This is a genomic window from Rheinheimera fenheensis (assembly GCF_039871805.1).
Lineage (GTDB): Bacteria > Pseudomonadota > Gammaproteobacteria > Enterobacterales > Alteromonadaceae > Alishewanella > Alishewanella fenheensis.
On the sequence record NZ_JBDPJM010000001.1, the window covers coordinates 286422 to 401764 of the forward strand.

General features: G+C 52.5%; 103 protein-coding genes, 1 tRNA gene and 1 pseudogene (2 of these 105 cut by a window edge). 53 read left to right on the forward strand and 52 right to left on the reverse strand.

Going from position 1 to position 115343, the window contains the following annotated elements; genetic code table 11:
* The 7 genes from ABGI61_RS01160 to ABGI61_RS01190 all read left to right on the forward strand — a co-directional run.
* Nucleotides 1-750, forward strand: the 3' end of a protein-coding gene (locus ABGI61_RS01160; protein WP_347595598.1) for an amidohydrolase. 900 nt of this gene lie to the left of the window's left edge; 750 of the gene's 1650 nt are visible here — the last part of the coding sequence; the start codon falls outside the window, past its left edge; its stop codon occupies nucleotides 748-750.
* A complete protein-coding gene (locus ABGI61_RS01165) occupies nucleotides 747-1496 on the forward strand; it encodes a TrmH family RNA methyltransferase (RefSeq protein ID WP_347595601.1) in 750 nt (249 codons plus the stop codon). Before ABGI61_RS01160 ends, ABGI61_RS01165 begins: the two co-directional genes overlap by 4 nt.
* A gap of 19 nt (nucleotides 1497-1515) precedes the next feature.
* A complete protein-coding gene (gene cysM, locus ABGI61_RS01170; protein ID WP_347595604.1) occupies nucleotides 1516-2400 on the forward strand; it encodes a cysteine synthase CysM in 885 nt (294 codons plus the stop codon).
* A gap of 54 nt (nucleotides 2401-2454) precedes the next feature.
* Entirely contained in the window at nucleotides 2455-4287 is a 1833-nt protein-coding gene (locus ABGI61_RS01175; protein ID WP_347595607.1) for an SLC13 family permease, read from the forward strand.
* A 69-nt stretch (nucleotides 4288-4356) separates the two neighbouring features.
* Nucleotides 4357-4857 carry a DUF4442 domain-containing protein gene (locus ABGI61_RS01180; protein ID WP_347595610.1) on the forward strand — a complete coding sequence of 167 codons (501 nt, stop codon included), beginning with the start codon at nucleotides 4357-4359 and terminating at the stop codon, nucleotides 4855-4857.
* A gap of 57 nt (nucleotides 4858-4914) precedes the next feature.
* Nucleotides 4915-5829, forward strand: coding sequence for a DMT family transporter (locus ABGI61_RS01185; protein WP_347595613.1), 915 nt, complete (start codon nucleotides 4915-4917; stop codon nucleotides 5827-5829).
* Nucleotides 5830-5894: 65 nt separating this feature from the next.
* Nucleotides 5895-6779, forward strand: a complete 885-nt coding sequence (locus tag ABGI61_RS01190) for a hypothetical protein (RefSeq protein WP_347595616.1) — start codon at nucleotides 5895-5897, stop codon at nucleotides 6777-6779.
* Here the strand turns inward: ABGI61_RS01190 and ABGI61_RS01195 are convergent.
* Nucleotides 6748-8427, reverse strand: a complete 1680-nt coding sequence (locus tag ABGI61_RS01195) for a methyl-accepting chemotaxis protein (protein WP_347595619.1) — start codon at nucleotides 8425-8427, stop codon at nucleotides 6748-6750. The genes ABGI61_RS01190 and ABGI61_RS01195 overlap by 32 nt on opposite strands.
* Nucleotides 8428-8607: 180 nt before the next feature.
* Here ABGI61_RS01195 and ABGI61_RS01200 point away from each other — a divergent pair, with 180 nt between their 5' ends.
* The 14 genes and pseudogenes from ABGI61_RS01200 (at nucleotide 8608) to ABGI61_RS01260 (ending at nucleotide 21867) form a co-directional block, all read left to right on the forward strand.
* The gene (locus ABGI61_RS01200; RefSeq protein ID WP_347595622.1) at nucleotides 8608-10509 is read left to right on the forward strand and encodes an alpha-amylase family protein; all 1902 of its coding nucleotides are present in this window, start codon (nucleotides 8608-8610) and stop codon (nucleotides 10507-10509) included.
* Entirely contained in the window at nucleotides 10506-12908 is a 2403-nt protein-coding gene (locus tag ABGI61_RS01205; RefSeq protein ID WP_347595625.1) for a glycoside hydrolase family 31 protein, read from the forward strand. The genes ABGI61_RS01200 and ABGI61_RS01205 overlap by 4 nt, the downstream gene beginning before the upstream one ends.
* A 272-nt stretch (nucleotides 12909-13180) precedes the next feature.
* On the forward strand, nucleotides 13181-14407 hold the full coding sequence (locus tag ABGI61_RS01210) for a threonine/serine exporter family protein (protein WP_347595628.1): 1227 nt from the start codon (nucleotides 13181-13183) through the stop codon (nucleotides 14405-14407).
* A gap of 122 nt (nucleotides 14408-14529) precedes the next feature.
* Nucleotides 14530-15270, forward strand: a complete 741-nt coding sequence (locus ABGI61_RS01215; RefSeq protein ID WP_502264014.1) for a porin — start codon at nucleotides 14530-14532, stop codon at nucleotides 15268-15270.
* Nucleotides 15271-15497: 227 nt separating this feature from the next.
* A complete protein-coding gene (locus ABGI61_RS01220; protein WP_347595634.1) occupies nucleotides 15498-17360 on the forward strand; it encodes a glycoside hydrolase family 13 protein in 1863 nt (620 codons plus the stop codon).
* Between the two features lie 192 nt (nucleotides 17361-17552).
* Nucleotides 17553-17711, forward strand: a pseudogene (locus ABGI61_RS16775) (MafI2 family immunity protein); the annotation flags it as partial.
* A gap of 50 nt (nucleotides 17712-17761) precedes the next feature.
* Nucleotides 17762-18124, forward strand: a complete 363-nt coding sequence (locus ABGI61_RS01225) for a DoxX family protein (protein WP_347595637.1) — start codon at nucleotides 17762-17764, stop codon at nucleotides 18122-18124.
* A gap of 30 nt (nucleotides 18125-18154) precedes the next feature.
* Nucleotides 18155-18598: a DUF6841 family protein gene (locus ABGI61_RS01230; protein ID WP_347595640.1), complete on the forward strand. Its 444-nt coding sequence runs from the start codon at nucleotides 18155-18157 to the stop codon at nucleotides 18596-18598.
* A 60-nt stretch (nucleotides 18599-18658) separates the two neighbouring features.
* Nucleotides 18659-19030 (forward strand): PH domain-containing protein, encoded by a 372-nt coding sequence (locus ABGI61_RS01235; RefSeq protein ID WP_347595642.1) that lies wholly within the window; start codon nucleotides 18659-18661, stop codon nucleotides 19028-19030.
* A gap of 80 nt (nucleotides 19031-19110) precedes the next feature.
* On the forward strand, nucleotides 19111-19875 hold the full coding sequence (locus tag ABGI61_RS01240; protein ID WP_347595644.1) for a MipA/OmpV family protein: 765 nt from the start codon (nucleotides 19111-19113) through the stop codon (nucleotides 19873-19875).
* 135 nt (nucleotides 19876-20010) lie between these two features.
* A complete protein-coding gene (locus tag ABGI61_RS01245; RefSeq protein WP_347595647.1) occupies nucleotides 20011-20376 on the forward strand; it encodes an ArsR/SmtB family transcription factor in 366 nt (121 codons plus the stop codon).
* On the forward strand, nucleotides 20373-20885 hold the full coding sequence (locus tag ABGI61_RS01250) for an SRPBCC domain-containing protein (protein WP_347595650.1): 513 nt from the start codon (nucleotides 20373-20375) through the stop codon (nucleotides 20883-20885). The genes ABGI61_RS01245 and ABGI61_RS01250 overlap by 4 nt, the downstream gene beginning before the upstream one ends.
* A gap of 15 nt (nucleotides 20886-20900) precedes the next feature.
* Nucleotides 20901-21464, forward strand: a complete 564-nt coding sequence (locus ABGI61_RS01255; protein ID WP_347595653.1) for a DUF5655 domain-containing protein — start codon at nucleotides 20901-20903, stop codon at nucleotides 21462-21464.
* A 31-nt stretch (nucleotides 21465-21495) separates the two neighbouring features.
* Complete coding sequence (locus tag ABGI61_RS01260) at nucleotides 21496-21867, forward strand: VOC family protein (RefSeq protein ID WP_347595656.1); 372 nt, start codon at nucleotides 21496-21498, stop codon at nucleotides 21865-21867.
* Between the two features lie 45 nt (nucleotides 21868-21912).
* Here ABGI61_RS01260 and ABGI61_RS01265 read toward each other — a convergent pair whose 3' ends face one another.
* The gene (locus ABGI61_RS01265; RefSeq protein ID WP_347595659.1) at nucleotides 21913-23379 is read right to left on the reverse strand and encodes an MFS transporter; all 1467 of its coding nucleotides are present in this window, start codon (nucleotides 23377-23379) and stop codon (nucleotides 21913-21915) included.
* Nucleotides 23380-23581: 202 nt separating this feature from the next.
* Here ABGI61_RS01265 and ABGI61_RS01270 point away from each other — a divergent pair, with 202 nt between their 5' ends.
* Together ABGI61_RS01270 and dauA are read left to right on the forward strand one after the other, a co-directional pair.
* On the forward strand, nucleotides 23582-25303 hold the full coding sequence (locus tag ABGI61_RS01270) for an alpha-amylase family glycosyl hydrolase (RefSeq protein ID WP_347595662.1): 1722 nt from the start codon (nucleotides 23582-23584) through the stop codon (nucleotides 25301-25303).
* 148 nt (nucleotides 25304-25451) lie between these two features.
* Nucleotides 25452-27185, forward strand: coding sequence for a C4-dicarboxylic acid transporter DauA (gene dauA, locus ABGI61_RS01275; protein WP_347595665.1), 1734 nt, complete (start codon nucleotides 25452-25454; stop codon nucleotides 27183-27185).
* On the opposite strand, the gene ABGI61_RS01280 is transcribed toward dauA, so the two are convergent.
* The gene (locus ABGI61_RS01280; protein WP_347595668.1) at nucleotides 27161-28189 is read right to left on the reverse strand and encodes a LacI family DNA-binding transcriptional regulator; all 1029 of its coding nucleotides are present in this window, start codon (nucleotides 28187-28189) and stop codon (nucleotides 27161-27163) included. The genes dauA and ABGI61_RS01280 overlap by 25 nt on opposite strands.
* A gap of 253 nt (nucleotides 28190-28442) precedes the next feature.
* On the opposite strand from ABGI61_RS01280, the gene ABGI61_RS01285 reads away from it, so the two are divergent.
* The 4 genes from ABGI61_RS01285 to ABGI61_RS01300 are packed head-to-tail and all read left to right on the forward strand — an operon-like array spanning nucleotide 28443 to nucleotide 31591.
* On the forward strand, nucleotides 28443-29297 hold the full coding sequence (locus ABGI61_RS01285) for a MipA/OmpV family protein (RefSeq protein ID WP_347595671.1): 855 nt from the start codon (nucleotides 28443-28445) through the stop codon (nucleotides 29295-29297).
* Entirely contained in the window at nucleotides 29297-29677 is a 381-nt protein-coding gene (locus ABGI61_RS01290) for a DUF3019 domain-containing protein (RefSeq protein ID WP_347595674.1), read from the forward strand. The genes ABGI61_RS01285 and ABGI61_RS01290 overlap by 1 nt, the downstream gene beginning before the upstream one ends.
* Nucleotides 29677-30369: a response regulator gene (locus ABGI61_RS01295; protein WP_347595677.1), complete on the forward strand. Its 693-nt coding sequence runs from the start codon at nucleotides 29677-29679 to the stop codon at nucleotides 30367-30369. The genes ABGI61_RS01290 and ABGI61_RS01295 overlap by 1 nt, the downstream gene beginning before the upstream one ends.
* A gap of 13 nt (nucleotides 30370-30382) precedes the next feature.
* Nucleotides 30383-31591 (forward strand): ATP-binding protein, encoded by a 1209-nt coding sequence (locus tag ABGI61_RS01300; RefSeq protein WP_347595680.1) that lies wholly within the window; start codon nucleotides 30383-30385, stop codon nucleotides 31589-31591.
* A gap of 6 nt (nucleotides 31592-31597) precedes the next feature.
* Here the strand turns inward: ABGI61_RS01300 and ABGI61_RS01305 are convergent, their stop codons facing one another.
* Together ABGI61_RS01305 and ABGI61_RS01310 are read right to left on the reverse strand one after the other, a co-directional pair.
* Nucleotides 31598-32272 (reverse strand): DUF3334 family protein, encoded by a 675-nt coding sequence (locus ABGI61_RS01305; RefSeq protein WP_347595683.1) that lies wholly within the window; start codon nucleotides 32270-32272, stop codon nucleotides 31598-31600.
* Between the two features lie 56 nt (nucleotides 32273-32328).
* The gene (locus tag ABGI61_RS01310) at nucleotides 32329-33096 is read right to left on the reverse strand and encodes a substrate-binding periplasmic protein (RefSeq protein ID WP_347595686.1); all 768 of its coding nucleotides are present in this window, start codon (nucleotides 33094-33096) and stop codon (nucleotides 32329-32331) included.
* Nucleotides 33097-33262: 166 nt separating this feature from the next.
* Between ABGI61_RS01310 and ABGI61_RS01315 the strand changes: the two genes are divergently transcribed.
* On the forward strand, nucleotides 33263-34441 hold the full coding sequence (locus ABGI61_RS01315; RefSeq protein WP_347595689.1) for a multidrug effflux MFS transporter: 1179 nt from the start codon (nucleotides 33263-33265) through the stop codon (nucleotides 34439-34441).
* Here ABGI61_RS01315 and ABGI61_RS01320 read toward each other — a convergent pair.
* On the reverse strand, nucleotides 34438-34590 hold the full coding sequence (locus ABGI61_RS01320; RefSeq protein ID WP_347595692.1) for a hypothetical protein: 153 nt from the start codon (nucleotides 34588-34590) through the stop codon (nucleotides 34438-34440). The genes ABGI61_RS01315 and ABGI61_RS01320 overlap by 4 nt on opposite strands.
* A 150-nt stretch (nucleotides 34591-34740) precedes the next feature.
* Here ABGI61_RS01320 and pyrC point away from each other — a divergent pair, with 150 nt between their 5' ends.
* On the forward strand, nucleotides 34741-35772 hold the full coding sequence (gene pyrC / locus ABGI61_RS01325; protein WP_347595695.1) for a dihydroorotase: 1032 nt from the start codon (nucleotides 34741-34743) through the stop codon (nucleotides 35770-35772).
* Nucleotides 35773-35904: 132 nt separating this feature from the next.
* Here pyrC and ABGI61_RS01330 read toward each other — a convergent pair whose 3' ends face one another.
* Both ABGI61_RS01330 and ABGI61_RS01335 read right to left on the reverse strand, forming a co-directional pair.
* Entirely contained in the window at nucleotides 35905-37407 is a 1503-nt protein-coding gene (locus tag ABGI61_RS01330; protein ID WP_347595698.1) for a YifB family Mg chelatase-like AAA ATPase, read from the reverse strand.
* A gap of 91 nt (nucleotides 37408-37498) precedes the next feature.
* On the reverse strand, nucleotides 37499-38050 hold the full coding sequence (locus tag ABGI61_RS01335) for an SRPBCC family protein (RefSeq protein ID WP_347595701.1): 552 nt from the start codon (nucleotides 38048-38050) through the stop codon (nucleotides 37499-37501).
* A 193-nt stretch (nucleotides 38051-38243) separates the two neighbouring features.
* On the opposite strand from ABGI61_RS01335, the gene ABGI61_RS01340 reads away from it, so the two are divergent.
* The gene (locus tag ABGI61_RS01340; RefSeq protein ID WP_347595703.1) at nucleotides 38244-41447 is read left to right on the forward strand and encodes a DEAD/DEAH box helicase; all 3204 of its coding nucleotides are present in this window, start codon (nucleotides 38244-38246) and stop codon (nucleotides 41445-41447) included.
* A 9-nt stretch (nucleotides 41448-41456) separates the two neighbouring features.
* On the opposite strand, the gene ABGI61_RS01345 is transcribed toward ABGI61_RS01340, so the two are convergent.
* On the reverse strand, nucleotides 41457-42881 hold the full coding sequence (locus tag ABGI61_RS01345; RefSeq protein WP_347595705.1) for an alpha-amylase family glycosyl hydrolase: 1425 nt from the start codon (nucleotides 42879-42881) through the stop codon (nucleotides 41457-41459).
* A 255-nt stretch (nucleotides 42882-43136) separates the two neighbouring features.
* Here ABGI61_RS01345 and ABGI61_RS01350 point away from each other — a divergent pair, with 255 nt between their 5' ends.
* Together ABGI61_RS01350 and ABGI61_RS01355 are read left to right on the forward strand one after the other, a co-directional pair.
* Nucleotides 43137-43637 (forward strand): Mpo1 family 2-hydroxy fatty acid dioxygenase, encoded by a 501-nt coding sequence (locus ABGI61_RS01350; protein WP_347595707.1) that lies wholly within the window; start codon nucleotides 43137-43139, stop codon nucleotides 43635-43637.
* A 67-nt stretch (nucleotides 43638-43704) separates the two neighbouring features.
* Nucleotides 43705-44445, forward strand: a complete 741-nt coding sequence (locus ABGI61_RS01355; RefSeq protein ID WP_347595709.1) for an endonuclease — start codon at nucleotides 43705-43707, stop codon at nucleotides 44443-44445.
* 16 nt (nucleotides 44446-44461) lie between these two features.
* Here ABGI61_RS01355 and ABGI61_RS01360 read toward each other — a convergent pair whose 3' ends face one another.
* Nucleotides 44462-44866, reverse strand: coding sequence for a DUF2784 domain-containing protein (locus ABGI61_RS01360; protein WP_347595711.1), 405 nt, complete (start codon nucleotides 44864-44866; stop codon nucleotides 44462-44464).
* Nucleotides 44867-45209: 343 nt separating this feature from the next.
* On the opposite strand from ABGI61_RS01360, the gene ABGI61_RS01365 reads away from it, so the two are divergent.
* Complete coding sequence (locus ABGI61_RS01365; RefSeq protein ID WP_347595714.1) at nucleotides 45210-47114, forward strand: extracellular catalytic domain type 1 short-chain-length polyhydroxyalkanoate depolymerase; 1905 nt, start codon at nucleotides 45210-45212, stop codon at nucleotides 47112-47114.
* A 69-nt stretch (nucleotides 47115-47183) separates the two neighbouring features.
* Nucleotides 47184-47576 carry an MAPEG family protein gene (locus ABGI61_RS01370; protein WP_347595717.1) on the forward strand — a complete coding sequence of 131 codons (393 nt, stop codon included), beginning with the start codon at nucleotides 47184-47186 and terminating at the stop codon, nucleotides 47574-47576.
* 10 nt (nucleotides 47577-47586) lie between these two features.
* On the opposite strand, the gene ABGI61_RS01375 is transcribed toward ABGI61_RS01370, so the two are convergent.
* Nucleotides 47587-49647 carry a tetratricopeptide repeat-containing diguanylate cyclase gene (locus ABGI61_RS01375; protein WP_347595720.1) on the reverse strand — a complete coding sequence of 687 codons (2061 nt, stop codon included), beginning with the start codon at nucleotides 49645-49647 and terminating at the stop codon, nucleotides 47587-47589.
* A gap of 180 nt (nucleotides 49648-49827) precedes the next feature.
* On the opposite strand from ABGI61_RS01375, the gene ABGI61_RS01380 reads away from it, so the two are divergent.
* Together ABGI61_RS01380 and ABGI61_RS01385 are read left to right on the forward strand one after the other, a co-directional pair.
* Complete coding sequence (locus ABGI61_RS01380) at nucleotides 49828-50685, forward strand: PA4780 family RIO1-like protein kinase (protein ID WP_347595723.1); 858 nt, start codon at nucleotides 49828-49830, stop codon at nucleotides 50683-50685.
* A 151-nt stretch (nucleotides 50686-50836) separates the two neighbouring features.
* Nucleotides 50837-51499, forward strand: coding sequence for a DUF4097 family beta strand repeat-containing protein (locus ABGI61_RS01385; RefSeq protein WP_347595726.1), 663 nt, complete (start codon nucleotides 50837-50839; stop codon nucleotides 51497-51499).
* Between the two features lie 44 nt (nucleotides 51500-51543).
* On the opposite strand, the gene ABGI61_RS01390 is transcribed toward ABGI61_RS01385, so the two are convergent.
* Nucleotides 51544-52167 (reverse strand): DUF2799 domain-containing protein, encoded by a 624-nt coding sequence (locus ABGI61_RS01390; protein WP_347595729.1) that lies wholly within the window; start codon nucleotides 52165-52167, stop codon nucleotides 51544-51546.
* A gap of 128 nt (nucleotides 52168-52295) precedes the next feature.
* Here ABGI61_RS01390 and ABGI61_RS01395 point away from each other — a divergent pair, with 128 nt between their 5' ends.
* Entirely contained in the window at nucleotides 52296-52847 is a 552-nt protein-coding gene (locus tag ABGI61_RS01395) for a histidine phosphatase family protein (protein WP_347595732.1), read from the forward strand.
* Between the two features lie 73 nt (nucleotides 52848-52920).
* Nucleotides 52921-53589 (forward strand): hypothetical protein, encoded by a 669-nt coding sequence (locus tag ABGI61_RS01400; RefSeq protein ID WP_347595735.1) that lies wholly within the window; start codon nucleotides 52921-52923, stop codon nucleotides 53587-53589.
* Between the two features lie 41 nt (nucleotides 53590-53630).
* On the opposite strand, the gene ABGI61_RS01405 is transcribed toward ABGI61_RS01400, so the two are convergent.
* The 9 genes from ABGI61_RS01405 to ABGI61_RS01445 form a co-directional block, all read right to left on the reverse strand.
* Nucleotides 53631-56462 (reverse strand): Mks condensin complex protein MksF, encoded by a 2832-nt coding sequence (locus ABGI61_RS01405; RefSeq protein ID WP_347595738.1) that lies wholly within the window; start codon nucleotides 56460-56462, stop codon nucleotides 53631-53633.
* Nucleotides 56455-57045, reverse strand: a complete 591-nt coding sequence (locus ABGI61_RS01410; protein ID WP_134052936.1) for a condensin complex protein MksE — start codon at nucleotides 57043-57045, stop codon at nucleotides 56455-56457. The genes ABGI61_RS01405 and ABGI61_RS01410 overlap by 8 nt, the downstream gene beginning before the upstream one ends.
* Nucleotides 57035-58282, reverse strand: coding sequence for an MksB family condensin complex protein (locus ABGI61_RS01415; protein ID WP_347595741.1), 1248 nt, complete (start codon nucleotides 58280-58282; stop codon nucleotides 57035-57037). Before ABGI61_RS01415 ends, ABGI61_RS01410 begins: the two co-directional genes overlap by 11 nt.
* Before the next feature lie 57 nt (nucleotides 58283-58339).
* Entirely contained in the window at nucleotides 58340-58966 is a 627-nt protein-coding gene (locus ABGI61_RS01420; protein WP_347595744.1) for a YigZ family protein, read from the reverse strand.
* Between the two features lie 127 nt (nucleotides 58967-59093).
* The gene (locus ABGI61_RS01425) at nucleotides 59094-60041 is read right to left on the reverse strand and encodes a DUF4340 domain-containing protein (protein ID WP_347595746.1); all 948 of its coding nucleotides are present in this window, start codon (nucleotides 60039-60041) and stop codon (nucleotides 59094-59096) included.
* 12 nt (nucleotides 60042-60053) lie between these two features.
* Nucleotides 60054-62939 (reverse strand): Gldg family protein, encoded by a 2886-nt coding sequence (locus tag ABGI61_RS01430; protein WP_347595748.1) that lies wholly within the window; start codon nucleotides 62937-62939, stop codon nucleotides 60054-60056.
* Nucleotides 62929-63867, reverse strand: coding sequence for an ABC transporter ATP-binding protein (locus ABGI61_RS01435; protein WP_347595751.1), 939 nt, complete (start codon nucleotides 63865-63867; stop codon nucleotides 62929-62931). The genes ABGI61_RS01430 and ABGI61_RS01435 overlap by 11 nt, the downstream gene beginning before the upstream one ends.
* Before the next feature lie 227 nt (nucleotides 63868-64094).
* Nucleotides 64095-64727, reverse strand: a complete 633-nt coding sequence (locus tag ABGI61_RS01440; RefSeq protein WP_347595754.1) for a trimeric intracellular cation channel family protein — start codon at nucleotides 64725-64727, stop codon at nucleotides 64095-64097.
* A gap of 50 nt (nucleotides 64728-64777) precedes the next feature.
* Entirely contained in the window at nucleotides 64778-66076 is a 1299-nt protein-coding gene (locus ABGI61_RS01445) for a sensor domain-containing diguanylate cyclase (RefSeq protein ID WP_347595757.1), read from the reverse strand.
* Between the two features lie 162 nt (nucleotides 66077-66238).
* On the opposite strand from ABGI61_RS01445, the gene ABGI61_RS01450 reads away from it, so the two are divergent.
* Nucleotides 66239-67189 (forward strand): aq_1923 C-terminal domain, encoded by a 951-nt coding sequence (locus ABGI61_RS01450; RefSeq protein WP_347595760.1) that lies wholly within the window; start codon nucleotides 66239-66241, stop codon nucleotides 67187-67189.
* Between the two features lie 68 nt (nucleotides 67190-67257).
* Here the strand turns inward: ABGI61_RS01450 and leuD are convergent, their stop codons facing one another.
* The 5 genes from leuD to ABGI61_RS01475 form a co-directional block, all read right to left on the reverse strand.
* Entirely contained in the window at nucleotides 67258-67860 is a 603-nt protein-coding gene (leuD, locus tag ABGI61_RS01455) for a 3-isopropylmalate dehydratase small subunit (RefSeq protein ID WP_347595763.1), read from the reverse strand.
* Nucleotides 67857-69290 (reverse strand): 3-isopropylmalate dehydratase large subunit, encoded by a 1434-nt coding sequence (gene leuC / locus ABGI61_RS01460; protein ID WP_347595766.1) that lies wholly within the window; start codon nucleotides 69288-69290, stop codon nucleotides 67857-67859. Before leuC ends, leuD begins: the two co-directional genes overlap by 4 nt.
* Nucleotides 69290-70378, reverse strand: a complete 1089-nt coding sequence (gene leuB / locus ABGI61_RS01465; RefSeq protein ID WP_347595769.1) for a 3-isopropylmalate dehydrogenase — start codon at nucleotides 70376-70378, stop codon at nucleotides 69290-69292. The genes leuC and leuB overlap by 1 nt, the downstream gene beginning before the upstream one ends.
* Before the next feature lie 2 nt (nucleotides 70379-70380).
* The gene (gene leuA / locus ABGI61_RS01470) at nucleotides 70381-71958 is read right to left on the reverse strand and encodes a 2-isopropylmalate synthase (RefSeq protein WP_347595772.1); all 1578 of its coding nucleotides are present in this window, start codon (nucleotides 71956-71958) and stop codon (nucleotides 70381-70383) included.
* A gap of 426 nt (nucleotides 71959-72384) precedes the next feature.
* Nucleotides 72385-73125: a DUF5020 family protein gene (locus ABGI61_RS01475; RefSeq protein WP_347595775.1), complete on the reverse strand. Its 741-nt coding sequence runs from the start codon at nucleotides 73123-73125 to the stop codon at nucleotides 72385-72387.
* 162 nt (nucleotides 73126-73287) lie between these two features.
* On the opposite strand from ABGI61_RS01475, the gene ABGI61_RS01480 reads away from it, so the two are divergent.
* A tRNA-Leu gene (locus tag ABGI61_RS01480) sits at nucleotides 73288-73374 on the forward strand.
* A gap of 60 nt (nucleotides 73375-73434) precedes the next feature.
* On the opposite strand, the gene ABGI61_RS01485 is transcribed toward ABGI61_RS01480, so the two are convergent.
* The 6 genes from ABGI61_RS01485 to ABGI61_RS01510 form a co-directional block, all read right to left on the reverse strand.
* Nucleotides 73435-73602 carry a hypothetical protein gene (locus tag ABGI61_RS01485; protein ID WP_347595778.1) on the reverse strand — a complete coding sequence of 56 codons (168 nt, stop codon included), beginning with the start codon at nucleotides 73600-73602 and terminating at the stop codon, nucleotides 73435-73437.
* A 35-nt stretch (nucleotides 73603-73637) separates the two neighbouring features.
* Nucleotides 73638-75188: a methyl-accepting chemotaxis protein gene (locus ABGI61_RS01490; RefSeq protein WP_347595781.1), complete on the reverse strand. Its 1551-nt coding sequence runs from the start codon at nucleotides 75186-75188 to the stop codon at nucleotides 73638-73640.
* A 290-nt stretch (nucleotides 75189-75478) separates the two neighbouring features.
* Nucleotides 75479-76465 carry a PA2778 family cysteine peptidase gene (locus ABGI61_RS01495; RefSeq protein WP_347595784.1) on the reverse strand — a complete coding sequence of 329 codons (987 nt, stop codon included), beginning with the start codon at nucleotides 76463-76465 and terminating at the stop codon, nucleotides 75479-75481.
* 3 nt (nucleotides 76466-76468) lie between these two features.
* A complete protein-coding gene (locus tag ABGI61_RS01500; protein WP_347595787.1) occupies nucleotides 76469-76846 on the reverse strand; it encodes a PA2779 family protein in 378 nt (125 codons plus the stop codon).
* 131 nt (nucleotides 76847-76977) lie between these two features.
* Nucleotides 76978-78132, reverse strand: a complete 1155-nt coding sequence (locus tag ABGI61_RS01505; RefSeq protein ID WP_347595790.1) for an iron-containing alcohol dehydrogenase — start codon at nucleotides 78130-78132, stop codon at nucleotides 76978-76980.
* A gap of 20 nt (nucleotides 78133-78152) precedes the next feature.
* Entirely contained in the window at nucleotides 78153-79001 is an 849-nt protein-coding gene (locus tag ABGI61_RS01510) for a type 1 glutamine amidotransferase domain-containing protein (RefSeq protein ID WP_347595793.1), read from the reverse strand.
* A gap of 112 nt (nucleotides 79002-79113) precedes the next feature.
* On the opposite strand from ABGI61_RS01510, the gene ABGI61_RS01515 reads away from it, so the two are divergent.
* On the forward strand, nucleotides 79114-80031 hold the full coding sequence (locus ABGI61_RS01515) for a LysR family transcriptional regulator (RefSeq protein WP_347595796.1): 918 nt from the start codon (nucleotides 79114-79116) through the stop codon (nucleotides 80029-80031).
* 37 nt (nucleotides 80032-80068) lie between these two features.
* Here ABGI61_RS01515 and ABGI61_RS01520 read toward each other — a convergent pair whose 3' ends face one another.
* The 4 genes from ABGI61_RS01520 to ABGI61_RS01535 are packed head-to-tail and all read right to left on the reverse strand — an operon-like array spanning nucleotide 80069 to nucleotide 83568.
* Nucleotides 80069-80815 (reverse strand): HugZ family pyridoxamine 5'-phosphate oxidase, encoded by a 747-nt coding sequence (locus ABGI61_RS01520; protein WP_347595799.1) that lies wholly within the window; start codon nucleotides 80813-80815, stop codon nucleotides 80069-80071.
* 21 nt (nucleotides 80816-80836) lie between these two features.
* Nucleotides 80837-81613, reverse strand: a complete 777-nt coding sequence (locus tag ABGI61_RS01525; RefSeq protein WP_347595802.1) for an ATP-binding cassette domain-containing protein — start codon at nucleotides 81611-81613, stop codon at nucleotides 80837-80839.
* On the reverse strand, nucleotides 81606-82733 hold the full coding sequence (locus tag ABGI61_RS01530; protein WP_347595805.1) for a FecCD family ABC transporter permease: 1128 nt from the start codon (nucleotides 82731-82733) through the stop codon (nucleotides 81606-81608). Before ABGI61_RS01530 ends, ABGI61_RS01525 begins: the two co-directional genes overlap by 8 nt.
* On the reverse strand, nucleotides 82726-83568 hold the full coding sequence (locus ABGI61_RS01535) for a heme/hemin ABC transporter substrate-binding protein (RefSeq protein ID WP_347595808.1): 843 nt from the start codon (nucleotides 83566-83568) through the stop codon (nucleotides 82726-82728). Before ABGI61_RS01535 ends, ABGI61_RS01530 begins: the two co-directional genes overlap by 8 nt.
* A gap of 85 nt (nucleotides 83569-83653) precedes the next feature.
* Here ABGI61_RS01535 and ABGI61_RS01540 point away from each other — a divergent pair, with 85 nt between their 5' ends.
* Nucleotides 83654-85873: a TonB-dependent hemoglobin/transferrin/lactoferrin family receptor gene (locus tag ABGI61_RS01540; protein WP_347595811.1), complete on the forward strand. Its 2220-nt coding sequence runs from the start codon at nucleotides 83654-83656 to the stop codon at nucleotides 85871-85873.
* 72 nt (nucleotides 85874-85945) lie between these two features.
* Here the strand turns inward: ABGI61_RS01540 and ABGI61_RS01545 are convergent, their stop codons facing one another.
* A complete protein-coding gene (locus tag ABGI61_RS01545; RefSeq protein WP_347595814.1) occupies nucleotides 85946-87307 on the reverse strand; it encodes a M24 family metallopeptidase in 1362 nt (453 codons plus the stop codon).
* A 141-nt stretch (nucleotides 87308-87448) separates the two neighbouring features.
* Here ABGI61_RS01545 and ABGI61_RS01550 point away from each other — a divergent pair, with 141 nt between their 5' ends.
* The 7 genes from ABGI61_RS01550 (at nucleotide 87449) to ABGI61_RS01580 (ending at nucleotide 93695) form a co-directional block, all read left to right on the forward strand.
* Nucleotides 87449-88675: an adenosine deaminase family protein gene (locus tag ABGI61_RS01550; protein WP_347595816.1), complete on the forward strand. Its 1227-nt coding sequence runs from the start codon at nucleotides 87449-87451 to the stop codon at nucleotides 88673-88675.
* Nucleotides 88676-89011: 336 nt separating this feature from the next.
* Complete coding sequence (locus ABGI61_RS01555; RefSeq protein WP_347595819.1) at nucleotides 89012-89212, forward strand: hypothetical protein; 201 nt, start codon at nucleotides 89012-89014, stop codon at nucleotides 89210-89212.
* A gap of 172 nt (nucleotides 89213-89384) precedes the next feature.
* On the forward strand, nucleotides 89385-90803 hold the full coding sequence (locus ABGI61_RS01560; protein WP_347595822.1) for a sensor histidine kinase: 1419 nt from the start codon (nucleotides 89385-89387) through the stop codon (nucleotides 90801-90803).
* Entirely contained in the window at nucleotides 90800-91405 is a 606-nt protein-coding gene (locus ABGI61_RS01565) for a hypothetical protein (protein ID WP_347595825.1), read from the forward strand. Before ABGI61_RS01560 ends, ABGI61_RS01565 begins: the two co-directional genes overlap by 4 nt.
* Complete coding sequence (locus tag ABGI61_RS01570; RefSeq protein ID WP_347595828.1) at nucleotides 91392-92741, forward strand: sigma 54-interacting transcriptional regulator; 1350 nt, start codon at nucleotides 91392-91394, stop codon at nucleotides 92739-92741. The genes ABGI61_RS01565 and ABGI61_RS01570 overlap by 14 nt, the downstream gene beginning before the upstream one ends.
* A 2-nt stretch (nucleotides 92742-92743) precedes the next feature.
* A complete protein-coding gene (locus ABGI61_RS01575) occupies nucleotides 92744-93100 on the forward strand; it encodes a DUF2288 domain-containing protein (protein ID WP_347595831.1) in 357 nt (118 codons plus the stop codon).
* 43 nt (nucleotides 93101-93143) lie between these two features.
* Entirely contained in the window at nucleotides 93144-93695 is a 552-nt protein-coding gene (locus ABGI61_RS01580) for an acyl-CoA thioesterase (RefSeq protein ID WP_347595834.1), read from the forward strand.
* Nucleotides 93696-93700: 5 nt separating this feature from the next.
* Here ABGI61_RS01580 and ABGI61_RS01585 read toward each other — a convergent pair whose 3' ends face one another.
* The 5 genes from ABGI61_RS01585 to ABGI61_RS01605 all read right to left on the reverse strand — a co-directional run bounded on the left by ABGI61_RS01585 (nucleotide 93701) and on the right by ABGI61_RS01605 (nucleotide 97830).
* Nucleotides 93701-94009 carry a helix-turn-helix domain-containing protein gene (locus ABGI61_RS01585; protein ID WP_347595837.1) on the reverse strand — a complete coding sequence of 103 codons (309 nt, stop codon included), beginning with the start codon at nucleotides 94007-94009 and terminating at the stop codon, nucleotides 93701-93703.
* 3 nt (nucleotides 94010-94012) lie between these two features.
* Nucleotides 94013-94432 (reverse strand): hypothetical protein, encoded by a 420-nt coding sequence (locus tag ABGI61_RS01590; protein ID WP_347595840.1) that lies wholly within the window; start codon nucleotides 94430-94432, stop codon nucleotides 94013-94015.
* A 173-nt stretch (nucleotides 94433-94605) separates the two neighbouring features.
* On the reverse strand, nucleotides 94606-95613 hold the full coding sequence (locus tag ABGI61_RS01595; RefSeq protein ID WP_347595843.1) for a cupin-like domain-containing protein: 1008 nt from the start codon (nucleotides 95611-95613) through the stop codon (nucleotides 94606-94608).
* A complete protein-coding gene (ggt, locus tag ABGI61_RS01600) occupies nucleotides 95613-97337 on the reverse strand; it encodes a gamma-glutamyltransferase (protein ID WP_347595846.1) in 1725 nt (574 codons plus the stop codon). Before ggt ends, ABGI61_RS01595 begins: the two co-directional genes overlap by 1 nt.
* Nucleotides 97338-97434: 97 nt before the next feature.
* Nucleotides 97435-97830, reverse strand: coding sequence for an acyl-CoA thioesterase (locus ABGI61_RS01605; protein ID WP_347595849.1), 396 nt, complete (start codon nucleotides 97828-97830; stop codon nucleotides 97435-97437).
* Between the two features lie 11 nt (nucleotides 97831-97841).
* Between ABGI61_RS01605 and ABGI61_RS01610 the strand changes: the two genes are divergently transcribed.
* Nucleotides 97842-98546, forward strand: coding sequence for a 2OG-Fe(II) oxygenase (locus ABGI61_RS01610; RefSeq protein WP_347595852.1), 705 nt, complete (start codon nucleotides 97842-97844; stop codon nucleotides 98544-98546).
* A gap of 62 nt (nucleotides 98547-98608) precedes the next feature.
* On the opposite strand, the gene ABGI61_RS01615 is transcribed toward ABGI61_RS01610, so the two are convergent.
* On the reverse strand, nucleotides 98609-100687 hold the full coding sequence (locus ABGI61_RS01615) for a TonB-dependent receptor family protein (protein WP_347595854.1): 2079 nt from the start codon (nucleotides 100685-100687) through the stop codon (nucleotides 98609-98611).
* 229 nt (nucleotides 100688-100916) lie between these two features.
* Nucleotides 100917-101375 (reverse strand): GNAT family N-acetyltransferase, encoded by a 459-nt coding sequence (locus ABGI61_RS01620; protein ID WP_347595857.1) that lies wholly within the window; start codon nucleotides 101373-101375, stop codon nucleotides 100917-100919.
* 191 nt (nucleotides 101376-101566) lie between these two features.
* Between ABGI61_RS01620 and ABGI61_RS01625 the strand changes: the two genes are divergently transcribed.
* On the forward strand, nucleotides 101567-103576 hold the full coding sequence (locus ABGI61_RS01625) for a PhoX family protein (RefSeq protein ID WP_347595860.1): 2010 nt from the start codon (nucleotides 101567-101569) through the stop codon (nucleotides 103574-103576).
* On the opposite strand, the gene ABGI61_RS01630 is transcribed toward ABGI61_RS01625, so the two are convergent.
* The 7 genes from ABGI61_RS01630 to ABGI61_RS01660 all read right to left on the reverse strand — a co-directional run bounded on the left by ABGI61_RS01630 (nucleotide 103573) and on the right by ABGI61_RS01660 (nucleotide 111604).
* On the reverse strand, nucleotides 103573-106014 hold the full coding sequence (locus ABGI61_RS01630; protein ID WP_347595863.1) for a putative bifunctional diguanylate cyclase/phosphodiesterase: 2442 nt from the start codon (nucleotides 106012-106014) through the stop codon (nucleotides 103573-103575). The genes ABGI61_RS01625 and ABGI61_RS01630 overlap by 4 nt on opposite strands.
* A 2-nt stretch (nucleotides 106015-106016) precedes the next feature.
* Complete coding sequence (locus tag ABGI61_RS01635; RefSeq protein ID WP_347595865.1) at nucleotides 106017-107204, reverse strand: hypothetical protein; 1188 nt, start codon at nucleotides 107202-107204, stop codon at nucleotides 106017-106019.
* On the reverse strand, nucleotides 107194-107601 hold the full coding sequence (locus ABGI61_RS01640) for a hypothetical protein (RefSeq protein WP_347595868.1): 408 nt from the start codon (nucleotides 107599-107601) through the stop codon (nucleotides 107194-107196). The genes ABGI61_RS01635 and ABGI61_RS01640 overlap by 11 nt, the downstream gene beginning before the upstream one ends.
* 156 nt (nucleotides 107602-107757) lie before the next feature.
* Nucleotides 107758-109032, reverse strand: coding sequence for a DEAD/DEAH box helicase (locus tag ABGI61_RS01645; protein WP_347595871.1), 1275 nt, complete (start codon nucleotides 109030-109032; stop codon nucleotides 107758-107760).
* Nucleotides 109033-109167: 135 nt separating this feature from the next.
* A complete protein-coding gene (locus ABGI61_RS01650; RefSeq protein ID WP_347595874.1) occupies nucleotides 109168-109320 on the reverse strand; it encodes a DUF5989 family protein in 153 nt (50 codons plus the stop codon).
* Nucleotides 109320-109727, reverse strand: a complete 408-nt coding sequence (locus ABGI61_RS01655; protein WP_347595877.1) for an SxtJ family membrane protein — start codon at nucleotides 109725-109727, stop codon at nucleotides 109320-109322. Before ABGI61_RS01655 ends, ABGI61_RS01650 begins: the two co-directional genes overlap by 1 nt.
* A gap of 32 nt (nucleotides 109728-109759) precedes the next feature.
* Nucleotides 109760-111604 carry a carbamoyltransferase family protein gene (locus tag ABGI61_RS01660; RefSeq protein WP_347595880.1) on the reverse strand — a complete coding sequence of 615 codons (1845 nt, stop codon included), beginning with the start codon at nucleotides 111602-111604 and terminating at the stop codon, nucleotides 109760-109762.
* A gap of 150 nt (nucleotides 111605-111754) precedes the next feature.
* Here ABGI61_RS01660 and ABGI61_RS01665 point away from each other — a divergent pair, with 150 nt between their 5' ends.
* Both ABGI61_RS01665 and ABGI61_RS01670 read left to right on the forward strand, forming a co-directional pair.
* Entirely contained in the window at nucleotides 111755-113554 is a 1800-nt protein-coding gene (locus tag ABGI61_RS01665; RefSeq protein ID WP_347595883.1) for an SGNH/GDSL hydrolase family protein, read from the forward strand.
* A gap of 6 nt (nucleotides 113555-113560) precedes the next feature.
* Nucleotides 113561-115237, forward strand: coding sequence for an SGNH/GDSL hydrolase family protein (locus ABGI61_RS01670; protein WP_347595886.1), 1677 nt, complete (start codon nucleotides 113561-113563; stop codon nucleotides 115235-115237).
* Nucleotides 115238-115307: 70 nt separating this feature from the next.
* Here ABGI61_RS01670 and pulA read toward each other — a convergent pair whose 3' ends face one another.
* Nucleotides 115308-115343, reverse strand: the 3' portion of a protein-coding gene (pulA, locus tag ABGI61_RS01675; RefSeq protein ID WP_347595889.1) for a pullulanase-type alpha-1,6-glucosidase. Its footprint extends 3921 nt past the window's final position; 36 of the gene's 3957 nt are visible here — the last part of the coding sequence; its start codon lies beyond the right edge, outside the window; the stop codon is at nucleotides 115308-115310.

Consider the following 115343-nt stretch of genomic DNA (forward strand, 5'->3'; position numbering starts at 1 on the left):
ATCTACGGTGACGGCGCTCTGGGTAGCCGCGGTGCAGCATTAATCGAGCCCTACAGCGACCAGCCTGGCCAAAAAGGCTTATTAGTCACACAGCCGGACCAGCTAACGCAAATTATGCAAATGACGATTTCCGCCGGTTTTCAAACCAATGTGCACGCCATTGGTGATTTAGCCAACCGGCTGGTGCTGGACCGCTTTGAGAAACTAGTGCCAGAAGATCAACGTGCTGCAAGCCGCCACCGCATCGAACATGCGCAAATCGTCTCGCCGAAAGATATCCCGCGCTTTGCCAAACTGCATGTGCTGCCGGCCATGCAGGCCGTGCATGCTACCTCGGATAAAAATATGGCCGGTGACCGCTTAGGTGTCGCACGGTTACGCGGTGCCTATGCCTGGCGCAGCTTTATTGATCAGGGCAGCATTATTGTCGGCGGCTCTGACTTCCCGGTAGAACTGGCCAACGCCTTTCACGGTATTCATGCCTCGGTTACCCGCCAGAGTCAGGATAATCAGCCGGTAGGTGGCTGGCTGCCCGAGCAAAAGCTCAGCCTAACCGAAGCGCTGCGCTCTTTTACCGTGGATGCCGCTTATGGCGCCTTTCAGGATGACAGTATGGGGACTTTAGCCCCCGGCAGCTGGGCTGATTTTATTCTTGTCGACCGCGACATTTACACTATTCCGTCTGAGCAGCTATGGCGGGTAGAAGTAGAGCAAACCTTTGTTAACGGCAAACAGGTATTTGCGAAATGATCAGCCAAAAATGGAGCAAGCTTGTCCGCTCCTTACAGCAAAAAAAGTACCGCAAAGCTGAACAGCTGTTTTTTGTCGAAGGCGAAAAGGCGGTGCTGGAACTGCTGGCGTCCGGCTGGCAGGTTGAGGCGGTATTTGCCACCGATAACTTCTTACAGCACTACCCGCAGCAAGTAAAAACCGCTGCACTGGTGCAGCCCTGCAGTGCCGACGAGCTGGTAAAAGCAGGCACCTTCAGCAGTAATGATGCCGCGCTGGCAGTAGTAAAAATGCCAGCCCACAGCGATTTTGTGCCGCCCAGTCACGGCTTTGTGCTGGTGCTGGATCAAATTAACGACCCGGGCAATTTGGGCACCATTATCCGCATTGCCGACTGGTACGGTATCAAGCATATTATTTGCTCGCCCGACACCGCCGACTGTTATAACCCTAAAGTCATCGCCGCGGCTAAAGGCTCATTTTTACGCGTACAACTGCATTACCAAGTGCTACAGCCGCTGCTGACACAGGCTACGCTGCCGGTGTACGGCGCTTATTTAGGCGGTGAGTCGGTGCATCAGCTAAAACTCAGTGCTAGCGGCGGCTTTATTGTGCTGGGTAACGAAGCCAATGGGATTAGCCCTGAGCTTGAACAGGTAATCAGCCGTAAAATTACCATTCCGGCCTTTGGTGATGCAGAGTCACTGAATGTCGGCATCGCTGCAGCGGTGATTTGTGATAACCTTATGCGCTTAAGTAAAGCCTAATATATCTATCGGTGACCTTATGACCTTTGCCAGTATCGACAGTCAAATTGGTAATACCCGTTTAGTGAAACTGCAACGTATGGCAGCGCATACCAACAGCACTGTGTTGCTTAAGCTGGAAGGCGATAACCCGGCGGGTTCGGTGAAAGACAGGCCGGCGCTGAATATGATAGTGCAGGCTGAAAAACGCGGCACCATTAAGCCCGGCGATCGCATTATTGAAGCCACCAGCGGCAATACCGGTATAGCGCTGGCGATGGCGGCGGCGATTAAAGGCTACAAGATGACGCTGATTATGCCGGACAACGCCACCGAAGAGCGAAAAAGCGGTATGCGTGCTTATGGCGCTGAACTGATTTTAGTGACTAAAGAGCAAGGTATGGAAGGCGCGCGCGATCTCGCCTTGCAAATGCAGGCTGACGGCAAAGGCATAGTGTTGGACCAGTTTAACAACCCGGACAATCCGGCAGCGCATTATGCCAGCACGGGGCCGGAAATCTGGCAGCAAAGTCAGCAGCAAATTACCCATTTTGTCAGCAGCATGGGCACTACCGGCACCATTATGGGTGTATCGCGTTATTTGAAAGAACAAAACCCGGCAATTCAGATTGTCGGCCTGCAACCGGCTGAGGGCGCCAGTATCCCCGGCATTCGCCGCTGGCCGGAGGCTTATTTACCGGGCTTTTTCGATAAAAGCCGGGTTGATCAGATCATTGATATTGCCCAGGACGATGCGCTAACCGCCATGCGCCGCCTGGCACGTGAAGAGGGCATTTTCGCCGGTGTCAGCTCAGGTGGTGCCGTGCACGCAGCGGTTAAACTGGCCGAGCAGCATGCTAATGCCGTTATCGTGGCGATTATTTGTGACCGCGGCGATCGTTATCTGTCATCCGGCATATACTGAGCACTAAAGCGCCACTAAACCGGCGTACTCCCTTTTACCAAAAGAGAGCACTGGATGGCACAACAACAAGGGTTAATTCTGGCTATTTTAGCCATCACAGTGGCGCTGTTTTTGTCCGGCCGCTGGCGCCATGATGTGGTTGCCGGCATAGCGCTGATGGCCACCATGCTGTGTGGCCTTATCACCCCACAACAGGCGTTTTCCGGTTTAGCACACCCGGCGGTGGTAACGGTCGCTTGCGTGTTAATTCTTAGTGCTGCCTTGCAACGTACCGGCGCGGTAGACGCCTTAACCCGGCGGGTAATGCCGGCCAAAGCCGGTCGCAATATCAGTATTTTAACCCTGGTGTCGCTGGGCGCGGCGCTGTCCGCCTTTATGAATAATGTCGGTGCCATGGCGCTGCTGATGCCGGTGGCAATACAACTGGCCAGACGGCTTGAGCTCAGCGCGGGGCAGGTACTGATGCCTTTAGCCTTTGGTACCATTTTAGGCGGTATGACAACCCTTATCGGCACCCCGCCGAATTTAATCGTGTCAGGCTTTCGCAACGACAGCGCCACTGCCACTTTTAACATGTTTGATTTTAGCCTGGTGGGTATCCCGGTGGCACTGGCAGGCATCATGCTGGTATCTTTGCTCGGCCGCTACTTGGTGCCAGCACGGAAAACACCGAACGGTGATGGCTTTGAATCCGGCGCTTACATTACCGAGGTGCGGGTAAACAGCAACAGCAAGGTAGCAGGCAAAAGCATCCTGCAGATTGAGCGCGAAGCCGCCGAGATAGACGCGCAGATTATCGGTTTGGTGCGAAAAGACATCCGCTTAATTGCCGCCAACCCACACCGCAAAGTGCTGGCCGATGATATTCTGCTGATTGAAGCTGAAGCCGCTGCCCTGACTGAGCTGTTAGCCTTATTCGATTTAACGCTGGAAGAGGCGGTTGATTTAAATAGTAAAGATGCCTCAGACGAGCAGGAAGCCAGTGCTAAAGATACCTCAGCTGACGACAATAACACTAACGATAATAATGCCGAGATCACGCTAGGTGAGCTGGTAGTGTTACCCGGCTCACCACTGAGTGGGCGTTCGGCCAGTGATTTAATGCTGCGCACCCGCTATGGTCTGAATTTACTGGCGCTGTCCCGCCAGGGCCAGCAATCAGTTAAACGACTGCGCAAAGTAGCACTGCGCTCTGGCGATTTACTGCTGTTACAAGGCCCGGCTGAAGCTATCGCTGAATTTGCCGCCGACAACAACTGCGTGCCTTTGGCTGAGCGGGAGCTGCGCATCCCTAATCGTAAAAAAGCCTGGCAAGCCGGTGGTATTATGCTGGGCGCTATTGTCTGCTCGGCTACCGGCTTGCTGCCGGCGGCAGTGGCGTTTAGCCTGGCGGTGCTGGTTTCCATGTTGCTACAAACCCTGCCTGTTAGCAGCGTCTATCAGGCCATCGACTGGCCGGTCATCATGTTACTGGCCGCGCTGCTGCCGGTTGCCGGCGCCATGGCCTCAACCGGGGCCGCCGATCTGATTGCAGTATTTTTACTGCAAAACCTGGCGCAGGACAGTGCGATTATAGCGCTGGTACTGATTTTACTAATCACCATGCTGCTATCCGATGTGATGAACAATGCCGCAACGGCGGCAGTGATGTGCCCTATTGCGATCAGCACAGCTACTGCGTTGCAAGTAAACGCCGATACCTTTTTAATGGCGGTGGCGATTGGTGCATCCTGCGCGTTTCTTACTCCCATCGGGCATCAGAATAACACGCTCATTCTGGGTCCCGGGGGCTTTCGCTTTGGCGATTACTGGAGGCTGGGCCTGCCGCTGGAGCTGCTGATCACCGTGCTGGCGATTCCACTACTCCTACTCGCCTGGCCACTTTAATTCAACTGTTGTACCTTGCTTTTGCCTCCTGCACTTGGCATAGTGCGCAAAACCCTAACAGGTCAGACCATGATGAGTCAGATACAACCTAATAAACTGCAGCGTATTGTCAGTAAATGCTATCAGCTGCCTGGCTTTATGCGGGCTTTTGCCTTAAGTACGGTGTTTGGTCGGGTGATTAAGTTTGCCGGTACCGCTGGCGTTGAAGTGCTGGAACTAAAAGGTAACCGCTCGGTGCTGCGGCTGAAAAACCGCAAGAAGGCACAAAATCACATCGGTTCGGTGCACGCTGCTGCTACAGGCTTGCTGGCCGAGTCTGCCACCGGCTTTTTAGTCGGCATTCACCTGCCTGATAGTAAGCTGCCGCTGCTAAAACAAATGCAGATTGATTACATTAAGCGCTCCAGCGGTGATTTAACCGCTGTGGCCACCTTAACGGCTGAGCAAATCGCCGCCATGCATAGTGAAGACAAAGGCGAAGTCACCGTCGCAGTTACCATTACCGACAGCGCCGGTATTGAACCGGTCAACGCTAAAATGACCTGGGCCTGGATACCGAGAAAGCGCTAACTTAGAACAGAATAGTCTCTTACACTGCCGGCGGCTGACGTATAATACCGCCATCTTGTGATCAGCTGCTGTCTTGCCTTGTCTTACGAATACCTAGCCTTATGCGCTGCCGCCTGCTGGGCCTGCGGCAGCCTGATGTCCGCCACCGCCTCTACCCATTTAGGTGCCTTTGCGTTCACCCGCTGGCGTATGCTGTGTGCCGCTATGATGCTCTGGCTAATAGCCGCCGTGACCGGCGGTTGGGCGACGCTGGTAGTCGATAGCCTGGGTGTGCTGGTGCTGTCCGGCGTTATTGGCATTTTTGTCGGCGATACCGCACTATTTGCCGCCATGAACCGCCTCGGCCCGCGCCGCGCCGGTGTACTCTTTGCCACCCATAGTGTGTTTTCCGTTGTTCTGGCCTACTTTTTTTTCGGCGAAACCCAGTGGGGCTGGACCTTAGCGGGCAGCAGCTTATTGGTTAGCGGTGTGATGATCGCCATTTTCTTTGGCAAGCGCAAAACCGAACTGCACGCCTGGGAAGCTAACCAAAGCCAGCTTAAATCGGGTGTTGCGCTGGGTTTATTGGCCGCCTTGTGTCAGGCTGTTGCCACCCTGATGTTAAAACCGCTGATGGAGACCGATATTGATGCTGTGTCGGCCAGCGCCGTGCGTATGAGCACCGCCTTTGTGCTACACCAGCTGATCTTTATGCTGGGCTTTCGCGTTGCCAGAGCTTATTTGCCAATGACAAAAAAAGTATTGTTACTGGTTGTCGCCAATGCTGCGCTGTCCATGGTGCTGGGCATGACATTAATTCTACAGGCATTAAAACACGGTGATGCCGGCATGGTGGCGATCTTGTCTTCTGTCAGCCCCGTCATGGTATTACCTCTGTTGTGGCTGGTATACAAACGCAGCCCGGCTTTAGGTGCCTGGCTGGGCGCAAGCCTTACCGTACTGGGTACGGTGCTGATTTTACTGAAAAACTGACTTTGCAACGTTTTTGCTTAATACTGGCCTAACATAGCATTAGTCTGGATTACGTGGAGACGCAGATGACTTTGTTAGCCAAACTGAGCAAAGGCCAGCGCCTGCTGACATTGCTCGCCTGCCTTCTGGCATTAGCGCTGGGAACCTATTCAGGCGTGCTGCAGCAACGCATCCTTAACCCGCTACTGTCGCCGCTGGATCAGCAAGCCCATAGCGCGCTAAAACACAGCTTAATGCTCAGCAGTGCTTCTTTTGCTACCGCCCGTTTAATTGACCGCGGCATTGCTTTTGTTTCCGAAGCTGAAGTCGGCGTGGGTGTAGCCAGCGTTAAGCCCGGCCAGTTATTAAAGCCCTTGCAGGATATGGCGGTTCGCTACTCTGATGTGATGGTGGTGGCGATGACATCAATTGGCCTGCAGTTATTTTTGCTCGAATTTGGCAAACTGGCAGCATTGCCCTTGTTTGGTGGCGGTGTGTTAGTGTCTGCGACCTTGTTCCTGCTTGGCCCAAGGTCGTGGCGGCGCAGTTGCCGCTATTTGCTACGTGGCTTTATTGCCTTGTTACTGATCGTCCGCATCGGTATACCGCTGGCAGCCTATGGCGTAGCAGGTTTGTCTGACTGGGTGCTAACCCCGCAACGTGAAGCGGCAGAAGCAGCATTACAGCTGGAAACCGCGGCATTGCAACGCACAGAGCAACCGGCGCTTAGCACCGAGCAAGGCTCACTAAGCTGGCTTAAGCAAATGGCGGCACAGGCCAATGATTTATTCTCCGCGATGAAAAGCTTCTCCGACAATATGGTCGAGAAGCTTATTCAGCTAATCGTGGTCTATGCACTGCAAACGCTGATTTTCCCGCTACTGTCGCTGTATCTGCTGTGGCAGTCAGGCCGCTGGTTTGTACTGCGGCCCATTGCGCTTACACCCGAAAACGCGATACCAGCCCACTAAGGCGCCGCTCCAACTCGGTCAGCTCACCGGTCGATTTCGCCAGTTCAGAGGCATTATTCGCTGCCTGATCAGCCAGTTGGGCAATCTCGTGAATACTGCGGCTAATGTCAGCCGCTACGGCGGTTTGCTGCTCGGCCGCGGTGGCGATCTGAATGTTCATTTGCGTAATAGTGCTGACCGATTTGGTAATGGTTTGCAGTGACTCACTGGCCTGATCGGCTTGCGCCACCGTTTGCAGTGATTGCTCACGGCCGCGCTGCATAACCGCCACCGCCTCTTTAGTGCCTTGCTGAAACAAATCAATCATCTGCTGAATTTCATTGGTGCTCTGCTGGGTACGGGTGGCCAGGGTGCGTACTTCATCGGCAACAACCGCAAAACCACGGCCTTGCTCGCCGGCGCGAGCGGCTTCTATCGCAGCATTAAGTGCCAGCAAGTTAGTTTGCTCGGCAATACCACGAATAACATTGACCACTGAACCAATCTGGTCGGCGTTGGCGCCCAGTTTTTCAATGGTATCACCGGCTTTATTTACTTCGTCTGCCAGTTTGTTAATCGAGCTGATGGTTTGTGCCACACTGTGCTGACCACCGGCGGCTTCTTTATCGGCTTCCTGCGCCGCACTGGCCGCTAAACCTGCACTGGTAGCCACTTCCTGCACGGCTGTAGACATTTGATACACCGCCGCGGCAACCTGGGTGGTTTCCGCTTTTTGCGTACTGGCGTCGTTATCGCTCAGCTGCACAATTTGCTGCATGGTGCTGGCAGCATGGCTCAGCGCCGTCACCACCTGTTTCACTTCGCTGATAAGCTGCTGAATTTTATGTGCAAAAGCATTAAAGCCGCGCGCCACCTCGCCCACTTCGTCAGCCGTATCGACTTGTAAGCGCTGGGTTAAATCGCCCTCGCCCTGGCCAATGTTAATTAGCGCTGCAGAGGCATTATGCAGCGGTTTTATCACCAGGTTTGCCACAAACAGTGCCAGCACGATCACCAGCCCCAGCAGCACCACGGCACTGCCAAAAATCATCAGCAGGGTGTCACGAATGCGCGCATCTATTTCAATTTGCTGCTCGGCTACGCGCCGGTCTATATCATCAATATAAAAACCCGAACCCAGGATCCAGCGGTTGTTGTACATCGCCGTGGCATAACCCAGCTTAGGTGTTAAGCCACCGCGGGTTTTCTCATCCCACATATATTCGACAAAGCCGCCACCTTTTTTACCGGCGTCAATCAGTTCACGGATCAGCAGCACACCGTTAGGATCTTTTAAATCAATTAGATTACGGCCTTCCAGTGCCTGATTCGAGCCATGCACAATGTTAACGCCCTGCAAGTCATAAACAAACATATAGCCATCGTCGCTGAACTTCATCGCCCGCATCACGGCTTTAGCATCGGTCAGTTGTTGCTCTGTGGGATTTGCTGTTTGAAAGTAGGGTTCAACCGCAGTGACGGCAATGGCGACATGGTGTTCTAGCGCCTCTCGCTTTTCCTGCATCATATCACTGCGAAATTGCTGTATTTCTTGCTCGCCCATAGCACGCATCTGGCTGTACACCAGCAGCATCAGGGCCATCACCACAGTAAGCATTGGCAGCACAGCAAGCAGCAGCATTTTGTTTTTCAGCGTAACATTCAGCATAAAGTGCACTCCGGCGTAATGACTTAAGCGGTTGAATCGTTACAGCATAGTGTAACTAACGGCAAAAGAAAGCCCGATACGACCATGGTCGTGGCCGGCAGTTGCATACGTATGCAGCAGACCGGGCAACCAAGCTGTAATACACTGGCAAAAAGCGCTAAAAACATCACAGGGTAGACTATGCACAACAAAGCCACCTTAATCACTATAACGCTTGCCGGCAGCCTGTTGCTGGCTTGCGGCAAAGCACCAGACCCCACCCATACAATAGCAACTGACAATCAGCCAGCTGTTGAAGCACCGGCAGCGAATAGCAAAGTGGTGGTGTATCAGGTATTTACCCGCTTATTCGGTAATCAGAATGCTAACAATATTCCCTGGGGCACGCTGGAGCAAAACGGTGTCGGTAAATTTGCCGACTTTACGCCTGAAGCCTTAAGCGCCATTAAAGCCATGGGCGTTAGCCATATTTGGTATACCGGGGTACCACACCATGCCCTGGTGCGCGATTACAGCGCCTATGGCATCAGCCATGATGACCCGGATGTGATTAAAGGCCGCGCCGGCTCGCCTTATGCCGTGAAAGACTACTACAACGTGAACCCCGATTTAGCCATCGACCCGGCCAACCGCCTGGCAGAGTTTGAAGCGTTAATAGCGCGTACCCACCAGCATGGCATGAAGGTACTTATCGATATCGTACCCAACCATGTAGCGCGTCAGTATCAGTCACTGTCAAACCCGCCGGGCGTCAGTGATTTTGGCGCCAATGACGACACCAGTGTTGAATATGCCCGCGATAACAACTTTTACTATGTACCGGGCCAGGCCTTTAGCGTGCCGCAGTGGCCGGCGGATTACCAGGTATTGGGCGGCGAGGCGCATCCGGCCGCCGATGGTAAATTTTTGGAAAACCCGGCCAAGTGGACCGGCAATGGCTCATGCGCTGCCCAGCCCGCCTTTGATGACTGGTATGAAACGGTAAAAATTAATTACGGCGTGCGCCCAGACGGCAGTTACGACTTCGACCGCCTGCCCAGCGATTACGCTGAAAAAGACTGGCCGGCGCATTATGCCTTCTGGCAAGGCAAGGACGTGCCAGACTCCTGGCTTAAATTCCGCGATATTACCCAGTATTGGCTGGCCAAAGGCGTTGACGGTTTTCGTTACGATATGGCTGAGATGGTACCGGTCGAGTTCTGGAGCTATTTAAATTCGCACATTAAACAGACTAACCCTAACGCTTTTTTACTGGCTGAGGTGTATCAGCCGCACTTGTATCGCGATTACTTGAAGCTTGGCAAAATGGATTACCTGTACGACAAGGTGGAATTCTACGATAGCTTAAAGCTGGTGATGCAGGGCAAAGGACCCACCTCAGCGCTGGTTGAAACCCAGCAGCGAATGGCCGATATTGAGCATCATATGCTGCACTTTTTAGAAAACCATGACGAGCAGCGCATTGCTGCGCCTGAATTTGCCGGTGATGCGAAAAAAGGCCTACCGGCTATGGTGGTATCTACCACCATCAGCACCTCGCCGACCATGCTGTACTTTGGCCAGCATGTTGGCGAACCGGGTGCGAATGACACCGGCTTTGGTAAAGCCAGCCGCACCACCATTTTTGATTACTGGGGCGTGCCGCAGCATCAAAAGTGGATGAACGATGGCAAGTTTGATGGCGGTGCCTTAAATGCTGAAGCTAAAGCGCTGCACGCTTATTATGAAAAACTGCTTAGCTTTAGCGCCAGCGCGCCGGCATTAATGGGCGGCTATACCGAACTGCATAGCGCTAACCTCTCTGCAGGCACGGCCTACAGCGAGCAACAGCTGGCGTTTGCCCGCTATAGCGATGCGCAAAAGCTGCTGATTGTCAGCCACTTTAATAGTGAAGCAGCGGTCAGTTTTAACCTCACCGTACCGGCTACGCTTATCAGTCAGTGGCAGCTGGCCGATGGCCAATACCGGCTAAGCGACAAACTAAACGGCGGCGAAAATAGCCTTAGCGTAACCAACGGCGTGGGCACAGTGGCGGTTGAACTTGCCCCGCTGGCCTCAGTTATTCTGGAGCTGCAGCCATGAAGTTAGTGTTTGCGTTAATGACATTTTGCTGCGCTTTTGCTAGCGCGGCGGCGCAGTATCAGGCCCATCAACTCGATGGTAATACGCTGCATATTCAAACCGATGAAGGCCAGGTTAGCCTGACGTTTTACCAGCATGATGTGGTGGAAGCCTTTTATCAGCCTAGCGGCCTAAAGCAGCTGCCGTCGTTTAGCATTAGCCAGCAACCACAGCCGCTGACGCTTAACCTTACTGAAAGCGACGATAGTTTACACATCAGTAGCACCAGCCTGAGCGTGGCCATTACCAAGGCACCACTGCAACTTAGCTATCATCGCGGCGAGGAGCTGCTGTTGGCCGAACAGCAAGGTTACTTTAAGCAAGACGGCAACCATGGTTTTCGCTTTGCGCTAACCGCTGGTGAGAAGCTGTTAGGCGGTGGCCAGCGCGTGCTGGGCATGGACCGCCGTGGCCATAAATTCCCGCTGTATAACAAAGCGCATTATGGCTACAGCACCGAGTCAAGCCAGATGTACTTTAGCCTGCCAGCCGTACTGTCGAGCAATAAGTATTTGCTGCTGTTTGATAACAGCGCCAAAGGTGAAGCCGATTTAGGCGCAACCAAGGCTGATGTGATGCAATTTAGTGCCGAGGGTGGCCGCAGCAGCTATGTGCTGGTGGCAGGCGATAATTACCCGGCGATTATCGACAACTACACCCGCTTAACCGGCAAGCCGCCGCTACCGGCGCGCTGGACGCTGGGTAATTATGCCTCGCGCTTTGGTTATCGCAATGAAGCCGAGGTGCGTGATGTGGTAAAACGCTTTGCCGACTTGCAGCTACCGCTGGATGCTTTAGTCATCGATCTGTATTGGTTTGGCCCGGACATTCAGGGCCATATGGGCAACCTGGCCTGGGACAGCAACGCCTTCCCGCAGCCAGAGAAGATGCTGGCCGATCTTAACGCCGATGGCATTAACACCATTTTAGTCACCGAGCCCTTTGTGCTGACCAGCTCCAAACGTTGGCAAGAGGCCGTAGACGCCGGTGCCATTGCGCCGGGACTGGATGGCAAACCAAAAACCTTCGATTTTTATTTTGGTAATACCGGCTTAATTGACGTGTTTAACCCTAAGGCGCGCGACTGGTTCTGGCAAATTTACAAAGGCTTAGCTGAGCAGGGCGTGGCCGGTGTCTGGGGCGATTTAGGCGAGCCGGAAGTGCACCCGGACGATACCGTGCATGCTATAGGTATGGCGAACGAAGTGCATAATGCCTTTGGCCATCAGTGGGCAGATATGGTGTACAGCGGCATGCGCCGCGACTTCCCCGAGCAGCGGCCCTTTATTATGATGCGCGCCGGTGCGCCGGGTAGCCAGCGCTATGGCATGGTACCCTGGACCGGCGATGTTGACCGCAGCTGGGGCGGCCTAAAGCCGCAGGTTGAGCTGGCGCTGAGCATGGGTCTGTTTGGTTTTGGCTACATTCACTCAGATTTGGGCGGTTTTGCCGGCGGTGAAACGTTTGATAAAGAGCTGTATATCCGCTGGCTACAATATGGCGTATTCCAGCCAGTGTACCGGCCACATGCGCAGGAGCACATTGCGCCGGAAGTGGTGTTTCACGATAGCGACACTATTGAAACCCTGCGCCCCTGGCTAAACCTGCGTTATCAACTATTGGCGTATAACTACACCCTGGCCTATCAACACAGCCAAAGCGGCCTGCCGCTAATGCGGCCGCTATTTCTGCTGGATGAGCAAAACCCGGCACTGATGGACGAAAACAACAGCTACCTGTGGGGCGACGCCTTTTTGGTAGCACCGGTTACCGAGCCAGGTGTTAAGAGCTGGCCGGTGCAATTGCCGGGCGGCGTCTGGTTTGATTATTTCAGCGGTAAACGTTATGCCGGCAGCGGCAAAGTCGAGGTGCCGGTAACCCTTGATACCCTGCCGGTGCTGGTAAAAGCAGGCAGCTTTGTGCCTATGGTGGCGCCGGTGGCCAATACCCGCGAGTACAGCAGCCGCACGCTGACGTTGCATTTTTATGCCGACAGCAGTGTTGAGTGCGCCAAAGGCGAAATGTATGAAGATGATGGTAAAACACCGGACGCGGTTGCTAAAGGTCAGTTTGAACTGCTGAACTTTTACTACTTAAAGCAAGCTGATGAACAAAAGTTTGAACTGCGCCGCAGCGGCCAGTACCAAGGTATGCCGGCCAGCCGTGAGCTGACGTTGGTGGTACATAACCAGAACGCTACACCTTCGCAGATCAGTGTCGACGGCCGTTATATCCAGCTGGTGCCACAACAAGCACGGTTTAACCGTATGCAAAATGTGGCCTGGTACGATAAAGCCAGCCGTCAGCTTAAGGTAAAACTGGATTGGCAGGCGGATAAGACGCAGATATCTGTTCGATAGGCCTATGCTAATCCAATAGCGAGGACTGGTTTAGTCTAAACCAACCGTTGACGGCATGGATGCCGGACAAATTCGTCTGGAACGAATTTGAACAGCCTCGCTGGTCCAATGGACAAACTTCACGGATGAAGTTTGTAATCGAGCCTACATGGACGTATGCACGGCGTGTTGGTGTGACTGAACCAGTTCGATGCCAACACGCCAATCTAATCTCTGGTATCAACGGCTTTTTCTATTACAATGACTACGTTATCTGACCAAGGATGCCATAAGTGTACACAGCCGATTTTAATCATAAGCGCAAATTTATCGTCAAGCTGGGCAAGATGCTGCACAAGTACGGTACGCCCGCTTACCGGCTGGAAGCGCACTTAGCCGAGCTGACGACCCATTTAGGTTTAAAAGGCTCCTTTATTATCTCGCCTACCTCAATGACCTTTGTACTATGGACTGAAGGCCACGAGCAGGAATATACACATGCATCACGCGTGAATCCCGGCGATCTGGATTTAGGCGCGCTGTCGCGTACCGACGAGCTGGTTGATCAGGTATTACAGGGCAAGGTCAGCATTAACGAAGCCGATGCGCTGCTCGATGCCATTGATATGCGCCCCAGCTCATACGGCAAACTGGCGACGGCGGTGGCCATGATGGCCTCGGGCGGCGCTTTTGCCATGCTAATGGCCACCAGCTGGAACGATGTGCTGTGGTCATCGCTGCTCTCGTTAGTGGTGTACCTGTTTATGCTTTGGGCCACGCACTCACCGCGTATTGCTAATATGCTCGAGCCGTTAGTAGCGTTGGCCGCAGGTATTGTGGCCTGTGCTATCAGTGCCTATATCGACCCCGGCATTAATATCCGTTTAGCGGTGCTGTCGGCCATTATTGCCTTTATTCCCGGCCTGGCGCTAACTATCGGCTTTGCCGAGTTAGCAGCACGGCATCTGGTGTCGGGCAATGCCCGCATTATGGATGCGTTAATGCTGCTGTTTAAGCTGTATTTTGGTGCGCTGTTGGGCATTGAAATTGGCTTTGCCCTGTTTGGCGTGGTCGACTTTGTTAAACCGGCGCCTATTTCCCACCACTTTGCCTGGCTCGCCGTCGGCATACTGGTAAGTGCGCTTATCGTGCTGTTTAAAAGCCGCGGTAAATATACGCTGTGGTCACTGGCTGCCGGCTTTATTGCCTATGGCGTCAGCTTTAGTGGCGCCACCTTATTCGATGCCACTATCGGCGCCTTTTTAGGTGCCTTTGCCGTTGGCCTGTACAGCAATTTGTTTACCCGTTTAGCTAAGGCACCGGCCGTTATTGTCGCCATGCATGGCTTAATTGTGCTGGTACCGGGCAGCAAAACCTATATCGGCTTAAACTCGCTGATCTCCGGCCAGGATTTTGTCGTGTCAGACCGGGTAGGCCAGCAAACCTTTTTAATTTTAATGGCACTGGTGGCCGGGCTGATTTTTGCCAACGTCGCCTTGCCGCCGAAAAAGAGCCTGTAACAATAACTGCATCCTCTTTACATTTTGTACGAACTGCTCAATAAACCAGCCCCTAAGTAATGATTCAAACTCGCGATATCAAGCAAATAAATGTGAATGGAATACATCTATTTATAAAATAATTGCTTTTCAAAACAGGAACACGTAAGTTATCGACGCGCAACCTATCACTAACAAACGGAAAAATAACAATATTCGAGGACCAAATGCGTAAATTAACGAAGTTATGCTATCTAGTCGCCATGTTTATGGCAACTGCAAGTACGGTGCAAGCTAGCGAAAAAAATCATTTATGGAATAACGCAGGCTTAACCTACGCTAATTCAGATACCCAGCAAACCTATTTACTACATGGTAAGTACGAGCTTGGCTACCGCACCTACGCCTATGCAGGTATTGGTTATGGCAAAATTGACGATTATGGAAATAGTTACTATGACTTCAACTTTGAGCCTTTATACAGCGTAAGAGCAGGGCTAGGGCATTATTACGAGCTAGCGACAAACTTCTTTGTTTATGGTGAATTTATTTACTACAGAGATAAAGGCAGTTATACCCTTACTACAAAACCAGACGCACCGGTTCTTTGTTTGCAAGACGTTATTTCAGATTGCTCAATTGAAATAAACCTCGATGAAAATGCATTTTTTACGAACCTTGGTTCATCATGGCAATTTACAGACAAGCTAGATGTCGGTTTAGAGTACATTCGAGTAGATGGCCAGAATAGTGAAACATCTAATCGAATCAGCCCGTCTATCCGCTACCGAATCTCTGATGACGTAGCTGTTCAGGTGGCACATGTTAAGATTAACGGTTCGAGCAATTCAGTTAATCGCTTTTCATTACTGTGGACATTTTAAGCCTGTACCATTCAAGTAACTAAATAGCGGGACTTAACCATCTTATACTGCGGCAAAGTCCCACAATTCCAATTGTAATACTCAGCTCTTTAGCAAATGAAGCATTCGTTAAATGTGGTTGCACGTCGTATCATTAAACTTGAATACGTATGCAGCAGGACGCTTTACCTTGCAGGCCAGATAGTCGTGATCTACGGTAACTTATTGATAAGCTGTAGGAGCTCGCGATGCGACTATTCTGTATTTTATGGTTATTATCGTCGGTAGCGCCGTGCAACGCAGTGAGCAAGAGCTACCACATTAAACATCTGGAACCCGCCAACTGGTGGGCCGGTATGCAGCACCCCGAGCTGCAACTGATGCTTCACGGCGATAAGCTGGCACAGTGCAACGTTAGCCTTGACTATAAAGGCGCCACACTAAGCGGCACCACAACTACTGCCAACCCCAATTACCTGTTTATTAACCTGACGCTGGCTGCCGATATTGCCCCCGGCGACTTACCCATTAAGCTTAACTGCGCCGATACCCAGCAAACACTGGCGTATCCGTTGTTAGCACGGCGCGCAGGCTCAGCGCGGCGTGAAGGCTTTAACCCCTCTGATGTGATTTACCTGCTCACACCCGATCGCTTTGCCAACGGTGACCCGACTAACGATACTGTGCCCGGCATGTTAGAGCCTGCTAACCGCAGTGATAACAACGGCCGTCACGGTGGCGATTTGGCCGGTATGGCCAAAGCGCTGCCCTATTTAGCCGATATGGGCTTTACCGCCATGTGGCCGACGCCGCTGACTGAAAATAACCAAAGTGCCTATTCCTACCACGGCTATGCCGCCACCGACTTATACAAAGTAGATCCGCGTTTTGGCAGCAATGCGCAGTACCGCGAGCTGGTGGCTAAGGCCAATCAGCTGGGTATTAAGGTTATTCAGGATATTATTGTTAACCATATTGGCCATCAGCACTGGTGGTTAAACGATCTGCCCGACACCAATTGGCTGAATAATCAGGCTTTTTTAACCGGCGCGGCGTTTGTTGGCACCAACCATAACCGCAGTACTATTCAAGATCCGTACGCCAGTAAGGTCGATACGGCGCAATTTACCGACGGCTGGTTTGTTGACACCATGCCGGATTTAAACCAGCGCCATCCGCTTTTGGCAACCTATCTAATTCAAAACAGCATCTGGTGGGTGGAATATGCCAACCTGTCTGGCATCCGCGAAGATACCTACAGCTATGCCGACAAAACCTTTTTAACCGAGTGGGCGCGCCGGCTGATGCTGGAATACCCCAATTTTAATATTGTCGGCGAAGAGTGGAGCCCCAACCCGCTGATTGTGTCGTACTGGCAGCGCGGCAAGCTAAATAAAGATGGCTATGTGTCGCACACGCCCAGCATGCTGGATTTCCCGCTGTACGACGCCCTGCTAAAAGCCTTAACCACAGAGGAGAGCTGGAACAGCGGCTGGATTGGCTTATACGAAATGCTAAGCAACGACCATGTCTATGCCGACCCGTTTAACCTGGTCATTTTTGAAGGCAACCACGACACGGCACGCATTTTCTCTTTGTTAGATGAGGATATGGATTTATACCGCATGGCCATCAGTTACCTGGCCACCATGCGCGGTATACCACAGCTGTTTTACGGCACTGAAATTGCCATGCAAAGCCCCAAAGTGCGCGACGATGGCAAAGTACGTGCCGATTTCCCTGGCGGCTGGGCCGGCGATAAGGTAAATGCCTTTACCGGCCAGGGCTTAAACACCACCCAGAAAAGTGCCCAGCAGCTGGTAAAAATCTTACTGAACTGGCGTAAAACCGCCAGCGCTATTCACAGCGGTAAGCTACTGCACTTCGCCCCGGATAACGGCACTTATACCTACTTTCGTTATAACGATAAGCAAACGGTGATGGTGGTAATGAATAAACAACACCAGCCGGTAACGCTGAATTTGGTGCGCTTTAACGAAGTGCTACCACCAGGCAAAACCGCCACTGAGGTGATTAGCGGTAAAACAATAAAGCTGGATAAGCAGCTCACCGTACCCGCCCGAGGCACCTTAGTGCTGGATATTCGGTAGACGCCAAACAACACAGCGGCGCAAGCCGCTGGTGTTTTCTTTATTCGCTACCACCGCCCTCACCTAAACACTCTGCTCCATCTCAGAATATGTAGTTGATTTAGGGCTAAACGTTGGCTAGTTTAGCGGAATGTAAATGTAAATTAGAAGGGAGCACTCGCTGCATTAAAGCGTGCAAACTCCAAACTATTTACAAATATGCTCTCAAATTACTCCAAGAATCATCGGAGTTATAAAGAAGAATTGCTAGCAATTCCATATCCCGAAAAAATGGAGCATCTTTCTTTGCTAGTGTATTTACGGAACGAGGACGACTGGAACTCATGGTCAAAGTTATACAAAAACCTTTAATAAGCAAAGGCAAAGCGACGCGTACCGCGCGCTTGCTTTGAGCGTTATCAATGACCACTCGTATTTTAAGCTACATTCTCGCGTTCATTTTCTTCGCCTCCGGCGCGGCGAAATTACTATCGTTGCCATTTGAACTTGAAGCCTTTGCCCGTTGGGGCTACCCGGTTGAATTTATGTATTTTATTGGCGTAGCTGAGTGCCTTGGCGCTATTGGGCTACTTATCCCCCGCTTGTCGTCTTGCGCGGCTTTATGCCTAACCGGGCTTATGCTTGGTGCTGTAGCAACACACCTTATGCACCAGGAATGGCCAATGCTCGCTGTTGCGTCGGCGATAGCGCTTTCGGCATGCTGGCGCGCCTGGGCTGGCCGGGAAGACATTCGTCAATTATTAACAACGCTGCGCGGCATGTAGCGCATGCGCTTGGCGATTATTGGAGCGCTTATGACAAAATACCTACTCGGGTTTTTAGCACTTACCTATGCGTGCGTTGTGCACTCAGATGGGGCGGAATCTTTTATCGCCAACTATCTGTCAGATTTTGAGAAAAATAATGATGTTGCGGCTTATTTTACTGAGAAGCCTCAGTTTATCTTTGGTGCGCATACCCATACGCCAGAGTCCTCTTTGCAGGCAAGTCGCTTTATACAGGATATGCGAACGAAGTTGGCCGCTTCGGGCTATAGTACTTCACACATAACAGAAACAAAGGTTCTAGCCAGCATCGACAGTTACCGCTTAATTGCGTTTAGCTTGACGAGGGTAAAACAGGACGGGACCGAGCTCGACAAGGTGTGTAGTACCTATGGGATATTAAATACAGAACAGGGCTACAAAATACTGAGTTGGCAGCCATCTCAACCCGATAATCATGGACGCTGCTGGTAGTGCCGACCAGTACCCGCAAACCGACAGGAAACCTGCGTCATTTATAGAGAAGGAACAACCATGATCGACTTTGATAACAAAACCGTGTTTAAGCTAAAACAAAACTCCGACTATGCCGACAAAGTGACGGCGCTGTTGCTGCCAGACGAGCAGGTTATCGACAGTTACAGCTCGCTGCGTGATGGCGTGGTATTTACCAGTAAGCGCATTATTGCGCTAAACGTGCAAGGGCTAACCGGCAGTAAAAAAGATTTCACCTCGATGCCGTATAAAAACATCGTGGCGTACTCGGTAGAAACCTCCGGCACCTTTGATTTGGACTCAGAGCTGGAGCTGTACTTTTCATCACTGGGCAAAGTGCGTTTTGAGTTCAGCGGTAAAACCGCCATTGTCGAGATCTCTAAACATATCTCGCAGCACGCGCTTAACTGATCGGTTTACCCTTTGTCACAGTAATGAAGCTATTGCCATGGCACAGTTGTGCCCAGATCTGACTGAATAAAGGGAACCTTATGTCTGTGTTACGCCCCCTCGCACTAATTACTGTTTGCAGCCTGACTCTTGCAAGCACTGCTGCCTTTGCCCAGCAACAGCGCAGCGCCGAGCCACCGCAGGGCTTTTTATATGGGGTTGGCGTTGGCATAAACCAGGAGATTTACCGCGGCTATAAACGCCGGGTAATCCCGCTGCCGCTGCTAGGGTATCGTGGCGAAAAGTTATCGGTGTACGGCCCTTTTGTTACCTATGAGCTGGCGAAAGCGAATGACGTTAGCCTAAGCGCTAAACTGGCACCACGTTTTGCCGGTTATGATGACGGCGACAGTGATGTGTTTGTCGGTATGAAACGCAAAAGCTCGCTGGATGCCGGCCTTGGCCTGCAATACCGCATTGACAACTGGACGCTGGATACCGAAGTACTAACCGATGTACTGGGTAACTCTAACGGCCAGGAAGCCAAACTTAAATTCAGCTATGGCCTGCGCTTTGGTCCCTTGCAGGTTAGCCCGGAAGTAGGCGTAAGTTACTCGTCCAGCAAGTTGGTAGATTATTACTATGGCGTGCGCCAGAGTGAGGCTACGGCTGACAGACCGGCTTATCGTGCCGGTGCTGCGGTGAACTATCACACCGGCCTCGCCCTTAGCACACCGGTGTTTTTTGGCGGCATGACAAGGCTGGGTGTGGAGTATCATTGGTATGACAACAACATCGCCAACAGCCCGCTAACCGACCGCGACAGCGGCGTGTCTGCCTTTTTAGCTTGGTCTAAGTTTTTCTGAGTAACTCTCCCACCTCATAGCAGTGTAAACCTTCAGCTATGCTGTAAATAAGCACTGCTACTGGTCGTACTTGACAGTTTCAACGCCATAGGTAACCATTAGGTTACCCATTTAAACTGCTGCGTTGGATGTGCTGTGAACGAGCAACAACTGGATACCGTGTTTCTGGCGTTGGCAAACAGTAGCCGCCGCCAGCTGATGGATCTTATCGCCGACCGGCCGGGCTGCACACTTAGCCAACTGTTGAGCGAATTCGATATCAGTCGGATTGGCCTGATGAAACATTTGCAGGTACTGCTGGACGCCAATCTGGTGATTGCCGAAAAACAAGGTCGCGAGCGGCCGCTGTATTTAAACGCCGTGCCGTTGCAGTTGATCCATGAGCGCTGGAGCGAGCAGTACCGCGATTTTTGGGCCAGCCAGCTTACCCGGTTGAAATACGCGGTAGAACGACAGGCAGTACCTACAAAAATAACAACCAAAACAAAGGATAAGGTATGAGCGGCAACAACAGGTTGGTATCAAAAATTGTTATCAACGGCACGCTGGAAACAATTTGGCGCGAGCTCACTAAAAGTGATGAGCCGCAGGCAGCAGTGTTTAATGCCTGGCTGCATACCCAGGCGCTGGTACCCGGCGCCAGCCTGCAAATGCGTACCGGCGATGGCCGCAATGTACTGGTGATTGGTAAAGTGGTCGAGTTTGAGCCGCCACACCGCTTTGTACATACCTTTCGTTTTACCCAGTATGACGATCCGGAATGCACAGTAACTTATCAGTTAAAACAGCTAGAGCAAGGTGTTGAAGTCAGCTTAGTTGTCGATAACCTGCCAGTTGGTAGCCGCACCGCCAAAGACATGCAAGGCGGCAGCACTATGATTTTAAACACGCTAAAAGCCGTGGTCGAGACCGGCCGGCCGACACTGGGCACCCGCATTATGTATGCGCTGTTTAGCAAGCTGGGGTTTATTCTGCCCAAGCGCACCCGCGCCGAGCACTGGCCACTGTAAGTTAAGGAGAACTTGATGACAGACATTACCGCAGCCGAACAAAGCCAGTGGCGTAATCTTGAGCAAAGCACTGGCAAAAGCCAGGCAGACTGGCTGGAACTGGCAACAAAGCAGAACTTTAGCAAACACAGTGAATTGGTAAACTGGCTAAAAAGCGAATTTGCGATCGGCCATGGCAATGCCAACCTGATTGCGCACCGCGCTAAGCAAGCCGCAGCCGGTGGCGAACCGGCAGCAGAGGATTTGCTGGCAGCGCAGTACAGTGGCGCTAAAGCGGCACTAAAACCGCTTTATGATCAACTGATTAGCTATATCCAGAGCTTGGGCGATGATATTGAACTAAGCCCGAAAAAAGCCTACGTTAGCCTGCGTCGCAATAAACAGTTTGCGCTTATTCAGCCCTCTACCGCCAGCCGGCTGGATTTAGGCCTGAACTTAAAAGGCGTAGAGCCAACAGGCAAACTGGAAGCGTCCGGCAGCTTTAATGCCATGTGTAGCCACCGTATCCGCCTGAGTGCAGTGGCCGATATTGATGACAGCGTAAAACACTATCTGGCAGAAGCTTATAACCGTGGCTAGACTTGGCTAAAAGTCTGCAAGGAGCAATAGTATGCAACTGGGCGCATTTTCAGTCAGTTTGGCGGTAAAAGATATCGCTGCATCTAAAGCCTTTTACGAAAAACTCGGCTTTAGCACTATGGGTGGCGAGCAAAGCCAGGGCTGGCTGATTTTAAAAAACGGCGACACTATTATTGGCCTGTTTCAGGGCATGTTCGAGAAGAATATTCTTACCTTTAACCCGGGTTGGGACCAAAATGCGCAAAATCTGGCCGAGTTTACCGATGTCCGGGCGATTCAGCAGCATTTGCAGGCACAGGGTATCACCTTATTGCAAAGCGCTGACGAAAACAGCACTGGCCCAGCGCATATCGTACTGGAAGACCCGGATGGTAATCAGATTATGCTGGATCAGCATCGCTGAAACCACAAAGGCGCCCTATGGCGCCTTTGTCTTGTTACCGTTGGTTTACTCAGTCGCGGTAACATCCTGCTCTTTTACCAGCCATACCGATAGTGCGCCCAGCACCATGGCGGCGCCGGCCAGCATAACAATATATACAGCATGGTTGTCGAATACTGAACCTAGGATCCAGCCGGCGATTAAACCGGAGACAATCTGCGGTGCGGCAATAGTAAAGTTAAAAATGCCCATGTACACGCCTGTCTTCTCAGGTGGTAAAGCGCCCGCTAAGATGGCATATGGCATAGCCAGGATGGCGGCCCAGGCGATACCCACACCGATCATTGGCAACATTAACCCCAGTGCCCCTTGCGGAATTTCTACCTGAGTAATGAGCAGGTTTACGTGCGTCATAGTCGGGTCGGTAAACAGCACAAAGCTTAAATAGCCCACACCGCCGGCCAGTAACGAGAATGAATAGACAAATTTGCGGCCAAACAGGTTGGCCAGTTTCGCCATTACCAAGGAAAACAGCACCGCAAACAGTGAGTAACCGGCATAGAGAATACCGACCCAATCACCGGCGGCGCCTTTAGCGGCGGCGATATGTGCCGGTACGCCACCCATCTGGTTAATATAGTCGCCGTTATACCACTCCACCCCAACACCCCAGGTGTTTTGCGCGATAGCTGCCGGAAAGTAGGTCCACATAATAAACAGCGCAAACCAACTAAAAAATTGCACCAGTGCTAACTGCTTCATAATCTTTGGCATACCCAACATGGTTTGCCAGAAGTCGCTTAGCTTCTCGCCCAGGCTGCGTGATTTACGCACCTGTTCGGCCAGTGTCTGTGCTTCGCTATCCAGGCCTTTGTAAGCATAATATTGCTCAGGCGCATATTCTTTGGTGCGAAACACTGTCCACAGTACGCTGCCCAACAGTACCGTAGCGCCGATATAAAACGCCCACACCACCGAGGGCGCCACTTCGCCGGCTTTAGAGGCATTATCCAGCCCGACGACGTTGGTCAGCACGAATGGCAGAATTGAGCCAAACACGGCACCAATGTTAATCAGCAAGGTTTGTACTGAATAACCCAGGTTACGCTGCTCTGGCGGTACCATGTCGGATACTAGCGATCGAAACGGCTGAAAGGTGACGTTAAAGGCGGCATCTTTAATAGCGAAAATTAATAAGCCAAACAGCATCGGCGGAATAAAGGCCACCACCATTGACGAGTTAGGCAGCAGCACCATAGCCGCAGCGGCAACAATGGCACCACCCAGCATAAAGGGTAAGCGGCGGCCCAGTTTATTCCAGGTGCGGTCGGACGCCGCGCCAACAATCGGCTGTACCAGCAGGCCCATAATGGGCGCCGCCAGCCAGAACAACGACAGTGAAGATAAATCGGCGCCCAGATCGGACAAAATACGGCTGACGTTGCCGTTTTGTAAGGCAAAGCCAATTTGCACCCCTAAAAAGCCGAAGCTGAGGTTCCAAATTTGCCAGAAAGATAACTTAGGTTGTTTCATACCCGCTCCCCGGAGGTTTTATTATTCTGTGTAAGCGCAACAGATCGGTCTAAGCTACACGAAGCCAGCCATTTTGCGCAAAATTGTGCATACGTATTCATCTTGTTGTTGCACTATTTTGGCGTTATTACCAAGGCTTAATCAGCATAGCAGTGCATCAGCGCTTTAAGCTGGTGCAACAGAAAAAACGTACGGGGATACCATGAAACGCTTTAGCCTAAGCGCACTGGCGCTGTCAGTGTTATTAGCCGGCTGTCAACCACACAGCAGTCAGCCGCATACCAGCACCACCGTTGAGCAAACGCCAGCGCCAACAACGCAAAGTGAAGTGGCGGCTGCCAGCCCCTGGTGGCAGGATGCGGTGTTCTACCAGATTTGGCCGCGCAGTTTTTATGACACCAACGCCGATGGCCACGGCGACTTTAACGGCATGACCGCCAAACTGCCCTATTTGCAGGATTTGGGCGTAACGGCACTGTGGCTAACGCCGATGTTTGAAGCACCGTCGTACCACGGTTACGATTTTACCGAGTTTTATCAGGTAGAGAGCGATTACGGCAGCATGGCTGAGTTTGAAGCCTTTATCAAAGCCGCTGAGGCCAAAGGCATGAAGGTGATCCTGGATTTGGTGATTAACCATATTTCCAGCGAGCATGACTGGTTTAAACGCTCAGCCGCCGGTGAAGCGCCGTACAAAGATTACTTTATCTGGCGTGATGATATGCCAGAGGCCGGCAGTGGCTGGGGCCATGCTTGGAGCGATAACGATAAACCCGATGCCGTCTGGCATTACAATGCACAACGCAACGCCTACTACTACGCCGCCTTTGGCGCCAGCCAGCCAGACGTGAACCTGCGCCACCCTGATGTGGTGGCCGAAATGAAGAAAATGGCCAAATTCTGGCTGGATAAAGGCGTGGCCGGTTTTCGCTTAGATGCAGTGCGCTTTGCCATGGAAGACGGCCCGCAAGGCCAGGCCGACACGGCTGAAACCATTACCTACTGGCAAGACTTTAACCAATACGTGAAAAGCGTTAACCCGCAGGCCTATTTAGTCGGCGAAGCCTGGGTGGATATTCCTATTGCCGCGCGTTATTTCGGCGACGGTAAAGGCCTGGACCAGGGCTTTGACTTTGAAGTGGGTTATAACATTCTGGGCCTGTTAAAGCCCGATGCCAGTGGCGAAGCCCAGTTTGGCACTATGCAGTCCAACGCCAATAAGGTGGCGGACGCCAGCATTTTACAGCGCAATGTACAGCAGCGCGCCGACTCAGTGGCGCCGCTACGCTTTTTTGCGCCGTTTTTAACTAACCACGATCAGGAGCGTATCGCTTATCAACTGGCCGAGCATGATGCCAAAGCCAAACTGGCCGCTGCCATGCTGTTTAGCTCACCTGGCACACCCTACATTTACTACGGTGAAGAAATTGGCTTAACCCAGGGCGGCACCGGCCATGATGTGTATAAACGCGCACCTATGTTGTGGGATAACAGCACCCAGGCCGGCTTTAGCCAAAGTGCGACCAGCTGGGTAGAACAGCTGGAGCTGTTTGGCGCTAACTTCCCTAACTGGTATCCGGCGTTTCTGGCTGAGCAGTTGGCCAAAACAGATCGCAGTGTAAGCGCCCAGCAAGCGCAGCCTGACTCCGTCTGGAATTTGTATAAGCTGCTGATTGCACAGAAAAAGCAGCGGCCCGAGCTTGGCACCGCAGGCAGTTATAACGTGACACAGCTAGCCAACGGCATAATACAAATTGCCCGCGAGCTAAACGGCAGCAAAACGCTGTTTGTGTTAAACTTGAGCGACACTGCGGCGGATATCAGCGCGATTAAGACCGACAGCTTAAGCACCAGCTGGGCCTTTGACCTGGATGGCAGCACGCTAGCAGCATATGGATTGCTGATCTTGCAAAGCGCGCCTTAAGTTGTCTTAATCACATAAAAACCGCCGGCTAACTTAGCGGCGGTTTTTTCTTTAGCTGATAACCACTAAGCTCAGACTAATAGCGCATACCCGCCCGTTTAACCCTTTGCTAAACTCACATCACCTGTTCTGCTATGGCGGAGTTGTGGTGTCTGACCGTTCCTATCTGTTTTCCCTGCGTATAGGCCACGCGCTGCGTGAGGTGCTGGCCGAGGGCTACAATCTTAATAAACTGGGCAAAGATCTGCTGGCGGGTATTACCGTCGGCATTATCGCCATACCGCTGGCGATGGCGCTGGCGATTGCCTCGGGCGTAGCACCGCAATATGGCCTATACACCGCCATTATCGCCGGCTTTGTGATTGCACTAACCGGTGGTTCACGCTTTAGTATCAGCGGCCCAACGGCGGCCTTTGTCGTTATTCTGTACCCGGTGGCGTTAAAATATGGTTTAAGCGGCTTGCTTATCGCTACGGTGCTGTCGGGCTTTTTATTGCTGCTAATGGCGGCACTGCGCCTTGGGCGTTTAATTGAGTATATCCCGGAGTCGGTCACCTTAGGCTTTACCGCTGGCATTGCCGTGGTCATTGCCACCTTGCAGATCAAAGACTTCTTCGGCTTGCCAATCAGTACTCTGCCAGAGCACTTCGCTGAAAAAATTGCCGTCCTCGGCCAGCATTTACCGCAGCTAGCCTGGCCCAGCCTGGTTGTCGCCGCTAGCACGCTGGCAGTGATGTTACTGTGGCCCAAATTAAAAACCGTGATACCGGCGCATTTGCCGGCACTGTTGGTGGGCACTCTGCTGGCATTGCTGTTACTCAGCTTTGGCTTTGAGCTCGATACCATCGGCTCGCGTTTTAGTTACACCGCTGCTGATGGCAGCAGTGGCAGCGGCATTCCACCCTACTTACCTTGTTTCGACTGGCCCTGGCTGCGGCCCGGGCCTGATGGCCAACCGCTTGCGTTTAGCTGGCAACTGGCGAAAGACTTACTCGCTGCCGCCTTTGCTATGGCCATGCTCGGTGCCATTGAATCCCTGCTCTGCGCGGTGGTGCTCGATGGCATGTCTGGCCGGCGCCATAGTGCCAACAGCGAATTACTTGGTCAGGGTATCGGCAATATTATTACGCCGTTTTTCGGCGGCATTACCGCCACCGCCGCACTGGCACGCTCGTCGGCCAATTTTAAAGCCGGTGCTCAATCCCCCATCGCAGCCATGGTTCATGCTGTGGTGGTGCTGCTCGGCTTAGTATTGCTGGCCAAGGTACTGTCTTATGTACCAATGGCAGCACTGGCAGCCTTGTTGCTGATGGTGGCTTGGAATATGAGCGAAGCCCCCAAGGCACTGCACTTGCTCAAAACGGCACCTCGCAGCGATATATGGGTGTTTATTACCTGTTTTAGCCTTACCGTGCTGTTTGATATGGTCATTGCCATTACTGCCGGCATCCTGCTGGCTGCACTGTTGTTTGTCAAAGAAATTGCTGAGATGAGCAAAGTGACCGATATCAGCAGCAACCGCAAACAGGTAGAGCAGCCGGTGCCTGACGGTTGGCAAGTGCTTAAAATTAGCGGGCCACTGTTTTTTGCCGCTGCCGATCGGATTTTTGCCGACATTGCCCGGCTAACCGACCACAGCAAAGGCATAGTGCTGTACATGGATGGTGTGCCGCTACTGGATGCCGGCGGCCTGGCGGCGCTGAATAAACTGATCAGTAAGTGTCAGAAAAACAACACTGAGCTGCTGATTGCCGATTTGCAGTTTCAGCCGCTAAAAACCCTGGCCCGCGCCGGCGTTAAACCGCTAGACGGCGTATTGAGCTTTTATCCTACGCTACGTGAGGCGTTAGAGCAGCTTTATCCGCGGGCACCGCAAGACTGACGGATAATCAGCTTGGGCTCAATCTGGCTGATGCTAATAGGCTGGTTATTAATCAGCTGCAGCAGGTTATTGACCAGCAGCTCACCGGCCTGAGTGGTATCTTGCTGAATGGTGCTCAGCGCCGGCGTGGCAAAAGATGCGACCGGAATATCGTCAAAGCCCATAACGGCAATGTCTTCCGGCACGCGCAGGTTATGGCGTTTCAGGCAGCGCATAACGCCAATAGCAATTAAGTCACTGGCACAGAAAATGGCATCTACCTGATGGCCGGCGGTCAGTAACTGCTCAGTGGCAGTATCACCGGCACTCTCGGTAGAGATTGCATCAAAATGCGGCACCTGCTTTTCGGTAATACCCACTTTAGCCAACGCATCAATAAAGCCGCGGTAACGAGCACTAAATTCTGGGCTACCCTCAGAGGCATTACCGATAAAGGCAAACTTTTTATGGCCGGTAGCCAATAAATGCTCGCCGGCTAAACGGCCGCCTTCAAAGTTATTACTGCGCAGGGTAAACTCCGGGTGCCCCAGCACTTCAGCGCCCCAGCAAACAAAATGGGTTTCCTGCGCCAGTAGCTTGGCCAGCTTTTCTTCGTAGTCTTTGTAGTCGCCGTAGCCGAGCAGAATAATACCATCGGCTTTATTGCTGTCTTCGTAATCGGCGTGCCAGTCATCGCTTAGCTGCTGAAACGACACCAGCAAGTCCTGGCCGCGTTTGGCACAGGCACGGGTAATGCTACCGAGCATCGACAAGAAAAACGGGTTAATCAGCGATTCATCAGTGGTAGGGTCTTCAAACAGCAGCAAGGCCAGCGTGCTGCTGCGCTGCTGGCGTAGATTACTGGCGTTTTTATCCACCTTGTAATTTAACTGCCGTGCAATAGCCTGCACTTTTTCCCGCGTGGCTTTATTTACCTGCGGGCTGTTACGTAATGCCCGCGACACAGTAGACTGTGACACACCGGCCATATAAGCAATATCGAATGAAGTTGCTTTGTCTTTCATCTGGGCGCTCTGCTGTGGCAGCGGATTAACTGCATTTTTGCTACCTGCCGCTAAATTACGACGGGAACTTATCGTTATAGTGCGCTTATCATAGAGGGATTTAGCAGGGGTTTCAATTTAGTTCTGCACCACCCCAGCGGCGCGCAGCGCGTTGCCCGTCAGCGACAATTTGTGAAACATTGTTATACCATCTTATGCCCCACAGCACATCTTGCTACACTGACGACGTTAACGATGTTTTTGTAGGTGACATTTGCGTTATTGCATATTATTACTGGTGCTGCTTCTTGGCAGCGTCAAGGCTGAAACAACCGCTGCCTGTGAACCGGCGCAAAGCTGTGCTACGGAGCAAACACTGCACCTGCGCTGGGCATTGGGCTATGGCCAGCGCAGTAATCCGCTATATGGCGGCGAAGAGCTGCCGCTGGTGATCCTGCCAGACATTTATTACTACGCCGAGCACTGGTTTTTTGACAACGGCAAACTGGGCAGCAGCTGGGCACTGAACGAGCAATGGCAAGTTAGCCTGGTGGCTCAGTTTAATCAGGAAAAAGGCCATTTTCAAAAGTGGTTTGGTGGCAATGCCTTTCAGTTTAGCAGCAGCAACTTTTCCAGCCCGTCGATCAGCATTGACAGAGTAGGGCCATTACAAGCGTCAGTGCGAGAAATCCGCAAAAGACCTACCGCTGTCGATGCCGGCCTGCAACTCGATGGCTTAGTCGGGCAATGGCTGGTTAAAGCAGTGTTGTGGCAGGATGTCAGTAACACCTATCAGGGCCAGCATGCCAGTGTTGGTATCAGCTTGCCCTGGCAGCAAGAGAGCAACCAGTGGCAGCTAAGTGGCAACCTGCTGTGGAAAAGCGCTAAATTAATTGATACTTACTACGGCATTGACAATAATGAGCCGTTTTATTTACCACGCTATAACGGCAAGCCCAGCTGGCAACCACAGCTGAGCTTAAGTTGGCAACGGCCTGTCTCTGAGCGCGTGTCGCTGCTGGGTTTTGTACGCTACCTACATCTGGATGATGCCATGACTGACAGCCCGCTGGTGCGGACCGATAATGTAACGACCTGGTTTTTGGGTATAAGCTACCGGATGTATTAATGCAGGGAGCCTGGTTGTTACTGGTACTGAACGGACTCAGCCCAGCCAGCACAGCGCCGGCAGACTGTGCCAGTAGCCTGTGTTGGCAGGTGAGCCCACAAATTTGTGTTACCGAACAGCCCGGCCAGTTATGTGAAGCCGCTTTACAACTTAGCTGGCAAAGCCCTACTCCCGTCAGCGCCTGCTTGTACCTGGCAGAGCAAAAACTGCATTGCTGGCAGAACAGCTATGGCGGCCAATGGCAGCAGCAGCTGAGTTGGCAAAATACTGACCTCAGTTTACGCGACGCCGATGACAGTTTACTGCTGCAGACCTCATTGCAGGTGCAAAGCCGTAAACCGGCGCGCCGCCGTTTAAACAGCCCGTGGAGCCTATTCTGATGGCAAAAATTTTATTGGTAGAAGACGATTTGCGTCTGGCCACCCTGGTGCAGAGCTTTTTAGTACAACATGGTTTTGTGGTAGAGCAACAAAGCCAGGGTGATGCGGTGGCCGAGCATTGCAGGCAGTTTCAACCGGATTTGATCGTACTGGATTTAATGTTGCCCGGCCTGGATGGTTTTGGTGTTTGCCGGCAGATCCGCCCCTGGTACAAAGGCCCGGTACTGATGCTTACCGCCAAGCAAAGCGACATTGACCAGGTGCTCGGGCTGGAGCTGGGCGCAGACGATTACGTCATTAAGCCGGTCGAGCCGCGGGTGCTGGTGGCCCGCATAAACGCTTTACTGCGCCGCAGCCAGAGCAACCAGAAGCAAGAGCAGCAAGAGCTTCAGTTCGGCCACCTGCAGTTAAAGCAGCGGGCACGCGAAGCCTGGTACCACAACGAGCGCGTTGACCTGACCAGCTATGAATTTGACCTGTTGTGGATGCTGGCGAAACATGCCGGTCAAACGGTCAAACGCGAAGCCATTCATCAGCAAATTATTGGCCGCGAATACGATGGCCTGGACCGCACCGTTGATGTGCGCATCTCACATTTGCGCCGCAAACTGGGCGACAATGCTGAAACGCCGTTTAAAATAAAAACGGTGTGGGGCAAAGGTTATCTGTTTGTCGCCGATGCCTGGCATTAACGGTTAACCCCTGATGCAGCGGCTGTTCTGGCATTTTTATCTGTTTATTTTTTTGGTGCTGTTGGCGCTGGGCTGGACAGTGGAACAGCTATGGCAGCAATGGCAGCCTGCCGCTGAGCCGCCCTGGCTGGCCAGTTATCAAACCTTATTGCAACAACAGCTGCAAGGCCCAGCCACAGCTTGGCAGGCACTAACACAGCTGGAGGTAACCGCACTTAATACCCATAGTATCAGTTGGTTATCCGCTGAGCAGGCGCAACTGGAACAAGGCCAGTTGGTCAGTTTGTTCGATGATGCCAAGGTATATTTTTACGCGCTGCGTGACGGCCAATTGTGGCAATTAGGGCCACTACCGCTGCAGCAACAGGATGGTGCGGCCTGGTTCAGCCTGCTGTTTTTCTTGCTGTTAGCGGTGGCAGTGGCGTTATGGTTATACCCGGTTACCCGTGACATCCGCACGCTGGAGCGCAGCCTACAGCAGCCGCTCACCACCCCCGTCTTGCCGGCGCGTTCTTTTATCGCGCCTATCGCTGAGCGCTTTTTGCAGATGAGCCAGCAAATCCGCAGCTTACTCAACCTGCAACAGGAAATGACGCACGCCGTGTCACATGAACTGCGCACACCGATAGCACGGTTAAGTTTTGCGCTGGAAATGGCCAGCCAGTTGCCCGAGCAGGAAAAGCAGCTGATGCTGCAGGATGTGCGCGAACTGCAACAACTGGTGGATGAAATACTCGATTACGCCAGGCTGGAAGCCGGTCAGCTACCGCTGCAATGGCAACAGGTCGATTTGGCTGAATTGCTACTGAGCCTGCAGGAGAAATTATCACCGCTGCCCGGCGCGCCGATACAACTGCAACTGCCGCCAACTGTCCAGCTGTACGGCGATGGCCATTATCTGGAGCGGGCACTGCAAAACCTGCTGGTTAACGCAAAAAAGTATGCCAAACAGCATATTATCGTCTGCGTAACGCAACAAAAGCAGTATTGGCAGCTTAAAGTAGAAGACGATGGCCCCGGCGTGGCGCCTGAGTTACGTGAAGAGATTATCAAGCCCTTTTTTAGGGCAGAAGCCAGCCGCAATAAAGACTCGGGTGGCTTTGGTTTGGGCCTGGCGATAGTGCAGCGTGTTGCCCAGTGGCATCAGGGTAGCATCAGTGTTGGCGCGTCAAAACTGGGCGGTGCCTGCTTTGAACTGCGCCTGCCACTGCGGCAAAGTTAAGGCCGCTTACAACCCCAGGTTTTTCAGGAAATCGTCGTCGACGTCAACCTCAGCACTGACGGTGTTTTCCGGTGTGTACTGCTGAGCATTGGCCAGAATATCGTCCGGATGCTCCTGCTCGGCTTTATCGAACTCGTGCAGCTGGATAAATTCGGTTTTATCCATCGCCAGCTCCAGATAAAAGATATTGTGCTCTGGCGTGCTAAAGGTCACCCGGCGCGCTTGTGGCTGGTCCAGCTGAGTGTTGATTAAAATTTGCACCTGCTTGTTTATCGCCATCATCTTCGGCTGGCTTTGATTAATCGAGGTATGCAGGTCATAGCGCACCGTGTTGGTAAAGTCGCCGACGATCTGGTTCATCAGCTCGCCCATCACATTACCCACCTCGTCTGAGGTATGAAACTGCGCCAGCTCTTCTTCCGGCATGCCCATGCTCATCAGGTATTTTTTGTATATTTCCATCGCTGCCTGAGCAGTAAAGTTAATGATCACCAGGCCGGAAAAGCCCCCGTCGAACAGCACAAAGCAGCCTAGATCGGGCCGCAGACAAGTTTTCTGAATTTTTTGCACCATCGGCGAGTAATCGACATTGTGGTTACCAGCACCGGCCAGCACCTTAGTGACCGACTGACAAAGCGTCAGTAAAATCTCATCCGTAGTAATTATTTTGGTTTTTTTCATCAGTGTTATCCAAGCGGTCAGATTATGTCAGTATAAGCCTAAGCCGGCCATTAAGGCTATGTTGGGTCGTCGTTTGGTGGCGTATTATATTGCTGAATAATGTGCTGGTATTCGCCGCTTTGCTGTAGCTGCAACAACCCCTGATTAATCACATCACGTAGCGCTGGTTGCCAACAGGCTGCCGGGTAGGCTTTCTCAGCAAATAAATAATGCGTAGTTAGCAGATGCTGTGGTGCCAGCATCGCTGCCAAATACTGCAACACCCGCCGCTCGCCAATCACCAGGTCAACCCGGTCACTGAACAACAGCTCCAGCTGCAGCTCACGCTCGGCCAGCTCCAGGTAACTGGCGTTGCTGATGGCACGGCTAAATTCTGGTCCCAGCACCTGCTGTGCCTGCTGATAGGCAACAATACGTTTGTCAGCCAGCTGCGCCAGGGTATCAACCTCTACGTGGCGCGCTTGCAAACTCACTGCGACATCCTGAAACGGCAGAAAATCCTGGCTGTAGCTTGCACCGGCTACCTCAACAGCCACCGGCGAGGCACAATCGAGCTTTTTATCACTAAATTGCTTTAGCAGCCGGCTGTAACTGTGTAATTCGTACTCGACGTTCAGCCCGGCACGCCGAAAGATACGCGACAGCAGCTGATACTCTATACCATCCAGCTCACCGTCGGCATTGTAAAACGACCAGGGTGCCGACAAGTGCAGGCCAACCCGCAATGGCTCAGCCTCTGCAGAGGTAACTGTATTTTCCGCCTGAACTAATAAACTCAGCGACAGGCTTAACATGGCAAGACAGGATTTTACCGGGTTTAACATAAGGTCACGCTTTGGCGGCAATAGCGTCATTACAAAGCTTTCTGACCAGAAAAGCAATGTTGTACCGGCAGTGACATATTTACTAACGTATTTTTACACGCCGGCATTAGCTGCCAGACACTAAACCACGTATCATAGCCGGCTCTTCTTGTATGAGTGTCAGGTTATGTCTGTAAAACCCGCAGGCTGGATCATTTTGTTACTGGCCGCCGTGGTGGCCACCACGCCCTTGGCTATCGATATGTATTTACCGGCGATGCCCATTATGGCGCAGCAGCTGAATACCTCTATTGGCATGGTGCAGCAATCGTTAAGTATCTTTCTGGCGTTTTTTGGCATCAGCATGCTGATCTGCGGCCCGCTGGCAGACCACTTTGGCCGCCGCCCGCTAGCCCTGTTTGGGCTAAGCGGCTTTGTGATGGCCAGCATAGCGTTAAGTTTAGTCAGCAGTATCGAATGGTTTTTGTTCTGGCGCGCGCTGCAGGCACTGTGCGGCGCAGCGGCCACTGTGGTGGTGCCCGGCATAGTGCGCCACCTTTACCAGGAACACACTGCCAAGGGCATGTCTTATGTGTCGATGATAATGATGTTGGCACCGCTGTTAGCGCCGGCCATTGGTAGCGGTGTGCTGTGGCTGGCCAACTGGCAGATGATTTTTATCACCCTGGCTGGCTATGCTGCGGTGGTGTTGCTGCTATGCTGGCGGGCACTGCCGGAAATAAGCCGCCCGGCAGCATCACAACCGCTACAGTTTTTCAGTGGTTACAAGGTAGTGTTTGCTCAGCGCTCTGCCCGCGCCGATATTGCCACCTCAATGTTTGCCTCGTTCTCGTTTTTCTGCTTTTTAACCGCAGTGCCTTTTGTCTACATTCAGTATTTTGGTGTTAACGAGCAAGAGTTCAGCCTGTTGTTTGGCTTTAATGTATTAATGCTGATGCTGGCTAACTTTATTAACAGCCGCTTGGTTACCCGGCAAGGACCCCAGCGCATGCTGCGCGCCGGCCTGGCACTGGCGATTGTTAGCGCCAGCTTGCTGGCGCTGTTTAATTTCTGGCAATTTAGTTTGCTGTATACGGTGCTGAGCATAGCACCGCTGATGGCCAGCCTTAGCCTGATAGCCACTAACGCTGACGCGATGATTTTAATGAAATTCCCTGATAACAGCGGCACGGCTACCGCTGTTATTGGCACGCTGCGCTTTGGTATTGGCGGCATGGCCGGGCCCTTGCTGGCCTGGTTTTATAACGGCACACCTTTGCCATTTTCACTGCTGATGTTACTGGGAGTACTGTGTATTGCCATCAGCCAGCTGTGGCATACGCCAGCGGACGCGCAGCCCGATTAAATTTTGCAGGCGCCGCCGCTACATTCGTCGTCGTCATCGCCAAATTGGGGTTCTTCAGCCTGATTCAGCTGTGCTTGTTGCTGCTGCTCGACATTCAGCTGCGCTTGCTCAAAATCCAGGTGGTCCAGGTCAAAGTCTAAATCTGACATTATCGTCTCTCCGCATCGGTACACAGCTGCCAGTGTAGCAAAGCATAGTGCCGGTCTGAAGTAAAAACAGCGGCTAATTTAGCCGGTGCGGTTAAGCGCTGAAATTGCTAGAATAGCCGCCAGTTTTCGCTCAAGCCGCAGGAGCCTTGCATGACAACCCTTACTATTCAAACCCCGGATGACTGGCATTTGCATTTCCGTGACGGCGATATGCTGCGCGAAACCGTGCCGGCCACAGCGCGCCAGTTTGCCCGCGCTATTGTCATGCCTAATCTGGTGCCGCCGGTTACCACCGCTGCGATGGCAGTGGCTTACCGTGAGCGCATTTTGGCCGCCCGGCCAACAGGCAGCACCTTTCAACCTCTGGTTACCCTATACCTGACCGATAAAACCAGTGCGCAGGATATTATTGACGCCAAAGCCGCTGGTGTGGTGGCCGCGAAGTTATACCCGGCCGGTGCCACCACCAACTCAAGCCACGGTGTCGGCGCGTTAGATGCGCTATACCCGGTGTTTGAAGTGATGGCAGAGCAAGGCATGCTGCTATTAATTCACGGCGAGGTCACCGACCACGACATTGACATTTTTGACCGGGAAAAAGTGTTTATCGACCGCTATTTGCAGCATATCGTCGCCCGTATTCCCAGTTTAAAGGTGGTGTTTGAGCATATCACCACGGCTGATGCCGCCAGCTTTGTTGCAGAGGCGTCAAACAATGTCGCAGCGACTATTACGCCACAGCATTTGCTGTTAAACCGTAACGATTTGCTGGTAGGCGGTGTGCGCCCGCATAACTACTGCTTACCGGTATTAAAGCGTCGCACCCATCAGGAAGCGCTGCGCGCTGCAGTAGCAACAGGCTCGGCCAAGTTTTTTTTGGGCACCGACTCAGCACCGCATGAAAAGCACCGTAAAGAGTCAGCCTGTGGCTGCGCCGGCTGTTACAGTGCGCACAGCGCCATTGAGCTGTATGCGCAGATCTTCGATGACTTAGGTTGTCTGGATAAACTGGAAGGCTTTGCCAGCCACCATGGCGCCGACTTCTACGGCCTGCCACGCAACAGCGGCACAGTAACCTTAGTGAAGCAACAATGGCAGGTGCCGGCAGAAATCATTCTGCCCAACGGCAACCCGATAGTGCCGTTTTATGCCGGTGAAACCTTAAACTGGAAGCTGGTGTAACAGGCGTAATGCATGAGCCGATATACTCACGTCAACACGCCGTAAACCCTTCCCTGGGGGCTCGATTCGGCCATCCTGGCCTGCAACGGTTGACTTAGAGTACATCGACTCCTGCTTCAGCATACGCAGCATTCAATTCTTTAAATAACTCAGCAGCCGCTCTAACGCGCGGTAGCTGAGCGCTTCCATCAAATGCGCGCGACTAATTTGGGCTTGCTGCTGCAAATCGGCAATACTACGCGCCACCTTAATAATTTTATGGTAGGTGCGTGCCGACAGCTTAAAGCGGTGAATGGTATCTTCCAGAAACTGCGCATCGGCGCGCTGCAACGGGCAAAAATCCGCAATTTCACTGCCCGTTAGTCGCGCATTGGCCTTGCCCTGGCGCGCCAGTTGCAACTGCCGCGCCGCCAGCACCCTTTCGCGTACACTGGCACTGCTTTCTTCCTGTGTCTGCTGGCTTAACATGCCTTTGGGCAGCAGCGGCACTTCTATTTGCAGCTCGATACGGTCGATAAAGGGCCCGGACAAACGGTTTAAATAGCGCATCACCTGCTCGGGCGTGGCACGGCCATCCTGATGATGGCCGGTCTGGCTGGGATTTAATGCCGCCACCAACTGAAACTGCGCCGGAAACTCGGCCTGACGTGCGGCGCGGCTAATGTGCACTACACCGGTTTCCAGCGGCTCGCGCAGTACATCCAGCACCTTGCGCGGAAACTCCGGCAACTCATCTAAAAACAAAATGCCATGATGCGACAGTGAAATTTCACCAGGCCTGGGCACCGAGCCACCGCCGACCAGCGCCACCGCCGAACTGGTGTGGTGTGGGCTGCGAAACGGCCGTTGTTGCCAGTCAGTTAAATTACGCTTTAGCCCGGCAATGGAATAAATAGCCGCCGTGGCTAAGGCTTCGTTTTCGGTCAGCGGCGGCATAATGCCCGGCAAACGCTGCGCCAGCATCGACTTACCGGTACCGGCCGGGCCTAACATTAACAGGTTATGCTCGCCAGCAGCGCAGATCTCCAATACCCGTTTAGCATGCGCCTGGCCTTTTACATCGGCTAAATCGGGCAGGTGCTGCGCCTCTCGCGAGGGTAAAGCGGGTATTGCCGGCAACGGCTGCTGTGCCAGTAAAAAGCTGTGTACCTGTAGCAAGTGCTCAGCGCCATGCACTGTCACCTTTGGCACCTGCTGCGCTTGCTGGGCATTGTGCATCGGCAGCACTACTTCACGGCCGGCATCACGACAGGCTATCGCCACCGGGATTTCGCCCACTATGCTTCTGATCTCGCCCGATAACGCTAACTCGCCACAAAACTCATAGCCATTCAGGCTTTTTTCACTCAGTTGGCCTGAAGCGACGATAATGCCCAGCGCTATCGGCAAATCAAAGCGGCCGCCCTCTTTGGGTAAATCGGCTGGCGCTAAATTGACGGTGATCTTGCGATCGGGAAAGGCAAAACCGCTATTGACCATGGCACTGCGTACCCGGTCGCGTGACTCTTTGACCGAAGTTTCCGGTAAGCCCACCAATTGAAACGCCGGCAAGCCATTGCTGATATGTACTTCAACGGTAACTAAGGGGGCATCTAAACCATGCCGGGCGCGGCTGAACACAACGGCCAGTGACATCCCTGTCTCCTGTACGCAAAACGAAAGATAATTAATACTTGCCCAATTGTTAAATTTAAGCAAGAAATTAACTTAACTTTTGCGTTACATTTCAATCTAACCCGGACGGTGGCATTTCCAGGATCAGCTTCAGGTTCTCCAGGCCTTGCTGTAAATCTTCGGCAATCATGCCCTCGACATCCACAAACAGCAGCATCAAATTAACCGGGTATGGCAGCTGGCTGCTGAAGCTCCAACTGACCCGGGTTTGCCCGGCACTAAGTGCTTCTGTGGTCATGTAAGCATGAGAAACTGATGCAAAAGGTTGATGAAAGGTCAGTTGCAGGTCGATACGCTCACCTTCAGTAATGGCAATGATTTGCTGCTCGCCACTGACGACATCAAAGTTTTCACTGTGCCAGCGGCTAATATAGCCGACAGTGCCGTCTACCCCGTCACTGGATTTTTGCATATTGGGGTCCAGTGCCGCCCAGACACTAAAGTTGTCCTGATTACTGACAAAGCGAATGTAGTCAAACACCAGCAGCTGCGGCTGATTTATGACCACTTCGGCCTGCACCTGATACTGCCGTTTTACCAGTAAAGCCACCAGCAGCGGTATCGCCAGCAGCAGCACCAGCGTTATAACGAATTTTTTAAGCATAAGGTGTGTCCTGATTAAGCCTGAACAGGCGCAACTGCTTATAACCATAGCCGGTTTTTGTTAACACTCCAGTGACCCGCTGTGCTACTTCGGAAGGTTAACCACAGCAAAACACGCTAAATTTTCGCCAGCGCATTTGGCTTAGGCCAAAACTGCGGTAGCATTACGCCTTTGTGTTTATTGCTTAGGCGTTATGGTTACTGATCCTGCATTTGTGTTAAGCCAGTCACAGCTGGAGCGTTGGTTCGATACAGTGACTTTTCACCGTGCCCAGGCCTACCTGCAAGCCGGTAAAGTGGTCAAGCTGGAGTACAACAGCGATTTATCGGAAATCAGTGCCCAGGTATGGGGCGCCGCCTTTACGCCGTACCGCCAGTTTATTCAAATAAAACGCAGCAGCGACGGGGTGCAGCTGCAAAACCGCTGTACCTGTCCGGTTGGCGCCAACTGTAAGCACGTGCTGGCCGTATTACTCAGGCTGCAGCGTGATTATCAGCAGCAAAAACTGCAACTAGAGCAGCAGCCGCTGCGCCAGTTAAACCAATGGTTTAGCCAGGCCGAGCAAGCATTAAGCCCCCAGCCGGAAGAAAAAGATGTGGTGCTGTATTTGCTGTCGTATGGCCAGGCCGGCCTGCAGCTTAGCCCACGCCGGGTGAAAAGCAGTAAAAAAGGTGGCTACACTAAAGGGGTGGCCATCGGTAAATATGATTTGGTCAGCCCGGTGATGCCACACTGGATTGATGAGCAGGATTACCGGCTTTTAAGTTATTTCCGCGCACAAAGCCTGCGCGATTTACCGCTATTAGAAGGCGACTGGGGCTATCAGTTATTACAACAGCTACTGCAAAGCGGCCGCTGCTTTTTTTCCGAAGCCCGTCACCCGCTATCTGCCGGGCCGAAACGGCCGCTGCAGTTTTACTGGCAAGACAGCGCTGCCGGCCAACAGCTGTGCTGGCAGCTGGACGACAGCGAGCGCGAGTTTGAGCTGGTATATACCGATCCGCCCTGTTATCTCGACACCAGCTATTATGAGTTAGGTGAGCTGGACACCAGCCTTAGCAGCAGCCAGTTAAAACTGTTAAATACCATGCCGCCGGTGCCGGTATCTAACCTGGCGGGCACCGTCAGCCGGTTGCAGCAACTGTTTAGCCAGGCCAGCTTGCCGGTGCCGGCAGTGGCTGGCCTGAAGCAAGTGAACACCGCCGCCAAACCGGTGTTGCAGTTAAAAATGCTGCCGCATAAAGCCCGCGGCCGCAGCGAGCCCACCGCACTGCTGCAGTTTCAGTACGGCAACTATCTGCTGCCATTAAATCTGATGCAGGCGCAAACCGAGCTTAACGACAACAACCAGAGCGTGTTTATTAAGCGCGACCGCCCAGCCGAAATCACCGCGCTGGAACAACTGCTCGCGCTGGAGCTGGTGCAGCTGCCGGCATTACCCGCACCCTATGCCGAACACAGCGCCTTTGGCGTCGGTGAAGGCCCGGATAACCCGTTGTTGTGGCAGCCACTGCTGGATGCCCTGCCCACACTGGCGCAACAGGGCTGGCATATCGCCCGCGACGACGAGTTTAAGCTGGATATTTTAACCGGCGACCCTTACCTGCAGGTGCAGGATCAGAGCGCCGGTGGCTTTGCCCTGGCCATTCAGGTGGATATTGACGGCACCCAGGTGCCGCTGCTGCCGCTGATCAGCCAGTGGCTGCGCCAGTATGGCTTGCCCGATGCCGGAAAACCGATTTGGTTATCACTGCCGCAGGGCAAACTGGCGCTATCACCGGCGCTGATCCAGCCCTTTATTGATACCATTATTGAGCTGTTAAACCCGAACAAGCCGCAGTTCAGCCTGGAGCTGCCCGCGTTTAAAGCGGCGCTGTTGCCGGCCGAGGGCAGCAAAGATATCCGCTTTTTAAATGCCCAGCGGGTTACCCGGCTAAGCAGCTTGTTGCACAACTTTAACGGCATCAGCCCCTGTCCTGTGCCGGTTGGCTTACAGGCGCAGCTGCGCGATTATCAGCTGCAGGGCTTAAGCTGGCTGAGCTTTTTGCGTGAATTTGGCTTAGGCGGCATCCTGGCCGACGACATGGGTCTGGGCAAAACGCTGCAGACCCTAAGTTTACTGCTGGCACTGAAACAACGCGGCGAGCTAAACCAGCCGGCGTTAATTGTTTGCCCCACCAGTTTACTCGGTAACTGGCTGGCCGAGGCCGCCCGCTTTACCCCGAAGCTGCGTGTGCTTCAGGTGCATGGCAATAAACGTCAAGGGCTGTTTAACCAACTGGCCGATTACGATGTCATCGTCACCAGCTATCCGCTGGTGGTACGCGATCACAAGTATTACCAGCAGCAACCACTGGCGGCCGTGATATTGGATGAAGCCCAGCATATTAAAAATGCCGGCAGTCTGGCGGCTAAAGCGGTGCGCCTGCTCAAAGCCGAGTTTAAGCTGGCACTATCGGGCACGCCGCTGGAAAACCATTTAGGCGAGCTTAAATCGATTTTCGATTTTGTGCTGCCGGGCTTGTTAGGCAACGACGCCCACTTTAACCAGGTATACCGCAAACCGATTGAGAAGCACGGCGATGCCGAGCGCGCCCATGCGTTAAAAGCGCGCATAGCACCCTTTATGCTGCGCCGTACCAAAGCGCAGGTGGCCAGCGAACTGCCGGAGAAAACCGAAATTGTGCAGCTGCTGGAGCTGGAGAGCGACCAGCGCAACTTGTATGAAAGCATCCGCTTAGTGATGGAAACCAAGGTACGCGAACTTTTTGTGCAACAAGGCGTTGCCGCCAGCCAAATTCAGTTTTTAGATGCACTGTTAAAACTGCGCCAGGCTTGCTGCGATGCACGCCTGGTACCGGTCGAGCATGCCCGCTCGGTGCAAAGTAATGCCAAACTGCAGTGGCTACGCGATACCTTGCCGGAGATGTTAGAAGAAGGCCGCAGCATTATTATTTTCAGCCAGTTTGCCAGCATGCTAACGCTGATTGCCGACGAGCTAAACGCACTGGGCATTGATTACAGCAAACTTACCGGCCAGACCAAGCAGCGCCAGGCACAAATTGATGCCTTTCAAAACGGCGACACCCGGGTGTTTTTAATCAGCTTAAAAGCCGGCGGCACCGGCTTAAACCTCACCGCCGCTGATACCGTTATTCATTACGATCCCTGGTGGAACCCGGCAGCCGAGGCGCAAGCCACTGATCGCGCTCACCGTATTGGCCAGCAAAAAAAGGTGTTTGTTTACAAGCTGATTGCCAGCAATACGGTAGAGCAAAAAGTACAGCAGTTGCAGCAGCATAAGCGCCAGCTGGCCGACCAGCTGTTTGCCGGTGGCAAGGGCCAACCGTGGCAAGGCAGCAGTGATGATTTGCTGGCGCTGTTTAGTGCTGATTAAGCAGTGCGGTTAGTCGGCATACCACATTCTGGCCTGGCGCGCCGGCAAGCTGAAGTTGTAACTGCTGCCGCTGATATACACCAGATTGCCACCGCTTAATACATCACGGTAGTTGCGGTACCAGTAAAAACGGCCGTTGGTATTCACGTTAAAGCTTTGGGTGCTGCCACATTTATTAATGCCTACCACGCCTTCCTGACCACGGCGGAACAAGATTGCGCAGTCATTCCAGGCCAGCATTTCCATGCCCTGGCCCTGCATGCGGTTATGAAAATTCAGCATTTTACTGATGTGGCTGGCCTTGTAGGCGTTCACCCAACGACCATTGTCGGTGCCGGTGCTGTCGCTGAAAATAAGCGGCTTACCACCATCGCGCCCCATCACATAGGCGTAGGCCAGATATTCATCGGTGGGATCCATGATCAGGTAACGAAAGCCATCGTTGGTCGGAATATCATGGGTGACGGTAAAGGTGACCGCCCGGCTGTTTTGCAGCGCCTGGCCATAAGCGCCTGGGTTAACCAACTGGCTTAAACTACCGCCAAAGCCAAAGGCCGAACGGATACTGTTAAACAGCGGGAAATCATAGGCTTTATGATCGGTGTAGTTTAAATAAGGCGCTAAAAAGCTGTCGTATTCGTTATTGCCAGCGCCGCCGCTGGTAATGATTTCACCAAACACGTACATGCCATTTTTAATGCTGCTGGTGAAAATTTCATTAATGTGCCAAATGGTCATGTGTTTAGCAGCATCTACCCGAAAGCCTTTCACCCCCAGCGCTTTTAACGCACTTAAATAGGCACGCTGCTGCTGTACCACCCAGCTATTGGGGTTTAAATCAGGTAAACCGGTGTCACCGCCACCGCCGCACAGCCGGTAATTTTGTACCTGCCATACATCATTGTAATTGCTGATACAGTTGGCTGGGTTAAAGTCCCACGGGCTGAAAAGGCCCTGGGTTAAATTGCCAAACAGCCGTTGGTTATTCCAGTAGCTGCTGTTACTGCCATAGCTGTTAAGCGCCGCCTGACCGGGAAAGTCGGTAGCGCCACTTCGCTCGTTCGCCATATGGTTCAGCACAATATCGGCGTAAACGTCTACCTTGCGTGCCGGGTTGGCGTCATTTAACGCATTGATCATGTTTACAAAAGACTGCTTATTGCCTTTACAGTGGTCGATCACGCGAATGTCCTGCGGCTGATAACGCTGCCACCAGGCACAGTTACCGGCGTTCGATTTAAGCGGCGGCGCCACCAGCACAGCTTTATAACCAAGGTTTTTAATCTCGCTGGCCTTGGCGGCCACTTCGTCATAATGCCAGTCAAAGGCATGTAAAATGGCATCGGCACTGGCGGTACTGCTAAGTACTGCCGGGGTTAACACCAGCATCAGCTTAAACAGCTGACGCCTTATTGCGGTACTGATTACTTGCATTGGTCTATCCTTTATTGTGTTTGGTTTATGCAAGTCATCCGTGAGTGGGCAGCGGTGCGGCCATGCCGGCACCACTAAGTGTTAGTGACATCAAGCTCCGTTAACACGCCTTTACCCTACGCCTTAGCGCTGTATATTTATTGCTCATATACGCCAATTTTACAGTTTTGCTACAACAGGAACAAAGTGTCTCATTGACCACGCCAAATGGCGGCTTTAGGCTAAGCCTACTGTGGTTTTGCCGGAGACGAAGCGATGAAAAACCTGACCGAACACCTAAGCCAATATGCCAAGTACCATCGTGATGAGCGCAATATCCTCACCCACTATGCAGGCATTCCACTAATTGTCATTGCCCTCTTTGGCTTGTTGTGGTGGCCGCTATTGACGCTTGGTGGTGTAGCCATTACCCCGGCGCTGATATTGTTTGTCGCCTCTGCGCTGTTTTATTTTCGGCTCGACTTACGCTTTGGCCTGATAATGCTGCTGTTTAGTGGCAGCTGCTTTGCTATTGCCAGTATCTTAGCCGCACAAACCGATATAGTTTGGCTAGGCGGCTCTGCCAGCTTGTTCGTTATTGGCTGGATTTTACAATTTATCGGCCATTACTACGAGGGTAAAAAACCCGCCTTTGTTGATGATCTGATTGGTCTTTTTGTCGGGCCACTGTTTATTATCGCCGAGCTGGGCTTTAAACTTGGCCTACGTAAACAGCTGCAGCAAGATATTGAGCACATTGCCGGTAAAACGCATTAAATCAGCTGTCGTTAAGCCAAATACAATAAGCTAAGCCGGAATACGTCACTGAAGTAAGTGGTAGTGAATGCAGTATTTTTTTATTGTTGTTAGCAGCTTATTGCTGCTGTTATCCATTGCCAGCCAGGCGGCGCCGACCAATTTTGACCAGGCAAAAAAGCTGGCGCAGCGTATTCACGCCCCCGAGGCAAAAAGCTTTTATTGCGACTGCGACATTCGCTGGCAAGGCAGCAAGGGCATACCGGATTTGGCTGGCTGTGGCTATCAGATACGTAAAAACGGCCCGCGCGCCAGCCGTATTGAATGGGAGCATGTGATGCCGGCGCATCACTTTGGCCATCAGCGCCAGTGCTGGCAACAGGGCGGGCGCAAAAACTGCGTGAAAACCGACGAAGTGTTCCGCTTAATGGAAGCCGATTTATACAACCTAGCTCCCGCTATTGGCGAGGTAAACGGCGATCGCAGCAACTTCCGTTTTGGCGTGTTACCGGCAACCGAAGCCAAACACGGTGCCTGCCCGGTGAAGGTCGATTTTAAACAACAGGTATTTGAACCTGCGCCGAATGTGCGCGGTGACATTGCCCGTATCTACTTTTATATGGCCGACAAATACAAGCTCAACCTCTCCCGCGCCCAGCAGCAGCTGTTTATCGCCTGGCACAGGCAAGATCCGGTCACCACCCAAGAACGCGAACTAAACCAACGTATTAGCCAACATATGGGCCACGACAATCCTTTTGTCAGCGGCAGGCGCGAGTGGAACTTGGGCTATAAGCCTACCGGGTATGGGTTGGTGGTAAGTCGGTAAACTAATAAACAACTATTCATTTTTTAGCTGCATGCGGCGGCACTACAAACCAACTGAGCAGCACCAGACTGCCAAAAGCGGTATACAGCAGCGTAAATACCCAATCTGGTGCAGTGTAGTACAGTAAATTGTGCAACCAATACTGAATAAAAGAACCGCTATATGTCGCTGCACCGGCTTTTTCCCTTAACGCGTTTTCCCAAAGTGTTAACGGGCAAATTACACCAAGCCAGGACTGTACTACCACTATACCAATAGCGATTAAATGCAGAATACGAAAACAGCGGTTTCTCACCTGGCGCCAGTTAAGAAAATAACCAAGATAAATGGCAAGCAAACCCAGTATCACGAACAAGACAAACAGCAAGTGTAAAACCAGCAGGGTGTCGGCCAAAAACAGCAATACAGACGATGTGGCCATACTATTGCAGCTGTTGTTGTGACAACAGCGTTTGCGCTGATAGGGCCGCAACAGTGATAGCTCTGCCCTGTTGGGTGTAATAAGCCGCTAGATAGGCCTGGCTTAGCCTCACTTTTGCACTATTCATTTTTTGCATATTCAACCTCATCCACAGCTTCATGCTACCTTAACGCGTGAGTCTCGCTGCTGCACCATGCAGCACTAAAGTACTAAACCGCTTTGGGCCACAGCCACCTATAGTTTTTAGCACGCTGAGGCCTGCTGCTGTAGTCGCTTTTAGACAGACAGGGAGAGGCTGCGTCGCTTCAGTGTTTATTCATAATAACGATAAGGAACTGAAGACGTGAAATTTAAGTATTATGGCCTTTTGGCCGCACTGACACTGGCAGGTACAGCGCTACCGGCAAGCGCAGGTAGCTGGCAGCAAAACCTGACACTGGGCGGTTTTAACAAAGTACATGTATATACCCCGGATACCGTTTCGGCAATTGGCCAGGGCCGTGGTTTACTTTTGGTGTTACATGGTTGCACACAATCGATCGACGCCTATTTAACCGCCAACCTGGCGCAGGCGGCAGAGCAACACGGTTTAGTGATTGCGCTACCCGATGCCATGAACAAAGCCGGCTTTGGCTGCTGGTCTTACTGGCAGGGCACTAAAGCCCGCAGTGCCGGCGACTATAAAAACCTCATTAACCTGGCCACCACGCTAACAGCAAACAGCCAGTATCAGATAGATGCTAATCAGGTATATATTGCCGGTTTATCGTCTGGCGCCGCCTTTGCCAATACCACCGCCTGCCTGGCGCCGGATATTTTTGCCGGTATGGGCATTAGCGCCGGCCCCAGCATTGGCACCAGCTCTAATGGGGCGATCGGCCCTTGCGAAGCAGCAGATGTAGCGACGCGCTGTGCGCAGTACGCCGGCAGCTATGCCAGCCACTTTAGCAGCCAGATTGCCGCTATTGCCCATGGCCGCAACGACACCACGGTAAACCTGTGCTACAACGAGCAGAATGCCAATGGTATGGCTGCTTTGTATGGCGTTAACCGGCTTAGTGGCCAGAACCTGATTAGTGAAGGCGCCGGCCGCAGCGCCGACGAAAGCCTGTGGCAAGACGGCAGAGTCGCCATGCTATGGTTGAACAATGTCGACCATGCCTGGTCTGGTGGCCAGGGTGCCAGCGGGGCTTACATTAATGCGAATGGCATTAACTACGCCAGCTACCTGGGCCAGTATTTTGCGGAAAATAATAAACGGGTAAACCGCAACAGCGCACCACAACTGACGAATATTGCTGTCAGCCACAGCAACAACGTGATCACTATCAGCGGTAACGCCACTGATGCTGATGGCGACAGTATCACTGTCAGCGCCAGCTTTACCAATAGCTTGCAGCAAACTGAAAGCAGCAGCACTACACCCGGCGCAAACGGCTACTTTAGCCTAAGCAGCACAACGCTGGTTGATGACTGGTATCAGCTAACAGTTAGCGCCAGCGACAGCAATGGTTTAGTGAGCGAACTGTACAGCACCGCTGTGCTGCTTGGCCCGCCACCGGCGGATGCCGCCCCCGAGCTCACTGAGCTTGGAGTCAGTGTTAACGGCCAATGCGCTACGGTAAGCGGTAAAGTATTTGATATTAACCGCAATCTGGTATCGGTATCTGTCGAATTCGACACGGCAACGCTCAGCGCTAGCTTAAACGGCGATAGGTTCAGCGCACAGCAATGCAACCTGCCAGGTGGAGCAAACAGTGCTCTGATAACCGCACTGGATCAGAGCGGTTTGTTTAGTACAGAGCAACTGACATTTACGATCGACGCCGGGCAAACAGCCACCCTGGATCAACATATCAGCGCCGGCCGGCTGGACTACACCAATTATGCCAACTGCTACCTGGAGTACGGTACTTCCAGCTTTATATTGCGTGAACAGATTCTAACTGGCAGTCAATGTCGCTGGCAGGACGACGACGGTAGTTGTTTTGGCCCAACACAAAGTTGCCGCACTGGTGGCGGTGATGGCGGCGACGAAGAGCCGCCACCACCGGCAGACTGCGTGCAATTCAGCACGAACAATTACAGCCACAAGCTGGCGGGGCGGGCTTACAGTACCGGCAATCCGTATGCACCGGATTATTTCGCCACTGGCAGTAACATAGCGCTGGCCGGCTCTACCTGGGGCATCAGTACCCTGTCATCGAGCAGCAGTAGTTACTGGCAGCCGGGGGCTTGCAGTAACTAAAGCTACCCAAAGCAGTTAACTGTCTCTATGCTAAAGCCTGTTGCTACAGGCTTTAGGTTAAGGACCATTATGACTACTGCGCTTTACGCCGCCCTTTTGGGGCTGATGTTTGTTGTATTAAGTATTAAGGTAATTAAACAGCGCCGCCGCTATCAGGTAGGCATTGGTACTAAAGGTGAACTGGCGCTGGAGCGGGCGATACGGGTGCACGGTAATTTTGCTGAGTACGTCCCTTTTGCACTGTTGCTGATGTTTTTGGCGGAGTACAGCGGCCTGGCGCCGTTGTATTTACATGTACTGGGGCTGGTGTTGCTGCTGGGCCGACTCAGCCATGCTTATGGCGTTAGCCAGCTAAAAGAGCCACTGCAATTTCGCGTGTTTGGCATGGCGCTGACATTTAGTGTTATCAGTCTGGCTGCGCTGGCGATCTTAGTGCTGTACGTACTGAAGCAGCTGGGCTAAAACTGCCGGGCTAGCTGACATTACCGCCCGGCCCGTTAATGGTCGCCACCTGCACCTGGCCGGCGCGGATAGCGCCGGCCAGATCGCTGTAAAGCTGCGACTCTACATCGCTAAAGCTGGCATTTAGCCCCTCGAGCATACATACCTGGTTGCGGCCGTTAGTTTTACTTAAATACAATGCCATATCGGCAATTTGTAACACTTTCTCCCAGTCCAGCTCGGCTTCACTGATACCGGCAAACGGCAGGTGAATAAAGCCACCACTTACCGTAACTGCGATCTGTTGGTTGTCAAAGGTCACCGGCTGCTCACCAATAATATTTAACACCCGTTGTACAAAGCTGCCAACATGCGCCGGGTCTATATTATCCAGTACCAGCAACATTTCTTCACCGCCCCAACGCACCACCATGTCTTTGTCGCGGCAGGTGTCTTGCAGCCGCTGCGCCACACTCTGCAGCACAGCATCGCCAGCGGCATGGCCATAGCTGTCGTTGACCTTTTTGAAGAAATCGATATCCAGCAATAAAAAGCCGGTAACGCGACGGCTGACGATATCGCCATCGCGACGTTTTAACGCCCGTTTTTGCAAATACTCCTGCAGCGCACGACGGTTGTACAACCCTGTTAGCACATCACGTTGCGACTGATACGCCAGCAGCCTATTGGTTTCGTACAATTTTTTGTTAGAGCGGCGCACCTTACGGTACAACTGAAACACCATAACAGCGGCAAAAGCGACAATAATGGCCACTAACCAAACGAGTTGTTGTTGCAGGCGCTGGTTTTCCAGCAACTGGGCATTGAGGGCGTTTTCCTGCTCTAATATGGTAATTTGCTGCATTTTGGCCTTAGAGTCATACCTGTCTTGCAGTGCGGCCAGCCGGCTCTCACTATCGGCTTTGCGGATATCCTCCTGTAACGCCATTTGCTCCAGCAAAGTATCGGCTTGCTCTTTATAGCGCCCGGCTGCGGCATATGCCTTGGCCAGCCATTCGTAATAAGGTTCATACTCCGTCTTGGGTGCATGCTGGCTTAAATAACGCATACTGCTTTCCATTTGCTCGATGCCTGCATCGTGCTCGCCTTGCATTACGCGAATAAAGCCCAGGTTTTGCTGTATTAGCTGAATGCCATACTCGTCTTTAAGTTGTTCAGCCCGTTTAAGCGCCTGCTGTAAAATAATATTAGCTTCATCATACTGCGCCATCTGGATATAGGTAGCCCCCAGATTGTTTTCAAAAGTGAGCGCGGCGCTGTCACGCCCTGCAGCCGTTGCCGCCGCCAAACCTTGCTGATTGATTTGCACCGCGCGCAGATAATCTTTTTCTGAGCCGGCGATATAACCCAGTAACAGATAGAGATCGGGTAACAGGCCGTCATGGCCATATTTTTTTGCCTCAGCAATATTTTGCTCAGCCAAAGTGCGGGCCTGTGTCCAGTTTTTTAACTCAGTGTGCACCAGGGCAATGTTGTAGTTTAAAAAGGCCCGCCGGCGCAGCGTAAAAGCATTATCAGTTTCGCTTACTGCATCCAGTGCATCGATAAAATGCTGCAGCGCTTTTTCAAATTGCTGGTCGGCTTTATACACCCTGCCCAAGACGTTATTGGCATAGTAACGAACACGTGGTGTCAGTGCGCGGCTAACGGCTTGTGCTGCACGATCTATGTTAAGAAAGGCCTCATTTAACCTATTTTGATACAACCGTATTTCCAGCTCGGTGGCGTAAATTTCTGCCAGCGTATCCGCATCTTCTGTTTGTTCAGCCTGGGTAAGTAACTGGCTAAGGCGCTGCTCCAGCCGCTCTGGTTCTTGTTGGTAAAACTGGTAACTAACCAAATAACTGAGCAGTCGCACCCTGCTGGCGATAGCAGGGTTATTCGCATGTTGCTGCTCAAGATCCAGCAATTGTTTATCAGCCGCAGCACTATCCTCTATGGATAGCTGAATATACGTATCCAATGCTTGTTCCAGCTGGGGATCAACCGACAATGCTGCCAACACTGGCAAGGCAGCCAGCAACATCAGGGTGAGAGACAACTGACAAAGCAAAGAGAAGCAAAAACGCATAACCACAGATACCTTAAAGGCTTTTATTATTTTTAGCCCAAGATACCGGATACGTATACCTAATGCACAGATTTGCGGCAAATACCCCCCTAATCAATATAACCCCTAGCTCTAAAACATATTTAGGCATTACCCGGTGTAGCTATTTCTATAGCGGGCTAAACAAGGTATAAGGGCGCAATGAAAATACCGAAACGTATTCAGCCACTGGTCGATGAAGGCTTGGTGGATGAAGTGATACGCCCGTTGATGAGCGGCAAAGAAGCTTCCGTCTATATCGTCCGTTGCGGCGACGATATCCGCTGCGCCAAAGTATATAAAGAAGCCGATAAGCGCAGTTTTAAACAGGCCGTGCTGTATCAGGAAGGCCGTAAAGTCCGTAGTACGCGCCGCGCCCGCGCAATGGAGAAAGGCTCAAAATTTGGCCGCGCCCAGCAGGAAGAAAGCTGGCAAAACGCCGAAGTAGATGCGCTGTTTAAACTGGCCAAGGCCGGCGTGCGTGTGCCGCAGCCCTACGGTTGCTATGATGGCGTCTTGCTGATGGAACTGATCTGCGACGACGAAGGTATGGTAGCTCCGCGGCTGGCCGATGTGGCGATGGATGCCGATTTAGCCCTGGCCGACCATGCCACCATGCTGCGCTACATTGTCATTATGTTGTGCGAAGGTTTAGTGCACGGCGACTTATCTGAGTTTAATGTGCTAGTGGACGATCACGGCCCGGTAGTGATTGACCTGCCTCAAGCAGTAGACGCCGCCGCTAATAACAACGCGAAATGGATGTTTTGTCGCGATGTAAACAATATGCGCGACTACTACAGCCAATACGCCCCGGAACTACGCACCACCCAGTACGCTGAAGAAATTTGGGCGCTGTATGAAGCCGGTGAGTTACACCCTGACGTAGAGCTGAGCGGAGAGTTTATTGCCGACACCAGCGAAACCGATGTCGATGCAGTACTAGAGCAAATAAAAGCCGCCTTTGCCGAGGCAGAAGAGCGTAAAGCGCGGCTGCGCGACGCTGATGACGAACAATAACACCACTTCCTCTTGGTCCTTTTCACTATAATTTAGTAAAAACAACACCTTCTACTGCCCATCATTAGATATAAATTCATATATTTCAAAAAGTTAAACTTGGCAAGACCTTTGCAAAGTCAGGAAAAGTAAACATAACAAGGATAACACCATGAAAGTATCTCAACTGGCAGCGGGTTTAAGCTTAGCAATTGCAGCGAGCTGTTTTGTCGCCCAGGTTTATGCTGACAACATTAATATCGACAAAGTCATGGGCTCTGCCGTCGTTGGCAGCCAGCAGCATTACGGTGACATTTCGCTGGTGAACGGCAGTTTGCAAATGGCCAGCGATAGCAGTGCAAACGATGTGTCTGTAGTAAATGGCAGTATTGAACTGCGCGACAACGTAAGGTTAAACAGTGCTTCTACCGTTAATGGCAGCATCGAAAGCGGCAGCAACTTGCAGGTGGCCGGCAACTTGGAAACGGTAAACGGCGCAATCCGGCCGGGAACGGCTGCCTCTATTGGGGGCAGTATCGATACCGTTAATGGCGACATAACGCTTGATAACAGCGAAGTCGCCCAGAATATCAGCACGGTGAACGGCGATATTAGCCTAACCGGCAGTTCTGTCGTTAAAGGCGATCTGGTGTATAAACCGCGTGGCAAGAAAAAATCGTTTTTTGGCTGGAGCAACACTAGCAAACCCCGATTACACATCGCTGCGGATGCCGTGGTAGAAGGCCGGATTTTGCTACAGCAGGAAGTGGAGCTACAGCTGGACAACCCGGCAATGCAAGCCAAGGTTGTTTACGACATTAACGACGGCCGCTAGGCCGCCGCAGCGGCGATAACACCGAAGGTGTCATCGCCCTCAGCTTAAGGATAATTGGCAAAGCGCTGCTCTGCTTTCTGATACGCCCGCTCGGCCCGGCTAACCTCACGCGCCAAGGCCGGCAAGGCATCGGCCGTTTCTACTAACTCAGCTTTGAGCGTCTCAATTTCGGCCAAAATGCTTACCCGCTCGTCTTTTAACAAACCATCTTCAACCAGCAGCTCGGTTTTTACGCTGATATCTTTTTCTATCTGCTTTAACGCCCGCTGCTGTTTATCCAGCGCCGAGCGGGCATTATTCAGCGTGCTTTGCAGCTCGAACAGACTTTTGCCATCACGGTAACCGGTTAAAAAGCCTGCCTCTAAATCAGCGGCACAACTCTGCTGATAGCTCGCGCCTCGCTTACCCTGAATAAAGCCATTTGCCTGGGTGCAAAACCGCTCAGAACCTTCGCGATGCCCCTGCCGATAACGGCTTAAATCGGGCGCAACACCATGCTCAGCACAATCCTGCCGGTAGCTGCCAATCGCCGTTTCAGGCTTACCTGCGCTGCCGTCTTCAAAGCCAACTGTGCGCCAATCAGCGGTTAAACACTGCGATTTATCCATACCCGCACAGCCACTTAGCATCAGCGCTAGCATCCCCGCCACAACCCATTTTTCTACCATAGCTCAATCATACCTTAAGTTACTTTGCGGCTAACTTGCCGCAAACTGCAGGCCAAGGCAAGTAAAACGACAAAACCAGTAAGTGCAATAGCGCGTAATATCATTAGGTTTAAAACGGCGACATAACCATGCGCTTTTTACTGTTATTGCTGTTAATACTACCGCTATCTGCGCCAGAGGCCGACGACAGCGTCTGGGCGCTGTGGCGTGAGGGTAAAGCCATACTGATGATGCGCCACACCCTGGCACCTGGCACCGGCGATCCGGCGGGTTTTGTGCTGGAGGATTGCAATACCCAGCGCAACCTTAGCAGCGAAGGCCGGCAGCAAGCAAAGCGCTGGGGCGAACTACTACGGCAGCAGCACAGCGGCGACATCACGCTTTATAGCAGCCAGTGGTGCCGCTGTCTCGACACCGGCCGACTGATGGGTTTAACGCCACCCACACCGTTGCCGCTGCTTAACTCCTTTTTTGCCGGCCGTGGTGATGGCGATAAACAAACCCAAGCGCTGCTGCAACGATTCTCCACTGCCCAGACCGCACAACCAACGGTGCTGGTTACCCATCAGGTTAACTTTACCGCCTTAACCGGCATCTTCCCACGCTCTGGCGAAGCCGCCATACTCGCTCTGCCGCTAACACAACCGGCTAGGGTACTGGCGCGGATAAACACACCCTGATACAAATCGACATACCCGGCAGCTGCTCTTAAGGCTATGCTATAGCCAATTTTTCATACCGTAGATGCCACTGATGACACACCCAATACCAAGCAACACAACACTTTTACGCTCCGGGGGTCTTGCCGCTATTGCCATGGCACTTTGCTATGTTGCCATGGCAGTTGTTTTCTTTGGCATGTTGTCGATGCCGGCAGGGCTGGACACTGCTGGAAAAATTCAGTATTTGCAGCAGCACCATCTGCTGGTCGCCAGCGGCTATGGTATTGGCTATCTGTTGTTTGGTGTGCTGCTGGCGATAGTGTTGCAGGCTTTGCAACAGGTTTTTGCCAACAGCCCGTCTGCGCTGTTCAAACTAGCCGAGCGCTTTGGTCATGTCTGGCTGGTACTGATGATGGTATCCGGCATGGTAGCGTTAATTGGCCTGCAAATGGTATTTCGCTTGATGGAGAGCGATCCGCAGCAAGTATTGGCACTGTATAACACCCGCAATTTGCTAACCGAAGCCTTAGGCGGAGGCATTGAATTAGTTGGCGGGCTTTGGGTATTGCTGCTGAGCATTGCAGGGCTGCAACAGCAACGCTTTGCCAAAGCATTAAACGTACTGGGGCTGGTGGTGGGTGCACTAGGTATACTCACCGTTATGCATACCCTGCCTTATCTGAAAGATGCCTTTGGCATTACCCAGTTAATCTGGTTTATCTGGCTAGGTATTAGCCTACTGCGCGCCACAAAAACCTGATACATCACATATAAAGAAAACGCCGCTTTCGCGGCGTTCTTTTAGGCTGGTTCAGCTTCGGTTTCTGCGGAGTCCGGCTGCAGTTCTTGCTGCAGCGGCTGGCAGATAATCCAGTCTTTTTCATCGACCCAGTTTTGCGCGCCACCAGCCACGGTGCGGATAGGCACGATGTAGCGACAACTGGTTTGCGGTTTCACCGAGGCGAAAATTGGCACGAAGCCAAAGCTCAATGCAGTTTCGATTATCGCCTGCTGGTTATGCGGGTCGATATCGGCTGCTTCGTCGATATAAATCGGGATGCGGTATTTACCGCGCTCACGCTCGGCCAGTAACTGGCGGATAAACAACATACCGCACAGCAGCTTAATGGTAATACGGGTACCGTTAGAGCCGGCCGAATCTATCTTATCGAAGTATTCTTCTTCACCAGCGCGGTTAACCACTTTAAAGCGGATATCGAATAAATCTGACAGCGTTAGGCCGCCTTTCTCGCTGGCCGCTTGAACTAAGTAATCGCGGGCAGCGTTAATATCGCGCTCGGCCATGGTATTACCCGCCAGCAAGTCAAAGGTATCGCCCTGCTCGTAGGCTTCAGAGGTGCTTAAAATGGTGTCGATATGGCCCACCAGCAGCTTGCGATCGACAATCTCTATCTTAAAGTCTTTTAAGTTGGAGATTTGCTGCCGCCAGATGCCGCGGTTAAAGCTGTTCAGCTCGCGGTGCAGCCGGTTTAAGTCGTTACGCAGGCCTTTTAAGGTAGAGGCCACTTCGGTTAATGCCACCCGGGCCCGGCGCTCAATAGCCTCACGCTCTTTATCCAGATGATGGAAGGCTTCTATCAGTTTCTGGTATTTCAGCTCAGTGTCGCTTTCGGTTTCAAACTTGGTGATACCGGCGTTATAGATAAACTGATAAGTGTTGGCGATATTCATCTCGGTTAAACGCAGTTCCTGACAGTCTTTGTTAAAACTGCGGATACTGTCGGCTAAATTATCGAAATCCAGCACGATATCAATCATATAAGGCGTAACACGGCCGCTGTAGAATTCCAGCTCGTGGTCGCGGCGCTCGCGTTTTTCCTGATCGATGCGCTCTTTTTGCCGCTTTAACTGCTCGAGCTTATTGTTGAGCAAATTGCGCCGGTCAGACTGACTGGCCAGCTTATGCTGCACCTCATCCAGCTGGCCTTGTACGCTGGCCTCTTCCTCTTCCAGGGCGGCCTGTAACTGCTGCTGATCATCCAGCAGCTGCTGCATTTGCTGATAGCGGCTGAAATCTTTCACGTCCTGCTCGGCCTGCAACATATCCTGATACAGCCGCTCTTTTTCGCGGGTTTTGCCGGCTAAGTCGGCCGCTACCTCAATTTGCTGGGTCAGCGTGTGCAGGCTTTGCTCTAAGGCGTCGATTTGCTGCTTAATTTGCAGTTTATCTTCGGCGCTGGTCATATCCGGCGCACTGTGTAGCGGCACTAAATCGATAACGGCACCCGGTAAATGCGCTTTGCCGCCTTTGATGCAATCGGCCAGTTGCTCCAGCAGGTTGCTAAAGGCACTGTCGTCGGTGATCTCAACCTCACCACCTTTAGCGGTAGACAGGGATAATAGATCCGGGTTTAGCAGCTTAGTAATGTGCTGTACTTCTGGCAGGCTTAAATCTTCACGCAGCCGTGAATACAAATTGTACTCGAGGTTTTTCAGCTGCAGTTTGGCGCTTTTATGCTGCTTCTGCGTTTGGCTTAGCTGGTGCTGTAAGGTGGCCAGATTTACATTACTGGCACCTTGTAAACTGTGGCTTAAGCGCTCGTAGTCACTACGAATATTGCCAAGGTTAGTCGCCAGCTGCTCGTTGCTAGCGAGTTCAAAGCGGCTATGCAGCGCATCATATTGGTTAAACCATTGGCTAAGCTCGAGCTGGCGGTTACCTAAGTCTTTAATCTGGCCGACAAATAAGCGCTGACGCTCTTCCAACTGCTGCTTTTCGCTGAGTAAATCTTCCAGCTGCACACTGAGCTCACTGGTTTGATCGTCAAAGTGCTGCTGATAGTCGTTTAACGCAATATCCAGCTTAGGGGCAAAAGCGGCCAGTTTACCTTTGTACACCGCGCGCGCATCCAGCATGTGCTCCAGTGCGGTCACGCCTTCTTGCTGGCTTTCCAGTGCTTTTAGCTCGCGCCGGTCGCGGTTAACCTTTTCAAAGGCGCCATGCCAAACGGCATAAAAATCGACTTTAGGGTCACCTAAGTGGCGGGCAAATACCGGCAGCAGCAAGCGTTTAACATCCTGCGCGGTCAGCTTATGCAGGTTCAGAATACGGCGGAAGATGTCTTTATACACCGGTGCATCTGACACGTTGTTCAGCGGGATCATGCGTAAATTAATACGGCTGTCGTAGGGTGTGGCGCCACCGGTGAGCATGGCGTTAAGCTCGGACGGTTTCAACTCAATCGGGTCCAGGCCTTTTTCGCGCAATACATGATCGAGTTTGTTGTATTTCACAATGCTGTTGCCAGCGATAAAGTGGTCTAAATCCAGTGCGCCCTGATAACAAAAATACTGGTATTTGTAGCCGGCAATTTTACCCAGCCCCGCCACGCCAATTACCACTTTGCCATCGGGTAAGTTCGCTTCCAGCAGGATATAGCTTTGATCCGAGCCAAAGTAAAACTTACGCGTTTCATCCAGGTCGTGGCCGTCCCACTCAGTTAAGCGTAAATCGTTAATCAGCGGGAACTGCAGCGCATTAATCACCGAGCTTTTACCGGTGTTGTTCGGCGCACATATCGAGGCGGCATGATCGAGCGGGATCACGCATTTGGCATAACCGGCAGTGTTTAACAGCGCCAGCTTCGTCAGGCCATACAGCTGCTCAGACATCGCTCATCTCCTCTGTATCCGGGGTATCAACCAATAACACCGTATCGCTTGAATCTTGCGGTGCGCCATCATCCAATTGCAGTAAGGCGTCTAAGTAGCGGTGTACCGGCGCAAGCAACTTGATATTGTCACCACTGGCTCGGGCTAAGCCCAAACGCAGCATGCGGTTGGCCACTTCGCGTTTCACATCCGTGGCGCTGAAGATATCCAGCTGCTCAAACAGGTGATACTGCTTTTGCACGATGGCCGCGAATACCTCATGGTCCAGCTCGCTATCAAACAGCGCTTGTAGCGGATCGCGGCCCTGATCGGCAAAATATTCCACCAGCGCATAGATAGTCAGTGCAAACAGGCGGGAAATTTTACCCATATTGGCGCTGGCATCATCGACGTCAAAATAGAAAAAGCCACGGCTGTCGCGCTTTAAGGTATGGCCCAGGCCGGAGAATAATGCGCTGTAACTTAGCTCCTGCGCGTCCAGCTCTTGCCACAGGGCTAAGTCCTGCTCGCTGATATGGTAACCGCCGCTGAGCTTTTTATAGATCTCAGCCAGCTGGGTCAGCTCTTGTAAATCAAGATGCATCGGCCTTGGCCTCCTGCGAAAACGGGTAAAGGGTTAACTTATGCTGCTGTAACGTTAGTTCAACTGCCTGATTGTTGTGGTTAAGCGCTAAACCATCTTCGCGGCTTAACGCCTGATACAGATACAGCAGCTCATCCAGCGCTAAATTTGGGTAGCTTTCATCCAACCAGCGCGCCAGGTTACTAATAGTGCCGCTACTGTGCGCTTTGTTAAGCACACTGTCGTAATCCGGCAATTGTAAATTCGGCGCCACACGCTCGTCTTGTTGCGTCGGTAACTGATATTCGGCTTGCTGATAATCAGCCAGCTCGGCCATATAGCTGGTCAGCTGATTAGCACTGCCTAACGAGAAGCGCTGCGAGTCAGACGCTATTACCACCGGCAGCTGGCTTAGCGTCAGATCAATGCCTTTTTTGCGCATTAGGCCCAGTACGGCACTGGCGTTACGTGATAACAAGGTGTTTTTACGCAGCTCTTCGCGTAGCGGCATTAAAGCATCGGCGCTGCGACTTAAGCTTTCACGGCCAATCTGGTTCATGTCCAGCAAACGGGTGCGCAGCTGCAGTAATAATTCTTTCTCGTGGCTTAGGCCGCCACTGATTTCCAATGCACTGATTTGCTCGCTCAGCAGCATTTCAAGGCCTGCAATGGTAGCCTGAAACGGGCCGTTGATATCAATCAGCTGCAGCATCGGCTCAATATAGTCGTCAAAGGCTTCCATTACCGCGCTGTAACGGCGCGCTAAGGATAAATTACGCTCATCGGCTTTGGCTTTATCGACCAGGTTTAAAATGGCGGTTTCGTTTTTGGCAAAGTGTTTTACCACTTCGCGGATGCGCTCATCCATCTGCCAGATAAAGCGCTTTAATTCGCTGGCATCACGGCCTTTGGCGGCCAGTTCCAGCTTACGCGCCAGCCGGTTTAGTTCATGAATACGGCTCTGAATATCTTCAGCCATACCCAGGTTATGCTCTTGCAGCAAATACTCGGCAAATTCCAGCACGGCCCGGTTCAGTTCCAGCTGGCTGGATTTCGCCAGCGGAATAAACACTTCCGCTTGCAACAGTCGCTGCGCCTCTTTAAAGATTTGCTCACTGCTGTAAGTCGGATTAAAGCGCTTAATCAGCGCCTGCACATCCTGAAAGCTAAAGCTACCAAGCGTGCTGCGGCCAATTAAGGCTTCGATAACCTGCCAGTGTTCATCCAGACATTTAAGTATTTTACGCGGGGATATCATGCGCGGTTAAGCGTTCCTGCTTGCTGCATTAAAAAGGCTATTATCCACGGATTGGCGCTAAACGCCAGAGTGCGAGTCCGCCTGATGGATCAGCACAGCACCGGCTGTTGCATTAATAAGCTGCTCGCTCAGTGCCTGCTCAGCATCCTGTAGCAGACTGATAGATAAGGTTACTTTGTCACTGTAACTGACATTGTCCAAGGATGCGTTGTATTGCTGTAGTAACTGTCGTAAACGCGCTTCAAAGGCAAAGCTGACACTGACAATCAGCTGCACGCTGGGGCTAACCATCCGCAATTCGGCTTTGCTTGCTGCTTGTGATACCGCATTAGAATAGGCCCGCACTAAACCACCGGCGCCCAGTTTAACGCCGCCGAAATAACGCACCACCACTGCCAGACAGTTGCCCAGCTCGCGCTCCGTTAGTACATGCAGCATAGGTTTGCCGGCGGTGCCGCCCGGCTCGCCGTCATCGCTAAAGGCTTGCGTTTGCGGCTGGCGGGTATTGCCAATAATGTAGGCCCAGCAAACATGGTTGGCATCAGGGTAGCGCGCACGATAATGCGCCACCCAGGTCATCGCCGCGTCCCGGTTGTCGACAGGGTGTAAAAAGGTAAGAAACTCGCTGTTTTTCTCCAGCAGTAAATGCTCTGTCGCTGCTGCGAGAATGCTGTATTGCGTCATAAAAAGATTGGCTACCAAAGATAAGGGCGCAGCTTAGCCGATTACGGCTGAAAATAACACAGGCCGCTTTGGCGGCCTGTGCTTGCTTTAACGCTATTGGCGTTAGCGTTTTAGTAAAGTTAGCGCTTTAGTCGCCACTGGCCGGCGGGTTTTGCTCTGCTCCGGCGTCGTTCACAGCAGCTGCATCATTCACAGCAATAGCACTGTCGGTTTCACTCTTGACCAGTGCCGTCCAGTCGACGCTGATAAGCGGCTCAAACTGGCTTTGGCTAAGCTCAAACCAATGATCGATATCGTTGCGGCGGATAAGCGCAGTGTCATCCTGTTTTACCAGCTGATACTGATAATCGCGAGCACTGCTGCGCACATTAAGCTCAGTAATATCACTGCTAAGCGGCGCTTTTTCTGCGCGTTTAAGCACTGACAAGGCACTGAGCTTCGCCACCAGCTCACGGGCTGCAGCGCTGTCGGCGTTATGGCTTTCGCCGTTAAGCGACAGCTGCCAGTTTTCGCCCTGCCGGCTCAGGCTATTATCACCCTGCGCGATGCGTTCGACCACCGGCAAGCGCAGTAACTGCTTATCCAGCCAGGCGCTCTGCTCCACGCTTAGCTCAAAGCGGTTTAGTGCCGCTTTGTAGATAGCCTCATCGCCGTCGGTGCGCAGATACAACTGACGAAACGCCGGGCTATCGCCCAGATACAGCGTGTGTAGCACTTTTTCGCCCTGTTTCAGCACTAACTTTTGTTCAAACTTATCCTCAGCCACACTAAAACGGCTGTGCGCTTCAGCGCTTTGTGCCACCGGCCAGCCGGTTTTCAGCGCGGTTAGATCGCGCAGCAGACCATCCAGCTTGCCCTGGCTAACTGGCAAGCCGTTGCTCAGCTGCCAGTTATCGCCCAGTTTCGTCAGTGTTAGCTCGCCGTCTTCACCACTTAACTGCAGGCTGTCGGCTGCCGACAATTGCGGCAATAACGGCTGGGTTTTGATGTCATCGTTGCTGCTGCCAAACAGCCACAGTGCCAGCAGCAACTGGACGATAAGCAGCACAGTTAAATTACGCATTAAAGGTGTCATATCGCCTCCTGTTTAGTCTGCCAGTTGTTTCAGCCAGGCCAGCTGACGCCGCTTCTGCAGGCTGCGTTGCAGTAAAATCAGCGCTACCAGCAGCATCAGCGCTACTGCGTAGTTCAGGTATTCCCAGAACTGCTGGCTGCCTTCATCCATGGGTAACAGCGTGCGGTTAAACTGGCCGCGGGCGCGGATACTGGTTAAGGCCGCATCATCCAGCGCCCAATCCAGCGTATTGGCAATCAGCTGCAGTGCGGCGATATCCTGCACACCACTGGCGGCACCGCTGAGCTGTAGCGCGGTATCGCTGATAAAGTCGTTTGAGCTCAGCACAATTAACCGCGCAGAAGACGGCGAGCGGCTTAGCACTGAGGAGACATTTAGCGCCGGCTCGTCAGCAGCATCTTCGTTTGCTTCATCAACAGTTGTCTCATTAGCAGCCGCTAGCAGCGGCGAGTCTTTACCAGCAAAGTAGGAACTAAATTCCCCTTCGACCACAGCGCCCAGCAGATAAGACTGCAGTTCACCCTGTGGCGTAAAGTTAAGCTCGCCATATGGGTTCAGCGGCGGCAGCACCTCTGTACTAGCCGACAACCAGGCGCCGCTGGAGCTGTGAATAAGCTCTGTCACCTTACGGCTGCTGTTTTTCTCAGTGTCGATAGCCAGCGGCGATGCCCAGTTCAGCGTCAGCTGCTGCAAGCTGGCCGTAGCCGGATGCTCAGCGTTTAAGCCGTTTTGCCGCACGTCAATAAAGTAGGGGTAGTCCAGCATCCGTACTTCCTGCACCCGGAAACCGCCCAGATCGCGCGTGACCGGCAGTGGCAGCGCGGCGCTTTGTTTATCCAGCACTAAGGTGTTTTGCTGGCTGATGCCATGATGCGCCAGCCAGTCGGTCAGGCCAGACGTCACTGTTTTCAGGTTCAGGCTACGGCCGCTAAAATCAGCACTGTACGGCGAGCTGGCAAGCAGTACTGTGCCGCCCTGCATTAAGAACTGATCCACGGCAAACAGCGCTTTATCATCCAGCTTATCCGGTGCTGCCAGCAGCAGGATATCGGCATCGCTGGCAACACTGCCGTCGCTCAGATCTTCCGTTTTCACGTTCAGCTCTTCGCTCAGGTACTGTTGCAGCTGACTAAAGCTAACACCAGCGCCATAAGGGTTAGCCGCCGGCGCCACTAAGGCCACCGTTTTACGATAGCCACTGGCAAAGCGTTTTACCGCCGCGGTAAAATTGCGCTCAAAGCTCTCGGCAGAAAAATCGTCCAGCGGAATCTGTACCAGCTGCTCACCATCGCCGAGCAACAAATGGAAGTAAAACGGGTTCGGATCCAACAAACCGGTCACCAGCGGGCTGATGCCGTAATCGTTGGCCAGTTGCTGCGCCAGTTCACCGCCATTGGCATCCGGGTTCTGTGTTTGGCGCTTAAGTTTATCGCCCGCTTCAGCCGTCAGTCTATTCAGCACAGTGTTGATATCCGTAGCGAACTGCTGCAATTGCGCAGGTAACTTGCTGCTATCTGACAAATATGCCGTGAACGTAAGTGGCTTGTTTACCGCGGCAAATAACTCACCGCCAGCCTGATAGCCCTGCATCACCGCACGGATGGTACGGGTGATATCCAGCTCTGGGTTACGCAGCTGCACATTAAGCTCGGCCTCACCGCCTGATTTCACCTCGATTAAATCGCGAAAACCCAGGACTTTATATTCACTACCGTATTGCACCAACACGTTAAAGTAACTGCTGACAATCGATGACTGGTAACGGTCGGCCACCTGAAACGGCACCGGTTCAATGCCAAACTCCTGGTTGGCCTGCTTTTCTGCTTCGGCAGAGCTTAACGGATCAACCAGCTCCAGCTTTATGCGGCCTTTAGCGGCAATTTCGTACTCGCGCAGTAAATCACTGAGTTGCGGCACCAGCGGTGCTAATAGCGGGTGGGTTTTGCTGCTGAAATAGCCGCGCAGCAGCAGTGGCTCCTGCAATTGCGCCAGCTGCTGTTTGCTGGCCTCTGACAAGGTAAATTGCTGGCCGGTGGTGCTGTCATAGCGCAGCATGGATAACTGCCCCAGCCATAAATTCAGTGCCAGCGCATTTACCACGACCAGGCTGGCCACCCACTGCCAGCGTTTAGCGGCAACGCCCGGCTGTTCACTCCAACGACCGCGCTCCAATGCCCAACAATTCAACGTTAAAAACACCAGCGTTAAGCTGACAAAGTACAATAAGTCTCGCGCATCCAGCATACCGCGACTGATGGCTTCAAAGCGGCCCGAGGTAGACAACAGGCTTAACCACTGGCTGATATTCTGACCAAATAAACTGGTGATGACATTGCTGCCAATTAAATAAAACACCCCACATAGCAATACCGATACCAATAGCGCCACGATCGGGTTATCACTGCGCGCCGAGGCATACAGGCCTATCGCCAGGTACAACATACCCAGCAGCAAGGTCGCCAGATAACCGGCCCACACCGGGCCCCAGTCCAGCTCACCTAACATCGCTACGGTAAAAGGCAGTGGTAAGGTCAGCAGCAGCGCCAGTAACAGCAGCAGGCTGCAACCGATAAATTTACCCAAAACAAACTGCCATAGCGGTGTGCTTTGCGTTAGTACATGCTCCAGGGTGCCGCTTCGGCGCTCTTCGCTCCACAAGCGCATGGTTAAGCTACTGGCAAGAAAAATCAGCAGCAGCGGCATAGCATTAAACAGTGGCCGCACATCGGCAATATTGCGGGCAAAAAACGCTTCGCCCCAGAAAAACATAAACAGCACCACCGCCAAAAAGCCGCCTAAAAACAGGTAGCTCACCGGTGAGGCAAAAAACAGACTGATTTCTTTTTTTGCAATGCGCCACAGCATGGTGCGGGCGTGTTGGGTATTATCAGGCTGCATCTTTCACCTCCGTGTTGCTGTTAAGCTGACGAAACACCGTTTCCAAATCACGCTGCTCGATAAACAGTTGCGTTAAAGTGGCGCCAGCGTTAAACACCGCCTGTGCGGTTTTCTGGCACAAGGTATTAAGATCGCTCTGCGGATCACTTAGTGTTAAGCGATACTGGCCTTCAGCAAGTGGGTTGATCTCTACGGTGCTGAAATCTTTTTCCAGGCCATCTTTCAGCGCAGGCAAGTTAATGTCACTGTGCAGCTGCACGCTATTGCTCTGGCGCAGTGCGCTTAAGCTGCTATCGAGCACCAGCTCACCAGCGCGTAACATCAGCACCTGAGTACAAAGCGCATCTACCTCTTGCATAATATGAGTGGATAAAATCACCGTGGCGTCTTTGGCCAGCTCGCGGATTAAATTGCGCATGGCCTCGGTTTGCGCTGGATCCAGGCCATTGGTCGGCTCATCTAAAATAAGCAACTTAGGCCGGGTTAATATCGCCTGCGCTACGCCAACCCGCTGCTTAAAACCACGTGACAAGGTCGCGATAGGCGCCAGCAGTTTAGCGGTAATGTCGGTGGCAGCGATGGCATAACGGATGGCGTCGGTTTTTGCTTTACCGCTTAAGCCTTTTAAGGTGGCGGCGTAATCGAGATAGTCGGCCACCGTCATATCCGGATACAGTGGCAAGCTCTCCGGCAAGTAGCCAATTTGCGCCTGTATTGCCGCACGGTCTACCGCCATATCGGCACCGTTCAGGCTGATACTGCCGCTGTCGGCGTCCAGATAGCCGGTGAGCATCTTCATAATGGTGGTTTTACCGGCACCGTTGTGGCCCAACAGGCCGACAATTTCGCCCGGTTTGATACTAAAGCTGACGTTATTCACCGCCAGCATAGCGCCGTAACGACGCGTTAAGTGTGATACCTGTAACATGTTTAACTCTCCGCAGCATATTGAGTTCTAATCAGATAAGTGCGAAAAATCAGGTGGCGGCATGGCCACGTAGAAGGGCTGGATACGCTGAAACATTGTTTTTACCTTCCTCTTTGGTTGCCGGGGACATTCCCGTAAAAACAGTGTGTTAGTGCAAAGCCTAATGAATATAAGGCCGCTTGCTAAGAATTCAAGCGGTGCAAAAAGTTCCGTTAAAACGGTGGGATTTAGGGCTCGTTCAGCTCGTTATGGTGCTTGCTAAATACCGGTATGGTGAGCTGCCATTTCATCGCTGCCAGGCGCAGCAGTAGCAGGGCAACCATGCCACTTAACATGGCAGGTAATTGATTAACACCCAGAGCCAACAGGCCGGTATAAACGGTAGCGCCAAAAATGCAGGTTACAGCATACAGCTCGCCGCGAAACACCATGGGCACTTCGCGGCACAGCACATCACGGATCATACCGCCGCAAACACCACTCATGGTACCCAGCAAGATAGCCACCATGGTTGAGGTGCCGTAATCCAGCGCTTTTTGCGTGCCCATAATGACAAAAAATGCCAGGCCTAAGGCATCGAAAAACTGCAGGGTGTTATGTGGAATAGTTAAGCGGTTACGCACCAGCAAAATGGTGCCAATAGCAGCAATAAAAATGGCGTAAAAATAGCTGTTGTTATTAATCCAGATCACCGGCGCATTGAGGATTAAATCGCGCAGGGTACCACCGCCGATAGCCGTTACGCTGGCCAGCACAATTACGCCGAAACCATCCATCTGGTTGCGCCAGGCCGCCAGAGTACCGGAGATAGCAAACACTGCGATACCCAGTAAATCAAACCAATGCAGATAATCTTGCATAATGTCCTTGTGATAATACTGTGTTGTTTGGCCGGCTGATTATCCTGAAGCTATGTCGCTAATTCAACTGCTTGAAAACAAACCATGTTGCGGCCACTGTGCTTTGCCTGATATAACGCCTTATCTGCTGCTTTTAGCAGCAAATCAAGTTTAAGGTTAGAGCCTATCGCGCTGGTTAGTCCGATACTAACAGAAAAGTAAATCGGTCGGCGCGTATCATCGCACTCCACCGCAGATGCCGAAACCACCTGCCGGAACCTGTCTAGCCGCTCTAAGGTGTGTTGCATACTGGCGTCGGGCATCAGTACAGCAAACTCCTCACCACCAATACGAGCCAACACATCAGCCTCGCGGAAAAATTTTGTCATCAATAAACCAAACTGACTCAATACTTTGTCACCAACAGCATGGCCAAAGGTGTCGTTGATCGTTTTAAACTGGTCAATGTCCAGCATGGCAAAACACACTTCCCGTTTGTGACGGTTCATGTTCGGCAGTAACTGTTGCGCCAGCTCCCAAAACCCTCGCCGGTTCAGCAGCGTGGTGAGTTGGTCACGGGTAGCAAGCTCCTTTAGGTGCGCTTCATACTGTTTCGCTGCCGATATATCCCGCTCAATTGCGGCGTAATAAGCAAGCTCACCTAAATCATTGTTTAAAGGCACAATGTTGACATCTAGCCACAGTTTTTCACCGTCGGGCTTAACATACGACAGTTGGGTATGGAACGGTTGCAGCTTTTTTAGTGCCCGATTAATCGCTGTTAATTTCGCACTATCAGTCTCCTGCCCCATGAACAGTTTGGGTGATTGGCCAATTAGCTGCTGGCGTTTGAAACCGGTTAACTCAACGAATGCCTGATTAACATACACAATACGTTGCTCGGCGTAACTGGCGGATGAAGCGGTGGTGATCACTACTAAATCATTGGCAATCTCCACCAGACGATCAAACGGAATATCGTTTTTCTTATGCGTAATATCAACGAAACTGACCACGATCTGTATCAACTGTTGCTGATCGTCAAATTCCGGATAAGCATTACAGAGTACCCAGGTAACCTGTTCTGTCGAGCTGTCACAAATGCCCAACTCAAAATTCATTAATGGCTGCAGCGTTAATAACACCTGTTGCACCGGATAACGACTGACAGCCATCTGACGGCCATCGCTCTCGAGAAAACGCCAACCCGGATCGAAGGCGTCTTTGCCCAACATTTGCTCTTTTGTCAGACGCAATAGTCTTAAAGCGCTGGGGTTGGCATACAACACCTGCGTGCCCGCAGCATGCACCACTACGCCTTCATGCAGGCTACGCACCAGCGCTTCGGCGTCAATATTCGAAATCTGCATTAATGACCATGTTAATTGTATGCTTTTTAATGAATTATCAGCTTAGCTCAATACTTAGAACCTCGTAATAAAACATTTAACTAACTTGTGCCGGCTGTTCATTGTTGATCGCACTATGATATTCTCTGGGCGTTAACAAGACGTTATCTAATAAGGATGCTTATGAACAAGTCTCTGGTGGCGGCTGGATTGGCCACAGTGTTAGTGGTTGGCGGTGTACTGCTGGCTAATATGCAGGCCGAAAAGGCCATTAAGCAACAATTTGAACAGGCTAACCAAAGCTACCGGGATTTAGCCGGCACAGGCGAAATGCCAGAGATTAGTCTCAATTACGGTGATATTTCTGCCAATGTGCTGACCTCCAGCTACAGCATCAGCGACCTGACGGTTGATGTTGGTGAAATGGGCACTGTTGTCAGCGTTGACCTGATTACCGCCCAGGGCTTAAAGCCTAATGGCCTGGCCGACAAAGGCAGCATGCAGATGGTAGGCGCTAAAGCCGCACCAGCGGTACTGCAAATGTTACCGCCGCACAGCAGCGCCTTTTTACAAAGCCTGGCTCTGCATGGCGACTACAGTTACCAGTACCAGGACGACGGCCAGCTGCTGTTTAGCCAGCAAACCCGTATTAATGACGAATTTAGCCTTAGTTACAACTTTACCCTGGCGCAAATGCAGCAATTTTGGCAATACGCCAAAGACTTCAGCGCCATGAGCGCCGAGCAGCAACAAGCGCTGACCAGCAGTGACGCCTATGTAGAGCAAATGATGGCTAAACTACTGACCGGGGCCCTGAGCAATGGCAGCATTGTGATTGAAAACAAAGGTTTTATTGAGCGCACCCTGGCCATGACCGCCGAGCAGCAACAAACGCCGGATTTTGCTACCGTACAAGGCCTGGCCCTGGCCAATATCGCCGCCCTGCCGCAACTGCCCGCCGAGATAAAACAAAGCCTGACCGATTTTGTCAGCAAACCGGAAAAGCTGACGTTAAGTTTTGGCTTTAACGAGCCGCTGCAATTTGCCCAAGCGCAAAGCGGCGAACTGGCCGAGCATATGGTGAGCCCGGAAGCGATGATTAAGTTTGCTAATGTAAAACTACAGGCAAACTAGACTACGGCAACACGCAAAAGCCCGCATCAGCGGGCTTTATTTTATCCTTATCAGCTACGTATCACACGTTATCCCAACCAGGGTTGGCTGGCTTTGCGGCTTTGCTCATAATCGGCAATTTGCGGGTTTAGCTGCTCACTGCTGCCGATAAAATCCAGCCCGGATAACAGACGCTGTTTGATGTCAGCGTCGATATTAAAGCCCATCGCAGCATTATTGCCGAACAGGATCTCCTGGCTTTGCAGGTCAATTTGCCACTGCTGCGGGCCCTGGGCGCAGCGGTTAAACAGCAGCTCAATATTGGTTTTACTTAAGCTGATTAACAACATGCCGTTGTTAACGCTGTTATTAAAGAAAATATCAGCAAAGCTCTCGGCAATAATGACGTTAAAACCGTATTGCTTAATGGCCCAGGGTGCGTGTTCGCGGCTGGAGCCACAACCAAAGTTCTCCCTTGTCAGCAAAATACTGGCACCCTGATATTGCGGTTTATTTACCACAAACTCCGGATTTGGCTTACCGTCGGCCAGATAGCGCCAATCGAAAAACATCGCCTCGGCAAAACCATCACGGCTGACGCTGGTTAAAAACTGTTTTGGGATGATCTGGTCGGTATCGACATTGTTTTTATCCAGCGGGCACACCAGCCCCTGTGCAAAAATCTGGCTCATGCTTTCTCTCCCTCTGTTGTCGCGGCAATATTGACAAACTTACCCGCGATAGCCGCTGCGGCAGCCATCGCCGGGCTAACCAGGTGGGTGCGGGCGCCCCGGCCCTGGCGGCCTTCAAAGTTACGGTTTGAGGTAGAAGCACAGCGCTGGCCGGCTTCTACTCTGTCATCATTCATGCCCAGGCACATACTGCAGCCGGGCTCGCGCCATTCAAAACCGGCGTCTTTAAAAATAGCGGCTAAGCCTTCGGCTTCAGCCTGACGTTTTACCACGCCCGAGCCTGGCACCACTAAGGCACGTACACCAGCCGCCACTTTGTTGCCCTGTACCAGGCTTGCCGCGGCGCGTAAATCTTCTATCCGGCTATTGGTGCAGCTGCCGATAAACACCACATCCACTTTACAATCGGTTAGCTTTTGCCCCGGCTGCAATCCCATATAGGCTAATGCCCGCTCGGCGGCGTCACGCTTACTGGCATCGGTAAAACTCTCCGGTGCCGGCACGCTTTGATCCACCGCTATCACCTGCTCAGGGTTAGTGCCCCAGGTAATTTGTGGCGCTATGCTAGCAGCATCAATTTCTACTGCATGATCGAATACCGCATCGGCATCAGAATACAGGCTTTGCCAGTAGGCAACAGCGGCATCCCAATGCTCAGCTTTTGGTGCATGCGCCTTGCCTTTTATGTAATCAAAGGTGGTTTGATCCGGCGCGATTAAACCGGCTTTAGCGCCCATTTCGATGCTCATATTGCACAGCGTCATACGCCCTTCCATGCTCATGGCGCGAATAGCACTGCCGCAAAACTCGGCGACATAACCATTGCCGCCGGCAGTGCCCAACTTGCCAATTACCGCCAAAATCACATCTTTTGGCGTCACATGCGCGTTTAATTCGCCGTTTATCTCCACTTTTAACGTTTTCGCCTGTTGCTGCGGCAGCGTTTGCGTCGCCAGTACATGCTCCACCTCTGAGGTGCCAATACCAAAGGCCAGGGCACCAAAAGCACCGTGGGTTGAGGTATGTGAGTCACCACAGACAATAATCATCCCCGGCTGGGTTAAGCCCTGCTCTGGGCCGATAACATGCACTATGCCTTGATCCGGGTGGGTTAGATCCAGCAGTGGAATGCGGTTTTCTGCACAATTTGCCGCTAAGGCTTCTAACTGCTTGCGCGAGGTGTCACCGGCGGCGTCTAAGCTGCGGCGCTGGGTGGACACGTTATGGTCCATGGTGGCGAAGGTCAAATCTGGCCGGCGCACAGAGCGGCCTGCCAGTTTTAAACCGGAGAAGGCCTGCGGCGAGGTGACTTCGTGAATTAAATGTCGATCAACATACAGCAAGTCGGTGCTGGGGTTTAATTTCCCCACCACATGGCTGGCGTAAATTTTCTGATATAAGGTTTGTGCTTTAGAATTAGCCTGGCTCATTAATGAGTCTCCTGCCGCAAAGTGGCCACAATAGCAGCGCCAACTGCTGCCGTGCCGTAAGTCGATTTCGGGTTAATATCACGCGTTACTATGTGCTGCGCTAAACACTGCTGCACGGCCTGTTCAATGGCGCGGGCGGCGTCTTCTTCGCCAAAGCTGTAGCGCAGCATTAAGGCGGCACTTAAAATTTGTGCAATCGGGTTAGCAATGCCCTTACCTGCAATATCCGGCGCACTGCCGCCAGCCGGCTCGTACAAACCAAAGCCGCTGCCGTTTAAGCTGGCCGACGGTAACAGGCCTAAGCTACCGGCAATAGCGGCAATTTCATCCGATAAAATATCGCCAAACAGATTGTCACACAGCAGCACGTCAAACTGCTGCGGGCTGCGGATCAGCTGCATAGCGGCGTTATCGATATACATATGCTCCAACGTGACGCCAGGATAGTCTTTGGCTACACGCTCAACCGTTTCACGCCACAAGATGCTGGTTTGCAGCACATTGGCTTTATCGATAGAAGTGACTTTATTGCTGCGCTTAGCGGCGGCATCAAACGCCATCAGGGCAATACGCTCGATCTCACGCACACTGTAGCGCTGGGTGTCAAAGGCGTCTGTCTCAGTGCGGCCCTTCTCGCCAAAGTAAATGCCGCCGGTCAGCTCACGCACGCACAGTACATCCATACCCTGGCTGCTCACGCGCGGGTGCAACGGCGACAACTCAGCAAACGCCGGGTAAATCTGGCCGGGGCGCAAATTACAGAATAAATCGAAGGTTTTTCTAAGGGGCAGTAAAGAGCCGCGCTCAGGTTGTTTATCCGGTGCCAGGCCCGTCCATTTTGGCCCGCCGACCGAGCCAAATAAAATGGCATCACTTTGTTTACACAGTTCCAGCGTGGCAGCCGGTAACGGCTCGCCGGTAGCGTCTATCGCGGCGCCGCCAACCAAAGCGGGAGTTAGCGTAATACCAAACTGAAACTTATCGGCGACAACCTGCAGCACTTTTTCGGCTTCAGCCATCACTTCCGGGCCTATGCCATCGCCGGCTAATACCGCGACCTTATAGTGCTTGTTGCTCTGTGTACTCATTGCTATTCCCCTGCGGCAATTTTATTAGTGTTTTGACGGGCGTGTTTATGGGCATCGATGGTCTGCGCCCGCTGGATCATATTCAGCACATGCACATAGGCCAGCACCGAGCTGCGTACGATATCGGTGGCTAAACCGGCACCATGAAAACGGCGGCCTTCGTGTTCGGCTATAATATCCACCTGGCCCAGCGCATCTTCGCCACTGCCTTTGGCCTGTAAGTTAAAGTCGACCATCTTGATATTCAGCTTGCTAATGCGGGCGATGGCACTAAAGGCCGCTTCAACCGGGCCATTGCCGGTAGCGGCTTCGGTAAACACTTTATCACCGCAGCGCAACCCCACCGTGGCGCTGGCCACATGACCGGTATGGGTAGACGAGCTTAAAAACTCCAGCGCGTAATAATCGTTTTGTTCCTGCATGTTTTCAAAAAACACCAGCGCTTCTAAGTCGTAGTCGAACACCCGGCCTTTTTGGTCAGCCAGCGCGACAAAGGCTTTGTACACCGCTTCTAAGTCATAATCGCTGCCGGTGTAGCCCAGTTCTGCTAAACGGTGCTGGATAACATGCCGGCCCGAGCGCGAGGTTAAATTCAGCTCGTTCTGGCGAATACCGACCTGCTCCGGCGCCATGATTTCGTAGGTGTTTTGCGCTTTTAACACGCCATCCTGATGAATACCGGAGCTGTGGGCAAAGGCGTTTTCACCAACAATAGCTTTGTTAGGTTGAATAGGCATATTGCAGATCTGGCTTACCAGGTGGCTGCTGCGGTAAATCTCGGTGGTTTTAATATCGGTATACAAGGGCGCCAACACGTCTTTGCGGGTATTGATAATCATCGCCACCTCTTCCAATGAACAATTACCGGCGCGCTCACCAATGCCGTTTACCGTGCATTCAATCTGGCGGGCACCGGCCTGTATCGCGCTGATACTGTTGGCCACCGCTAAGCCTAAATCGTTATGGCAATGCACACTTAAGCGCGCTTTGTCGATATTGGGCACCTTGTTGCGCAACGTGCTGATAATGGCAGCGAACTCATTCGGAATGGTGTAACCGACGGTATCGGGAATATTAATGGTTGTGGCGCCGGCAGCGATGGCGCGTTCGACTATCCAGCATAAATCATCAATGGGTGTGCGGCCGGCATCTTCGCAGGAGAACTCAATATCATCGGTATAACGGCTGGCCAGTTTAATCGCCGCAACCGCCTGCTCACTGGCTTGTGCTAAGGTTTTGCGCAATTTGTACTGCAAATGCAGTGGCGAGGTGGCAATAAAGGTATGAATGCGGCGCTGCTCGGCATCTTTTAACGCCTCACCACAGGCTTCAATATCGGCTGCTACCGCACGCGCCAGGCCGCAAATAATCGGGCCTTTAACTTCGCGCGCAATGCGCTGTACTGAGTCAAAATCGCCTGGGCTGGACACCGGAAAGCCCACTTCCATCACATCAACATTCAGCCTGGCAATAGCGTGCGCCAGCTGAATTTTTTGCTTCTGGCTTAAGCTGGCTCTTAAAGCTTGCTCGCCGTCGCGTAAGGTGGTGTCAAAGATCCAGATTTTGTTATCGCCGCTCATCTTGTGTTTCCTGTTCCGTTATTCGGTGTCGGTGGCAACTTTTGGCGGGGCGTAAAATGCAAAAAACCCCGGCCAGTGGCACGGGGTTTTGCAATATTGGTTTCGTTACGTTTTACCAATAAGCGACACCCCGCGCGCCGGTGAGGAGCACGAGGAGGCTAATAGTAGATACGCGACGAGTAAAATACATTGATTGCTCTGTTAGTCACTTTGGTTAGCAAAACGCCAATAGTAATAGCATGGTTATTTTTTAACTGCAACAGTATAGATGGCTAAACATCAAAAAACATGGTGCTGACATCGCGGCTTTAAACCGGATAACACACACTCACACGCCGTGAACCCATCCCTGGGGGCTCGATTCGGCCACCCTGGCCTGCAACGGTGAGTTTAGTGTTAGCCGGTTCGCACGCTGTCTCTTTTAAATTAAAAATGCGCTTTTACCAGCAAGTTCACATTCGACTCATGGGTGCGAAACTGCGGGCTGTCAGCAATACCGTATTTATTGCGCCAGTACACATATTCCACACCGACATAGAGTTTATTTTTCAGCTGAAACAGCGGGTGCAGCGCCCATTTCAGCTGCGAGGTCATATTCATACTGGCACTTTGATCGACAGTAGCACTGCTCCAATCTAAAAAGCCATCAAACAAAAACTGCTGCTCACCCAGTGCAAACGGCACTGCCCAGGTGGTGGTAAGTTGCCAGTTGTCGGCCACACCATCGTTATTGCGCCGGTAAAAATTCAGTTTCAGATAAGTAAAGCCTGGCACCGCGAAATCAGTGGCAACACCGTACAGAAAGTCTGTGCGCAGTGATGACATTTCTACCGTACCAGTTAATAGCACATCTTTGATCACGCCTAATTGCAGTGGCTTATCTCTAATTTTGCTCAAGCTAATGCGAGGTGACCACTCAGCATAGTTGTTGCGCTTACCACTATCAGCACGCAAATGATCAAAGAAAAAAAAGCTGTCGCCCCAGTGAGTATTAGCAACGTGTTCAAAGGTGATGATTTGCTTATCCGGGCCATCAACCCGGTAGTTACTGCCTTTTAAGTAGCTCACGCTAACGTCTTGCCAAAGTATTTCGGCCTCTAGTGGCAAACAGGTTAAGGCTGGCACCAACATCACCGCTATAAGTGTGGGAAGTGTCACTTTTTGCATAACGGCCCCGAGGAGTTAACGTCGTAGCGTATTCACCTTGTATGGTTATAGCGTAAGACGACACATCTTGCGGAGTAAACGCCGGAAAAATCGCTTGCATAATTCTGTCAGGTTACATAAGATGCGCGCCGTCTTACCAAGTGCAATCGCACGAACGACTCTGCCCGGGTGGTGAAATCGGTAGACACAAGGGATTTAAAATCCCTCGGGGGAAACCCCGTGCCGGTTCAAGTCCGGCCCCGGGCACCATTTATCTGCTGTTATACCAACTGCCTCTCATCGTTATAACCATCAAACAAGCAGCTTAAGTTAAAACAACAGCTTTTGCTGGTTCTGCCTGCTATCCATCAGTAACAATAATTCGATACGTTTCTGTGCGTCATCAACCCGGTAAAACACCAGGTTATGCTGATCAACCTGCCACTGGCGGTAGTCGGCGCCACCCAGTGCCAGCAATCGCTTACAGATAGGTGCCAACGTGGGCTGGCTGGTCAGAGCCTTAAAAATGCGGCTTAGGCATCGGTTTTAACTCTGAAAGAGTACCCCAAAGACGTTAGCTTATCGGCACGCTCTTTTAGTGCTTTTGCTTCACACTCAACCAACTCTGCCTGGCCCAGATTGCTCTCCGAGGCCACGCTGATATTGACAATATTACGGCTAATTTCTTGCGACACCGCGCTTTGCTCTTCTGCGGCGGTAGAAATTTGTGCAGCCAAATCGGAAATATCGGTAATAGCGTCGTACACCTTTTTCACTAAAGCTTGGGTTGCCTTGGTTTCTTGCGCACAATTTTGTGCCGCGACCTTGCCTTGGTTCATTTTATCGGCCCAACCGAGCAAAGTAGATTGAATACCGGCTATTGATGCCTGAATTTGCTGAGTGGCATGGTGGGTGCGGGTTGAAAGCGCCCTAACTTCCTCTGCCACAACTGAGAAACCGCGACCATGCTCACCCGCTCTGGCCGCTTCAATAGCCGCATTTAATGCCAACAAATTGGTTTGATCGGCAATACCCTGAATTTCTTGCATTACACTGCTGATTTTCTCAGCTTCTGAGGCCAGCGCACCTGCCGCATCAGCTGATTTCGCCACTTCAAGCGCCAGGGCTTCAACTTCATTCATGGTGTGATCCATGGCACTGGCCGATTTCGCACAGTCACTATGGGCTTCTTCAACCTTCTGGCTGGTACTGGTGGTATTACGGGCCACTTCTTCAATGGTTTGTACCATTTCCTCTACCGCAGTAGACACCTGATGAAGTTCTGAAGCCTCTTGCTCCACCCCTTCTTTTGCCTTATTGGAAGCGGCAAGCAAAGCCTCAGCGCCGCCTTCTAAAATCTTGGTGCTGTCTGCAATTCTGCCAATAATGGTGACAACGCGCCCTTCATGCAGCTTCAGATGAAAATCTGCAATACCTGCAGCGAAATTTCCCGAAAAAACATGCCGGGAGACGCTGTCATACTGGTTTTGTAATTTACTTAAAAAACCGGGCGTACCAAATAGCTGCTCAGCAAACACAGCAAAAGGTAACACCAGTAATAAGGCGTTAAACCAATACCATTGAGTACCGGCAAACAAAATGGCCAGCGCCAGCACAACAAAAAGCGGCTTATTAAATTTGTTGAACAGCTGCGTTATAGAATTAAGTGACTTGCCTGCATTGATGCGCTGGTACAGTTGTTCCGCCCGCTGCCGGTAAATGGGCTTAAGCTTGCGCCGCACTGACTGATAACCTACCTTGTTGCCGTTTTCATATATGGGTGTAACAAAGGCATCTACCCAGTAATAACGGCCATCTTTACAGCGGTTTTTTACCGCCCCGCGCCAGGCATGTCCGGCTTGCAAATGCTGCCACATGTCGGCAAATGCCGCTTTGGGCATATCAGGGTGGCGCACAATATTATGGTTTTTGCCCACCAGCTCGTCGGCGGTAAAGCCAGCCACTTTACAAAAAATGGGATTGGCGTAGGTGACAACGCCGCGCATATCAGTTGTGGAAACCAGTTCATCGGTTTCAGCAAATACCACTTCTTCATCAATTAACTGATTATTGCGTCGGCTCATTTTCTACCTGTCCTTCCATTGTGTCACAAAGTTTGCGCGGCTCTGCTTGTCTAACCACCGCTCCCTAATACCGTAGCGAGTGCAGTAATGGGGCGGCTTGACGGCACAGTTTACGCTGATTGCCGATAAGGTTCACGAGACTGAAGTCCATGTGCATAATTTATGGGTCAAAATAGGTAAATTGTCAAAATACTTAACATTGTCATAGGTTTATTTAACCTTATAATGAGACGCCATTTCTGGCTTGGTACTATGTTCACCGCTTTAGCTTATTGAGTATCAACGTCAGTTTAGTCATGCTGACACGACATATCATTATTTACTGCATGTTGCTTTGCTTGGCTGATTTGCTGCTGGCTATCTAATAAATTCGGATCTTGCGGCTTTAATAGCAACGCTTTTTCTATCAGTGCGGTTGCTTTGTCATGACAAGCCAGGTTACTTAACAACAACGCGTAGTTATTAAGGTAACTCACCTGTTGCATTGCCAACGTCAGGCCTTGCTTAAACCAGTTGGCGGCCTGTTTCGGCTGCGCCGAAAAATAATGGTTACCGAGCAAAAAATACGGCAGCCAGTACCCTGGCCACTGTCTTATTGCCGTCTCAAGGGCAACCACACCCGCCATAGTTTGGTTGGTGCTGAGTAAGTCCTGACTGGCTTTGGTGTAGAGGAATGGATCTAACAGGGCACTGCTTTTTTCTGGCGGAAGCATAGCCAGCAGCCAATGGTTACCTCGCTGCCAAGTGCGCTCAAAGGTAGCAAAATTAAGCCGGTGATTGGGTGTAACGCCGCTATGCAGTATGACTTCTTCCTTATCCAGATCGTAGCCAATCACCACCGCATAATGCCATTGTGGCAACCAGGCAATGCTGTTGTTTTGTAGCACTATCAGCGGAATATCTTCAGCCACCAGGCTGAGTAGCTGCGCCATAGTGGCGCGCGGCTGCACATAGGCCAGCATGCCCAATTGCCGGGTGGCGGCGGCCATTTCAATTTGTAACGTGCCCTGACGGCCGGGTATAAAAGTGTTTGGTGCTATGGCTTCGGGGCTGGTGTTAGAGCCATAAAAGCCCGCCACTTCTGTCAGGGTTGTCGGGCCACAAAAGTAGTCTTGTTGCGGATAAAACGGCACCTGCGCAATAAGATGCTGACGGGCGATATCAGGCGGACTGCTCTGTAACTGCCGGGTTTGTGGCGGCGTTTGACAAGCCGTTAACAGCACCAGCAAAAAGAGCAAACCAGCCCGCAGGCTGGCCTGGTACAGTAACGCTAACACTTATTAAGAGTTAATCGGGCGGATAAATGGATACACATCAGTAATGCCCAGCACATCCAGTACTGCTATTACCACCAACACGGTAACAATAGTGCCAACAATACCGCCAGCTGGCATCTCGTTCAGCTGAGTGTTTAATGCGTCAAGCTCAGCGGTAGTCATGGCCGCAATACGCTGCTTGGCATCATCAGGGCTTACACCCAGCTCAATTAATTTTTGCTGCACTTCAGCATTATCCACCAGGGCCAATACCTGCTGCTGGCTATACTGGTGTTGCTGCTGGGCTACCACATCGTCAGAGCCATACAGGCCTGCTGATACCTGGCAGCAGGTAAATATCAGTGCGGCACAGGTACTTACGACAACGGAAATTTTTTTCATGTAGTGCTACCTCAGATTGGCATTTCGGCGATATAACGCTCTAAAGCCTAGTTGAAACAACAACCTATTGCAACATACCAGCAATCTTAGCCAATACTACAGGCCATACGAAGAGTATGGCCATGCACCACTTACAGCGCTAAGGTAAGAATTTGCCGCGCTTTAGCTAAATCAATATCGCCGTGCTCACCCAGTGCTGTCATGCCATTACGCTCCAGGTTAGCCACCAGCTTATCAATGTCCGCTGCGGTCAGGTTGTAATCCGATAAACGGGTTTTTACGCCCATATGTTCGAAAAAGTCCTGCGTGGCTTTAATAGTTTTATCAATCAGTTCATCTTCATTGCCACTGTTGATGTCGAACACGCGGCAACCAAACTGCAGCAGTTTCTGCCGCTTTTTCTCGCGCTGCACATACATTAAGGTTGGCAACACAATCGCCAGTGTTTGCGCGTGATCTAAGCCAAACAAGGCGGTAAGTTCATGGCCAATCATATGGGTGGCCCAGTCTTGCGGTACGCCTTTACCAATTAAGCCGTTAAGCGCCATCGTCGCCGACCACATGACATTAGCGCGTACGTCATAATCCTCTGGTGTCGCCAGGGCTTTTGGCCCCTCGCTAATCAGGGTGTGTAAAATGCCTTCAGCAAAACGGTCTTGCAGCGGCGCATTTACCGGGTAAGTCAGGTACTGCTCAATCACATGTACAAAGGCATCTACCACGCCGTTACCTACTTGCTTCGCTGGCAGCGAATAGGTGTAAACCGGATCGAGCACAGCAAATACCGGCTGCACTAAATCTGAACCAAAGGCGCGTTTTTGCGAAGTGGCTTTGTTGGTAACCACCGAATTGCCGTTACTTTCAGAGCCGGTGGCCGGCAAGGTTAACACCGCGCCAATCGGCAGCGCGGAGCTAAAGGCTGCGCCTTTGGCCAGAATATCCCACGGCTCGCCGTCAAAGTGCGCGGCAGCGGCGATAAACTTAGCGCCGTCAATAACACTGCCGCCACCGACCGCCAGAATAAAATTCAGTTGTTTGCTACGCACCCGCTCAACTGCCTGCATCAGGGTTTCCAGCGTTGGGTTAGGCTCTACGCCAGCAAATTCCTCAAACTGCACGCCATCGAGCAGGTTAAGCACATCTGTGTACACGCCGTTGCGCTTGATAGAGCCGCCACCATACAAAAACAGCACTTTAGCATCTTGTGGTAAGCGGCTTTTCGCCTCTTTGATTTGGCCTTTACCAAATAAAATTTCGGTTTGGTTTTTAAAGTTAAAATTTAGCATCGGTACTCCTGTCGTGTTACTTACTGCGCGGCTTGCTCAAGTTGTTTCAGCATGGCTGCGGCCAGGGCTTTATCTGAGAACGGGTTTTGTCCTGTGATCAATTCACGGTCTACCACTACATTTGGTGTCCAGGCTTCACTGTACTGCATGTTGCCACCGGCTTGCTGCATTGCCTTGCCCGGGTAATACTGCAACTTGTCGCCGTTTAATGAGGCTTCAAATACCGTCTCTTCTGCATCAGAGAAAATCGTCATCTTGTAACCAGCATACAGCCAATTCTCAGCAGTTGCCGGTTGTTGCTGCACCAGCGCTTGCTGAAAGGCTTGCGGGTTTTGCTGCGCCGATAACAACGCTATCGGGCCATGACAAATGGCGGCGGTGGGTTTTGCTGCGGCATTAAAATGCGCCAAAATTGTGCCTACTTCAGGGTTATTCGCCAGGTCAATCAGCGGCGCATGGCCGCCCGGAATAAACACGCCCTCGTACTGCTCCAGGCCGTCGGCAATCACCTCCTGTAGGGATAGGGTGTCATCAATGCCCGGAATTGAAGCAATAACCTGTTGAATGCGCTGCATTTCGGCCTCACTGCCACCAAAATACTGCACCGTAACCGACTTTTCATCGACTACCGGTGCATTACCTTTTGGTGTGGCTAATACCAGCTCATAGCCAGCCTGTATAAAAGCATCGGCCGGTACGCCAAACTCATTCAGGTAATAACCGGTGCTCAGCGTTTTACCATCCTGCAATGCCATCTGACTTTCGCTGGATAACAACACCAAAATTTGACCCTTGCTGTCTTGCGCCAACGCGGCCTGCGTCAGGCTGCCGGTTAACACTATCGCGAAAAAGGTTTGTTTAATCATCATTTGCCTCACTTGTGTTTGTGTCTGCCCTTTAAGGCAGGGTGTGGCGTTAAGTGTAGAAGAATTAGCTTGCGGGCAGAATTCAGCGCTTTTATGATCAGCCATCATTTATCTGATGGCTGATGCGATGTCTTACTTTGTGCAATTACGCACCTTTGTCGAGGTTTACCGCTGCGGCACCATTACCCGGGCGGCGGCTAATCTGGGTTTGTCACAACCGGCCGCAACAGCACATATTCAAAGCATTGAGTCGCTGGTGGGTTTTGCCTTATTTGAACGTAAAGCCCGTGGAGTAGAGCCCACGGCGGCGGCACACGATTTAGCACTGCAGGTATCCGCGCACTTAGACGCGGTCGAGCAAAAGCTGGCGTCGGTGCGTAATCGCAATAATGCCGTCTACGGCACATTGAATATCGCCGGCCCGGCCGAGTATATCAGTCAAATCGCCGGTGCGCAGTTTGCGAACCTGCTGCAGGCCGGTGAAATTAACCTGGTGGTGCACATAGGCAATAAAGAACGCATTTATCAGCTTTTGGCCGATGGCACAGCGGAACTGGCGATCACCGCCTCGGCGCCGGATCCGGCGCTGTATGATTATCAGATTATTGATAGCGAGCGGTTAATGCTGGTGGCTAACCGCTTTACTGGCACACATTTATTACAACAACCGGTTGATGCTGAACGGCTTAGGTTGTATCCGGTGATAAGTTACGACCCCACACTGCCGTTAATCCGACATTATTTTAATGCCGTGTTTAATGCGCCCTGTCAGTCGCCTATAGCAGCTATTTGCCCGGATATCCGCGCTATTGCCGGCATTGTTAAAGCAGGCGTTGGCTACAGCGTACTGCCCGATTATCTGTGCCGCGACGCAGTCAAACAGGGCCAGCTGGTGTACCTTGGTGAGCCCGGGCCGGAAAATTTTATTTATCTGGTATGGCGCAAAGGGGCGCTAAAGCACCCCAGAGTCAGCTACGCCAAAGATATCCTGCTGGCGTTTGCCAATATTAATAAATACGCCTCTGCTACCTAAGATAGGCTCATCAGCAAACCTTTACGCTTGCCGCTAATCAGGCTACTGAGGCCTGCTGCAGGCTGTGGCGGGCGGCCTGCGTTAGCGATACCATGGCCGGGCGAATGCTGTTTGCGGTAAGACAAGCACTGTCAAAACGGATAAAGAAAGTTTTATCGCGATAGCGCACATGAAAGCCCTCTGCCAGCACGTTTAACATCTTTACTTCGCCGGCATTAGCGGACTGCTGATGTTGCAGGTTAAGCATTAACGCCAGCGCATCGGCGTGATCATCATGCATATGGGTAATCATGCCGCCCGCCTGGGCCTGCCAGGCCGGTGTCGGGTACTGCCAGTCTTCGGCTTTAAACCAGTAAATTTCGCCAAAACCGCCGATATAGCGCACCCGGCTTGGTGTAATGCGGTAAAACTGAAAATCATGCGCCTGTTTGTAGACTTCGGCCTGGGGATATAACTGAAAATAGGCCTGTGCCTCGTCGCAGGTTTTTCCCAATAGCTCTGCCTCACCCAGCACAGTGACGCGGGCATTGGCCTGGCTGTCGTCTTGCGCGCCATCAAATACACATAAGCTGACTTTAGCATCGGCCTGCATATTGCGGCTGTGCTGGGCAATATCAGATGCATACAGCACCAGGCTGCCCTGCGCAGTCATCCAGTACGGCGTTACCGAGCCAAACGGGTAACCTTTTAACGATAAACTTAAGGTAGACAACACGCCGCTGTGTTGTTGGCGCAATAAGGCGCGGGCATTAAAAATATGTTGTTGCAGGTTATCACTTTGCATAAAAACTCCGCGTTAAAACAGTTAGAAATGAAAATAACGTCTGCCGCTTTGCTCATCGTGCTGCAGCTGGCCTGCAACCTGGTAACAACGGCATAAGTTGGTTTGGGTAAAGCAATGTTCGGCATCACCGGCAGCCAGCAGCTGGCCTTGTTGCAGCAAAATAAACTGATCAGCGACACGGGCGGCCTGATTAACATCGTGCAGCACCACCAGCGCCGTACCACCGGCGGCGACAAAGCTTTGCAGCGCTTGATAAAACTGGCGCTGCTGGTAAATATCCAGCGCGGCGGTGGGTTCATCCAGTAGCAACATGGCATGGCCAACGCCCTCGGGCGATACCAGCTGCAACCAGGCACGGGCAAACTGCACCCGCTGCCACTCGCCACCCGATAAACGGGTAATGGGTTTGTCCAGCAAAGGCTGCAGTGCCAAACGCTGAATAAGATCGCTGGCATACGCCAGACTTTGCGCCTGGCTTTCCAGCCAGGCATGGCGCGCCAGCAGCAGGTAATCCAGTACCAGAAAATCAAACACCGGCCGCTGTTGTTGCAACATAAAAGCGCGCTGTGTCGCCAGCTGTTGCGACGACCACTGCGCCAGGGGTTGCTGTTTAAACAATACTTCACCCGCGGTTGCCTGCAGCTCACCCGCTAACAGACTAAGCAAACTGCTTTTACCGGCGCCATTGGCCCCCAACACTGCAGTTAAACTGCCCTGGCGGATAGTTAAATTAAGTTGGTGCAGGCGCTGGCCAGCGCCACTGCCACTGCCAACACTGACTTGGCTTAACTCAAACATGGCGCGCTCCTCGACGATATTGCAGCAGTAAATAGAGGAAAAACGGCACGCCCAGCATGGAAGTAACCAGACCCACCGGCAATTCAGCAGGAATAATCACGATACGCGCCAGGGTGTCCGCCGCGGTAACCAGGATGGCACCAGCCAGCGCACTCAGTGGAATAAGGCTGCGTAAGTCTGGCCCGCTCAGCAAACGACAAATATGCGGCGTTACCAGGCCAACAAAGCCGACAATACCGGTAAAGCACACACAAACAGCCGTGAGCAGCGCCACACAGAACAAACTCAGCCGTTTAATCTGTTGTACCTCTACCCCCAGATATTGCGCGTCCTGCTCACCGCCCAGCATTAACGTCAGCGCAGTGCGATAGCGCCACAACAGCAGCAGCGGTGCGCTCACGCCAAGCGCCACCAACAGCACCTGTGTCCAGTTACTGCCGGCATAGCTGCCCATACTCCAGAAGGTAATCAGCCGCAGGGTGCCATCATCGGCAATAAAGGCCAGCAAGCCCATAAGGGTGCCCACCAGCGCATTGATCGCCACCCCGGCCAGGATCAGCAATAAGGTGTTCAGCCCAAGCGTGGTGTGCGCCAGCCGGAATACCAACTGGCTTATCAACAAGGCCCCGACAAAGGCCGCCAGTGAAATCAGCACCGGCTGCACTGGTGTAGGTAAAAACCGGCCTACATCGAACACCATCACCAGGGCAGCAAATAAGGCTGCGCCGGACGAGACACCAATCAGACCTGGGTCTGCCAGCGGGTTACGACAAATACCCTGCATTACCGCGCCGCACACGGCCAGACCGGCACCGGTAATGGCCGTAAGCAAAACTCTGGGCAGGCGAATGTCCCAGATCACCTGCTGCGCAAAACTGCCGGGCTCATTGTTAACGCCGCCGAACAAGCTGGCGATAACCTCTGTTGCAGCAATTGCCATGGCGCCCTGTGTTAATGACATCAGCATTAACAATAGCAATAATAACGCCAATACCAGCAAGGTACGCCGCTGCTGGCGGGCTTTATGCACCAAGGTGGCTTGCAACTGAGTGCGTAAGGGCAAGGCCGGCTCAGTGACTATGTGAGCAGTGCTCAATGCGCCTGATGACAACTCACTCATCAGTATTTGCCTGCGCCAGCTGCTGCAACTGAGCCACCGCCTGCGGCAGGCGCGGGCTTAGCCCCATAAAAATTAGCGGGTCGACAATACTGAGCTGGCAGCCCTGTTGCTGCGCCCAAAAGCGTAATGCCGGCAGCTGACACAGCTGCGCGGCGCTCTGGCCTGCCGCAGCGTGGGACGGCACCAGCAAGCGCTTGGGTGCACCGGCCATCAGCGCCTCTACCGACACCGGCTGATAGCCCGACACTGTGCCAAAGGCATTGGTAATACCGGCACTGTCAAACAAGGCAGCGGGCATAGTGTTGTTGCCAGCCGCCATTAAACCGCGCTCACCTACTGACACCAAAAATGCCATGGCCACAGGGGCGACCGGCTGCCCGGCTAATTGACTTAGCTGCTGGCGAATATCAGCAATTAAACTGGCCCCCTGCGGCTGCCGGTCAAAGCGCTGCGCCAGGGTGGTAATTAACTGATACAGGCTGTCCGTTTGGTAGCCATGCGGCACATTTACCACCTCTACGCCCATAGCCGCAATTTGCGCCAACACCTCTGCTGGCCCCATCTGGCCGTGGCCCACCAGCACAGTTGGCTGCTGTGCCAACACCCCTTCCGGGCTGAGCTGACGGTAATAGCCAATTTTCGGCAGGCGGGTAGCAGCCTCTGGATACAAGCTGGAGGTATCAACCGCCACCAGCTGATCACCTAGGCCCAGCGCAAACAACACCTCAGTAACGCTGCCACCGGCAGCAACAATACTTTCTGGCGCAGCTGCAGCCGGGCGCAGCAGACACAACAACACAACACTTAGACAGAGCAACTGGGTGCATCGATACATTTTCCCACTCCTTTATTGCAAATACGAATAATTATCATTAGGATCCAATCATCGCAAATAACCCAACCAGGTTCAAGAGGTAAACATGATCAAGCGTATTCCCTGGCTCTGTCTGACAGCCGTATCGTTAAGCAGCGCCGTGCTGCCTGGCGTTTCAGCTGAAGAAGCCGTAGAGCACATCAGTGTCACCGCCAGTCGCAGCGAACGTGATATCAACGAAATTGCGTCTTACGTGAGCTTTATCGACAGCGATACCATGCAGCAGCAGCTGATGACCGATATCCGCGATCTGGTGCGCTACGAGCCGGGTGTCAGTGTGGAAGGCGGTGGCCGTTTCGGCCTGTCCGGTTTTAATATCCGCGGTATCAACGGTGATCGGGTATTGATGCTGCTAGACGGCGTGCCGCTGTCTGATGAGTTCAGCTTTGGCCCGGCGTTATCGGCACGGCGTGACTTTATCGATATCGATTTGCTGCAATCGGTAGAGATCATTCGGGGCCCGGCGTCAACGCTTTATGGCAGCGACGCCATTGGTGGCGTAGTCGCCTTTACCAGCAAGGCGCCGAAAGATATGGTTGCGCCCGGCGAGTCGTTAGCCGGCAAGGTGAAGCTGGGCTATACCAGCGCAGCCGACGAAGGCTGGTTAAGTGGCCAACTTGCTGCAGTACAGGGCAACTGGCAGTGGCTACTCAGTGCCACACGCCGGCAGGGTCATGAAACTGACAGCTATTTTAGCCAGGGCCCAGAAACCGGCAGTGAGCGTCTGATGGCCGAGCCACAGCGTCAGCGCAGCCAAAGCGGCCAGGCCAAGCTGATTTACAGCCCTTCAGCGGCGCAGCAGTTCACTTTTATCGCCGACCACTTACAAGGCGAGAGTAAAACCGACCTGCTGTCGCAAGTTGGCACACTGGTGCGCGGTGTCAGAATTGATGCCAGCCAGGGCGATGATGAGCGCCAGCGCAGCCGGCTGCAATTTAATTACCAGTATAACGGCGAACTGGCTGCCTTTGATAAGCTGCAAACCAGGCTTTACTGGCAGCAATCAGACACCGAGCAAGACAGCGTTGAGCAGCGTTTTGGTGCCGCAGGCCGGCAAGATCCGACACCGATTGCGATGCTACGCAACCGCCATAGCGAGTTTAGTCAGCGTGCGCGTGGCGCCAGCCTGCAATTCGACAAAGCCTTTGCCAATCATTACCTGATTTATGGCACAGAACTGCAGCTAACAGACAGCGATTCGCTGCGCGATGGGGCGACCCGCCGAGCCGACAACGGCGACCTGCTGCCCGAGGGCAGTGTATTTCCCACCCGCGACTTCCCGCGTTCATCCGCACGCGAGGTAGCCGTCTTTGTGCAGGATGAAATGCGTCTGCTGGACGGCAAACTGACCCTGTCACCCGGCCTGCGTTATGACAAATTTAACCTTTCGCCCAAAGCCGATGCGCTGTTTAGCAGCGCCAATCCGGGGGTAGAAACCCAGGCCTATTCCGACAGTGAAGTATCGGCCAAATTTGGCGCGCTGTACCGGCTTAGCGCGCAGTACACCTTATGGAGTCAGTTCGCCGAGGGGTTTCGCATCCCGCCGTTTGACGATATCAATGTCGGTTTTACCAATTTTGCCGGCGGTTACACCTCATTGCCTAATGCCAATTTAGCGCCTGAACGGGTAAAAAGCTGGGAGCTGGGCATTCGCGCCCGGCAGGATAGCCTGGATTGGGAGTTCAGCCTTTACCACAACCGTTACGACAACTTTATTGAGTCATTGGCGGTAAAAGGCTTTAACCCGGCTACCGGCTTGCTGGAGTTTCAGGCCCGCAACCTGGATAAAGTCACCATCCGCGGTGCAGATGCCCGTATTAACTGGTATCCAATGCAGCAGCATGCCAGCTTGAGCAGTCTGCGTGTCACTGCCGCGTTAAGCTGGCTGGATAGCAAAGACAGCAGCACCGGCCAGGCACTAGACTCAGTCATGCCGCCACAAGCTGTAGTGGGAATAGGTTATGGTTTACCGGATGATAACTGGTCGCTGGAGCTGGTGAGCACGGCCGTAAAACGCGCCACCGTGGCGCAGCCAGCCGACACTGATGCCGCTCAGCCGTTCGCAGCACCTGGCTATGTCAGCCTGGATCTGCTGGGCCACCTGAACCTGGCGGCAGATTGGCGACTGAACTGGGGTGTATTTAACCTGACCGACCGCAAAATATGGTCGGCATCTGAAGTGCGCGGCCGCACAACAGCGGAAAACCTAGGCCAGTTCACCCAGCCGGGGCGTAATATTACCGCCAGTGTCAGTTATCGCTTTTAACGCTGCGTAAAACTAAGTGCAGGCAGCAATTTACTGCGGCCTGCCGGATATCTAACAACTCAAACGCTAACCCTAGCGCACCAAATGCCACTGGGTCTGACGGCCTGCCAGGTAAATCACCTGCTTGCCGTCAAAATAGGCGCTTTGCTCCAGCTTTATCTGTACCAGCTGCTTTTGCCACTCCGGCACCGCCTGTTTGATATTACCTTCAATGGCATAAGCCGTATTGGCGTAAAGCGGCCAATCGCCTTGTACCGGCGTCGGCCCCTGATTATCCCACATGCCTATGGTTGGCCCCGGCGCATGGCCAACAAAGCCCAGTGCATGGGTGTAAGTGCTGTGGTTAATTTTGGCTTTAGCCGCCGCTTTATGCGTAGCAGCCAATATTTCATTACCTGTGCGACCGGTTTTAAATTCGCCGGTGAGCAAATCTTGCCAGCGGTTGCCAGTCGCCAGGGCCGCTTTTAAACCAGCCGGGGCGTCGGTTTCGCCGTTTTTAAGCACATAGGCCATTTCCTGGGTATCGGTGCACAGCTTCAGGTAACAAATACCGACATCAGTGTGCAGTACATCACCACGTTGAATAATGCCGCTAGTACCACAAAACGGGTTATCGGCCTCGCAGACAACACCCGGCCGTTGCAGGTTAACGTACGGCATAAACCACACCGGTAAATCCAGCTGCTCAAAGCGCTCGCGGATGTACCAGGCTACATCGTTAGTGGTGGTAACGCCTGGGGTAATCACTTTATTGCTAAAGGCTTCGGCAATAACGCTTCTAGCCAAACTGACCACTTGCGGGTAAAGCTCCAACTCCGCTGCTGTGCGCTGTTCCAGCCAGCGCACCACCAACTTTTCGGCCGGTACCAGCCGGCTATGGTATTCCGCCGGCAGCACTTTTAGCAGTTGCTGATGCAGGCCTGATGTCAGGCCATCCGCTACCGGCCAATCGGTTGATACGTTAATACCTATTTGCTTCGGGCTGCGCTTAACAATTTCTGCCGCCAACGCCTGCCATTGCTCGGTTAAATTACCACCGGCCCAGGCGGAATCATAAGGTGCGCCCAGCGGGTAACGGTTAACAGATAGCTTTTCAAGGCTGCCATCGGCTTTGCGGCTAAACAGCAGCATGGTAGTGCGCCTTGCGGCAAAGGTCGGCTGCGGCACTAAGGTGAAATACACCGGATCTTCGGCATATTCCCGGTTAATCACCAGCCACATATCCAAACCAGATTCAGCCATCAGCTGCGGCAATAAGTTTTGCAACCGCTCGGTTAACATACGGTTTTCCGGTGCGATACGCGCGCGCGGCGACAATACCTGGAAGTCGTCAGCGGTTACCAAGGTACGCCCCTGAGTAAAAGTTTCGGGTTTTGCCGCTAACGGGCTGGTTAAGGTAGCGGCAAGCGCCAGTGCAGTTAATACAAATTTCATAGCTTCTCCCTGTTGTTATGGTGTTGTTGTAAGCCAGTTTTTTGCCCGCCGCAACCGTTAAGCGCCGTGGCCAGCGTGTTTTACCGACGAAAAGCGCGAAAACTGCGGTACACTTATAGCCAACTGAGTAAAGGAGTCGTTATGCCACGTTATTCTGCTGAATTTATTAAAGAGATGCCCAAATCTGATCTGCACCTGCATCTGGATGGCAGCCTGCGGCTGGACAGTTTAATTGACATGGCCAAGCGCACCGGCACTAAACTGCCATCAGATACGGTAGAAGGCCTTAAACAACAGGTATTTAAAGAAAAATACAATAACTTAGGCGAATACCTGCACTGCTTTCAGTACACCTGCGCCGTATTGCGTGATATGGAAAACCTGGAGCGCGCGGCCTATGAGCTGGCGATTGATAACCAGCTTGAAGGCGTGAACTACATTGAAGTACGCTTTGCGCCGCAGCTGTTGATAGATTTACCCAATAGCATCGATTTTGACCGCGTCATGCATGCGGTAAACAATGGTTTAAAGCGAGCCATGAGCGAATACAACCGCTCTGAGCCAGTATTAAGTGGGCAAAAGCCACCCTTTGCTTATGGCATTATCAACTGCGCCATGCGGATGTTTGGCGATAAAGGTTTCTCGCCCTATTACACCAACCTGTTTCAGCTGATGCGTGACTTTGCCCCGATGGATGTCATTAAGCTGGCGGCGATGGAGCTGGTACGCGCCAGTGTGCGACTGCGCGATGAAGAGGGTATACCCATTGTCGGGCTGGATCTGGCCGGGCAGGAAAGCGGTTACCCGGCCAGCAAATTTAAAGAAGTGTACGAGTATGCCCACCAGCACTTTTTATTAAAAACCCTGCACGCCGGTGAGGCCTATGGTGCAGAAAGCGTTTTTGAAGCCATTACCGAATGCTATGCCGACCGCATTGGCCACGGTTACTCAATGTTTATTCCAGAGATGATTGTCGATGCGGACATTAGCGATAAAGCCGCCTATATCCGTAACCTGGCGTCTTATATCGCCGATAAACGCATAGCAATTGAAGTGTGTTTAACCAGCAACCTGCAAACCAATCCGGCCATTAGCGACATCAAGCAACACAAATTTAAAGACATGTTGGATAACCGCATGGCGACAGTGATTTGTACCGACAACCGCCTTGTGTCTAACACCACTGTCAGCCGCGAGTATCAACTGGCACTGGATAACTTTGATATTCCGTTAAAACGCTTAAAAGACATGGTGGCTTATGGCTTTAAAAAGAGCTTTTTCCCCGGCAGCTATGTGGAAAAACGTGAATACGCCAAGCAATGTCTGGAGTACTTTGACCGCGTGGCGCAGCGCTACGGATTTATCTAAAAAAATCAATGGCATAAATAAGTGTCGCAAAAAGCATACAGCCTAAGCCTTTGATTTATAAAGCCACTTAGATTATGCGCAATTAACTGTCGCCATTTAGCAACAGTTAATTGCTCCTCCTGCCAGCACCCCCTACAGAAAACACCATAAATCATTGTTTTTAAATGAACAAAAATAAAATCGCAACCTTGGCACGCTGTTTGTATTAGTTATGGCACGCGACGTTACAGGAGAATGTCGCAAGCGCAAGCAACAGCACATTGCCTTTGCCACATTCTCCTTCAAACCGTGTTAACGCAGCCAACGACGTAACGGCTGCACCTAACGGAGGTGGTTATGGATTTATTCTTATTAGGTACCGTACTGTTTTTACTGGCCAATGTTGCCGTAGTCATTACGATGCTGCGCCGGGTAAACCTGCATAACGACAGCGTGCTGGCGTGGGAGCAGGCACAACTGGTCACAGCACAGCCTGAACTGGTACAACCGCAGCCTCAGGCGGTTTACACCCCTACTTATCTGGCGAAGGCGGCTTAAGCTGCTACGCCCCAATCCCATGAGTTCAGCCTCAGTGCTGAATTTTTGTCAGGCCAGCACCCCACTGGCCTTTTTTTTATGCCGCGAATGGCTTTTTTGTGTCGCCAATGGCTTTTTTTTTTGCCGCTAAAATAAGGTATGCTTACAGGCCTTAGCCTAAAGACATCAAACTATGCGCTTTTCATTACAAACGGCGTCACTACGCCAACTGGTACTGCTGAGCTTTTTTCTCGCCCTTATTCCGGTTGCTGTACTGCTATGGCAAAGCCATACCGCCTTAAGCGGTGTGAGCCAAAATGCAGTGGCCGAAGCCGAAACCTCGGTGGCCAGTGTGCGCCGGGCAGAGAACATGCAAAACCTGGTGGTGGATATTGAACGTGCTGTGCGCCAACATGCTGTGGTGAAAACAGACGCGCTGGCGCGGGTAGCCCGCACCCACCTGGACAGCTACGGCAATCTGCTCAGCGAGGTATGTGATAATGTCGGTCAGCCACAGCTTTGCCAGCAACAGCAGTATCAGCTGGCGTTACTGCTGGATAATTTCAGTGCGCTCAGCAGCAGCGAGCTGGAGCCGGTTATTCAGCAATTCCGCCTGCAACAACAACAACTAACGCAGCAAATTTGGTTATTGCTGGAGCAAAACCTGCAGCAACAACAACGCTTTGTGGTAGAAAGCCAGCAGCAACTGGCATGGCAAACCGTGGCTTTGGTACTGCTGACACTGCTACTCGTGCTATGGGCCTCGGGCCGCATTACCGCGCCGGTACGCAAACTGGATAAAATGATCCGCGCCATTGGCCAACAGCATCAGTTTCCGGATGAAAAACTCACCGGCCCGCGCGAGCTAACTGAACTGGGCGAGCAGTTACGCTGGCTCAGCTCTCGCTTACAACAACTGGAAGCACTGCGGCTGATTTTGCTGCGCCACGCCTCGCATGAACTAAAAACGCCGCTATCCAGTATCCGCGAGGGCTGCTCGCTACTAAGCGAACAACTGGTTGGCCCGCTTAACGCCCAGCAGCTGGAAGTGGTTGGCCTGCTAAATGGCAGTGCCGACAGGTTAAGTGTGCTGACCGAGCAATTATTGGATTACAACCGGCTGCTGCAACAGGCCAAGCCTGAGCCAGACTGGCACTCGCCACAACAACTGTTTACCGATTGCTTTAACGACCATGCGCTGTCGTTGCAGCAACGCGGCCAGAGTATTGAACTTAGCTGCAGCTTAAGCGCCATATACACCGACGCGACCCTGTTTCGCCGCATTCTGGATAACCTGATTAATAACGCCCAGGCGTATGGCAGCCAGGGCAGTCCGGTGTGGGTGAAATTATATCAGCAGGAGCACCAACTGGTGTTAGATGTGGCCAATAATGGCAACCCCATTCCTACTGCGCTTAGGGAAAAACTGTTTGAGCCGTTTCAACGCGGCACCACCCCCAGGTTTGACTCGGTACAAGGCTCGGGGCTGGGGCTGTCTATTGTTGCCGACTGTGCCCGCTTATTGGGCGGCCATGCTGATATCGTTGATGTGATCTATGCCGATGTCTGTATCCGGGTTCGGCTGCCACTGTTAGAGGAAAAACCCGCATGAAAACATCCCTGCTGCTTGCCGGTCTGCTGTTATTAACCGGCTGCCAGTTACCGCCACCACCCGAGCCGGTAACACCAGAGCCCGTGGAGCCACTGGAAGCTGAGCCACAGCCGGTGCAGCTGCCAGAGCCTGAGCCGGTGGCAACGCCTTTGGCGATCAGCGACGATGCTGCCACCTTGCAAGCCTGGGTAAATTATCGCGCCAACATGCTCAACCGCGTGAACGAAGAGCGCGAGCTGTTAAACGCCAGCACCGAACAAGACGATGTATGGCAATTAAAGCGCACTATTTTGCAGCTGCACCCCGACACGCCCTACCTCACCAGACTGAGGCTGCAAATGCAATCCGCCGATCAGCTGGCGACCTTGCCGGCGCCGCTGGCGGCATTACTTAGCTGGGATCTGGCCTTTAACCAAAAGCTGTTGGAAGCCGAGTCGGCGGTCAGTGCGCTTACCCGGCTAAACGCCCAGCAGCATGACAACGTCGAGCGGCTGCAAAAAATTAATAAAGAGCTGCAAAAGAAAATTGATGCCCTGACCCAAATTGAAGCCCAGCTAAACCAACCTGCCGTGGTGCAAGAGGATAACAATGGCCAGCCCTAAACCGCGTTTGTTACTGGTAGATGATGACCCCAGCTTATTGCGCTTACTGACCCTGCGACTGGAAGGGGAAGGCTATCAGGTGATAAGCGCGGACAGCGCCGAGGCAGCCTTACCACTGTTAGCGAAAAACAGCGTTGATGTGGTACTAAGCGACCTGCGCATGCCGGGGCTGGATGGCATGAGCCTGTTTGATGAAATAGCCAAACGTTACCCCGGTTTACCCGTGGTGCTGATGACAGCGCACGGCTCTATCCCTGAAGCAGTCGCCGCCACTCAGCGCGGGGTATTTGGCTTTTTAACTAAACCGCTTAACACCGCCGAGCTGCGCGACATTCTGCAAAATGCTGTGCATCAGTCGGTACCCGAGCAGGCCGAATGGCGTGAAGAAATTATTACCCGCTCGCCGCTGATGGCCGAGCTGCTGGAGCAAAGTTACCGGGTAGCGCAGCGCGATGTTAGCGTGTTAATTACTGGTGCCAGCGGTACCGGTAAAGAGCTGCTGGCGCGCGCCATCCATAAAGCCAGCCCACGTGCCGGCAAGCCCTTTGTTGCGATTAACTGTGGCGCCCTGCCCGAGCATTTGCTGGAGTCTGAGCTGTTTGGCCACACCAAAGGGGCCTTTACCGGCGCAGTGACCGAGCATGGCGGCCTATTTCGCGAAGCCGATGGCGGCACGCTGTTTTTAGATGAAATTGGCGATATGCCTGTGTCATTACAGGTAAAGCTATTACGCGCGTTGCAAGAGCGGCAAATTCGCCCGGTTGGTAGCAGCAAAACCATTCTGATTAACGTGCGGGTACTCTCGGCCACCCACCGAGATTTGCAGCAGGCGATGCAGGAAGGCAGCTTTCGTGAAGACTTATACTACCGGCTAAATGTAGTAAACTTGCAGCTGCCAACCTTAGAGCAGCGGCCGGAAGATATACCGCTGCTGGCACGCCATGTACTGCAGCAAAGCGTCGAGCGCCATCAGGTTGATGTAACACGTTTTTCCGACGATGCCATGCAACTGCTGGCCACCGCCAAATGGCCGGGCAACGTGCGTCAGCTGGTCAACGTGGTAGAGCAGTGCGTGGCGTTAACCCACAGCCCGGTGATTGGTGCCGCTCAGGTCGAGCAGGCGCTATCGCAAAACAGCAGCTACTGGCCCACCTTAACCGAAGCACGCGACCAGTTTGAACGACAGTACCTTATCCGGGTGCTGCAAATGACCGAAGGTAACGTAACCCGCGCCGCCGAGCTGGCCGGGCGCAACCGTACTGATTTTTATAAACTACTGAAAAAACATGAGCTCAGCGCGGCACAAGTGACCGAGCAGCAAGACGAGGCCGAGTAAATATGACCGCCATTACCCCACCCGACGCGCATTTAATTGACGATGAACATAATCCTGAATTAATTAAAGCCAAGATTATCAGCGAAACGGCCCGCATCAACTGGCTGGAACTGCAGAAGTTTTATGCCGCTGGCAGTGTTATCAGCGTCGCACCAGCGCTGGATTTGGTTGAGGTGGCCTTTGCTTTTAGCCGGGATGATAAAGCCCGCGTCGCCGACTGGCTGGCTGTGGGCAGTGTTAGCCGCACCAGTGAGCAACAGGCACAGCAGTGGTATCAGCAACAAACTGAGCTATGGGCGGTAGTGATATCCCCCTGGGTGCTGGTACAGGACAAACCACTGACGCAGCAGCTTAATTAAGCTGCTACACTGGCGCAAATAAGCCAAAACACTAAAGCAGCCTATGTCAGAACTATACAAAAAAAGCAGCAGCTCACGGGTCACCTTATCGCAGCTGATGCTGCCTTCGCACTCTAACTTCAGCGGCAAAATTCACGGTGGCTATTTGTTGTCACTGATGGACCAGATCGCCTTTGCCAGTGGTTCTAAATTCAGCGGCAAATACTGCGTTACCGCCTCTGTCGACCGGGTCGATTTTCTTAACCCGATTGAAGTCGGTGAGCTGGTCACCTTAAAGGCCTCGGTTATTTTTGTTGGCAACAGCTCAATGGTGGTCGGCATTCGGGTTGAAGCGCAAAATATTCAATCCGGTAAGGTAAAGCATTGTAATTCTTCGTACTTTACTATGATTGCTAAAGATGAACAGGGCAACAATGCCCGGGTGCCGAGGCTGATATTAACCAGCAAAGAAGAAGTGCTGCGCTTTGTTAAAACCACCCAGCGCTTAAAACTGCGCCATAGCTACGCCGAGCTTTGCGCCGATTTTGACGGTGATATGCAGCAAGCCATCGCGCAAATTACCGCCGATTATCAGGTACAAGTGCAGCTTCAATAACCGGATTAGCCGCTTAATACCATAATGAGTCCGCCACCGGCGACTACCCCGGCGATAAAGGCAATAATTGGCACCCAAACCGGTACAGCCGTGAAGCCTTTCTCATCTGACTCGGTTGATATGGCTTGTTCTAATAACCGGATCTCGGTATCAAACGCCGCCGCAAGCGCCTTGCTGGACTCAAGCGAAGCAATACCGTGCACTTCTATTCGCTGTATGGTACGTAAGCTCAGTGCGCAAATTTCTGCTAATTGTTGCTGCGTCCAACCTTTGTCAGTTCGTAACTGCCGGATAAGCTGTGGATTTAGTTGCATTGCTTACCCCTTCAGTAACGTCGCCAGACTGTAACCAACCAAGGCCCCGACTGCTCCACCTACCAAACCATAAAGGAAGTACATCGACAGCCGTTGCCAGAGCGGTTGATGCTGACGGGCAGCTTTAAGGTGACTCAGCATACGTTTTAAATCCCATTCGTCGCTGTCACGCTGCTGTCCGGCCAACCAGAACTCGATAAAGTAGGGCCCCTTAAAAATGCTGTCAACCCGAATTCGCACCTCTGCCGGCTTACCATCCAGTTGGAAATGATGTATCGAGCTATAACGAAAACTGCGTCTCTCAGACACCAGCTTATCATCAACATAAACCTGCTCTTTGCCGCTGACCATAGAAAGTAGCACCTTGATGGTGTGATCGGCATAGTCAAAGTAACTTAAAGTAGCTTCTGTTGTTTGGTTCATGGTTAGTCTCCTTGATTGACCTGAGCCAATTACAGCCGAGCTGTCGCAAAGATGTGACGACATGCTTAAGCCAGTCGCCAGACTGTCAGCTGACAGCAAGATGACAGTTTATTTATTTCAATGGGTTACCAGCTACAATCTATAGCATCATTAGGACAACAGCACAGCAAGAGTTATTTAAGTTGCGCTGCCAGCCAGCGGTTAATGCCTTGTGCCAGCTGTGGTGTTAGCTCACCTAAAATACCTTTTGCTTGCTCTGGCAGGTGCGCGCCGGGGTCGCCGTTTTCGACCAGCAGGTAATGGCGGATAAACTGCTGCCACGCCTGCTGCTGTGCTTTGGGCATATGCTTTAAACTGAGTAAGCCATGCAGCAACATCGGCAACGGCAGGGCGCCGGCGACGTAGGTGTCGCTCCACCAGTAGTTAATCAGTACGTTGAAACCTGACAACGACTGCACATGGTGCCACCAGGGTGTCGGGATATAAATGGCATCACCCGGCTCCAGCTCAACTGACAAGGCTGCTGCATAGGCTTTGGCGTAATTGGGGTGAGCCGTTAGATCCGGCTTTAGCATATTAACCAGGCTAACCGGCTGGCCGGCGGGGGTAAAGTCCAGCGGGCCGATATAAAGATTAGCAATTTGCTCGGGTGGAAACAGCGTAAAACGGCGTTTACCGGCCGCCACCACCGCAATATTTTGCGCTTCGTCAAAATGCGCAGGCACCGTCACCGCATTGCCCAACCAGATAAAAGCCTTAGTATCAGCCGGCAGTAAGGGGTTATCCAGTGTTAAGCCGGGAAAATGCTGCTGCACCGGCACGCATTGAACACAGTAACGCGATTCATCTGCCGTGCGTGCCAACATCTGGCTAATAGCGTCAGTCATACCCAGCTGTTTTGCGCTGTAATTCATGCCGCTCAGGCTGTCATTGTAAAACAGCCTGCCGTGAGTGCTGGCAGGCACATTCAGCACTGCCTGCGGGGTATTAGCTGAACATTGCTGTAACAGCCGGGCAGCGGCCTCGTCCGATTGCAACCCTGCCTGCACCAGTGGCCAGTGGCGGGCAAAGCCGCGCAACACCACTGGCTGGAATGGGTCGAGTACCTGCTGTTTAAAGTTAGCCGCCGTAACATCACTCAGCTCTGCCGGTGCAGGCAGTTTATCCAATGCCAGCGTCATTAATAGCCTGCCGCCTGGCCATCTTTACGTGATTCAGATGCACCAATCCAAACACCGTTCTCATGGTCACGCATAATGGCCTGATAACCACCATAACCACCCAGGCCATAGCGTACATCATGGCCTTTATGCATTAAACCACGCACGGTTTCATAAGGTACCCCGTGCTCCACTTCAATGTAGCCGCCGTTTTGCAGGTACATCTCACTGCCATCGGTTGGCTCGGTGCTGCCCAAATGCTGCCAGCGGGCGGCATCACCAGCCTCCTGCAGGCTCATGCCATAGTCGACCATATTCACCAGCACCTGCACATGCCCTTGCGGCTGCATAGCGCCGCCCATTACGCCGTAGCTGATTAACGGCTTGCCATCTTTGGTAATAAAGGCCGGAATAATGGTATTAAAGGGGCGCTTACCGGGCGCGTAGACATTGGCATGCTTTTTATCCATGGAGAACAGCTGGCCCCTGTCCTGAAACACAAAGCCCAACCCCGGCACTACAACACCTGAGCCCATGCCGCGATAGTTGCTTTGAATAAGAGAGACCATATTGCCGTCTTTGTCGGCCGTGGTCATATAGATAGTATCGCCCTCGTACAGGTGCGGGTTGCCGGCATCAACCCGTTTGGCCGCTTTGTCGCCGATCAGTTTGGCACGCTCGCGGCCATAGGCTTCTGAAATTAAACCTGCAATGGGCTGCTTGCTAAAATCGCTGTCGGCATAGAACTTAGCCCGATCTTCAAACGCCAGTTTTTTCGCCTCAACCATCAGGTGCAGGCTCTCTGCAGTGTTAAAACCAGCGGCTTTTAAATCGAAGTTTTTCAGAATTTGTAGCATTTGCAGTGCAGCAACACCCTGACCATTGGGTGGCAGCTCCCACAAGGTGTAACCTTTGTAATCAACACCTAAAGGCTCTACCCAATCTGAACGGTGGTTAGCAAAATCGGCATAACGCAGATAGCCGCCATTAGCGCGCATAAAACGGTCTATCGCTACCGCAATATCGCCTTTGTAAAAAGCGTCACGGCCGTCTTTGGCCAGCGCTTTGTAGGTGTTAGCCAGCGCCGGGTTCTTAAACAACTGGCCTTTGGCCGGCGCCTTGCCATTAAGGGTAAAGGTGCCGACAAAATCGCCCGGCTGTGGGCTTAATACCGGCACGCTGCGATCCCAGTAATAGGCAATTAACTCGCTAACCGGAAAGCCGTTGTCAGCATAACTGATAGCAGGCTTAAGAATATCAGCCATCGGCAGGCTGCCAAATTTTTTGTGCAGTTCAAACCAGCCATCTACCGCACCCGGCACGCTGATCGGCAACATGCCATGCGGCGGTAAATCAGTACGGCCCAGTTTCTCCAGTTCATGTGCAAGCATGTCATAACTTAGGCTCAGCGGTGAGCGGCCTGAAGCATTTAACCCGTGTAACTTTTGGGTTTTTGCATCCCAAACGATGGCATACAAGTCGCCACCGATACCGTTGCCGGTGGGCTCCATCAGGCCAAGTGCGGCGTTAGCCGCAATAGCCGCATCTATGGCGTTACCGCCTTGTTTCATAATATCCAGCGCAATCTGGGTGGCCAGCGGCTGGCTGGTCGCGGCCATCGCCTGCTGTGCTATCACCTCGGAGCGACTGGCAAACTGCTCGCCGGTAATACGATCATAACTGTGCGCGCCACTGCTCAGCGCCAGTGCAAACCCTACCCCCAAGCCAAGTAACAGACGTTTCATAACAGACTCTCTTTATTTCTTTGTTGTGGCTAAACCCTAACCAGCTGCGCCTTACCATACCAGCAGTTTACGACCAGACCAAGGCAGGGTGCGATGTTTATGCCCCGTAGCGGTGCGCACTAAGCTGCTGCTGTTGCTCAGGACTAATTGCCACCGCCTTATTGCTGGTGTAATCGAACTGCACCATAACAGCCGTGCCAGAGACGGTTTTTACGCCGTCTTGCCAGGCTTCCTGATACACATCAAACGAGCTGTTGCCAATACGGCTGATGTAGGTGCGCAGCTCAACATCAGCATGAAAATGGGTTTGGGCGTGATAATCCAGTTTTACGCTGGCGACAATTAACGGCCAGTGTTGTAAATTAAGCTCTGGTGTAAAAATTTTGAAAACATCACGCCGGGCGCCTTCAAACCAGACGGCAAACACCGTATTGTTGATATGCCCCAGCGCATCCGTGTCAGAGAAACGCGGAGTAATAATTTGTTGCCACATAAGGGATCCCGATGACTGATTTTATTGAAGTGTACGATAATGCGTTAAGCGAACAATTTTGCCAACAGCTTATCAGCGTGTTCGAGCAAAGCCCGCATAAGGCACCGGGCCGTACCGGTGGCGGCGTCGACCCCAGCAAAAAGGTCAGCACAGACCTTTACCTGTATCAGCATGCCGAATATCAGGACCTGCTAAAAGTGATTTGGCAGGCCACCACTCACTACGCCAGCGAGTACTTTAAAAAGTACCATTTTGCCTTGATAGGCCCGGTCGGGCTCACCATAGCGCACCCTGATACCGGCAAACCGGTTGCCATTACCCATGATAATTTTGCCGAGCTTGGCGAGCCAAAAACACTGGACTTTATGCGCGTACTGTTTCGGCTGGGGAATATTCAGGCACAGAAATATCAGGCTGGGGTCGGCAACTATGGTTACTGGCACAGTGAAGTTTACCCGCAGCAAGGCAGTACTGAGCCACTGCACCGGGCACTACTCTTTATGTTTTATTTAAATGATGTGACCGAAGGCGGCCAAACCGAATTTTACTACCAGAATAAAAGTATTCAGCCCAAAGCCGGCCGCATGGTGATCGCACCGGCCTACTTTACCCATACGCATCGTGGCTGTATTCCAGTATCGAACGATAAGTATATTTTAACCAGCTGGATTTTATTTAACCCGGCCGAGCAAATTTATGGCCCGCCACAGCGCTAAGCAGGGCGCGACAGTAGCAATAAAAAAGCCCCTTTGAACAGGGGCTTTTTATACAGTGTAACTTAGAACTGGTAGCGCACACCCAGCTCGAACGAACGCTCTGGACCAACATAAATGCCCTGGCGTAAACCAGTGATATAGCGTTTGTCGGTCAGGTTTTTCACTGCACCAAATACACTGACGTTATCAGCCAGATTGTATTGTGCCGTGACATCCAGCACGGTGTATGACGGCATTAAGCCACCCCAGATACCGCCAGCCGCATCTGTCGGGATATCTTCACGATTGCTGGGGTCGCCATATTGCTCACCACGGTAATGGGCACTGATGGCGGCCGTTAGTTGCTCCAGTTGGTAAGTTAGTGCCAGGTTGGCAATAAACTTCGGTGCATACGGCAGACGGTTGCCAGCGTTATCACCGGTTTTAAACTCTGACGTAGGTACCCAGGTAGCATTGCTGTCCAGGCTGAAACCACCGCCCAATTCATATCCCAGCATAAACTCCATACCGCGATGCTCGGTTTTACCCGCGTTTGACTGTGACAACGCCGGGTCGCTGTTACCGGTTACCACCTGATTACTGAAGTTCATCACAAAAGCCGCCACTTCATAGCTTAGGGCGCCTTCTTTACCGCGCAGGCCAACCTCAAAGTTAGTTGAGCGCTCGCCGTCTAACTGTTGATCCGTCAGGCCGTCCAGTGCCACACCGTTTGACGCTGGCGAAAAGGCGCGGTACACACCACCGTACAGCTGAGCAGCATCGGTTAAGTCATAGGTAGCACCCACACCTGGCAACCACTCGGTATTGCTGGTGGTGGCCGTCGCGTTGTTGTCAGTCAACACAACCCGGGTTTGCTCGTAGCTTTCTACCCGCAGGCCGGGAGTAACAGCGAAACGCTCGGTTAGCTCGATACGGCTTTGTGCATAAGCGGCGACGCTGTCGGCTGAATCGACGATATGACGGTCATTCAGCCCGGTACGGTCTGAGCTGCGCACCGCGCGGATACGGGTGTCGTTGGCTTCTTCCTGCATATAGCGCACACCAAACTCACTGTTGGCCACCTTGCCAAACAGCTCATGATCTACGCTTAACCGGCTTTCAATACCCACACGGTCAAAACTGCGGTTATTGCCGGTTAAATCATCGGTATACACCCAACGACCAGCCTCGTTTGAGGCGGCAGTATCCACGTTATAGCGCCAGTAATCACGCGTCATTTCGCTCCAGTACAGCAGTGTTTTCAAGGTGCTGCTGCTGGATAAAGTCCACTCGTGATTAAGATCAATACCGGTACGGTCGGTTAAGAAGTAATCGTCCGGGGCCGGGTTGTAGTCGGCGCCGGCTAAATAGTCGGCCAACAACATGCCACGGTAGGAAATATTGGCATCGTTTTCATGGCGTGACGCCTTAATACCCAGTTTATGCGCATCGCTAAATACCACACCGGCTTTGGCCATTACATCGGTCATGTCATAACCTTTGTTCATAAAACCGTCGCTGGTGGCATGACTGGCCACCACACCGGCAAAAGCATCACCCGACTCGCTCTTACCGCCGGCCTCTACGCCCAGCTCACGCATATTAAAAGAGCCGGCACGGGCTAACAGTTTTACGCCATCGTCCGGCGTTTTAGTCTGGTAATTCACCACACCGCCGATAGTAGAAGGGCCGTAACGCAGTGAAGAAGAGCCTTTTAACACTTCGACCTGTTCCACGCGCTGAATACGCGGGTTAAAGTAGCGATCGTTACCGATAAACAAGCCCGGCGCTACCGGCACACCGTCTTCCAACACCAATGATTTTGATTCACTGGCCGATAAACCACGCAGACCAAAGTTAGACACTACGGCGGTTTCTTCTTCGCTATTGACATTAATACCGGCGATACGGCGCAGCACGTCCTGGTTAGACAGTGGCTGAATTTGCTCAATCTGGGTACGATCCAGCACGACTACAGTACCGGTTTGTTCCAGCAATACCGGCGCCGCTTCACCCACCACGCGGATCACTTCCAGCGTTGGCATAATGCTTTTGCGCTCAACTGCCGCTTCGGCTGCCGGTGCTTGTTGCTGCGCAGCAGCACCTAAGGAGACAGACGCTAGGGCTAATGCCAGGCTAAGACGGGATAATTTAAGGTGCATAACAACTCCGTTGATAAACAGGTCAATTTTGAATGGGCGCAATTAGAACACAGCAAATAATACGAATCAATCTCATTTGATCTACTACTACGAAATTACCCTGTTTGGCGTCACACATCATTATGCTTGTGGATAAAACGCTACTGCGTACTAGTGCAGCTGAAACCAAAATGCGGGAGGAGTTAGGCTGAGGTAAAAGCTAAGCCGCGCCGATGGCGGCTCGTTAGGTTTACTGTAAAACCGGCTTAATCATTTTTAAATGCGGAATATCATCTTCCAGATAAGGCTCGCTGGCGGGTTTAAAGCCAAGATCCTGATAAAACTGCTGCAAATAACACTGCGCCGAGATATGAATATCCGTATCGGGCCATAACTCTGCCGCAACGCTTAAGGTTTTTTCTACCAGTACCCGGCCCAGGCCTAAGCGGCGGGCCGTTTGCGCCACACAGACCCGGCCTACACCAGGAAAACCGTCAAAACTCACGCCCGGTGCCAGCACCCGTGAGTAGGCGATAACCTTGTCGCCTTTCTTTAAAATGACATGTCGGGTTTGCGGATGCAGATCTTTGTCGTCCAGCTCCGGATAGGGACAGTTTTGCTCTACCACAAACACATCCACCCTAAGCTGCAATAAACTGTATAGCGTTAGTGTGTCCAACTCAGCAAAGGTAACTACCTGCCATTGCATTCTTTTGTGCTCCCTGACGACTTAAAACGCCACTATAGCAGAGGCAAAAGCCTGCTGCCCATAGCCAAAGCGCCACTGGCCACAGCTTTGTCATCACAACATCATAAAAATGCTATTTGAATGTAACGCAACTGACATTTACAGCCGCTTAAATACCGCCAGTGCAAAACAACATCAACCGGAGCCTGATAATGTCAAAACTACAAACCAAGGTCGCTATCGACAACACTGGGGTCGATCCACAAACCAACTTTTCAGTAAACCCTACCTTTGCCGCCATCGTGGACAGCCGCATGGCACGCCGACGTTTTTTAAAAGGCAGCATGGGTGCCGCCGTTGCGGCCTTTATCGGCGCGAATCTGGCCGGTTGCAGCAGCAGTGACGATAACAATGCTGACACACCGGTGCCGCCGGTAGCAGGCCCAGCCCTGTTAGGTTTTACCGCAGTCGCCGCCGCCAGACCGGACGGCATTATCGTACCAGAAGGCTACACCGCTAAAGCCTTTTTGCCCTGGGGCACACCACTTACCGGCAGCTACCCGGAGTTTCTGGCTGACGCCAGCAACAGCGGCAGTGAGCAAGAGCAGCAAGTGGGTATGCATCATGACGGTATGCACTTTTTCCCGATTGACCAGCGCAGTGGCGCGACAGATTCTGCAGAAGGCTTATTGGTGTTTAACCATGAGTACATCGACAACAACCTTATTCACCCTAACGGCATTGACACCTTGCCACGCATTGCCGACCAGGTACGCAAAGAAATTGCCGCCCACGGTGTTACTGTGGCGCATATTCAACGCCAGGCCAATGGCGACTGGAGTTTAGTGGCCAACAGCCCGTTTAACCGTCGTATCACGGGTGCCACGCCAATGGAGCTGGCAGGACCGGTGCGTGGCAGCAGTAAAGTTGTCACCAAATACAGCCTGGATGGCAGCCGTACCCGCGGTACGTTGAACAACTGTGGTAACGGCTTTACCCCCTGGGGCACTTATTTGACCTGTGAAGAAAACTGGGCCGGTTATTTTGTTAATACCGACGCCGAGCAGCCACGTGAGCATAGCCGCTATGGCGTGTCGGATGATAACGGCCGTTATTACTGGGAAACGGCAACACCCGCTGCCGATGGCTATCAACGTTTTAATGCCAGCACCGTGGGCGCCAGCGCGGAAGAAGACTACCGCAATGAGCCGAATACGTTTGGCTGGATCGTGGAAATAGACCCGTTTAACCCCGACAGCGTGCCACAAAAACGCACAGCACTTGGCCGTTTTGGCCACGAGGGTGTGATTTTTGGTAAGTTGGAAGAAGGCCAACCGGTGGTGGTGTACTCCGGTGATGACTCAACCTTTGAATACATTTATAAGTTTGTCTCCAGCGCACCTTATTATAAAAATACCGCCGGTGGTCATTTACTCAATGACGGCATTTTGTATGTGGCGCGCTTCAACGAGGATGGCAGTGGCGAATGGCTGCCGCTGGATATTAACAATGCTAACTTTGCCGCCAAAGCCGCTGCGGCCGGCGTGACCTTTACTGATCAGGCTGACGTGCTGATAAATACCCGCTTAGCTGCCGATGTGGCAGGCGCCACCAAAATGGACCGCCCTGAGTGGGGCGCAGTGCACCCTGAAACGGGTGAGGTGTATTTTACCCTGACCAATAACAGCCGACGCACAGAGGCCGAGGTAGACGCAGCCAACCCCCGCGCAGAAAACAGAACCGGCCATATTATCCGCTGGAACGAGCGAGAGAGTCAGGCCGCGACGGCCTTTGATTGGGATATTTTCCTGCTAGCCGGCGATGTCGGCACAGCCACTCCAGGCACTGAGCTGGTATTGGACGCCGATAACCACCTGGCCAGCCCGGACGGCTTATGGTTTGACGCCAATGGCCTGCTGTGGATCCAAACCGATATGAGCGGCTCACAGCAGGGTGAAGGCCCTTACGGCAACAACCAAATGTTAGTGGCCGACCCGGTTACCCGGCAAATCAAGCGCTTTTTAGTCGGCCCACACGACTGCGAGGTGACCGGCATTACGGCCACGCCGGACATGAAAACGCTGTTTGTGAATATTCAGCACCCGGGTGATCGCTCTACACCAGATAGCTTCACCAGCCACTGGCCAGATGGCGGCGCCAGCCGGCCACGCTCTGCTACCGTGGTCATTACTAAAGACGATGGCGGTATTATTGGCAGTTAATCTGCTGCTGTGTCTGGCCTGCGCAACAATGCCGCAGGCCAGTTTTGCTGTAGTACCTCACTGACAAAAGCCGGCAGTTGCTCTTGCGTCAACGGCCGGGAAAAATAGTAGCCTTGAGCAAAGTCACACTGGTGCTGTTTAAGTAGCTCAACTACCGCAAACGATTCAACCCCTTCAGCCACCACGTCCAGCCCCAGTTTTTGCACCATAGCAATAGTAGACACCACTATTTGCAAGTCATGCGGGTTTTCCAGCATGCCCATTACAAAGCTGCGGTCTATTTTTATCGCATCAACCGGCATTTGCTTCAGATAGGTTAACGATGAATAACCAGTGCCAAAATCGTCTATCGCTAAACGGAAGCCCTGTGCTTTTAGTCGATACATCATGCCCAGGGTTTCACTGAAATTATCGATAAGGGTGCTTTCTGTGATTTCCAGCTCGAAGTAGCGGCCACTTAAGCCATATCGCTGCAGGATCTGGCCGAAACGGTCTGGTAGTTTAGTGTGCAAAAACTGATCGGCAGAGATATTCACCGCTATGGTAAAGTGTTCCAGACCGGCAGCCCGTAGCTCCACACAGTAACGGCAGCTGCGGTCAAACACCCAGTATCCGACATCGACAATTAATTGGGTTTGTTCCAGCACCGGAATAAATTCATCCGGTGCGACCATGCCACGCGTTGGGTGCTGCCAGCGGATCAGCGCTTCAAAACCACATAACTGGCCACGGCTAAGATTAACCTGCGGCTGCAAGTTAAGCGTAAACTGCTGTGCCACCAATGCTTGTCGCAGTTCTGCTTCCAGCTGTAGCCGCGTGGACAGATCGGCTGACATTTGTTGATTGAACACTACATAACAATTGCGACCTGAGGCTTTGGCCTGATACATGGCTAAATCGGCGTAGCGGATTAATTCATCCGCATCGTAGTTTGCATCATGGGTATAACTGATCCCCACACTGGCACTAACTCTTAGTGAAAGTTGTCCCAACACAAAGGGTTGCTCAAATACGGCTAACACCCGCATCGCCATTGCTTCGGCCTGTTCAGCTGAACTCAGCCCGGGCAACAGTAAGGCAAACTCATCGCCACCAAAACGACATACCAGATCCTGCTCTGTAGCTAAGGTTTCTAAGCGGCGGGCCGTTTCCATCAGCAACTGATCACCCACTACGTGACTGCGGCTATTATTAATGGTTTTAAACTTGTCCAAATCGAGAAACAGCAGGCCAACATACGCTGGCTGCAGCACCAGCTCACTCAGCGCTTGCTTAAGTGTTTGTTGCAGCTTGTTGCGGCTCGCTAAACCGGTTAACTGATCAACCAGCGCCATGCTGTGCAAACTGGCGGTGTATTGCGCTAACTGGTTATCCAAGGTTTCCAGCTGATGGCTTAAGCTAATCACAGCGTCATTGAAGGTTGTCAGCTCATCGGCAAACCAGGCTGAGGGCAACTGACTTTTCTGCCGAAACTCCAAGTAACAGCGCCGGGCAAGTAGCGGTAACGCAGCAGCCTGCTGCAAAATACGCCGGCTCATACGCCGCGTCGTCACCGTAATCAGCGCCAGCATTAACAGAAAACATGCTGCTGCCATCAACAGCACCTGGCGTTGGTAGCGTTTGTTCTCTGCTACGGCAGCACTGACATCCTCCAGCATCAGTAACACGTAAGCATCAGATTGCGCCGGCGCCAGCGTAATAAAGTGGATAAAATAATGTTGTTTTGCCAGTGGCAGTATAATGCCCTGCTCACGGGCACTGGCCAAATCAACATCAGCGGGCAAGGCCTGATACAGCTGCGTTAATAACGCGCGGTTTGACGCTAGCAACACCTCTAGTTGCTGCTGGTCGCCGCCAATATGCACCAGGGCCACATCCAGCCCCAGCGCCCGATGCAAACTGAACAGCACACCGGCCATATCCGCGTTCACCTGCAAAACAGCAACCTCGCCAGCCTGGTTTAATAACGGCAGCGTTAATAACTTCTCGCAAATTTGCCCGCAACGCACCGCGGTTTGCGGCTGCTGCAGTTGTAGCGTCTCGCTGACAAGCGGCCCTGCCACCCCCTGCGCAGCTGTGTCGCTGCTAAATATCAGCTGTTGCTGCTCATCCCAAAGGTACAGCTGCTTTACTGCGAAGTTGTCTTGCAAAGCTTCAAGTTGCTGGGTTAATCCCTGGGTAAAAGCGCTGAAATCCGCTGCCTGATGCAGTTGTTGCAATGTCGCCTGAGTTTGCAGCCAGGCGAGTAACTGCTGGGTTGATGCCTGGTTGTGCACCTGAAAATACTGACGGCCCTGCACTTTTCGCTGTGCTTGCTGACGGGAAAATTGCTCGTTCATATGCAGCAGGGTTAAACCGGTAAAGCCCACGATGAGCAATGACAGCATAGCCAGCATCAGTAACAGCATTTTCCATGACAGGCTTAAATAACGCGGCATAGTTAAAACCTGTACATCAGCTGCATTGCCATGATTTGCCAATATTCCCGCGGATTAGCAGCGACATCGGGTTGGATCACCGGCGCCAGCCGGCCAGTGCCTTTTACCCAGTGCATCTCAGCGCTAAAGCGCCACTGTGGGCTAAGGTCAATACTGCCACCGAAGGTCAGGGCATGCTGGTAACCAAAATAGGCAGGTACAGCCCCACCGGTCAGTTGTTGCAGTTGCTTGCCCTGACGATCGTCTTTGTCTATCACTGCATAATCAACAGTGCCAAACAAACGCAGATCAGCAGACCAATGATACTGCAGCATCAAATAGCCCCCCTGGCCAAACTGTTTGCGGGAAAACTGAGGTAAAAAGAAACCTTCCGTCGTCACAACTTCTTGCTGCAGCTCGGCGGCAAACTCCCAGTACTCGGCCTGGTATCGTGCCGCCAACATCACACGTTGCGAAATAAAATGGGCATCACTGAGCAACTCAGTACCGGCGCGGCGATAATCAAAGGTGGCTTCCTGCACGACGATGCCGTAACTCATACGGCTGTCCGCTGACTGCCAATATAAGCTGACTTTATGATCATGCTCCATTTTGGTTGAGCCTTGTGTTTGCTGGCCTAACAACTGCCGGCTTTGCTCAACGGTGATAGGGACAGTGCCATAACTCCAGTTGAAGGTCAGGTCACCCTGCATGGCGCTGTGACGAACTTGGGTGGCAATGCCATCCGTCCCTACGGCAATATCGCGAAAGCTATCAAAATAAACCGATTGCGGCAACACAATAGAAGGACGGGTAAAAGGCACATCCCGGGTGCTGGAATATAGCCAATGTTGATTTTTAAACCGTCCCGTATAAATGTTGGCTTGCCAGGCTTCAGTGTTATGCACTGCCCAGTCAACAAACAAATAGTCCAGCCGCAAGCCGGGCGGATAGCGGTTGCCGCCATCCAGGTAGACAGTTTGTCCGGACAGATGCCAGGCTGGGGCCAACTGATAGCGGGCATTTAACCCCAGCTCCGTTAGTGCCGCCGACCAGTCACCGTCATCATTCACAAAACTGCTGTCCTGCGCCCGGATAAGCCCCTGTGCAATAAAGCCATTCCAGTTTAAGCCAGAGTCGGCGGCCTTGGCAGCAAAGCCGCAGGGCGCACAGATAAAGCAACACAATGCCGCGATAACTTTACTGCTCAATGCGCACCTCCTTAATGCCTGCATCAACGCCCGACGAGGCTGCATAACCAATAGCACCGGGCACAGAGCTGAGTAGTTTAAGCATGGTCGCGGTATCAGCAGCCTGCTCAGGCCGCCGGCCAGTGCCGGAAAAGCTGTGTTTATCCCAGATATTATTGAGCTGGTAGGGAAACAAGCGCAGCTGCTCACGACAAAAGCGTTGATGTAGCTCAGTATCGACAGGCATTACGATGACCCTGACCGGCGTGCCGTCTGGCCACAAGGTTTGCCGAAGCGAAAAAATATTGCGCAATTGTGCCTGGGTTAAGCTGTCCAGCGGCACAGACGCGTGCGCCAGCACCGTTGCCGCCGGCACAGAAAACGTATTGAGTAGCATCACCAAAAGCAGCAGCCTCATCTGGCCTCTGCCCGGGTGTAAGGAGTAACGATAGGCTCGGTGTTTGCCACTGTTGCGATATCTCCGCCCCAGCGCCCGCTTCCATAGCAGGCGCTAATAAGGAAATATCAGTCTAGCACAGCAGTTTATCGCTTGCTTTTTTCCTATTTGGCGGCGTTAACTGCGGGCAGGTTTTGTTGCCGGTTTATTTGACGGCGCACGCTGACCATCGCGATGGCCGCTGCGCGGTGCCTTAGGCTTTTTTGGCTTGTAGGGTTTGCTGTTCAGCTTTGACTCACCAAGCGGGTGCACCGGCTCAAAACCCGGCATTACCTGGCGCGGCAGCTGCTGCTTTATCAGCCGCTCTATACCGGCCAGCTCTTTGCCTTCATCGGCACAGACTAACGAAATAGCATGGCCGGCAGCGCCGGCACGGCCAGTACGGCCAATACGGTGCACGTAATCTTCGGCCACATTAGGCAGTTCAAAATTGACCACCTGTGGCAGCTGATCAATATCCAGACCGCGGGCGGCAATGTCGGTGGCAACCAGCGCGCGGATAGTGCCGGCTTTAAAATCAGCCAGTGCTTTAGTGCGGGCGTTCTGGCTTTTATTGCCATGAATAGGCGCGGCTTTAATACCTGCCGTATCCAGATGCAGGCTGAGTTTATTCGCCATATGCTTGGTTTTGGTAAAAATCAGTACCTGCTGCCAGTTGTTATCATTAATCAGCTTGGTGACCAGCGCCGCTTTCCGGTTTTTATCCACCGGATATATCAGCTGCTCTACACGCTCGGCCGTGGTGTTGGCCGGCGCGACTGACACTTCCAGCGGGTTAGCCACCAGACCACGGGCTAAGGTGCGGATTTCTTCAGAAAAAGTGGCGGAAAACAGCAGGTTCTGCCGCTTTTTCGGTAGCAGTGCCAGAATTTTTTTAATGTCGTGAATAAAGCCCATGTCCAGCATACGGTCAGCTTCATCTAGCACCAGCACTTCCAACTGACCAAACTTCACTGCGTTTTGCTGATATAAATCCAACAAGCGGCCCGGCGTGGCAATTAACACATCAACACCACGGCGCATTGCCATCATTTGTGGGTTAATTTTTACCCCACCAAAGACGACGGTGCTGCGAAGCGGTAAATGCTTACCATAGGTGGTCACGCTTTCTGCAACCTGTGCCGCCAGCTCGCGCGTGGGGGTTAAAATAAGCGCCCGTACATGGTTCGACTGTACTTTACGGCCCTGCAACTGGCCTTGTGCCAGCAGTTGCAGCAATGGCAGCGTAAAGCCGGCGGTTTTACCGGTGCCGGTTTGTGCTGCAGCCATTAAATCGCGGCCGGCTAATACCGCCGGTATCGCTTGCTGCTGAATAGGCGAAGGGGTGTTATAGCCTTTTTCATCAATGGCTTTTAACAGTTCAGGTAACAGGTTTAAATCAGTAAATTGCATGCGAGATCCCGCAGTAAAAGGCTGCGAAATAAAACTGCCGCAGCTGCAGTGGCCTTCCAAACGAAGGGGGCGCAGCATACAGCAAAAGGCGGCCCGAGGCGAGCCGCACTGGCGCTTTTAAGGGCAATAACCGGCTCAGAACAGCGTATAAATAAAGCCGGCCAGCGCAGACTGCTGGCTGGCCACCACCAGTGCGCCCAGCAGCGCCAGGATCACAAATATCGGCAATAACCAAATTTTCTTCCTGACCCTAAGAAAAGCCCAGAGATCTTGTAAAAATTCGCGCATTAAAACGGGTCCTTCATATCATTTTGCCGCAGCGGCGGCGCCTTACGCCAGAAACTGGTGGTGTTTGCCGCCGGGGGCGCAGCCTGGTAATCCAGCTTGCCCAGCAGTCGAAGCAACCAGCCTAACGGGGTGACTACCAAGTAAAACACCAGTGCCAGCAGCACGCGGGTATTAAGCCAACCCAGTACTGCAGCAATTGCCAACCAGAACCGGCTTGGCCAGTACAACAGCTTCGGTGCGGTAAATGCCAGCAGCAACAAGGCCGCCGCTAACCACCAGGGCCAAAGCGGCAGTACATAGCCAAACAACCACGGCAGTAACAGACCAAACAGCAGCATTATGGCTATCGCCATCTGCCAGCCAAATCGGCGCAGTGCAGACACATCATCAGCAGCAATGGTTAACATGGGTTAAGCTCCCTCTGTTTGGTATCTTTGGGTTAATCCGGCACGAACTGGCGTTGGCTGGCCTGTTGTACCGCCTGCACCGGCTGCGCTGCTTTACACAGCAGAAAATCGCCCAGCAGCAAATAATCCATGTCGGTGGCTAAAAAACCGTTGATTGCATCCTCTGGTGTGCATACCGGCGGCTCACCACGCACATTAAATGAGGTGTTAATCAGCACTGGCGTGCCGGTAAGCTGATAAAACGCCTGTAATAACGCATAAAACTCGCTGTGCTGTTGGGCATCTACCGTCTGCACCCTGGCGCTGTAGTCCACATGGGTGACTGCAGGCAACACCGAGCGCGCCACTAATCGCTGCGCCAGGCCTTGTGTTTCTGCGCTTATACCAGGCTCTGGCGGTAGCCGGTGTATTGGAGCAATGTCGGCCACCAACAACATATAAGGGCTAGCCTGTGTCAGGTTAAACCAGTCGCGGGCATGCTCTGCCAATACCGCGGGCGCAAAAGGCCTAAACGATTCGCGCTGTTTGATTTTCAGATTCAACACCTGCTGCATATCAGCACGGCGCGCATCGGCCAAAATAGAGCGGTTGCCCAAGGCGCGCGGGCCAAACTCCATCCGCCCCTGGAAGCAACCCACTACCGCACCGTCGGCTAATAGCTTCGCCACTTCAGCCTCACGCTCGGCACCCAGCTTTCGATAGGGCAATTGGCGCCTGCTCAGCACATCTGCGATGTGTTCAGTGCTGTAGCCTGGCCCCAACAAGGCGCCTTGCATAGCATCGTCCACGCCATTACTGTGTCTTGGCATAGCGCAGTGCTGATACCACGCCAGCATGGCAGCGCCCAGTGCGCCCCCGGCGTCACCGGCAGCCGGTTGCACCCAAATTGCCGCGCAAACTTGCTCTTTTAACAACCGACCATTGGCAACACAATTCAGGGCTACGCCGCCCGCTAAACACACCTGCGTGCAGCCGGTTAACGCCGTAGCGTGCCGCACAATTTTTAGCACGACCTCTTCCACCACCTGCTGCACTGAGCGGGCTAAATCTAAATGCTTTTGCTCTGGTGTGGCATCAAATGGCAATGCCGGGCCGCCAAACAGGGCCTCAAAATGGCGGTTAATCATGCGCTCACCCACCGGGTAATCAAAGTAGCGCATATTCAGCTGAAAACTGCCATCGTCTTTTACGCTAACCAAATGCCGGTAAATCAGCTCAACGTAGCGAGGCTCGCCATAGGGCGCCAGCCCCATTAATTTGTATTCCCCTGAGTTCACTTTAAAGCCGCAATACTGCGTCACTGCCGAATACAGCAGGCCCAGTGAGTGCGGGAAATAAAGCTCTTGCAAGGGTGTTAAGCGGTTACCTTCACCAAGCCAGATTGAGCTGGTGACCCACTCGCCAACGCCGTCCAGACAAAGTACCACCGCCTTATCAAACGGCGACGGGTAAAACGCCGACGCCGCATGTGCCTGATGGTGCTGGCTAAACAACAACGGTGGCAGTGCGCTGTCTGCTGCAGAGCAAAGCGCACGCAATTCACGGCGCAGCACCGCTTTTAAATACAGTTTTTCCTTCAGCCATACCGGCATGGCGCGAATAAAGGCTTTGATACCTTTGGGTGCATGCGCCAGAAAGGTTTCCAGCAAGCGCTCAAATTTTAGCAGCGGTTTATCGTAGTACACTATCGCCGACACCTGCTGCAGACTAATACCGGCCTGCGACAAGCAATACTCGATCGCCTCACGCGGAAAACCGGCGTCATGCTTAAGCCGGCTAAAACGCTCCTGTTGCGCAGCGGCCACTATAGTGCCGTTGTGTAACAGGCAGGCCGCACTGTCATGATAAAAGCAGGAAATGCCGAGAATATACTGCATCGGATATGGGCAACAGCGAGCTGAATAATGTCATTAACTTACCCTGTTCCTGTGCTAACGCATAGTGCAAATGCGCCAAAACGCAGCCGGCGCTTGCCGCTGATAGCTGCTTTACGCTAACGTGGTTTTTTTCATCAATATAGCTAAGTTATGTCGCTGACAACCCCGTTACAGACCAAACGCCGCCGCAGTTTTTACCTGATTGCTGCCTTGCTGCCCCTGCTGTTGTTGGCGCTGCTCGAAGGGCTATTACGCTTAGCCGGGTTATATCAGCACTACCCGCTGCTACTGCCCTCCAGTCAGCCGGGTTATGTCACGCTGAACCCTCAGCTGATTAAACGCTATGCGCCAGATCCAAACCAGGCACCGAATGTTGCACCAGACAGCCAGTTTATTGCGATGCCCAAACCGGCAGACCGCTTTCGTATTGTGCTGATGGGCGGCTCTAGCGCAGCGGGATTTCCCTACGGCCGCTTCGGTTCACCCGCAGCCATGCTGGAACAACACCTGAAACTTAACTATCCGGCGCAGCAATTTGATGTAATTAACACCGCAATGGCCGCCGTAAACAGCTATACCCTGCTGGATATCAGTAACGAGGTGCTTAGCCTGCAACCTGATTTGGTGCTGATCTACGCTGGCCATAATGAATATTTGGGTATACTGGGGGCCGCATCCGGCCAAAACCACGCCAGTCGACTGTTGCAACTAAAGCTCGGCAAATTGGCGCTGGTGCAAAACCTGCAGCGGCTGTATAGCGGTTTACAGCCAGACAACGATAATGCACCTGAGCAGACCGATCGCACGCTGATGGCCACCATGGCACAGCAGCAACAGATTACATTAGACAGCGCCCTGTATCAGGCCGGTTTGGCGCAATTTGAGGCCAATATGCGCCTGCTGCTTAAGCAGTTTAGTGCTGCCGGGGTGCCAGTGGTGCTCAGTACCCTGGCCGCCAACGAAGCCGACCAACCCCCGTTTGCCAGCGAGGCGCTGCCTACTGCATTGCATGGCGAGCCAATCAGCCTGACGGCGCTGCAACAGTTTGTACAACAACAGCCACAACACGCCCTGGCGCATTACCATCTGGCGCAGGCACTGCAGCGCCAGGGCCAGCACCAGCTGGCGCTTAAGCATTACACCTTTGCCAGCGATCTGGATGCGCTGCGCTTTCGTGCACCATCGGCAATTAATGGGCTTATCCGTCAATTGAGTGCCGAATTTAATCTGCCATTAGCCGACGGCCAGCGGCAGCTAAGAGCCGCCAGCCCAGACGGCATTATTGGCAACAACCTGATGCTGGAACACCTGCACCCCAACGCCGATGGCTATCAGCTGCTGGCACAAGCTTTTTTCGATAGCATCACGCCGTTATTGCCGTTTAGCCACCAGATACCGCGCCAGGGCGCCTGGGTAAGCCCGTTACACGAACTGGATGTGCGCCTTGGTGAGCGCAAAATTGCCCAGCTCACTGCTGATTATCCATTTCAGGCCAGTCGTCGGCCGCTGCCAGCGCCGGATAGCGGCAGCCTGCCCTTGGCCCTGTTGCTGCAGCGACTGGCCGATGAAGACTGGCTCAGCACCCAACAAGCGCTGCTGAAACATTACCAACAACAGCAGAATGCGGTTAGCGCCGCCACCGTGGCTGCCCAGCTGTCAGATGCACTGCCGTTTCGGGCGGATATTGCCAGCCTGGCCGGGCAGTTTTTCGCCGCCAGCCAACATTGGCCCTTGGCCGAATATTATCAGCGCCGGGCCATAAGGCTTGCGCCCGATGATGCGCAGCATTACTTACTGTTAAGCCGTAGCTTGTATTTAAGCCAGCAATACCACGCTGCGCTAGATACCGTGCAGGCACTGTTAACGCGCCAGCCTAAGCATCCGCAGGCGCTGCGCCAGCAAGCACAGTTACAACAGCTGATCGCCCAAAGTAAAAACCACAGCGGATAACACCCGATGAAAAAAGCCTTGTTTTACCTTATTGCCCTGCTGCTGCCGCTACTGCTGCTGGCTTTAGTGGAATTGCTGCTAAGGGTCGCGGGTATCGGCAACAGTTATCCGCTGTTTATCGACAATCCGGCCAATCGTCATTATCAGCTGGTGCGGCCTGACCTGATCAAACGCTACTTTGCCGAAGGCAGTGAAGTGCCCAATGTGACCGCCGAGCCTACGTTCTTCTTAAAGCAAAAGCCGGCAGATGGCATAAGACTGGTGGTACAAGGGGGGTCTACTGCCGCGGGTTACCCTTATGGTGTGGGAGCCTCTTTGGCTGGCATGCTGGAAACCCGCCTGCGCCGCAGCAGTGGCGCACGTACCGTAGAAGTGGTTAATACCGCGCTTTCTGCGGTAAACAGCTACACCCTATTGGATGTCGCTGACGATATTATTGCCATTAAACCCGACGCCGTGCTGATTTACGCTGGCCATAATGAATACCTTGGCATCATGGGTGTTGGCTCAACTTATTTGGCGGCGCAGTCGCCATCCACCACCCGGCTGCTATTAACGCTGCGCCGATTATACAGTTTCCAGCTGCTGGAACGGCTGTATCATGCCTGCTGTACCACAACCATGGGCGCTAACGGCGAGAAGCGCACCCTGATGGCCAGAGTAGCACAGGGCCAACAGATCAGTTCCGACTCAGCATTATTCGCCGCAGGTATCAGTCAATTTCAGCAAAATATGGCGCTGTTGCTGGCAAAATACCGTGCAGCCAAAGTGCCGGTGTATATCGCGACGGTCGGCAGTAATATTGCTGACCAACCGCCCTTTGCAGGTAGCCCATTAACCGACATCCAGCAGGGAAAACTGGCACAGTTTCAGGCACAGCTCGACGCGGGTATTGATATCAACGCGCTTGACAGTGCCGTGCAACGCTTAGTGCAGCAGGCACCGGTCGATGCCGCTGCGCTCTATTACCAGCTTGGTCAGTTATATCGCCGCGCGAATGCGCCCGAACAAGCAAAGCGTTGGTTACGGGCGGCAAAAGATGCCGATAGCCTGCGCTTTCGTGCACCTGAAGCCATTAATCAGCAAATCCGCGCGTTAGCTAACCGCTATGATGCGGTACTGGTTGACGTAGAAGAGCGCTGGCAACGGCATAGCCCGCAAGGACTGATTGGCCAAGGTCTGATGCTGGAGCATCTGCACCCTAATGCCAAAGGCTATTTTTTACTCGCCGACAGTTTTTATCAGGCATTGACCAAACGGCCGCCAATGACCAACTGGCCGGGTATAGTGGCCACTGAGCTGGCTTGGGCTGAACGGCCACTGCTGCCCGCAGAAGAATATGCTGCACACTTGCGTATTCTTACCCTGACCGCCGATTACCCGTTTCAGCCCGGTCCACAACCTGTTAATTATCCCAAGCCGCAAACACCGGAGCAGCAAATCGGTCGCGCCTATTTTGATGGCAAGCTGGATTGGCTGGGGCTGGCTCAGCAAAGTGCCCGCTATTATCAGCAACAACGTAACGGCGATATGCTGTTAAAAAGCTTGTTATTACTGGCCGATGCACTACCGCATGATGCTAACAGCAACCGACAAGCCGCGCATATTCTACTTCAAGCCGGCCGGCAGCAAGAGGCGGCGCATTATCAGCACCGCGCTGAGCTGGCAGCAAAAAGCCAATAAAAAAGCCGCAGTAAACTGCGGCTAACGTTGTCCAGGAAAGCCCGGTTCTCGCCGGGCATAAGGTAGGAGTTTACTGTTTAGTCACCGTTAACGACGGTGTGTCTTT

Bases quoted from the DNA above. Each gene is read 5' to 3' on its own strand.
- ABGI61_RS01165 (WP_347595601.1), top strand. From the start codon at position 747: ATGATCAGCCAAAAATGGAGCAAGCTTGTCCGCTCCTTACAGCAAAAA.
- cysM (WP_347595604.1), top strand. From the start codon at position 1,516: ATGACCTTTGCCAGTATCGACAGTCAAATTGGTAATACCCGTTTAGTG.
- ABGI61_RS01175 (WP_347595607.1), top strand. From the start codon at position 2,455: ATGGCACAACAACAAGGGTTAATTCTGGCTATTTTAGCCATCACAGTG.
- ABGI61_RS01180 (WP_347595610.1), top strand. From the start codon at position 4,357: ATGATGAGTCAGATACAACCTAATAAACTGCAGCGTATTGTCAGTAAA.
- ABGI61_RS01190 (WP_347595616.1), top strand. From the start codon at position 5,895: ATGACTTTGTTAGCCAAACTGAGCAAAGGCCAGCGCCTGCTGACATTG.
- ABGI61_RS01195 (WP_347595619.1), bottom strand. From the start codon at position 8,427: ATGCTGAATGTTACGCTGAAAAACAAAATGCTGCTGCTTGCTGTGCTG.
- ABGI61_RS01200 (WP_347595622.1), top strand. From the start codon at position 8,608: ATGCACAACAAAGCCACCTTAATCACTATAACGCTTGCCGGCAGCCTG.
- ABGI61_RS01205 (WP_347595625.1), top strand. From the start codon at position 10,506: ATGAAGTTAGTGTTTGCGTTAATGACATTTTGCTGCGCTTTTGCTAGC.
- ABGI61_RS01220 (WP_347595634.1), top strand. From the start codon at position 15,498: ATGCGACTATTCTGTATTTTATGGTTATTATCGTCGGTAGCGCCGTGC.
- ABGI61_RS01225 (WP_347595637.1), top strand. From the start codon at position 17,762: ATGACCACTCGTATTTTAAGCTACATTCTCGCGTTCATTTTCTTCGCC.
- ABGI61_RS01230 (WP_347595640.1), top strand. From the start codon at position 18,155: ATGACAAAATACCTACTCGGGTTTTTAGCACTTACCTATGCGTGCGTT.
- ABGI61_RS01235 (WP_347595642.1), top strand. From the start codon at position 18,659: ATGATCGACTTTGATAACAAAACCGTGTTTAAGCTAAAACAAAACTCC.
- ABGI61_RS01240 (WP_347595644.1), top strand. From the start codon at position 19,111: ATGTCTGTGTTACGCCCCCTCGCACTAATTACTGTTTGCAGCCTGACT.
- ABGI61_RS01250 (WP_347595650.1), top strand. From the start codon at position 20,373: ATGAGCGGCAACAACAGGTTGGTATCAAAAATTGTTATCAACGGCACG.
- ABGI61_RS01255 (WP_347595653.1), top strand. From the start codon at position 20,901: ATGACAGACATTACCGCAGCCGAACAAAGCCAGTGGCGTAATCTTGAG.
- ABGI61_RS01260 (WP_347595656.1), top strand. From the start codon at position 21,496: ATGCAACTGGGCGCATTTTCAGTCAGTTTGGCGGTAAAAGATATCGCT.
- ABGI61_RS01265 (WP_347595659.1), bottom strand. From the start codon at position 23,379: ATGAAACAACCTAAGTTATCTTTCTGGCAAATTTGGAACCTCAGCTTC.
- ABGI61_RS01270 (WP_347595662.1), top strand. From the start codon at position 23,582: ATGAAACGCTTTAGCCTAAGCGCACTGGCGCTGTCAGTGTTATTAGCC.
- ABGI61_RS01280 (WP_347595668.1), bottom strand. From the start codon at position 28,189: ATGAAAGACAAAGCAACTTCATTCGATATTGCTTATATGGCCGGTGTG.
- ABGI61_RS01290 (WP_347595674.1), top strand. From the start codon at position 29,297: ATGCAGGGAGCCTGGTTGTTACTGGTACTGAACGGACTCAGCCCAGCC.
- ABGI61_RS01295 (WP_347595677.1), top strand. From the start codon at position 29,677: ATGGCAAAAATTTTATTGGTAGAAGACGATTTGCGTCTGGCCACCCTG.
- ABGI61_RS01300 (WP_347595680.1), top strand. From the start codon at position 30,383: ATGCAGCGGCTGTTCTGGCATTTTTATCTGTTTATTTTTTTGGTGCTG.
- ABGI61_RS01305 (WP_347595683.1), bottom strand. From the start codon at position 32,272: ATGAAAAAAACCAAAATAATTACTACGGATGAGATTTTACTGACGCTT.
- ABGI61_RS01310 (WP_347595686.1), bottom strand. From the start codon at position 33,096: ATGTTAAACCCGGTAAAATCCTGTCTTGCCATGTTAAGCCTGTCGCTG.
- ABGI61_RS01315 (WP_347595689.1), top strand. From the start codon at position 33,263: ATGTCTGTAAAACCCGCAGGCTGGATCATTTTGTTACTGGCCGCCGTG.
- ABGI61_RS01320 (WP_347595692.1), bottom strand. From the start codon at position 34,590: ATGTCAGATTTAGACTTTGACCTGGACCACCTGGATTTTGAGCAAGCG.
- pyrC (WP_347595695.1), top strand. From the start codon at position 34,741: ATGACAACCCTTACTATTCAAACCCCGGATGACTGGCATTTGCATTTC.
- ABGI61_RS01330 (WP_347595698.1), bottom strand. From the start codon at position 37,407: ATGTCACTGGCCGTTGTGTTCAGCCGCGCCCGGCATGGTTTAGATGCC.
- ABGI61_RS01335 (WP_347595701.1), bottom strand. From the start codon at position 38,050: ATGCTTAAAAAATTCGTTATAACGCTGGTGCTGCTGCTGGCGATACCG.
- ABGI61_RS01340 (WP_347595703.1), top strand. From the start codon at position 38,244: ATGGTTACTGATCCTGCATTTGTGTTAAGCCAGTCACAGCTGGAGCGT.
- ABGI61_RS01345 (WP_347595705.1), bottom strand. From the start codon at position 42,881: ATGCAAGTAATCAGTACCGCAATAAGGCGTCAGCTGTTTAAGCTGATG.
- ABGI61_RS01350 (WP_347595707.1), top strand. From the start codon at position 43,137: ATGAAAAACCTGACCGAACACCTAAGCCAATATGCCAAGTACCATCGT.
- ABGI61_RS01355 (WP_347595709.1), top strand. From the start codon at position 43,705: ATGCAGTATTTTTTTATTGTTGTTAGCAGCTTATTGCTGCTGTTATCC.
- ABGI61_RS01360 (WP_347595711.1), bottom strand. From the start codon at position 44,866: ATGGCCACATCGTCTGTATTGCTGTTTTTGGCCGACACCCTGCTGGTT.
- ABGI61_RS01370 (WP_347595717.1), top strand. From the start codon at position 47,184: ATGACTACTGCGCTTTACGCCGCCCTTTTGGGGCTGATGTTTGTTGTA.
- ABGI61_RS01375 (WP_347595720.1), bottom strand. From the start codon at position 49,647: ATGCGTTTTTGCTTCTCTTTGCTTTGTCAGTTGTCTCTCACCCTGATG.
- ABGI61_RS01380 (WP_347595723.1), top strand. From the start codon at position 49,828: ATGAAAATACCGAAACGTATTCAGCCACTGGTCGATGAAGGCTTGGTG.
- ABGI61_RS01385 (WP_347595726.1), top strand. From the start codon at position 50,837: ATGAAAGTATCTCAACTGGCAGCGGGTTTAAGCTTAGCAATTGCAGCG.
- ABGI61_RS01390 (WP_347595729.1), bottom strand. From the start codon at position 52,167: ATGGTAGAAAAATGGGTTGTGGCGGGGATGCTAGCGCTGATGCTAAGT.
- ABGI61_RS01395 (WP_347595732.1), top strand. From the start codon at position 52,296: ATGCGCTTTTTACTGTTATTGCTGTTAATACTACCGCTATCTGCGCCA.
- ABGI61_RS01400 (WP_347595735.1), top strand. From the start codon at position 52,921: ATGACACACCCAATACCAAGCAACACAACACTTTTACGCTCCGGGGGT.
- ABGI61_RS01405 (WP_347595738.1), bottom strand. From the start codon at position 56,462: ATGTCTGAGCAGCTGTATGGCCTGACGAAGCTGGCGCTGTTAAACACT.
- ABGI61_RS01410 (WP_134052936.1), bottom strand. From the start codon at position 57,045: ATGCATCTTGATTTACAAGAGCTGACCCAGCTGGCTGAGATCTATAAA.
- ABGI61_RS01415 (WP_347595741.1), bottom strand. From the start codon at position 58,282: ATGATATCCCCGCGTAAAATACTTAAATGTCTGGATGAACACTGGCAG.
- ABGI61_RS01420 (WP_347595744.1), bottom strand. From the start codon at position 58,966: ATGACGCAATACAGCATTCTCGCAGCAGCGACAGAGCATTTACTGCTG.
- ABGI61_RS01425 (WP_347595746.1), bottom strand. From the start codon at position 60,041: ATGACACCTTTAATGCGTAATTTAACTGTGCTGCTTATCGTCCAGTTG.
- ABGI61_RS01430 (WP_347595748.1), bottom strand. From the start codon at position 62,939: ATGCAGCCTGATAATACCCAACACGCCCGCACCATGCTGTGGCGCATT.
- ABGI61_RS01435 (WP_347595751.1), bottom strand. From the start codon at position 63,867: ATGTTACAGGTATCACACTTAACGCGTCGTTACGGCGCTATGCTGGCG.
- ABGI61_RS01440 (WP_347595754.1), bottom strand. From the start codon at position 64,727: ATGCAAGATTATCTGCATTGGTTTGATTTACTGGGTATCGCAGTGTTT.
- ABGI61_RS01445 (WP_347595757.1), bottom strand. From the start codon at position 66,076: ATGCAGATTTCGAATATTGACGCCGAAGCGCTGGTGCGTAGCCTGCAT.
- ABGI61_RS01450 (WP_347595760.1), top strand. From the start codon at position 66,239: ATGAACAAGTCTCTGGTGGCGGCTGGATTGGCCACAGTGTTAGTGGTT.
- leuD (WP_347595763.1), bottom strand. From the start codon at position 67,860: ATGAGCCAGATTTTTGCACAGGGGCTGGTGTGCCCGCTGGATAAAAAC.
- leuC (WP_347595766.1), bottom strand. From the start codon at position 69,290: ATGAGCCAGGCTAATTCTAAAGCACAAACCTTATATCAGAAAATTTAC.
- leuB (WP_347595769.1), bottom strand. From the start codon at position 70,378: ATGAGTACACAGAGCAACAAGCACTATAAGGTCGCGGTATTAGCCGGC.
- leuA (WP_347595772.1), bottom strand. From the start codon at position 71,958: ATGAGCGGCGATAACAAAATCTGGATCTTTGACACCACCTTACGCGAC.
- ABGI61_RS01475 (WP_347595775.1), bottom strand. From the start codon at position 73,125: ATGCAAAAAGTGACACTTCCCACACTTATAGCGGTGATGTTGGTGCCA.
- ABGI61_RS01490 (WP_347595781.1), bottom strand. From the start codon at position 75,188: ATGAGCCGACGCAATAATCAGTTAATTGATGAAGAAGTGGTATTTGCT.
- ABGI61_RS01500 (WP_347595787.1), bottom strand. From the start codon at position 76,846: ATGAAAAAAATTTCCGTTGTCGTAAGTACCTGTGCCGCACTGATATTT.
- ABGI61_RS01505 (WP_347595790.1), bottom strand. From the start codon at position 78,132: ATGCTAAATTTTAACTTTAAAAACCAAACCGAAATTTTATTTGGTAAA.
- ABGI61_RS01510 (WP_347595793.1), bottom strand. From the start codon at position 79,001: ATGATGATTAAACAAACCTTTTTCGCGATAGTGTTAACCGGCAGCCTG.
- ABGI61_RS01515 (WP_347595796.1), top strand. From the start codon at position 79,114: ATGGCTGATGCGATGTCTTACTTTGTGCAATTACGCACCTTTGTCGAG.
- ABGI61_RS01520 (WP_347595799.1), bottom strand. From the start codon at position 80,815: ATGCAAAGTGATAACCTGCAACAACATATTTTTAATGCCCGCGCCTTA.
- ABGI61_RS01525 (WP_347595802.1), bottom strand. From the start codon at position 81,613: ATGTTTGAGTTAAGCCAAGTCAGTGTTGGCAGTGGCAGTGGCGCTGGC.
- ABGI61_RS01530 (WP_347595805.1), bottom strand. From the start codon at position 82,733: ATGAGTGAGTTGTCATCAGGCGCATTGAGCACTGCTCACATAGTCACT.
- ABGI61_RS01535 (WP_347595808.1), bottom strand. From the start codon at position 83,568: ATGTATCGATGCACCCAGTTGCTCTGTCTAAGTGTTGTGTTGTTGTGT.
- ABGI61_RS01540 (WP_347595811.1), top strand. From the start codon at position 83,654: ATGATCAAGCGTATTCCCTGGCTCTGTCTGACAGCCGTATCGTTAAGC.
- ABGI61_RS01545 (WP_347595814.1), bottom strand. From the start codon at position 87,307: ATGAAATTTGTATTAACTGCACTGGCGCTTGCCGCTACCTTAACCAGC.
- ABGI61_RS01550 (WP_347595816.1), top strand. From the start codon at position 87,449: ATGCCACGTTATTCTGCTGAATTTATTAAAGAGATGCCCAAATCTGAT.
- ABGI61_RS01555 (WP_347595819.1), top strand. From the start codon at position 89,012: ATGGATTTATTCTTATTAGGTACCGTACTGTTTTTACTGGCCAATGTT.
- ABGI61_RS01560 (WP_347595822.1), top strand. From the start codon at position 89,385: ATGCGCTTTTCATTACAAACGGCGTCACTACGCCAACTGGTACTGCTG.
- ABGI61_RS01565 (WP_347595825.1), top strand. From the start codon at position 90,800: ATGAAAACATCCCTGCTGCTTGCCGGTCTGCTGTTATTAACCGGCTGC.
- ABGI61_RS01570 (WP_347595828.1), top strand. From the start codon at position 91,392: ATGGCCAGCCCTAAACCGCGTTTGTTACTGGTAGATGATGACCCCAGC.
- ABGI61_RS01575 (WP_347595831.1), top strand. From the start codon at position 92,744: ATGACCGCCATTACCCCACCCGACGCGCATTTAATTGACGATGAACAT.
- ABGI61_RS01580 (WP_347595834.1), top strand. From the start codon at position 93,144: ATGTCAGAACTATACAAAAAAAGCAGCAGCTCACGGGTCACCTTATCG.
- ABGI61_RS01585 (WP_347595837.1), bottom strand. From the start codon at position 94,009: ATGCAACTAAATCCACAGCTTATCCGGCAGTTACGAACTGACAAAGGT.
- ABGI61_RS01590 (WP_347595840.1), bottom strand. From the start codon at position 94,432: ATGAACCAAACAACAGAAGCTACTTTAAGTTACTTTGACTATGCCGAT.
- ABGI61_RS01595 (WP_347595843.1), bottom strand. From the start codon at position 95,613: ATGACGCTGGCATTGGATAAACTGCCTGCACCGGCAGAGCTGAGTGAT.
- ggt (WP_347595846.1), bottom strand. From the start codon at position 97,337: ATGAAACGTCTGTTACTTGGCTTGGGGGTAGGGTTTGCACTGGCGCTG.
- ABGI61_RS01605 (WP_347595849.1), bottom strand. From the start codon at position 97,830: ATGTGGCAACAAATTATTACTCCGCGTTTCTCTGACACGGATGCGCTG.
- ABGI61_RS01610 (WP_347595852.1), top strand. From the start codon at position 97,842: ATGACTGATTTTATTGAAGTGTACGATAATGCGTTAAGCGAACAATTT.
- ABGI61_RS01615 (WP_347595854.1), bottom strand. From the start codon at position 100,687: ATGCACCTTAAATTATCCCGTCTTAGCCTGGCATTAGCCCTAGCGTCT.
- ABGI61_RS01620 (WP_347595857.1), bottom strand. From the start codon at position 101,375: ATGCAATGGCAGGTAGTTACCTTTGCTGAGTTGGACACACTAACGCTA.
- ABGI61_RS01625 (WP_347595860.1), top strand. From the start codon at position 101,567: ATGTCAAAACTACAAACCAAGGTCGCTATCGACAACACTGGGGTCGAT.
- ABGI61_RS01630 (WP_347595863.1), bottom strand. From the start codon at position 106,014: ATGCCGCGTTATTTAAGCCTGTCATGGAAAATGCTGTTACTGATGCTG.
- ABGI61_RS01640 (WP_347595868.1), bottom strand. From the start codon at position 107,601: ATGAGGCTGCTGCTTTTGGTGATGCTACTCAATACGTTTTCTGTGCCG.
- ABGI61_RS01645 (WP_347595871.1), bottom strand. From the start codon at position 109,032: ATGCAATTTACTGATTTAAACCTGTTACCTGAACTGTTAAAAGCCATT.
- ABGI61_RS01650 (WP_347595874.1), bottom strand. From the start codon at position 109,320: ATGCGCGAATTTTTACAAGATCTCTGGGCTTTTCTTAGGGTCAGGAAG.
- ABGI61_RS01655 (WP_347595877.1), bottom strand. From the start codon at position 109,727: ATGTTAACCATTGCTGCTGATGATGTGTCTGCACTGCGCCGATTTGGC.
- ABGI61_RS01660 (WP_347595880.1), bottom strand. From the start codon at position 111,604: ATGCAGTATATTCTCGGCATTTCCTGCTTTTATCATGACAGTGCGGCC.
- ABGI61_RS01665 (WP_347595883.1), top strand. From the start codon at position 111,755: ATGTCGCTGACAACCCCGTTACAGACCAAACGCCGCCGCAGTTTTTAC.
- ABGI61_RS01670 (WP_347595886.1), top strand. From the start codon at position 113,561: ATGAAAAAAGCCTTGTTTTACCTTATTGCCCTGCTGCTGCCGCTACTG.